This is a genomic window from Sporichthya polymorpha DSM 43042 (assembly GCF_000384115.1).
Taxonomy (GTDB): Bacteria; Actinomycetota; Actinomycetes; order Sporichthyales; family Sporichthyaceae; genus Sporichthya; species Sporichthya polymorpha.
This window is the reverse complement of sequence record NZ_KB913029.1, coordinates 56234-168010: the sequence shown is the minus strand read 5'-3', so window position 1 is coordinate 168010 and position 111777 is coordinate 56234. Positions and strand designations below refer to the sequence as shown.

General features: G+C 70.9%; 112 protein-coding genes (2 of these 112 only partly in view). 60 read left to right on the top strand and 52 right to left on the bottom strand.

Going from position 1 to position 111777, the window contains the following annotated elements:
* The 9 genes from SPOPO_RS26685 to SPOPO_RS0100785 form a co-directional block, all read right to left on the bottom strand.
* Positions 1-736 carry the 5' portion of a bifunctional copper resistance protein CopD/cytochrome c oxidase assembly protein gene (locus SPOPO_RS26685; protein ID WP_019872894.1) on the bottom strand. 1253 nt of this gene lie to the left of the window's left edge, so only the first 736 of its 1989 coding nucleotides appear in the window; it begins with the start codon at positions 734-736; its stop codon lies beyond the left edge, outside the window.
* A gap of 154 nt (positions 737-890) precedes the next feature.
* Complete coding sequence (locus tag SPOPO_RS26680) at positions 891-1463, bottom strand: DUF305 domain-containing protein (RefSeq protein WP_019872893.1); 573 nt, start codon at positions 1461-1463, stop codon at positions 891-893.
* Between the two features lie 109 nt (positions 1464-1572).
* Positions 1573-2259 (bottom strand): thioredoxin-like domain-containing protein, encoded by a 687-nt coding sequence (locus tag SPOPO_RS0100820; protein ID WP_019872892.1) that lies wholly within the window; start codon positions 2257-2259, stop codon positions 1573-1575.
* 76 nt (positions 2260-2335) lie between these two features.
* The gene (locus tag SPOPO_RS26675; RefSeq protein WP_084671595.1) at positions 2336-2821 is read right to left on the bottom strand and encodes a thioredoxin-like domain-containing protein; all 486 of its coding nucleotides are present in this window, start codon (positions 2819-2821) and stop codon (positions 2336-2338) included.
* A 232-nt stretch (positions 2822-3053) separates the two neighbouring features.
* On the bottom strand, positions 3054-4022 hold the full coding sequence (locus tag SPOPO_RS32115) for a lytic transglycosylase domain-containing protein (RefSeq protein ID WP_019872890.1): 969 nt from the start codon (positions 4020-4022) through the stop codon (positions 3054-3056).
* Positions 4023-4169: 147 nt separating this feature from the next.
* Positions 4170-4682: a multicopper oxidase domain-containing protein gene (locus SPOPO_RS26665; RefSeq protein ID WP_019872889.1), complete on the bottom strand. Its 513-nt coding sequence runs from the start codon at positions 4680-4682 to the stop codon at positions 4170-4172.
* Between the two features lie 29 nt (positions 4683-4711).
* Complete coding sequence (locus SPOPO_RS0100800) at positions 4712-5803, bottom strand: IS630 family transposase (RefSeq protein ID WP_028984400.1); 1092 nt, start codon at positions 5801-5803, stop codon at positions 4712-4714.
* A 963-nt stretch (positions 5804-6766) separates the two neighbouring features.
* The gene (locus tag SPOPO_RS0100790; RefSeq protein WP_019872886.1) at positions 6767-7897 is read right to left on the bottom strand and encodes a tyrosine-type recombinase/integrase; all 1131 of its coding nucleotides are present in this window, start codon (positions 7895-7897) and stop codon (positions 6767-6769) included.
* Between the two features lie 157 nt (positions 7898-8054).
* Positions 8055-9299 carry an IS256 family transposase gene (locus tag SPOPO_RS0100785; RefSeq protein WP_028984399.1) on the bottom strand — a complete coding sequence of 415 codons (1245 nt, stop codon included), beginning with the start codon at positions 9297-9299 and terminating at the stop codon, positions 8055-8057.
* 479 nt (positions 9300-9778) lie between these two features.
* On the opposite strand from SPOPO_RS0100785, the gene SPOPO_RS26660 reads away from it, so the two are divergent.
* The 6 genes from SPOPO_RS26660 to SPOPO_RS0100755 all read left to right on the top strand — a co-directional run bounded on the left by SPOPO_RS26660 (position 9779) and on the right by SPOPO_RS0100755 (position 17673).
* On the top strand, positions 9779-11815 hold the full coding sequence (locus SPOPO_RS26660) for a hypothetical protein (RefSeq protein ID WP_245541649.1): 2037 nt from the start codon (positions 9779-9781) through the stop codon (positions 11813-11815).
* The gene (locus tag SPOPO_RS0100775; RefSeq protein WP_019872883.1) at positions 11812-13479 is read left to right on the top strand and encodes a UvrD-helicase domain-containing protein; all 1668 of its coding nucleotides are present in this window, start codon (positions 11812-11814) and stop codon (positions 13477-13479) included. The genes SPOPO_RS26660 and SPOPO_RS0100775 overlap by 4 nt, the downstream gene beginning before the upstream one ends.
* A gap of 498 nt (positions 13480-13977) precedes the next feature.
* Complete coding sequence (locus SPOPO_RS0100770; RefSeq protein ID WP_019872882.1) at positions 13978-14157, top strand: RGCVC family protein; 180 nt, start codon at positions 13978-13980, stop codon at positions 14155-14157.
* A gap of 260 nt (positions 14158-14417) precedes the next feature.
* Positions 14418-15317 (top strand): excalibur calcium-binding domain-containing protein, encoded by a 900-nt coding sequence (locus SPOPO_RS33390; RefSeq protein ID WP_019872881.1) that lies wholly within the window; start codon positions 14418-14420, stop codon positions 15315-15317.
* 27 nt (positions 15318-15344) lie between these two features.
* Entirely contained in the window at positions 15345-16295 is a 951-nt protein-coding gene (locus SPOPO_RS0100760) for a TIGR03885 family FMN-dependent LLM class oxidoreductase (protein WP_019872880.1), read from the top strand.
* A gap of 76 nt (positions 16296-16371) precedes the next feature.
* Positions 16372-17673 (top strand): serpin family protein, encoded by a 1302-nt coding sequence (locus SPOPO_RS0100755; RefSeq protein WP_019872879.1) that lies wholly within the window; start codon positions 16372-16374, stop codon positions 17671-17673.
* A gap of 3 nt (positions 17674-17676) precedes the next feature.
* Here SPOPO_RS0100755 and SPOPO_RS0100750 read toward each other — a convergent pair whose 3' ends face one another.
* Positions 17677-18393, bottom strand: a complete 717-nt coding sequence (locus SPOPO_RS0100750; protein ID WP_084670815.1) for an HNH endonuclease family protein — start codon at positions 18391-18393, stop codon at positions 17677-17679.
* A 258-nt stretch (positions 18394-18651) separates the two neighbouring features.
* Between SPOPO_RS0100750 and SPOPO_RS0100745 the strand changes: the two genes are divergently transcribed.
* The 3 genes from SPOPO_RS0100745 (at position 18652) to SPOPO_RS0100735 (ending at position 20447) form a co-directional block, all read left to right on the top strand.
* Positions 18652-18984 (top strand): hypothetical protein, encoded by a 333-nt coding sequence (locus SPOPO_RS0100745; RefSeq protein WP_156869424.1) that lies wholly within the window; start codon positions 18652-18654, stop codon positions 18982-18984.
* 245 nt (positions 18985-19229) lie between these two features.
* On the top strand, positions 19230-19502 hold the full coding sequence (locus tag SPOPO_RS0100740) for a hypothetical protein (RefSeq protein ID WP_019872876.1): 273 nt from the start codon (positions 19230-19232) through the stop codon (positions 19500-19502).
* A gap of 150 nt (positions 19503-19652) precedes the next feature.
* Positions 19653-20447, top strand: coding sequence for a Bax inhibitor-1/YccA family protein (locus tag SPOPO_RS0100735; protein ID WP_028984398.1), 795 nt, complete (start codon positions 19653-19655; stop codon positions 20445-20447).
* Positions 20448-20545: 98 nt separating this feature from the next.
* On the opposite strand, the gene SPOPO_RS0100730 is transcribed toward SPOPO_RS0100735, so the two are convergent.
* Positions 20546-20776, bottom strand: a complete 231-nt coding sequence (locus SPOPO_RS0100730) for a DUF4287 domain-containing protein (protein WP_019872874.1) — start codon at positions 20774-20776, stop codon at positions 20546-20548.
* Positions 20777-21022: 246 nt separating this feature from the next.
* Between SPOPO_RS0100730 and SPOPO_RS0100725 the strand changes: the two genes are divergently transcribed.
* Positions 21023-21418 (top strand): hypothetical protein, encoded by a 396-nt coding sequence (locus SPOPO_RS0100725; protein ID WP_019872873.1) that lies wholly within the window; start codon positions 21023-21025, stop codon positions 21416-21418.
* Positions 21419-21436: 18 nt separating this feature from the next.
* Here SPOPO_RS0100725 and SPOPO_RS0100720 read toward each other — a convergent pair whose 3' ends face one another.
* The gene (locus tag SPOPO_RS0100720; RefSeq protein WP_033384848.1) at positions 21437-22474 is read right to left on the bottom strand and encodes an SGNH/GDSL hydrolase family protein; all 1038 of its coding nucleotides are present in this window, start codon (positions 22472-22474) and stop codon (positions 21437-21439) included.
* A gap of 238 nt (positions 22475-22712) precedes the next feature.
* Between SPOPO_RS0100720 and SPOPO_RS0100715 the strand changes: the two genes are divergently transcribed.
* Positions 22713-24092 carry a cystathionine beta-synthase gene (locus tag SPOPO_RS0100715; protein ID WP_028984395.1) on the top strand — a complete coding sequence of 460 codons (1380 nt, stop codon included), beginning with the start codon at positions 22713-22715 and terminating at the stop codon, positions 24090-24092.
* A gap of 18 nt (positions 24093-24110) precedes the next feature.
* On the opposite strand, the gene SPOPO_RS0100710 is transcribed toward SPOPO_RS0100715, so the two are convergent.
* From SPOPO_RS0100710 to SPOPO_RS26650, 5 genes are all read right to left on the bottom strand, one after another.
* The gene (locus tag SPOPO_RS0100710; RefSeq protein WP_019872870.1) at positions 24111-24620 is read right to left on the bottom strand and encodes a hypothetical protein; all 510 of its coding nucleotides are present in this window, start codon (positions 24618-24620) and stop codon (positions 24111-24113) included.
* A complete protein-coding gene (locus SPOPO_RS0100705) occupies positions 24617-25156 on the bottom strand; it encodes an allene oxide cyclase barrel-like domain-containing protein (protein ID WP_019872869.1) in 540 nt (179 codons plus the stop codon). Before SPOPO_RS0100705 ends, SPOPO_RS0100710 begins: the two co-directional genes overlap by 4 nt.
* A gap of 89 nt (positions 25157-25245) precedes the next feature.
* Positions 25246-25836, bottom strand: coding sequence for a hypothetical protein (locus SPOPO_RS0100700; RefSeq protein ID WP_019872868.1), 591 nt, complete (start codon positions 25834-25836; stop codon positions 25246-25248).
* Between the two features lie 181 nt (positions 25837-26017).
* On the bottom strand, positions 26018-27289 hold the full coding sequence (locus SPOPO_RS0100695) for a cytochrome P450 (protein ID WP_019872867.1): 1272 nt from the start codon (positions 27287-27289) through the stop codon (positions 26018-26020).
* 120 nt (positions 27290-27409) lie between these two features.
* Positions 27410-28054 carry a TetR/AcrR family transcriptional regulator C-terminal domain-containing protein gene (locus SPOPO_RS26650; RefSeq protein WP_019872866.1) on the bottom strand — a complete coding sequence of 215 codons (645 nt, stop codon included), beginning with the start codon at positions 28052-28054 and terminating at the stop codon, positions 27410-27412.
* Between the two features lie 92 nt (positions 28055-28146).
* Here SPOPO_RS26650 and SPOPO_RS0100685 point away from each other — a divergent pair, with 92 nt between their 5' ends.
* Positions 28147-29037: an alpha/beta hydrolase gene (locus SPOPO_RS0100685; protein ID WP_019872865.1), complete on the top strand. Its 891-nt coding sequence runs from the start codon at positions 28147-28149 to the stop codon at positions 29035-29037.
* Positions 29038-29123: 86 nt separating this feature from the next.
* On the opposite strand, the gene SPOPO_RS0100680 is transcribed toward SPOPO_RS0100685, so the two are convergent.
* From SPOPO_RS0100680 to SPOPO_RS0100655, 6 genes are all read right to left on the bottom strand, one after another.
* Positions 29124-29342, bottom strand: coding sequence for a DUF6458 family protein (locus SPOPO_RS0100680; protein ID WP_019872864.1), 219 nt, complete (start codon positions 29340-29342; stop codon positions 29124-29126).
* 77 nt (positions 29343-29419) lie between these two features.
* Positions 29420-29659, bottom strand: a complete 240-nt coding sequence (locus SPOPO_RS0100675) for a DUF6458 family protein (RefSeq protein ID WP_019872863.1) — start codon at positions 29657-29659, stop codon at positions 29420-29422.
* A gap of 96 nt (positions 29660-29755) precedes the next feature.
* Entirely contained in the window at positions 29756-30115 is a 360-nt protein-coding gene (locus tag SPOPO_RS26645) for a hypothetical protein (RefSeq protein ID WP_019872862.1), read from the bottom strand.
* Between the two features lie 14 nt (positions 30116-30129).
* Complete coding sequence (locus SPOPO_RS32110; RefSeq protein ID WP_019872861.1) at positions 30130-30480, bottom strand: DUF6458 family protein; 351 nt, start codon at positions 30478-30480, stop codon at positions 30130-30132.
* A gap of 197 nt (positions 30481-30677) precedes the next feature.
* Complete coding sequence (gene msrA / locus SPOPO_RS0100660; RefSeq protein WP_019872860.1) at positions 30678-31322, bottom strand: peptide-methionine (S)-S-oxide reductase MsrA; 645 nt, start codon at positions 31320-31322, stop codon at positions 30678-30680.
* Between the two features lie 90 nt (positions 31323-31412).
* A complete protein-coding gene (locus SPOPO_RS0100655) occupies positions 31413-32195 on the bottom strand; it encodes a class I SAM-dependent methyltransferase (protein WP_019872859.1) in 783 nt (260 codons plus the stop codon).
* Between the two features lie 31 nt (positions 32196-32226).
* Between SPOPO_RS0100655 and SPOPO_RS0100650 the strand changes: the two genes are divergently transcribed.
* Complete coding sequence (locus SPOPO_RS0100650; protein WP_019872858.1) at positions 32227-33390, top strand: cystathionine gamma-synthase; 1164 nt, start codon at positions 32227-32229, stop codon at positions 33388-33390.
* Here SPOPO_RS0100650 and SPOPO_RS0100645 read toward each other — a convergent pair.
* Positions 33313-34602: an MFS transporter gene (locus tag SPOPO_RS0100645; RefSeq protein ID WP_019872857.1), complete on the bottom strand. Its 1290-nt coding sequence runs from the start codon at positions 34600-34602 to the stop codon at positions 33313-33315. The two genes, SPOPO_RS0100650 and SPOPO_RS0100645, sit on opposite strands and share 78 nt — an antisense overlap.
* A 223-nt stretch (positions 34603-34825) precedes the next feature.
* Here SPOPO_RS0100645 and SPOPO_RS0100640 point away from each other — a divergent pair, with 223 nt between their 5' ends.
* Positions 34826-37108 (top strand): ATP-binding domain-containing protein, encoded by a 2283-nt coding sequence (locus tag SPOPO_RS0100640; RefSeq protein WP_084671592.1) that lies wholly within the window; start codon positions 34826-34828, stop codon positions 37106-37108.
* Positions 37109-37236: 128 nt separating this feature from the next.
* On the opposite strand, the gene SPOPO_RS0100635 is transcribed toward SPOPO_RS0100640, so the two are convergent.
* Both SPOPO_RS0100635 and SPOPO_RS0100630 read right to left on the bottom strand, forming a co-directional pair.
* Positions 37237-39201 (bottom strand): vWA domain-containing protein, encoded by a 1965-nt coding sequence (locus SPOPO_RS0100635; RefSeq protein ID WP_019872855.1) that lies wholly within the window; start codon positions 39199-39201, stop codon positions 37237-37239.
* Positions 39198-40619 (bottom strand): ATP-binding protein, encoded by a 1422-nt coding sequence (locus tag SPOPO_RS0100630; RefSeq protein WP_019872854.1) that lies wholly within the window; start codon positions 40617-40619, stop codon positions 39198-39200. The genes SPOPO_RS0100635 and SPOPO_RS0100630 overlap by 4 nt, the downstream gene beginning before the upstream one ends.
* A 107-nt stretch (positions 40620-40726) precedes the next feature.
* Between SPOPO_RS0100630 and SPOPO_RS0100625 the strand changes: the two genes are divergently transcribed.
* Both SPOPO_RS0100625 and SPOPO_RS0100620 read left to right on the top strand, forming a co-directional pair.
* A complete protein-coding gene (locus SPOPO_RS0100625) occupies positions 40727-41908 on the top strand; it encodes an FIST signal transduction protein (protein WP_019872853.1) in 1182 nt (393 codons plus the stop codon).
* Between the two features lie 10 nt (positions 41909-41918).
* Entirely contained in the window at positions 41919-42890 is a 972-nt protein-coding gene (locus SPOPO_RS0100620; protein WP_019872852.1) for an ROK family protein, read from the top strand.
* Here SPOPO_RS0100620 and SPOPO_RS26635 read toward each other — a convergent pair.
* Positions 42806-44329: an MDR family MFS transporter gene (locus tag SPOPO_RS26635; protein WP_156869420.1), complete on the bottom strand. Its 1524-nt coding sequence runs from the start codon at positions 44327-44329 to the stop codon at positions 42806-42808. The two genes, SPOPO_RS0100620 and SPOPO_RS26635, sit on opposite strands and share 85 nt — an antisense overlap.
* Positions 44330-44410: 81 nt before the next feature.
* On the opposite strand from SPOPO_RS26635, the gene ilvA reads away from it, so the two are divergent.
* From ilvA to SPOPO_RS0100600, 3 genes are all read left to right on the top strand, one after another.
* Positions 44411-45625, top strand: coding sequence for a threonine ammonia-lyase (ilvA, locus tag SPOPO_RS0100610; protein WP_019872850.1), 1215 nt, complete (start codon positions 44411-44413; stop codon positions 45623-45625).
* 94 nt (positions 45626-45719) lie between these two features.
* Positions 45720-46655, top strand: a complete 936-nt coding sequence (locus tag SPOPO_RS0100605) for a daunorubicin resistance protein DrrA family ABC transporter ATP-binding protein (RefSeq protein WP_019872849.1) — start codon at positions 45720-45722, stop codon at positions 46653-46655.
* On the top strand, positions 46652-47545 hold the full coding sequence (locus SPOPO_RS0100600) for an ABC transporter permease (RefSeq protein WP_019872848.1): 894 nt from the start codon (positions 46652-46654) through the stop codon (positions 47543-47545). The genes SPOPO_RS0100605 and SPOPO_RS0100600 overlap by 4 nt, the downstream gene beginning before the upstream one ends.
* Positions 47546-47548: 3 nt before the next feature.
* Here the strand turns inward: SPOPO_RS0100600 and greA are convergent, their stop codons facing one another.
* A complete protein-coding gene (gene greA, locus SPOPO_RS0100595; RefSeq protein ID WP_019872847.1) occupies positions 47549-48034 on the bottom strand; it encodes a transcription elongation factor GreA in 486 nt (161 codons plus the stop codon).
* Between the two features lie 395 nt (positions 48035-48429).
* On the opposite strand from greA, the gene mca reads away from it, so the two are divergent.
* The 3 genes from mca (at position 48430) to SPOPO_RS0100580 (ending at position 50643) form a co-directional block, all read left to right on the top strand.
* A complete protein-coding gene (mca, locus tag SPOPO_RS0100590; protein WP_033385262.1) occupies positions 48430-49284 on the top strand; it encodes a mycothiol conjugate amidase Mca in 855 nt (284 codons plus the stop codon).
* Positions 49281-49550, top strand: coding sequence for a hypothetical protein (locus tag SPOPO_RS0100585; RefSeq protein ID WP_019872845.1), 270 nt, complete (start codon positions 49281-49283; stop codon positions 49548-49550). The genes mca and SPOPO_RS0100585 overlap by 4 nt, the downstream gene beginning before the upstream one ends.
* A gap of 133 nt (positions 49551-49683) precedes the next feature.
* The gene (locus SPOPO_RS0100580; RefSeq protein WP_019872844.1) at positions 49684-50643 is read left to right on the top strand and encodes a hypothetical protein; all 960 of its coding nucleotides are present in this window, start codon (positions 49684-49686) and stop codon (positions 50641-50643) included.
* 40 nt (positions 50644-50683) lie between these two features.
* Here the strand turns inward: SPOPO_RS0100580 and trhA are convergent, their stop codons facing one another.
* Positions 50684-51325: a PAQR family membrane homeostasis protein TrhA gene (trhA, locus tag SPOPO_RS0100575; protein WP_033385260.1), complete on the bottom strand. Its 642-nt coding sequence runs from the start codon at positions 51323-51325 to the stop codon at positions 50684-50686.
* A gap of 85 nt (positions 51326-51410) precedes the next feature.
* Between trhA and SPOPO_RS0100570 the strand changes: the two genes are divergently transcribed.
* Together SPOPO_RS0100570 and phoH2 are read left to right on the top strand one after the other, a co-directional pair.
* Positions 51411-52163, top strand: a complete 753-nt coding sequence (locus SPOPO_RS0100570; RefSeq protein WP_019872842.1) for an isoprenyl transferase — start codon at positions 51411-51413, stop codon at positions 52161-52163.
* Positions 52164-52515: 352 nt separating this feature from the next.
* Positions 52516-53847 (top strand): RNA 5'-3' helicase PhoH2, encoded by a 1332-nt coding sequence (gene phoH2 / locus SPOPO_RS0100565; protein ID WP_051098250.1) that lies wholly within the window; start codon positions 52516-52518, stop codon positions 53845-53847.
* Between the two features lie 53 nt (positions 53848-53900).
* On the opposite strand, the gene SPOPO_RS0100560 is transcribed toward phoH2, so the two are convergent.
* Positions 53901-55310, bottom strand: coding sequence for a class II fumarate hydratase (locus tag SPOPO_RS0100560; RefSeq protein ID WP_019872840.1), 1410 nt, complete (start codon positions 55308-55310; stop codon positions 53901-53903).
* A 123-nt stretch (positions 55311-55433) separates the two neighbouring features.
* Between SPOPO_RS0100560 and SPOPO_RS26630 the strand changes: the two genes are divergently transcribed.
* Complete coding sequence (locus SPOPO_RS26630) at positions 55434-56375, top strand: PDDEXK family nuclease (protein ID WP_019872839.1); 942 nt, start codon at positions 55434-55436, stop codon at positions 56373-56375.
* Positions 56376-56438: 63 nt separating this feature from the next.
* On the opposite strand, the gene SPOPO_RS0100550 is transcribed toward SPOPO_RS26630, so the two are convergent.
* The 5 genes from SPOPO_RS0100550 to xseA form a co-directional block, all read right to left on the bottom strand.
* Positions 56439-58271: a phosphoenolpyruvate carboxykinase (GTP) gene (locus tag SPOPO_RS0100550; RefSeq protein WP_019872838.1), complete on the bottom strand. Its 1833-nt coding sequence runs from the start codon at positions 58269-58271 to the stop codon at positions 56439-56441.
* Between the two features lie 394 nt (positions 58272-58665).
* The gene (locus SPOPO_RS0100545) at positions 58666-60339 is read right to left on the bottom strand and encodes a fumarate hydratase (protein ID WP_019872837.1); all 1674 of its coding nucleotides are present in this window, start codon (positions 60337-60339) and stop codon (positions 58666-58668) included.
* Between the two features lie 95 nt (positions 60340-60434).
* Positions 60435-61457 (bottom strand): class II fructose-bisphosphatase, encoded by a 1023-nt coding sequence (gene glpX / locus SPOPO_RS0100540; RefSeq protein ID WP_019872836.1) that lies wholly within the window; start codon positions 61455-61457, stop codon positions 60435-60437.
* The gene (locus SPOPO_RS0100535) at positions 61454-61705 is read right to left on the bottom strand and encodes an exodeoxyribonuclease VII small subunit (RefSeq protein WP_019872835.1); all 252 of its coding nucleotides are present in this window, start codon (positions 61703-61705) and stop codon (positions 61454-61456) included. The genes glpX and SPOPO_RS0100535 overlap by 4 nt, the downstream gene beginning before the upstream one ends.
* A gap of 10 nt (positions 61706-61715) precedes the next feature.
* Positions 61716-62942 (bottom strand): exodeoxyribonuclease VII large subunit, encoded by a 1227-nt coding sequence (gene xseA / locus SPOPO_RS0100530; RefSeq protein ID WP_019872834.1) that lies wholly within the window; start codon positions 62940-62942, stop codon positions 61716-61718.
* A 186-nt stretch (positions 62943-63128) separates the two neighbouring features.
* On the opposite strand from xseA, the gene SPOPO_RS0100525 reads away from it, so the two are divergent.
* The 6 genes from SPOPO_RS0100525 to SPOPO_RS0100500 all read left to right on the top strand — a co-directional run bounded on the left by SPOPO_RS0100525 (position 63129) and on the right by SPOPO_RS0100500 (position 69316).
* Positions 63129-63947 (top strand): ATP-binding cassette domain-containing protein, encoded by an 819-nt coding sequence (locus SPOPO_RS0100525; protein WP_028984391.1) that lies wholly within the window; start codon positions 63129-63131, stop codon positions 63945-63947.
* Position 63948: 1 nt separating this feature from the next.
* Positions 63949-64719: an ABC transporter ATP-binding protein gene (locus SPOPO_RS0100520; RefSeq protein ID WP_019872832.1), complete on the top strand. Its 771-nt coding sequence runs from the start codon at positions 63949-63951 to the stop codon at positions 64717-64719.
* 3 nt (positions 64720-64722) lie between these two features.
* Positions 64723-65601, top strand: a complete 879-nt coding sequence (locus SPOPO_RS0100515; protein ID WP_019872831.1) for a branched-chain amino acid ABC transporter permease — start codon at positions 64723-64725, stop codon at positions 65599-65601.
* Entirely contained in the window at positions 65594-66778 is a 1185-nt protein-coding gene (locus tag SPOPO_RS0100510; RefSeq protein WP_019872830.1) for a branched-chain amino acid ABC transporter permease, read from the top strand. Before SPOPO_RS0100515 ends, SPOPO_RS0100510 begins: the two co-directional genes overlap by 8 nt.
* Before the next feature lie 5 nt (positions 66779-66783).
* A complete protein-coding gene (locus SPOPO_RS0100505; RefSeq protein ID WP_019872829.1) occupies positions 66784-68049 on the top strand; it encodes an ABC transporter substrate-binding protein in 1266 nt (421 codons plus the stop codon).
* A gap of 118 nt (positions 68050-68167) precedes the next feature.
* Entirely contained in the window at positions 68168-69316 is a 1149-nt protein-coding gene (locus tag SPOPO_RS0100500) for an acyl-CoA dehydrogenase family protein (RefSeq protein WP_028984390.1), read from the top strand.
* Positions 69317-69488: 172 nt separating this feature from the next.
* On the opposite strand, the gene SPOPO_RS0100495 is transcribed toward SPOPO_RS0100500, so the two are convergent.
* Together SPOPO_RS0100495 and SPOPO_RS32105 are read right to left on the bottom strand one after the other, a co-directional pair.
* Positions 69489-70361, bottom strand: a complete 873-nt coding sequence (locus SPOPO_RS0100495) for a helix-turn-helix transcriptional regulator (RefSeq protein WP_019872827.1) — start codon at positions 70359-70361, stop codon at positions 69489-69491.
* An 89-nt stretch (positions 70362-70450) separates the two neighbouring features.
* Positions 70451-70912 carry an MmpS family transport accessory protein gene (locus SPOPO_RS32105; protein WP_169577132.1) on the bottom strand — a complete coding sequence of 154 codons (462 nt, stop codon included), beginning with the start codon at positions 70910-70912 and terminating at the stop codon, positions 70451-70453.
* A gap of 411 nt (positions 70913-71323) precedes the next feature.
* Here SPOPO_RS32105 and SPOPO_RS0100485 point away from each other — a divergent pair, with 411 nt between their 5' ends.
* The 4 genes from SPOPO_RS0100485 (at position 71324) to SPOPO_RS34970 (ending at position 77463) form a co-directional block, all read left to right on the top strand.
* Positions 71324-73669 carry a copper oxidase gene (locus tag SPOPO_RS0100485; protein WP_211210821.1) on the top strand — a complete coding sequence of 782 codons (2346 nt, stop codon included), beginning with the start codon at positions 71324-71326 and terminating at the stop codon, positions 73667-73669.
* 94 nt (positions 73670-73763) lie between these two features.
* Positions 73764-74882 carry a multicopper oxidase family protein gene (locus SPOPO_RS26620; protein WP_019872824.1) on the top strand — a complete coding sequence of 373 codons (1119 nt, stop codon included), beginning with the start codon at positions 73764-73766 and terminating at the stop codon, positions 74880-74882.
* The gene (locus tag SPOPO_RS0100475; protein ID WP_019872823.1) at positions 74882-76771 is read left to right on the top strand and encodes a copper resistance CopC/CopD family protein; all 1890 of its coding nucleotides are present in this window, start codon (positions 74882-74884) and stop codon (positions 76769-76771) included. Before SPOPO_RS26620 ends, SPOPO_RS0100475 begins: the two co-directional genes overlap by 1 nt.
* Before the next feature lie 50 nt (positions 76772-76821).
* The gene (locus SPOPO_RS34970; RefSeq protein WP_211210820.1) at positions 76822-77463 is read left to right on the top strand and encodes a plastocyanin/azurin family copper-binding protein; all 642 of its coding nucleotides are present in this window, start codon (positions 76822-76824) and stop codon (positions 77461-77463) included.
* A 19-nt stretch (positions 77464-77482) separates the two neighbouring features.
* On the opposite strand, the gene SPOPO_RS0100465 is transcribed toward SPOPO_RS34970, so the two are convergent.
* Both SPOPO_RS0100465 and SPOPO_RS0100460 read right to left on the bottom strand, forming a co-directional pair.
* Positions 77483-78463, bottom strand: coding sequence for a 4-hydroxy-3-methylbut-2-enyl diphosphate reductase (locus SPOPO_RS0100465; protein WP_019872821.1), 981 nt, complete (start codon positions 78461-78463; stop codon positions 77483-77485).
* 26 nt (positions 78464-78489) lie between these two features.
* A complete protein-coding gene (locus SPOPO_RS0100460; protein WP_019872820.1) occupies positions 78490-79539 on the bottom strand; it encodes a DNA recombination protein RmuC in 1050 nt (349 codons plus the stop codon).
* 121 nt (positions 79540-79660) lie between these two features.
* Between SPOPO_RS0100460 and SPOPO_RS0100455 the strand changes: the two genes are divergently transcribed.
* The 4 genes from SPOPO_RS0100455 (at position 79661) to SPOPO_RS0100440 (ending at position 82252) form a co-directional block, all read left to right on the top strand.
* Complete coding sequence (locus SPOPO_RS0100455; RefSeq protein WP_051098248.1) at positions 79661-80536, top strand: SGNH/GDSL hydrolase family protein; 876 nt, start codon at positions 79661-79663, stop codon at positions 80534-80536.
* An 11-nt stretch (positions 80537-80547) separates the two neighbouring features.
* The gene (gene ychF, locus SPOPO_RS0100450) at positions 80548-81633 is read left to right on the top strand and encodes a redox-regulated ATPase YchF (RefSeq protein ID WP_019872818.1); all 1086 of its coding nucleotides are present in this window, start codon (positions 80548-80550) and stop codon (positions 81631-81633) included.
* 206 nt (positions 81634-81839) lie between these two features.
* Complete coding sequence (locus SPOPO_RS0100445; RefSeq protein ID WP_019872817.1) at positions 81840-82061, top strand: addiction module protein; 222 nt, start codon at positions 81840-81842, stop codon at positions 82059-82061.
* Positions 82058-82252: a type II toxin-antitoxin system RelE/ParE family toxin gene (locus SPOPO_RS0100440; protein WP_019872816.1), complete on the top strand. Its 195-nt coding sequence runs from the start codon at positions 82058-82060 to the stop codon at positions 82250-82252. Before SPOPO_RS0100445 ends, SPOPO_RS0100440 begins: the two co-directional genes overlap by 4 nt.
* Positions 82253-82501: 249 nt before the next feature.
* Here SPOPO_RS0100440 and SPOPO_RS0100435 read toward each other — a convergent pair whose 3' ends face one another.
* Positions 82502-82957 (bottom strand): hypothetical protein, encoded by a 456-nt coding sequence (locus tag SPOPO_RS0100435; protein WP_019872815.1) that lies wholly within the window; start codon positions 82955-82957, stop codon positions 82502-82504.
* A gap of 176 nt (positions 82958-83133) precedes the next feature.
* Between SPOPO_RS0100435 and SPOPO_RS0100430 the strand changes: the two genes are divergently transcribed.
* Genes SPOPO_RS0100430 through rnhA form a run of 3 tightly spaced genes read left to right on the top strand, consistent with a single transcriptional unit; the run spans position 83134 to position 84528 of the window.
* Positions 83134-83598 (top strand): hypothetical protein, encoded by a 465-nt coding sequence (locus tag SPOPO_RS0100430; protein ID WP_019872814.1) that lies wholly within the window; start codon positions 83134-83136, stop codon positions 83596-83598.
* 22 nt (positions 83599-83620) lie between these two features.
* On the top strand, positions 83621-84085 hold the full coding sequence (locus tag SPOPO_RS0100425) for a hypothetical protein (protein ID WP_019872813.1): 465 nt from the start codon (positions 83621-83623) through the stop codon (positions 84083-84085).
* Positions 84082-84528 carry a ribonuclease HI gene (rnhA, locus tag SPOPO_RS0100420; protein ID WP_019872812.1) on the top strand — a complete coding sequence of 149 codons (447 nt, stop codon included), beginning with the start codon at positions 84082-84084 and terminating at the stop codon, positions 84526-84528. The genes SPOPO_RS0100425 and rnhA overlap by 4 nt, the downstream gene beginning before the upstream one ends.
* On the opposite strand, the gene SPOPO_RS0100415 is transcribed toward rnhA, so the two are convergent.
* Positions 84518-85537, bottom strand: a complete 1020-nt coding sequence (locus tag SPOPO_RS0100415; RefSeq protein WP_019872811.1) for an LLM class flavin-dependent oxidoreductase — start codon at positions 85535-85537, stop codon at positions 84518-84520. The two genes, rnhA and SPOPO_RS0100415, sit on opposite strands and share 11 nt — an antisense overlap.
* A gap of 72 nt (positions 85538-85609) precedes the next feature.
* On the opposite strand from SPOPO_RS0100415, the gene SPOPO_RS0100410 reads away from it, so the two are divergent.
* From SPOPO_RS0100410 to SPOPO_RS0100385, 6 genes are all read left to right on the top strand, one after another.
* The gene (locus tag SPOPO_RS0100410) at positions 85610-86107 is read left to right on the top strand and encodes an SRPBCC family protein (RefSeq protein ID WP_019872810.1); all 498 of its coding nucleotides are present in this window, start codon (positions 85610-85612) and stop codon (positions 86105-86107) included.
* Positions 86108-86130: 23 nt separating this feature from the next.
* Entirely contained in the window at positions 86131-86715 is a 585-nt protein-coding gene (locus SPOPO_RS0100405; RefSeq protein WP_019872809.1) for a TetR/AcrR family transcriptional regulator, read from the top strand.
* A 36-nt stretch (positions 86716-86751) separates the two neighbouring features.
* Positions 86752-87252, top strand: a complete 501-nt coding sequence (locus SPOPO_RS0100400) for a TIGR00725 family protein (RefSeq protein WP_019872808.1) — start codon at positions 86752-86754, stop codon at positions 87250-87252.
* Positions 87253-87371: 119 nt separating this feature from the next.
* Positions 87372-89009 carry an MFS transporter gene (locus SPOPO_RS0100395; protein WP_019872807.1) on the top strand — a complete coding sequence of 546 codons (1638 nt, stop codon included), beginning with the start codon at positions 87372-87374 and terminating at the stop codon, positions 89007-89009.
* Between the two features lie 34 nt (positions 89010-89043).
* Positions 89044-89514 (top strand): hypothetical protein, encoded by a 471-nt coding sequence (locus SPOPO_RS0100390; RefSeq protein WP_019872806.1) that lies wholly within the window; start codon positions 89044-89046, stop codon positions 89512-89514.
* Between the two features lie 136 nt (positions 89515-89650).
* Complete coding sequence (locus tag SPOPO_RS0100385; RefSeq protein WP_019872805.1) at positions 89651-90460, top strand: LuxR C-terminal-related transcriptional regulator; 810 nt, start codon at positions 89651-89653, stop codon at positions 90458-90460.
* Positions 90461-90484: 24 nt separating this feature from the next.
* On the opposite strand, the gene SPOPO_RS0100380 is transcribed toward SPOPO_RS0100385, so the two are convergent.
* A complete protein-coding gene (locus tag SPOPO_RS0100380; RefSeq protein ID WP_019872804.1) occupies positions 90485-90961 on the bottom strand; it encodes a GNAT family N-acetyltransferase in 477 nt (158 codons plus the stop codon).
* A 37-nt stretch (positions 90962-90998) separates the two neighbouring features.
* Positions 90999-91298: a 4a-hydroxytetrahydrobiopterin dehydratase gene (locus tag SPOPO_RS0100375; protein ID WP_019872803.1), complete on the bottom strand. Its 300-nt coding sequence runs from the start codon at positions 91296-91298 to the stop codon at positions 90999-91001.
* A gap of 36 nt (positions 91299-91334) precedes the next feature.
* Here SPOPO_RS0100375 and SPOPO_RS0100370 point away from each other — a divergent pair, with 36 nt between their 5' ends.
* Together SPOPO_RS0100370 and SPOPO_RS0100365 are read left to right on the top strand one after the other, a co-directional pair.
* Positions 91335-91727, top strand: coding sequence for a (deoxy)nucleoside triphosphate pyrophosphohydrolase (locus SPOPO_RS0100370; protein ID WP_019872802.1), 393 nt, complete (start codon positions 91335-91337; stop codon positions 91725-91727).
* A gap of 19 nt (positions 91728-91746) precedes the next feature.
* Positions 91747-92934, top strand: coding sequence for a serine hydrolase domain-containing protein (locus SPOPO_RS0100365; protein ID WP_033384842.1), 1188 nt, complete (start codon positions 91747-91749; stop codon positions 92932-92934).
* Positions 92935-92998: 64 nt separating this feature from the next.
* Here SPOPO_RS0100365 and SPOPO_RS0100360 read toward each other — a convergent pair whose 3' ends face one another.
* The 5 genes from SPOPO_RS0100360 to SPOPO_RS26610 form a co-directional block, all read right to left on the bottom strand.
* Complete coding sequence (locus SPOPO_RS0100360; protein WP_019872800.1) at positions 92999-93412, bottom strand: hypothetical protein; 414 nt, start codon at positions 93410-93412, stop codon at positions 92999-93001.
* Between the two features lie 168 nt (positions 93413-93580).
* A complete protein-coding gene (locus SPOPO_RS0100355; RefSeq protein WP_051098467.1) occupies positions 93581-94390 on the bottom strand; it encodes a succinate dehydrogenase/fumarate reductase iron-sulfur subunit in 810 nt (269 codons plus the stop codon).
* Positions 94391-94404: 14 nt separating this feature from the next.
* Positions 94405-96225, bottom strand: a complete 1821-nt coding sequence (locus SPOPO_RS0100350; protein WP_019872798.1) for a fumarate reductase/succinate dehydrogenase flavoprotein subunit — start codon at positions 96223-96225, stop codon at positions 94405-94407.
* Positions 96226-96235: 10 nt separating this feature from the next.
* The gene (locus SPOPO_RS0100345) at positions 96236-97030 is read right to left on the bottom strand and encodes a hypothetical protein (RefSeq protein ID WP_019872797.1); all 795 of its coding nucleotides are present in this window, start codon (positions 97028-97030) and stop codon (positions 96236-96238) included.
* Between the two features lie 321 nt (positions 97031-97351).
* Positions 97352-98377: a hypothetical protein gene (locus SPOPO_RS26610; RefSeq protein ID WP_019872796.1), complete on the bottom strand. Its 1026-nt coding sequence runs from the start codon at positions 98375-98377 to the stop codon at positions 97352-97354.
* A gap of 29 nt (positions 98378-98406) precedes the next feature.
* Here SPOPO_RS26610 and SPOPO_RS0100335 point away from each other — a divergent pair, with 29 nt between their 5' ends.
* From SPOPO_RS0100335 to SPOPO_RS0100320, 4 genes are read left to right on the top strand one after another with little or no spacing between them, the layout of a single operon-like run.
* Positions 98407-99786, top strand: a complete 1380-nt coding sequence (locus tag SPOPO_RS0100335) for an FAD-binding oxidoreductase (protein WP_019872795.1) — start codon at positions 98407-98409, stop codon at positions 99784-99786.
* Between the two features lie 11 nt (positions 99787-99797).
* Positions 99798-101066, top strand: a complete 1269-nt coding sequence (locus tag SPOPO_RS0100330) for a class I SAM-dependent methyltransferase (RefSeq protein WP_019872794.1) — start codon at positions 99798-99800, stop codon at positions 101064-101066.
* On the top strand, positions 101066-101230 hold the full coding sequence (locus tag SPOPO_RS34620) for a hypothetical protein (RefSeq protein ID WP_019872793.1): 165 nt from the start codon (positions 101066-101068) through the stop codon (positions 101228-101230). Before SPOPO_RS0100330 ends, SPOPO_RS34620 begins: the two co-directional genes overlap by 1 nt.
* Before the next feature lie 17 nt (positions 101231-101247).
* Positions 101248-101808, top strand: coding sequence for a sugar O-acetyltransferase (locus SPOPO_RS0100320; RefSeq protein WP_019872792.1), 561 nt, complete (start codon positions 101248-101250; stop codon positions 101806-101808).
* 2 nt (positions 101809-101810) lie between these two features.
* Here SPOPO_RS0100320 and SPOPO_RS0100315 read toward each other — a convergent pair whose 3' ends face one another.
* Complete coding sequence (locus tag SPOPO_RS0100315; RefSeq protein ID WP_019872791.1) at positions 101811-102461, bottom strand: pyridoxamine 5'-phosphate oxidase family protein; 651 nt, start codon at positions 102459-102461, stop codon at positions 101811-101813.
* Positions 102458-103012, bottom strand: a complete 555-nt coding sequence (locus SPOPO_RS0100310) for a GNAT family N-acetyltransferase (RefSeq protein ID WP_019872790.1) — start codon at positions 103010-103012, stop codon at positions 102458-102460. Before SPOPO_RS0100310 ends, SPOPO_RS0100315 begins: the two co-directional genes overlap by 4 nt.
* A 78-nt stretch (positions 103013-103090) precedes the next feature.
* Here SPOPO_RS0100310 and SPOPO_RS0100305 point away from each other — a divergent pair, with 78 nt between their 5' ends.
* Genes SPOPO_RS0100305 through SPOPO_RS0100295 form a run of 3 tightly spaced genes read left to right on the top strand, consistent with a single transcriptional unit; the run spans position 103091 to position 105177 of the window.
* Positions 103091-103810, top strand: a complete 720-nt coding sequence (locus SPOPO_RS0100305; protein ID WP_028984384.1) for an ABC transporter ATP-binding protein — start codon at positions 103091-103093, stop codon at positions 103808-103810.
* Positions 103810-104550 carry an ABC transporter permease gene (locus SPOPO_RS0100300; protein ID WP_019872788.1) on the top strand — a complete coding sequence of 247 codons (741 nt, stop codon included), beginning with the start codon at positions 103810-103812 and terminating at the stop codon, positions 104548-104550. Before SPOPO_RS0100305 ends, SPOPO_RS0100300 begins: the two co-directional genes overlap by 1 nt.
* 9 nt (positions 104551-104559) lie before the next feature.
* Entirely contained in the window at positions 104560-105177 is a 618-nt protein-coding gene (locus SPOPO_RS0100295) for a TetR/AcrR family transcriptional regulator (protein ID WP_019872787.1), read from the top strand.
* A gap of 86 nt (positions 105178-105263) precedes the next feature.
* On the opposite strand, the gene SPOPO_RS0100290 is transcribed toward SPOPO_RS0100295, so the two are convergent.
* Positions 105264-105752, bottom strand: a complete 489-nt coding sequence (locus SPOPO_RS0100290) for an FBP domain-containing protein (protein WP_019872786.1) — start codon at positions 105750-105752, stop codon at positions 105264-105266.
* A gap of 150 nt (positions 105753-105902) precedes the next feature.
* On the opposite strand from SPOPO_RS0100290, the gene typA reads away from it, so the two are divergent.
* Positions 105903-107777 (top strand): translational GTPase TypA, encoded by a 1875-nt coding sequence (typA, locus tag SPOPO_RS0100285; RefSeq protein ID WP_019872785.1) that lies wholly within the window; start codon positions 105903-105905, stop codon positions 107775-107777.
* Between the two features lie 82 nt (positions 107778-107859).
* Here typA and SPOPO_RS0100280 read toward each other — a convergent pair whose 3' ends face one another.
* Complete coding sequence (locus SPOPO_RS0100280; RefSeq protein WP_019872784.1) at positions 107860-109986, bottom strand: S9 family peptidase; 2127 nt, start codon at positions 109984-109986, stop codon at positions 107860-107862.
* Between the two features lie 77 nt (positions 109987-110063).
* Between SPOPO_RS0100280 and SPOPO_RS0100275 the strand changes: the two genes are divergently transcribed.
* A complete protein-coding gene (locus SPOPO_RS0100275; protein WP_019872783.1) occupies positions 110064-111167 on the top strand; it encodes an ABC transporter substrate-binding protein in 1104 nt (367 codons plus the stop codon).
* Positions 111164-111777: the 5' portion of an iron-siderophore ABC transporter substrate-binding protein gene (locus tag SPOPO_RS26605; RefSeq protein WP_019872782.1), read on the top strand. 484 nt of this gene lie beyond the right edge of the window; the window shows 614 of its 1098 coding nt (coding positions 1-614); it begins with the start codon at positions 111164-111166; the stop codon falls past the right edge of the window. Before SPOPO_RS0100275 ends, SPOPO_RS26605 begins: the two co-directional genes overlap by 4 nt.

Genomic DNA, 111777 nt, shown 5'->3' with positions numbered 1-111777 from the left:
CGAGCCGGAGGATCGCGTTGCCGATGCCGGAGGCCGTCACGATCAGGAAGCACCACGTCGCCAGGCGCGAGTACCGCATCGCGGCGGCGCGCCCGGCGTTGTCGAGGTGATGCCGCATCAGAAGGAGCGCCGCGAGACCGCCCACCCAGATGCTGATTCCGATCGTGTGCGCCGCCTGCAGCGTGACGCCGTTGCCGTGGTTGGCATCGCCGGAGGAATGGCCGGTGAGAGCGAACGGGAGCAGGGCCAGGAGGGAGGCAATGGCGAGCAGCCCCGAGGTCGAGACTCGGGTCGCGAGGAGGCAACCCGCGATCACGGCGGCCGCTGTCAGGGTGCTCACCGCATAGGAACGACCGAGGTCGAACTCGGTCACGAAGAAGCGGAGCTGCTCCCCGAACCCGGGCGAGAGCGGGGAAACACCGGCCAGATCGGAGTAGGTGAGCACCAGGACACTGAAGCCGGCGCACACCCAGACGACGGCCCAGACGGCGGCCGCCCGCACGGCCCGCAGACCGGGTGCTCCGAGCTGGCGGCCTCTGGTGCCGGGAGCCGCCGGCACCAGGGTGGCGGCGAGGATCAACAACCCGATCGTCGCGGCGGCGGCCATGTGGTGGGTGGCCCGGGCGATCGGCAGGCCCCAGCGCGTGAACTGACCTGGGTCCGGGATGCTTTGGGGGGGTGCCGACGCGCCGCCGGTCAGGAGGACGACCGCGAAGGCGACAACGACGGCGACCATCAGAGCAGCGAGGCTGAAGGCGGGCCTCGGGCGTGGACTCGTCATCGACGGCGGGGCCGCCTTCGGCGTTGTCGGCCGGACGCCCCGAGCAGGACGAGCACGCAGATCGCCGGGGCGAGGGTGAGCGCGGCCAAGAGCAGATTCTCGGTCATAGCTATGTGGCGCGCTGCGCGAGGAGTGAGCTGAGGACCTCGATCTCGGCGGTCTGCGCGTTGACGATCGTCTCGGCCAGCCGCTTGACCTCCTGCGGCAATTCGAAGGCCAGCGCCGCCTGCGCCATCGCGACCCCGCCGCGGTGGTGCTCGATCATGCGCTTGAGGAACCACACCTCGGCGTCGCGACCTGTCCGCGTGGCCAGCTTCTGGACGTCGGCGGCGCGGACCATGCCGGGCATCGGGTGATCCATCGTTGTGGTGCCGCTGCCGGGGGACGTCATCGAACCGGGGTGCGCCGCCATAGCCCACGCCATGCGGGAGTCCTCGCCCGTCTGCGGAAGGCCCCACAGCTGCAGCCAGGCGAACATCTGCCCGATCTGCTGTTGTTGGCCGAGGGCGATGTCGTAGGCGAGTGTGCGGATCTCCGGATCGTCGGTGCGGTCACGGACGATCATCGACATCTCCACCGCCTGGGCGTGGTGGGCCTGCATGTCCCGCGCGAATCCGGCCGCGGCCGAGTCGTCTCGCGGAACGGTCGCTTCCTCGGTGTCGAGTCGCAGCCCCAGCAACACTCCCGCGGCCGCTACGAGGAAAACGGCTCCCACTATGAGCGGCCATCGAAGGCCGCCGCGTCGCCGCTCCCGGAGCGGGGAACGCGGGCCGGCTTGGTCGAGCTGCACCTCAGGATCCACCGACGGCCGGGGCCTCCCGGCCGTCGACGCCTCCCGTGCACGGCGCGCCGGGCTCGGGCGCCTGGTCGCCGAGACGGAAGGCGCGGATGAACTCGCCGAGCCGCGGGTCGTCCGGGCTCTCGAGCGGCAGCTGGCGGCCCCAGGCCGAAGCGACCACCGGAGTGGCGATGCCCGGGTATGGCGACAGGACGCCGAAGGAGTCGGGCATGGCGTTCTTCAGCTTGGTGACCTGAGCGGCGGGCAGGTCGGGGCGGTAGGTGATCCAGACGGCTCCGTGCTCCATCGAGTGCACCGCGTTCTCATTGGGCACCGGGGCGGTGTAGGTCCCGCAGTTGAGCCAGGCAGCGGCGTGCTCGCCTCCCGCCGGCGGGGTCTGCGCGTATTGCACCGGCGTCGGCACGTGGCCCGCTTCGGGGGTGAAGGTCTGGACGCCCGGGATCTCGCCACTAGCTACGACGGCGCCGTCGTCGTCGCGGCTGACCGCGACCGCGATGGCGGCGATGAATAGCCCCGCCGTCGCTACTCCGACCACGGCCGCCGCGATGGTGCGGCGGCGGTCCTTGCGGGCTTGCTCATGCCGCAGTGCCTCGACCTTGGCGCGTCGATCGTCGGTGACCTCTGTTGGGCGCCGCGTGCTCGACTTCGCCTTGCTGCCGGAGCGGGTTTTCGGACTCAAGGTGGACTCCCGTGCTGCAGTGACGACGGCGGACCCAATCTACTACCGACCATAGGAGTCGTGCGTTAGGCGGGCCTCAGCCGTTGACCCCGCCGGCGCAGGGTGCTCCGGACTCCGGCGCTTGGGGGCCGAGCCGGTACCGTCGGATGAACTCCAGCAACCTCGGGTCCGCCGGATTGGACATCGTGAGCTGCCGGCCCCACGCGGACACGACGATCTGGGCGGGTAGCCGTGGATAGGGCGACATGATCGTGTAGTCCAGCGGAACGACGTCGAGCAAGCGAGCGAGGTCGGTCACGGCGAGTTTGGGGTGGTAGGTGATCCACACCGCGCCGTGTTCGAGTGAGTGAACCGCGATCTCGTTGGGCACCGGTTTGGTGTAGGTCCCACAGTTGAGCCAGGCAGCCGCATGGTCGCCGCCGGCCGGAGGGGTCTGCTCGTATTGCACCCTCCTATCCACATGACGTGCTGTGGGCGTGCTCGTGACCGTGCCGAAGAGCTCGGGCGGTGGCCCGCCGCCGTCGCCCTGCGCGTCCCAGCCGCGGAGGACCAACGCTCCCATGGCGGTCGTGGTCAGAACGCCGGCCGCAAGCACCAGGCTCAGGAGTACGGGATCGCGATCCGCTTTGCCGCGTCTCTTGCGTCGCTCCGCACGTGACCGCAGGACAGCTCACCTCGACTCGCGCACCGTCAGCGGCCGCGCTGACCGCTCTACTAAACAGCGTAGTAGATCCGAGGTCGCTGAGACTTTCGGCCGCCGGGCGGGCCGGACTGCGTGCTGTCCGGAGGGCGGGTTACACCCCGTCGGGAAAATAGGGCGGGGTCCAGCCGAGGTAGCGGGCGTTCCACCGCTCGTCGATCGTCGTCGCCGGCACGATGCTGATCCGGCCGGGGGTGATGACGTCGTTGGTGGCGATGTAGCCGTTCCCGAGGGAGAGCGCGACATGGCCGGCTCGGAGGCCAGTGTCCCAGAACATCAAGGCCCCGGCGGGCGCGTTGCGCTGCCTGTGGTGGCGCATCGAGTTAGGCGTGAACAGCCAGTGGTCGATGGCATACCGGGTCCCCGAGTGGTCCCAGCCGTACGCCTGCGCCGTGAAGTTCAAGCACAGGCCGAGCCAGCCGTAGTCACCCGCCATCGAGCGCGCCCAGCGGACGGCGCTCGCCGGGGTGCGTGGGTTCGGCAGCGGCGTGTAGAGCGACCGGGAGCTGTTCACGACGCCGAGACCGCGGGCGTAGAACGGGGCCAGATTCTTGATGTCCGCGATGTAGGAACGCGTCACCGGCAGTTGGGCGAGCCCGCCGACCTGCTCCAGCCGGTTCCACCCGAGCCGGTAGGCGGCCAGGGCGAGCGAGAGGCGGTCGCCCCGCATCGGCGACTGCACCGCCTGGCGGTAGTACTGGCAGAGCATGCGGGCCTGGGTGTCGATCGCGTCCGCGGAGTCCAGTGGGCTGTTGACGCCGTCGCCGTCCGCGTCCTCGCCCCACGCCGCCCACATCCGCGGCGAGAGCTGGGCCAGTCCCTTGGTGCCGTTGGGTCCTTCCTTGAGCGGGTCCCAGTCGCTCTCGACGTCGATCACCGCGGCCTGAACACCGGGTGGCAGGTGCGGGCAGGCGTAGGCGGCGTCGGCGAGCGCCGCCGTGAATCGGGCCGGCGCCCCGGCGCCGGTGGGCTCCGTCGGTGCGGCTGTTGCGACCGCGAACAGGCTCGCGATCAAGGGCAGCACCGCACCGCCGATCACGGCGGCGACACGTCGGTGGCGCATGTCGGCTCCCTACGTGTGGTCGAACCGCGGAAGGGCAGAGGAGGGGCGGGCAGGCACGGCGAAATGGTACGAAGCGCCCGCATGATCCTTCAGGGTTTCGCCGCTATCCGCCGAGGCCGCCATTTCGGTGGACCTCTGTCGGTGCCGTCAGGCGTAGTCGAACAGTCGAGCCAGGCCGTTTTCCATGTGGTAGTGGTTGTGGCAGTGGAACATCCAGGTTCCGTTGTTGTCCGCGACGAAGTCGAAGCTCGCCACGCCGCCGTTCGGACCCACCAGCGCCGTGTCCTTCAGCGGCCCGTTTCCTCCGGCCGTGACCACCCAGAACGGGTGGCCGTGCAGGTGCATCGGGTGGCCGATCGTGGCGGTGTTCGTGAGGCGGATGCGGACCAGCTCCCCGGCGGCGACCTCGAGGGGGTCCGCGTCCGGATAGCGCTGGTCGTTGATCCGGCTGTTCGAGGTCAGCGTCAGGTCGTGCACCCGGTCCGGCTCGCCTGTGGGCCGGGGACGGGATCCGGCGTAGACCAGGTCTTCGTAGCTGGCCTGACGCCCGCTCAACTCGTCGGGGCGCAGATCCATCGGGGGCGGCGTGGTGGAGCTGGCCTCCGCGTAGCGCAGCACCGCGCGGGCGAATCCTCGCTTGGCCTCCGGCATCGCGGCCATTTGCCACACACCAGGATTGTCGGCGGTTACTAGTGTCCTGCGCCGGTAGTTCGTTTAATAAGTCTGCCAAGTGATTCGAGGATCTCCTCGGCGGTCTTGGTCCAGATGAAGGGCTTGGGGTCTTGGTTCCACGCCTTGACCCATCGGCGGATGTCGGCCTCGAGGGCCTGGACGCTGCGGTGGTCGCTGCGCTGGAGCAGGTCCGCGGTGACGTAGGCGAAGAACCGCTCGACCTGGTTGATCCAGGAGGAGTAGGTGGGGGTGAAGTGCATGTGGAACCGGGGGTGCTTGGCCAGCCAGGTGGCGATGGAGGGGTGCTTGTGGGTTCCGTAGTTGTCGCAGATCAGATGCACCGTCAGATCGTCGGGGACTTCGGCGTCGATCTTGGCCAGGAATTTCTTGAACTCGATCGCCCGGTGGCGGCGGTGCAGCGAGGAGATCACGGTGCCGTCATCGATGTTGAACGCGGCGAACAGGCTGGTGGTGCCGTGGCGGATGTAGTCGTGGGTCCGCTTCTCCGGCATGCCGGGCATCATCGGCAACGCCGGCTGGGAGCGGGCCAGTGCCTGGACCTGGGACTTCTCGTCCACGCTGAGCACGACCGCGGCCTCGGGCGGGTTCAGGTACAGACCCACGATGTCGTAGACCTTCTCCACGAACAGCGGATCCGTGGAGAGCTTGAACCCCTCGGCCCGGTGCGGTTTGAGCTCGAAGGCCTTCCAGATCCGCCCGATCGTGGACTTGGAAAGCCCGCTGCGCTCGGCCATCTTCGCCCGCGACCAGTGCGTCGCATTCGCCGGCGTCGACTCCAAGGTGGCGACCACGACGTCCTCGACCTGATCGGCAGTGATCGAAGCCGGGCGTCCCGGACGGACCTCGTCGGCCAGCCCGTCCAGGCGATGCTCGACGAACCGCGCCCGCCACTTACCCACCGTCGCCTGCGTGCAACCCAACTGGGCGGCCACGCTCTTGTTATCCACCCCGCCCGCACAGGCCAGCACGATCTTCGACCGCAACGCCAACGCCTGCGCCGACTTCGCCCGCCGCGACCAGCGCAGCAGCTGCTCACGCTCCTCCGCGGTGAGCGCCAACTCGGCCTTGGGACGTCCCGTACGCGGCATACCCCAATTCTATGATTTATTCGATGGATTTCCGGCGCACGACACCGCCGAACGCCCGAGCGCCGTGCAGCCGCAAGCTCGTCCGCGCGCGCCTCTGCCGCGACTTCCCAGATCTCGCTGGCGTTGGGGGGTGATGCCCGCGGCGGCGGGTCGGCACTGCCCGGCTTCGCCATCCGCGCCCTCCCTTTGCGACTCTCGGAATCGTACTATCAACGGTAGTAGATTGCTCGAATCGCCTCTTCGCGCTTCAGGCGAGGCAACCGACGGTCGAATAGCGGCGACCGGTGACGAACTCCATCGACAAGGGGCTCCGCCAATCCACCGGCCTTCCGGTTGCTGTTGATCGGCCCGATGGAGATGCTGCTCAACCCGCTGCGCACGGTGCACCTGGGCCTCGTCCGGTTGCTTCGCGGCGTCGCCGACGACCCCCTCTACTTCTCGCCAAGAGCGCGTACTGACGCTACGTCAGACCGATCGTTCCAGGGCGTAGTGCAGGTCACGATCCGGGCGTCGAGGCTAGTCTCGCGGAAACCGATCTTGCTTTGATGGCACACCCTGGCTCGAAGTCACACCGGTTCGGGCAACGTGACGAGGCCGCGAACGCGATGTCTCATGTGGCGCGCGCGGTATGTTTCGTATCGGGTGTGGACGTGGCTGGCACCTTCGGCGAGGCCACCGCATGGCTGGCAGAGCAGATCCCGCAGTTTGCGGGCGTGTCCAGGGAAAACGTCCTGCGGATGCCCCCATGCGCGGCCGTGGCAGAGCCTGGAAGACCCGTGAGTCGGGAAATCTCGGTGGGTCGCCGAGCTTCCGGGTACTCGGAGCAGATTTGGTAGCAGGGTTGGTAGCAGATCGCCGACATCCTTCGGCGTTCGTCGTTGTTCGGTCACTCGGACCTGAGCGGACTCACCTGTCGGAACTTTAACTTTCGCGGGTGCGGTCGCCCATGATTGGCGGCGTACCTCACGTGGTTCCGTGCTGTCGTCCCCGCGTGCGGTGGAACGCGGCCAGCGCTCGGTCGTCGGCCTCGGGAAGGGTGTGGAGGTACTTCTGTGTGGTCTGGATCTGACTGTGGCCCATGCGGTCCATGACAGTCTTCAGGTCGGCGCCGCCGGCTAGCAGCCAGGAGGCGTGGGCGTGCCGTAGGTCGTGCATTCGTACGTGGTGGCCAAGTTGGGCTTTCTCTAGCGCTGGTAGCCACACTCTGGTGCGGAAGGTGTTGCGGGAGACCGGAGAACCGCCGGCGATCTCGGTGGAGGGGAACAACAAGTCGTCGCGACTAAGTCCGAGGTGCTGGACACGGGCAGCAAGCACGTTGAGCAAGTCCTGGCCGACCCGAATCGTTCGGGGCTCATTGTTCTTCGGGTAGGGCTTGACGACCATGCGCTCGCCGGTGGGGGAGTTCTTCTTCGACAGCTCGACGATTGTCTCCTCGACACTGATGGTGCGTCGGAGGAAGTCGACGTGGCGCGGCCGCAGGGCGATGAGCTCTCCCCAGCGAACGCCGGTCTCGATCGCGGTAAGGACGAGTCCTCCCCAGCGAGCAGGGACGGCCGAAAGTAGGCGGTCGAACTCTTCCGGAGTGAGTGTCGGCAGCTTGCGGGAGACGACCTTCGGGAGCTCGGTCTCGGCGCAGGGGTTGTACGGAATAATCCGGTCGCGCACTGCCCGCTTGAAGATGCTGTGCAGCATCACGTGGTACTTCACGACGCTCCGTGCGGACAGCCCGCCCGCTACCGCCTTCGTGACCCACGCCTGAACGGTCGACGGGAGGACCTTCGCCATCGGGAGGTCTCCGAAGAACGGCAGGAAGTGCCTGTCGAGGTAGGAGCGATAGCACTGCTTCGTGGTGAGCTCTAGATGGCGACTCGGCCACCAGGTCTGCTCGACGTAGTCACGGAAGCTCGTCTGGCCAGAGGTCCGATCGAACCAGGACCCTGTCTCCACGCTGCTCTCCGCGCGGCGGGCGGCTTGGCGAGCTTCCCGGTCGGAAGTGAAGGTGCCGGCGGAGCGGACGCGTCCTGTGGGATCGCGGTACAACGCCAAGTGGCGGATCCGGCCGTCGCTGAGAACGCGTCTTCTCACGTACGGCACGGCGTCTCCTGCGGCTCCATGTTCGCAGAATGTTCGCGAACTTCTTTGGACGCAAGGGGATCTACGTGGACCTGTGCGGACGTGTTCCAAAGTCCTGACCGGTCGTGCCCCGGGGAGTGGTGTAACTCGTCGCGTGGTGCTCTGCGAGTGAGAGCAACTATGCCGTAGCGGTAATCGCCTTCCTTGCGGTCGTCCTGCGGGGCTTGAGTGCGGTCGGTGCGGGCGGGTTGAGCAGGGCCATGGATTCGTCGGAGAGGTAGCGGCGGTCGCTGTCCTGCCATTCGTCGTGGGCCTCGATCAGCACGCAGCTGGAGAGGCGGAGCAGGGCGGCAGGATTGGGGAAGATGCCGACGACGTCGGTGCGCCGTTTGACCTCGCGGTTGAGGCGTTCGAGCGGGTTCGTGGACCAGATTTTCGCCCGGTGGCTTTGGGGGAAATCGGCGAACGCGGTCAGGTCGGCCTTGGCCTCGAGCAGCATCGCGGCGACCTCGGGGAACTGCCCGGTGAGCATGTCGGCGACCAGATCGACCTGGGCGCGGACCTCGTCCGGGCCGGGTTGGGCGAAGATCGTGCGGATGGTCGCGGCGACCATCTCGGAGTGTCCCTTGGTCACTTTGGCTAGCACGTTGCGCATGAAGTGCACCCGGCATCGTTGCCAACTCGCGCCCTGCAGCACGGCCCCGACGGCGTTGACCAAGCCAGCGTGGGCGTCGCTGATGACCAGCTGGACCCCGCCGAGGTTGCGTTCGCGCAGCTCGCGCAGGAACGCCTTCCAGAACGCCTCGGTCTCGCTGTCCCCGGTCGCGCAGCCGAGGACTTCTCTGCGCCCGTCGGCGCTGACGCCGGTGGCGATCACGACGGCCTGGGAGACCACGCGCCCGTTCAGGCGGACCTTGCAGTAGGTGGCGTCGAGGAAGACGTAGGGGAAGGCGATGTGGTCCAGGGTCCGGGTGCGCCAGATCGCGACCTCGGCATCGAGCTGGGCGCAGATCCGGGATACCTCGCTCTTGCTGATCCCGGTCCCGCCCATCGCGATGACCAGGTCATCGACGCGGCGGGTGGACACGCCCTCGACGTAGGCCTGCATCACCACCGCGTGCAGGGCGACGTCGATGCGCCGGCGCGGGCAGAGCAGCGCCGGGAAGAACGACCCGGAGCGCAGCTTGGGGATCTTCACCGTCAGGTCCCCCGCGGTCGTGGTCACCAGCTTGTCCCGGGTCCCGTTGCGCTGGGTGACCCGCTCGGGCGTGCGTTCGTGCAGACCGGCGCCGATGTGCTCGCTCGCCTCGGCATCGACCACCGCCTGCAGGACCCCACCGAGCAGGCGGCGCATGAGCTCACCGCCGTCGGCGGTGCGGAGCATCTCGATCATTTCGAGCAGGGCAGAATCGTCTAGGGCCATCGTGTGAGTCCGTTCCGTGAGTGACTTTGGTCGGTTCTCACAGAGCCTCACGCGGTGGCCCTTCAACGTCGGTGACCGACACGAACACGGTCACGACCAGGGGCCGGAGTTACACCACTCCCGGGGACTCAGCCGTCCTGACCTGCGGAAATGGGCTGATCTCATGCTGCACTGTGTGCGCGATGAGGGCCCAGATCTCAGCTCACGACCCAGAGGTCGATTGGTCTGACACACTGTCAGAACCGACGTCTAGTCCGGCATCCGCCCCGTCCCGGAGACTCTCGTTCCGCGCACTTATGGCGGGGTCATCCGTCAAGGCCCTCCAGGTTCGCGAGGACGAACCTCGTCGTCTTGAGAGCGTTATCGGCTTGTAGCAGGGCTTCGGGCGGCTTCGAGATTGTGGTTCACGATTCACCCGGGGGACCTCTGCTGAATCAGTGGGCTCTGAGACTCGATTCCCACGCGACCAGCGGAGGCTCGTGATCCGCCTGCCGCGCTGGCAAGCTGTCACGCGAGAGTGGAATCCTGCCGGAAGCGAGGTGCGGCCATGGAGCATCCCGCTCGAGCAAATGACACCGATGCTGGGGGAGGATCTGGTGCGAGTTTCGCGCCTTCGCCTGCACGACTTCCGTGGTTGGTCGACGCTCGATCTTCGGCCGCGCGGTCACGTGCTGTTGGCCGGGGTCCCGCGTGCCGGACGCACCGATGTGATCGTCGCATTGACTCGATTGCTCGATCCTGCCTCGCTTCGAGCGCAGCCTTCGTTGGCGGACGTTCGCCAGAAGCGGATGCCGACTGCTGCCGGTGAGGTTGAGCCGTCTCCGGAGGTTGAGGACGAAGATGCCGCGCTGACGGATTTCGTGGCCGCCTCCGATGACGAGCAGATCGACGATGACGGCGGTGACGCCGATGTCGGCGCTGTCGTGGAGACCGTCACAGTCGCCCCGTACGCCGAGGTAGAGGTGACTCTGGTCGATCTCGACTTTGAACTGGCCCAGTTGTGTGACGGGTTCCTGGAACCTCTCGACGCTGATGGGCAGGTGGACGTCTCCGGAAACGCGGCTCCTGACGCAACACTGGGCGTAAGGCTGGCCTACCGCGTGAGCTATGACCCGCAGGCCGACGCACTTGACCAGGTCGTGTTCTTCCCAGTGCGTAGCAGTCCGGCAGCGGACCGATACTCGCGCGTTCCCGCCGCGGTGCGACGGGCATTACCCGTGGTGGTTCTGAACTCGGCACGGCCGCTCCAGTTGCGAGCGGATGGCGTACTGCGCCGACTTATTGCTGACCGGGACGCCGCTGCTGCGTCGGCCGCGTTCCGCGCGCTGAGCGAGGCGGTGGCCTCGGCCACAGACAATCTGTCGGCCGACCCGACGATTGCGGGAACCGTTGACGCGGTCCTGACATCAGGCGGATTGAGCGGCCACCTTGCCGATGTACCGCCGACCGCGGCAACGGTTCGATTCCGGCCGGAGGATGGGTCCCTCTCGGCGCTGCTGCGTGCGGTGCAGCCCGCGCTCGATCTCGACGACGCAGGTCTCCTGACGCTGTCGAGCCACGGGTCCACCGCAGCAGCCGTACTTGCCGCCGCTGAAGCGCTTCTACTCGCAGCATCGGTGGAGGGAGCGGTTGTTCTTGGTGACGACTTCGGTGATGGGCTGGACGCCGCCACAGCCGAGCATCTCGCGGCGGTATTGCGGGCAGGATCGGGCCAGGTGTGGTTGACGACGCGCCGGCCCGAGGTGGCCCGGGCCTTCGCGCCAGGCGAGCTGGTACGTCTAAGCCGAAGCTCGGCGGGCCGCACCCACCATCTGGTTCCGGAGCCGACGGACAAGAAGGAAGTGGCACTGCGTCGGCTACTGCACGCACAGCTCCTTCCCGCGGTTACGGCACCGGTTGTCGTGATTGCCGAGGGCCCGCACGACCTCACCGTCTACGCATGCGCGGACCGCTACCGCGCCGCGAAGAAAGCACCGCTGTCGGCGTCGGGCGTCCGGTTGATCTCGGCAGACACGGGGACAGGCGGCGGCGCCGGCCAAGTTCCCCGCGTCGCCCAACTCGCCCGTAGTCTGGGTTTTCGCGTGATCGCCCTCGTCGACGGTGATCCCGCCAAGAAAATTGGCGGGGCCCTAGCCGAGATCGAGGCAGCGTGCGACCGCGTGGTTCGTCTGCCGGAGACGATGGCGATCGAGGCGGCCCTTCTTGCAGGCATGCCCGTCCCAGTCCTGCGCAAGGCCGCCGCAATCCTTCCCGCCTACGGCATAGACGACCCGGCTGTCGGCAAGGCTGACCTCGAGGTCCAGAAAGCGCTCATTCAGACCCTGCATAAGAAGGCAATGCACGAGCAGCTCCTCGAGGTCATCGTGGAGGAGCACGGTTCGTTGCCGCCCGTCCTCGACACTGCGCTGACTGTCGTAGCGGTGGCCGCCAAACCCGCGAACGCAAACGCCTCGCCCAAGACGATCCAACTGGTACCCCCGCCGCCGAGCTCACCTGCTCCCGTGGGCGGACCGTGACGTACGTTCCGGTCGGCACCCAAGTCGACGTCATCACGACCGGCGCGCCAGTGGCCATCGTGCTGGGCGGCGCCGGAACCGGGAAAACAACCACCGCGGCGGCCGCTTGTGCCTCTCACCTCCGCGCGGCCGACGCCGCCCGAGAGCAACAACGGCGCGACATGACCCTCGCCGGTAACGTCGCCCGGCTCCCACCGCGAGCGCGCGCCCTATTCCTGTCATTCTCCCGAACCGCAGTCGCCCAGATCATCGACCGAGCCGCCGACGTGCTCGGACCGCTGATGGACCGGATCGACGTGCTGACCTTCGACGGCCTCGCCTGGCGGATCGTCAGCGACTTCGGCGCCAGCTACGGATACCCGTCACCCCTGCGCATCGCATCGGAGACCGAGCGCAAGGTCCTCGGAACGTCCGCCGGCATGCGCTACGACGACCTGATTCCCGCCGCGCACGTCATCCTCGCGAATCCGACCGTCGCCGCCCACTACGCCCGCCGATACTCCCTAGTGATCTGCGACGAATTCCAGGACACCGACGACGAAGAGTGGCACTTCCTGCAGACCGTCGCCCCACGAGCGCGTCGCATCCTTCTGGGCGACCTGAACCAATGCATCTACGCCGAACTGAAGAAGATTGACCCCGAGGCACGCATCGCGCAGGCCTTGGCGCTGCCGGGGGCGCTGAGGATCGATCTGCCGGCGGCCAGTCACCGCGACCCGTCCGGGGTCCTGCCAGCGGCCGCCGACGCTGCCCGAGCGCGACGATTTACCGACCCGGCCCTAGCCGCCGCAGTGGCGGGCGGGCGCCTGGTCGTGGACCGAACGAGCGATGAGGGCCGGGTCGCTCGGGTCCTCGAAATCGTCCAACAGGAACGGGGCGCCGGCCACTCCGTCAGCGTCTTCACCCATACGAACGTGGCAGCCACAGAACTCTCGGACGCGTTGAGTGCCGCGAATCTGCGACACGAACAGGTTGGCCTGTCGGAGTCCTACGGTGAGGCGCTGAACGCGCAGTTCGCGATGCTGCGCTACGCCCTCGATGGGAGCCCCGGAGGCCGAGCCGCTCTCGCGGTCTTCATCGCATCGAACTATCGCGGGACAGTTGCGCTACCTCAGCAGGTCCTCGACCGGTCGAACCCGGCGTTCGAACGAGCACTCAAGTGCGTGGCCGGGGACCTCACGACGGCGGGAGCGCCACTCGATGTCGATCGTCTCGGCGAGGTGATCGCCGAGGCCTACACCCGGTTGGGCACCCATCGCGGCCAGCGCACCTGGAGCGAGGCCGCGCGGCAGACGCGGGGGGCTGTGCGATTGCTGGCGCAAGGGCAGCCGCTCGCCAACGTCGAAGAACACCTTCAACGGGCCCGCCATAACGCCCTGCTCGGCGACACCGGGGTGCGTCCGCACCCGGTGCAGGTGATGAATCTCCACCAGACCAAGGGCCGTGAGGCGGACGCGACAGTTTTGCTGCTCCAGCCTGACGAGTACCACGGCCGAGAGCCCGCTCCCTATCCGACGCTCTCCAGACTCCTGTACGTCGTCCTCACGCGAGCCCGGAAGCGGGCGTATATCGTCGTTCCCGGCGACGTGCATCCCCTCTGGCGGCCCCTCGTGGAGGCCTGCGAAGCCGTGACAACCCCTGCGGCGGGATGTGCTCCGCTCTGAATCTGACATGAGGGCCGGTCGTTTGATCCCTCCGCGCGGCCTGTTTACTCCTTCGGGGTTTGGGCGGTCACCGCCAGATCCATGGGATGCATCGAGCGGTCCGCCGTGGTACGGCGTAACCTTCAACTGCGGGTCCTGTGTGAAGTGCCGCGCTCGATCGGAGTCCCACCCGCCGCCAAGCTCAGTGCGTTCTCTCAGTAGCAATTCCAGTAGCAATTCGTCTGGGTCCGCACATGTACGTCCGCGTCCGGATGATGGCCCGATCTGCAAGACGGACGTCGATGGACCGTCACGAACCGGAATCGGCGACCTTAAACCTCGCTGACCGCAAGGTCGTACGGGTTCGAGTCCCGTCCTGGGCACTGCGTTCTGTTCTGGGCAGTGCGTTCTGCGCGCGAGTCGCCGATCGCCCCGGAACTGCGAAAGCCACGTATGGTGCAAGGACAGGGGCGGTGCACCTGTACCTCCCCTCGCGCAGTCCAGGGGAAGGGAGCGCACATGATCACCTCGGTGAGCGCGTCCCCGGCGACCGAGCTGTGCCACTGCGGTCACGCCGAGGACGAGCACGACCAGATCGCGGCTCGCTACTGCCGCGCGACGGAGTCTGCGGGCTTGGAGCGTGGCTGCACCTGCCCGGTGGGTCCGGACGCGCCCCCGTGGACCTACAACCGGTCCTGACCGTCGCGTCCATGCACTGAGTGGACGAGTTGCAACAGCTGAGGCGATCCGGCCGCCTCACGAGTGATCTCGTGTTGCAACTCGTCCAGTGGCTCCACGGAGCATCTCGCAGCGAGGACGTCGGCCGTTCGGCCCAGGAAAGTCCGCCGGAACGGGCGAGCGGCTCCGCCGGTTCGGTGGACTCACCGTGCCGCGGTCCCCACCGACCCTGAAGAACGAGCGCGCCCAGGGGAGGCGCGCCCGTTCTGGGTGGGGACTTCATGCTCTGTGTTCGTCGTGCTGCTGCACGCCGTGCTGTCGCCGGCACGTTCACCGCAACGCTGATCGCAAGCGGCACGCTGCTGCTGGGGGCGCCGGCGGAGGCCGCGTCCGCGCAGCCCGTCACGACGACGGCCGTGCAGAAGGTGTCGGTCAAGCTGACGAAGGCGATCAGCGGTCTGCCGGTCGCGACCGAGACCCGCTCCGGGTACGCGCGGTCGAAGTTCTCCCACTGGACCGACGCCGACCGCGACTGCCAGGACACCCGCTCCGAGGTGCTGCGGCTGGAGTCGGCGAAGAAGGTCACCGGCTCCTGCACCGTCGTCAGCGGCAAGTGGAAGTCCTACTTCGACGGCAAGACCTGGACCAGCGCGGACGCGGTCGACATCGACCACCTGGTCCCGCTCGCCGAGGCCTGGGACTCGGGTGCGAAGAAGTGGAACGCCGCGACCCGCAAGGCCTACGCCAACGACCTCGGCGACAAGCGCACGCTCGTCGCCGTCACCGACCGCGTCAACCAGTCCAAGGGCGACCGCGACCCGGCCGAGTGGCTGCCGGCCAAGAACCGCTGCCGCTACGTCAGCGAGTGGGTCGCGGTGAAGATCCGCTGGTCGCTCAAGGTCGACCGCACCGAGAAGAACGCGCTGCGCCGCGTCGCCGGTGACTGCAAGAACGTGACGATCAAGGTCAGCAAGGCGAAGATCTCGACGGGCTCGAGCAGTGGGGGCAGCGGCGGCTCCGGCGGTTCGGGCGGCGGCGGCGGTTCGAGCGGCAAGCTCGACCCCCGGTTCTCGTACTGCACCGACGCCAAGCGCGCCGGGTACGGCCCGTACTACCGGGGCACGGACCCCGAGTACGACTGGTACCGCGACGCCGACAGCGACGGGATCGTCTGCGAGTAACTGCTCCCCCGCGGGTAGGGGGACCCGGTGGACATCGGCTACCACGCCTCGCACGAGCAGTTCCCGCCGTCGGAACTGCTGGCCCTGGCGTTGCACGCGGAGGCGGCGGGGTTCGGGGCGATCCACTCCTCGGACCACCTGGCGCCGTTCAGCGAACGGCAGGGCCAGTCGGGGTTCGCGTGGAGCTGGCTCGGCTCCGCGATGGCGCTGACCTCATTGCCCTACGGGGTCGTCAGCGCGCCGGGCCAGCGGTACCACCCGGTCGTGCTCGCACAGGCGATCGCGACCGTCGCCGAGATGTGGCCCGGTCGCCTCACCGTCGCGCTCGGCTCCGGGCAGGCGCTCAACGAGCACGTCACCGGCGACGTCTGGCCGCGCAAGCCCGTCCGCAACGCCCGCCTCCGCGAGTGCGCCGACATCCTGCGGCGCCTCCTCGCCGGCGAGACCGCCGACGCCGACGGCCTGGTGCGCGTCCGCGCCGCGCAGCTGTACAGCCGCCCCGCGCACACCCCCGACCTGTTCGCCGCGGCCCTCAGCCCCGCGACCGCGCGCGAGGTCGGCGCGTGGGCCGACGGCCTCATCACCGTCCACTGCCCGGACCTGCCGACGGTCGTCGAGGCCTTCCGCGAGGGCGGCGGCGCGGGCAAGCCGGTGCACGTGCAGGTCCACCTCTCCTGGGCCGAGACCCAGGACGAGGTCGAGGCGCAGGCCCTCGACCAGTGGCGCATCAACGCGCTTCCGCCGAACCTCAACGAGGAACTCGAACTCCCCGCGCAGTTCGACGCCGCCAGCGAGTACATCCCCGTCTCGGCCCTGACCGACAGCGTCGTGCTCTCGTCCGACCTCGGCCGGCACGCCGAGGTGCTCGCCGGCTGCGCCGAACTCGGCGTCGAGCGCGTCTACCTGCACCAGGTCGGCCGCGACCAGGCCGCGTTCCTCGACGCCTTCGGCGCGAAGGTGCTGCCCCAATTCGCCTGACCCCCGCGCGGGTGAACGCTCCGGCTCGCAACGTCGTCCAGGATGAGAGGACGGCGACCCCGGGGAGGCGGACGCGATGCGGCGGACAGCGACGACCGGACGCGGGCGCGCGCTCGCGCTCGGCCTGGCGGTGGCGACGGCACTGACGGCGTGCGGCGGGAGCGGGGGAGACGACATGACGTCCGATGCGGTGGTCCAGGTCGCCGGCGCGACGCGCCTCGCCCCGGCGGCGGACGCGCCCGTCGGCCCGGTCGTGAGCGGTCTCGACGCCTTCGCCGCCGAGTTGTTTCACGCCACGAAGGCCAAGGAGAACCTCGTCTTCTCACCGCTGAGCATCGCGTACGCGTTCGCGATGCTGCGGGTCGGCGCGAACGGCACCTCCGCCGCCGAGCTCGACGGCGCCTTCGGGCTACCTGCCGGGTTCGCGGCCGCGTTCAACGCGCTGACTCAGGCGCTCGTCACCGAGGGCCCGGCCACGCCGCCGCCCGCCCCGCCGACGGGGGAGGGAAACCCGCCGCCGTCGGCGCCGACGCTGCAGATCGCCAACGGCCTGTTCACCCAGCGGGGCTTCGGTTACGGCGAGAACTTCCTGCGCACCCTCACCGAGCAGTTCGGCGGCGAGCTGCGCACGATCGACTTCAGCGCGACCCAGCAGGCCGTGGACGCCGTCAACGCCTGGGCCGCCGAGCACACCGCCGGCCGGATCCCGAGGATTCTCGAGGAGCTCGACCCGCAGACCGTGCTGGTGCTGCTCAACGCCGTCCACCTCGACGCGGACTGGGCCACCCCGTTTCGGGAGGTCGGCAACCGGCCCTTCGCCGTGGCCGGCCAGAACGTGCAGGTCCCCACGATGTCGCTGGAGACGCAGGTCGCGCACGTCGAGGGTGACGGGTTCTCCGCCGTCGAGCTGCCGTACTTCGGTGACCGGCTCGCGATGCGCGTCCTGCTCCCGACCGGCAAGAACACCCCGGCCGACCTGATCACCCCGCGCGTCCTCGCCGCGGCGGCGAAGACCAAGCCGGTGCGTGCCCGCGTCACCATGCCCCGCTGGGACTTCGGCTCCGACCTCGACCTCAAGCCGCTGATGTCGATCCTCGGTGTCCGCGCCGTCTTCGACCCGACCGCTGCGGACCTCTCCGGGATCTCGACGGACCGTCAGTTGTTCGTCCAGCAGGCGAAACACAAGGCGAACATCACCGTCGACGAACTCGGCACCGTCGCCTCCGCCGTCACCGCGCTCGGCATCGGGGTCACTTCGGTCCCCGTCGACCCGCCCGTGGTGTTCACCGTCGACCGGCCGTTCGCGTTCGTGATCGTCGACACCGCCACCGGCGCCCCGGTCTTCGTCGGTCAGGTCCTCGACCCGCGCGCGAACTGAGGCTCAGGTCGTCGGGACCGGTTGGTCCGGGCAGGAGGCGAGGACACGGTTCATCGCGTCCCGCTCGGCCGGCTTCACCCACAGCCGATACTTCGCCTTCACCGCGATCTGGCGGGCCACGTAGGCGCAGCGGTACGCGGCACGGGGAAGCCAGGTCGCGGCGTCACCGCTGCCCTTGCGGTTGTTGTCGGTGCCGTCGACGGCGAGCAGGTTCAGTGGGTCGTTCCCGAACACGCGGCGGCGCTCGGCGTCCCACGCGAACGCGCCGGTGACCCAGGCGTCGGCGAGCGCGACGACGTGGTCGATCTGCACCAGCGGGCTGGTCTGCTCGCCGCGGACGAAGTTCACGGTGCGTCCGGTGTACGGCTCGGGATCGAGGACACCGGAGAGCACCACGCAATCCCGCGTCCCCGGTTGCAGGACGACCGCGCGCAGGTCCCGGCGCAGGACGTCGTTCCGGGTGTCGCACCCGTTGCGGTCGACGTCGGCCCAGGCCGGGCCGAAGGCCGCGCGTTCGTAGCCGGTCAGCGGGGCGCGCCCCTTGACCTCCAGTGTCGCCAGCGCCGCCCGCGCCGAGCCGGACACGGCGCTCGGTGCCGGCGCGGGGCGCACGTCGGCCGCGCCCGGGCCGGCGGTGTCCGGGTCGCACGCAGTGCTGCCGAGCAGCACTGCCGTCGCCACGGTGAGCACGGTCCGGGCCGGTGTTCGCACGAGGCACATGATCGGGCCGGAGCAACGGTCCACGCGGCGTGACGGGCCGGCTGGGCCGAACGGTTGAGGGAGCTTGTGCCCGCTCGGCTGATCCGGAAAGGGTGCGTCGGGGAGCAATCTGGACGTCTCGGGGAGAACGCCGGCGTGGGGGAGCGCCGAACCTCTCCCGTCACAGCAGTTTCGCGACACCAGTGTCCAGTACGCGGCGGAGAGTGCCGGGTACGTCACGATGGGTACCCGGTTCTCCGGGTTTGAAGGGGGCTTCAGATGAGCGGAAAGACCAAGTTGGGCTTCGGTCGGGCCCGGAGCGAGGTCGTGGCCGGAACGTCCGAGGCGTCCGAGACCGCGGCGCCGGCGGGCAAGCTGATCGAGCAGCGCGGTCCCGTGGACCCGGTGCAGGAGGCCCGGGACCTCGAGGACGCCGCGATGGCGTACTCCGAGGTCGTGCGGGCCATCAGCGTCATCACCAAGACCACCCAGGCCGGGGAGGACACCTACGCCGGGCTCACCCTGGCCGAGATGTCCGACAACCTGGATGCGGCCTGGAAGCGCTGGGACACCGCGCAGCGGCGCCTCATCGGCCCGCAGCGCACCGGCTGACGAGCGCGCGAAACGACGTCACGCAGCGTCATGGACAAGGCCCCGGACCGGACGGTTCGGGGCCTTCGTCGTCCCGTCGGCATGACACGCCCTACACCGGGCAGCGGCGTGGCGGAAGCACGATCAACGAATTTTTGTGATACCCCTTAAAGACGGCATTTGCGCAGGTAGATGCCCGTTTTTGATCAAGCAGAGTTCGATCAGGAACAGTTGATCAAGCACCGCTGACGCGGGGTGAGGCCCACATGAGCGAGATCGTCAGCCCGACCGACTACAGCGCTGCGCTGATCCCGAAGGACGACCACCGGACCTATCTGACCGTCGGCGGCCACGAGATGGATCCGGGCACGCCCGAGGAGACCCACTACGTGGTCCTCGGCCTGACGGACCAGGCCGACACCGACGAGTCCGGCCGGTACCTGGAGCTGTCCAGCTACCTGCTCCCGGACGAGGCCCGCCGCCTGGCCGCGCTGCTCATCGCGCAGGCCGACGCCGCGGCGGCCGCGTCCCGGTCCTGAGCCCGACCTGGAAGAGTTCGCACCGCGAACCCATATCCACGTCACAGCCCCGTCCCGGAACGCCCCGGGGTAGTTCCGCGTTCTGGAAATAGCAGACCCCTACGCTGGGCATCGGTCCAGCACCCTGCGGGCCCACGGAGGTGCCCTCCCATGCAAAGCTCGAACCCCGTCCTTTCCCGCCAGGACGTGTTCAGCCGAAACGGCTACGCGACGTTCCGGACCGAACCGGAGACCCAGGCCCCCGACGGCCTGCGGCGCCAGTTCTCGCCGTCCGGTCCCGTCTCGACCCAGCCGATGACGCTGGACGACGTCATCTCCCGCACCGGCCTGCTGCTCGTCATCGCGGTGGCCACCGGTGCCGCGGCGTGGTTCGCCGAGGTCGGCTTCGGCCTCGCGATCGTCGCCGCCCTCGTGGGCTTCGGCCTCGCGATGGTGAACTCGTTCAAGCAGGTCCCGAGCCCGCCGCTGATCATGGCCTACGCGGCGGTCGAGGGTGTCTTCCTCGGTGCGGTCTCCCGCGCCATCGAGACGTCCGACCCGAACCTCGACGGCGTCGTCGTGCAGGCCGTGGCCGGCACCGCGATCGTCTTCGGCGTCATGCTCGCTCTCTACAAGAGCGGCAAGATCCGGGTCACCGCCCGCTTCACGAAGATCCTGATCGCGGCGACCGTCGCCTACATGATCCTGATGTTCGGCAACCTGCTGCTGCACCTGTTCGACTCGGGCTTCAACGCCTGGGGCGGCGGCATGGGTCTCGCCACCGCGGCGATCGGTGTGGTGCTCGCCAGCCTGTTCCTCGCCCTCGACTTCGACATGGTCGAGAACGGCATCCGGATGGGCGCCCCGCAGATCGAGTCGTGGCGTGCGGCCTTCGGCCTCACCGTCACGATCGTCTGGCTGTACCTGGAGCTGCTCCGTCTGATCAGCATCCTGCGCAGCGAGTAGCACCGCCGTGACTCCGGCAGTCACCCGAACGCAGTAACGCGATCGGCCCCCGACCGGAAGGTCGGGGGCCGATCCGCGTTGCGGGCTCGCGCGGCTCGTTACAGGAACGAGCGTTGCGCGCGCTTGAGATCGTGCTCGTGCACGATCGCGGTGGCGTGACCGTGGGCGAGACCGTGCTCGTCCTGCAGCCACGTCACCCGCTCGTCGAACCTCAGGAAGGAGGGGCCTTCCTCAAGTTCGCGGAACCACTCGGGGAGTTCTCGTCCTGTGCACCCGGGAACCCGGGCCAACAGGTTCTGATGCGTCTCCTCGGAGTGGTGAAGGGACATGGGACCGCCTCTCACGTCGCGTAATCGGGGTGGACCGAAGGTACGAACGAACTGGGCTTGCCGGTGGTACGAGGGTGCCCGACGCCGACCGGCCGCACAAGGTGTGATCGACGTCGACCTCCGTTTCCTCGCGCCGGTCCGGCGCGTTCGTCTGGCAGCCCCGCCCGCGCCGTCTGCGGGCGGGGCGCAGCGCTGCTCATACCCTCGGCTTCGGTGACGACACGGGGCCGAACGGAGGACGTTGCGGTGAACGACACCGACACCGGCGCTGACGCCGGGTCGAACCCGGCGTGGAGCGAAACGGCCGGAATCGCCGAGATCGCCGACCGACTGCGCCGAATGCCTGAGAGCAGGCTGAGGAGGGTCGCCGACGCGGCCCACGCCCTCGCGCAGGACCTCGCGGACGCCGCGGCCGGCATCGAGGGCCGGGCCGGGAAGACCCCACCGGCGCTGCGCCCGGTCCCCACGCTGAGTGTCTTCGCCGTCGCCGATCAGGTGACGGTCACCGCGCACGACCTCGGTGCCGCCGCGGCCGGGCTCGACTCCGGCACACACGTCTGGTGGCAGGGCGCCCGCGGGCCCCTGGGCGAGGTCCTGGCGGCCCTGACCGAGCGGACCCGGGCCCTGCGGGCCCAGATCTGACGCGCCGGTCCGACGAACTCAGGCAGCCGTCGCGGTCGAGTGCTCGTCGGCGGTCTCGGCGGTCTCGGTGCTCTCGCCCGCGGGGAGTTCGGTGCGGCGGCGGTGCCGGAGCAACGCCCAGCGGCGGCCACCCTCGACGCGGCCACCCTCGACGCGGACGGCCTCGGCGGGGGCGACCTCGGTGCCGGGGCGGTCGGCGGCCTCGACCGCGGCGAACGCGACCGGGAGCATGCCCTCCTCACGGGCCGGGTCGAGGACGACCTCGCCGGCGGGGACGTGCCCGAGGGCCGCGCTCACCGACGGGACGATGGCCATGGCCGCCGCGGCGTAGCCGGCGGCGGAGGGGTGGAACCGGTCCGCGGAGAACATCTCGCGGGGGTTCTCGCGGAAGGCGCCGGCGCACAGGTCGCCGAGGGAGACGCTCCGGCCGCCGGCCTCGACGACGACGATCGTCTGCGCCGCGGCGAGCTGGCGGCTCCAGCGGCGCGCGATCCAGCGCAGCGGCTGGGCGATGGGCTCGACGGTCCCGAGGTCGGGGCAGGTCCCGACGACGACCTCGCAGCCGGTGGCGCGCAGGCGGCGGACGGCCGCCTGCAGCTGCGCGCAGGCCAGCGAGGGCTGGATCCGGTGGGTGACGTCGTTGGCGCCGATCATGATCAGCGCGAGGTCGGGCCGCGCGGCGAGGGCGAGGTCGACCTGGCGGTCCAGGTCCGAGCTCTGCGCGCCGACCTTGGCGACATTGGTGAGGCGGACCGGAGCGCCGGCGCGCTCGGACAGTCCCGTGGCGATCAGGGCGGCCGGGGTCTCGGCGGCGGTGGCGACGCCGAGGCCGGCGGCCATGGAGTCGCCGAGCATGGCGATGGAGATCTCGCGCCCGCGGCCGGAGCCGTAGACACCGTCCGCGAACGGCGGCTCGCCGGTGGGCTTGCCCACCCAGTGGCGGGCCAGCTTGGCCTCGGTGAACAGGACGCCGACCAGCCCGGCGCCGGTCAGAGCCACGCCGGTGCTCCCCAGCGCGGCTGCCTGCAGCATCCGCGTGCCCAAGTTACGCGTCATCGCGCACCTCCTCGACGTGCGAGAAGCCCCCCCGGCTGCCTCGTCCGTCCGGCCCGTCCCTGGTGCCGACACCAGGGAGAGTCCGGATTCCGAACGTAGGTCCCGGCCCTAGGGTGGCGTTGGGCAATTGACATTCCGTTGCACGTTCCTGACGAAGGTCGAGACGTTCGGGTGATCCACTGATCGGCCGGACGTCCGGTCAGGTGAGCTGGTCACCGGGAGAAGGGGAGGGCACGCGTTGCGTTACGTGGAGTCACTGATCGACCTCGTCGGGAACACGCCGCTGGTGAAGCTGAGTCGCGTCACGGAGGGCCTGGCGCCGCTGGTCCTGGCCAAGGTCGAGTACTTCAACCCCGGCGGGTCGGTGAAGGACCGGATCGCGACGCGGATGATCGACGCCGCGGAGGAGAGCGGCGCGCTGCAGCCGGGCGGGACGATCGTCGAGCCGACCTCGGGCAACACCGGCGTCGGGCTGGCGCTGGTCGCCCAGCAGCGGGGCTACTCCTGCGTGTTCGTCGTCCCGGACAAGGTCTCGACCGACAAGATCAACACCCTGCGTGCGTACGGCGCCGAGGTCGTCGTCTGCCCGACCGCGGTGGCGCCCGAGGACCCGCGCTCGTACTACTCGGTCTCGGACCGGCTCGTCCGCGAGCGTCCGAAGGCCTGGAAGCCCGACCAGTACTCGAACCCCAACAACCCCCGGTCGCACTACGAGACGACCGGCCCGGAGATCTGGGAGGCCACCGAGGGCCGCGTGACGCACTTCGTCGCCGGGATGGGCACCGGCGGGACGATCAGCGGCGTCGGGCGGTACCTCAAGGAGGTCTCGGACGGCCGCGTGAAGATCATCGGCGCCGACCCGGAGGGCTCGGTGTACTCCGGCGGGACCGGTCGGCCGTACCTGGTCGAGGGCGTCGGTGAGGACTTCTGGCCGTCCACCTACGACCGCGAGATCGCCGACGAGATCTACGCGATCTCCGACGCCGACTCCTTCACCCTCACCCGCCGCCTGGCCCGGGAGGAGGGCCTGCTGGTGGGTGGCTCCTGCGGCATGGCGGTCGCCGGCGCCCTCCGCGCCGCCGAGAAGGCCGGACCCGACGACGTGGTCGTCGTCCTGCTGCCGGACTCCGGCCGCGGCTACCTGTCGAAGATCTTCAACGACGACTGGATGGCCGACTACGGCTTCATCTCCGCCGGCGGCTCTGCGGCGGGGGGAGTGACGGTGGGTGAGGTGCTTGCCCGCAAGGCCGGCAGCCCGACGCCGGAGTTCGTGCACATGCACCCGAACGAGACGGTCCGCGAGGCGATCGACGTCATCCGCGAGTACGGCGTCTCCCAGATGCCGGTCGTCCGCGCCGAGCCGCCGGTCATGGCCGCCGAGATCGTCGGCGCCGTCGGGGAGCGCGACCTGCTCGACAAGCTCTTCGCCGGCGGCGCCTCCCTCTCCGACCGCCTCGAGCAGCACATGATGCCCCCGCTGCCGATCATCGGCTCCGGCGAGCCGGTCTCCCAGGCGATCCACGACCTCGAGCACGCCGGCGCCGTCGTCGTCCTCGACGACGGCAAGCCCGTCGGCGTTCTCACCCGCCAGGACCTGCTGGGCTACCTCGCCTCCTAGCCGCCCCCGCGGCGGGGCTCAGGCGAGGTCGAGGGCGATCGCGCTGGTGCCCTTGCCGGTCTCGGTGACACGGACCTCGCCGCGGGCGTCGCGGAACTTCCCGGTGCCGCCGGTGACGACGAAGCGGCTGACGCTGGGCGAGGTCGGGGAGAACGAGTTGACGCCCTGGAACAGCAGCAGGTCCGGGCCGATCTCGGCGACGCCGGTGCACTGGAGGCTGATGGCGAGCGGCGCCGCCTTGCCGTCCTCGCGGACGACGCGGACGAACGTGCAGGAGGTGTCCGCGGTGCCGATGGCGACGCCGCCCTCGGCCAGGGACTGGCTGAGCACGAACTCGTCGCCGAGGCTGGAGCCGGTGGGGCGGATGTCGCGGTCCTTGCTGAGCTGCTCGGTCGCGGTCAGGACCCGCGGCGTGGGGGCCACGACGCGGGGGTCGTTGTCCTTGCGGGCGAGCGCGAGCGGGCCGGCGATGATCGCGAAGGCGGTGAGCGCGCCGATCCCGGCGAGGATCGGCTTCTTCAGCTTCATCGGCGGGGGACGAGGGTGATCGTGTAGGTGCCCTTGTCCTTGCCGCCGCCCTTGCGGAGCGTCCCGGCGGCGCCGGTGAACCGGCCGGTTCCGCCGGTGACGGCGAGCTCGAAGTTGCCGCCGGGCTCGGTCAGCGCCGTCAGGCCCTGAGCAGCGATCTGACCGTCCGTCAGGACGATGGTGGCGATGCAGTGGGAGCGCGCACTCGTGGCCGCCTTCTGCTTGTCCTTGGCCTTCGAACTCGTCACCGACGTGAGGATGCACTCGACGCCGGACAGGCCCTCGGTCTTCCCGGCCTTGGTCAGCGTGTGGGAGAAGACCAGGCGGTCACCGGTCGTCACGGCCGGGGCCCCGACGTTGAGCCGGATGCTCTGGACGGAGACCGCGGCGAACTGCAGGGTCTCGTTCGCCGGCGCGTCCACCGCGCGGGAGCTCGCGGCTCCCGACGTGAGGATCGCGCCGAGCGTCACCGCCGCGACGGTCCCCACGGCGGCCGTGCGCGCGGCTGCTCGGCGCTGGTGCACCCGGAAACGCATGATCTGTCCCTCCGACGTCCGGGCGCATCATGGCAGCCCGGCCTGAGCCGGACGGGATGGGCTCGCCGCGGGGACGGCCCAGCCGGAGATCAGTACGCGTACGCCTCGTCGATGCGGAACGACGCGGCCTGCAGGCGGTCCGCCAGTTCCGGTCCGACCAGCTCGAGGACCTGCAGCTCCGCGGCCTGGCCGGGGCGGAGGTTCGCGGCGGTGCCGACGTCGCTGGTGATGATCTCGCCCTTGTCCGACAGCGCGACGATCGTGATGTCGAACGAGCGGGTGAGGTCCCCGGTGTTGAGCACCTGCAGCGGCAGGGTGGTCGCGGGCAGGCCCGAGGGGTCGGTGAAGACGCGCAGGTCGCCGATCGTGACCGCGAGGCCGGGGATGACCTCCCGCGACTGGCCCATCTCGGCCAGGTCGCGGGCCTCGGTGGTGGAGCGGGCGACGTCGGTGTCCCGGACGGACTGGGCGTCGGCCGCGGTGTGGGCGATGCCGGTGTTCTCGGTCGCGGCGTTGCGCGAGTAGGCGGCCGCACCGACGGTGACGCCGGTGGCGACCGCGAGCAGGAGCGTGACGCCGACCGTCATCCGGGTGGCGCGGCGCGCGCGGGAACGGCGCTGCGGCCCCTGGGCGGGGGTCGGGGTCGTCCGGTACGGGGACCGGTGGTGCGGGCGGGTCATGCAGATCCTTCGCGAGGCCCACGAAGGCAGCCCTGGGGCGTGTGGTCCCAGGGTCCTCGTGTGATGGGTGTGACCACCGCAGGATCACTCGAGGCAGGGGAAAGGTTCGCCCAAAGCCGAGTAGTTTTCGACCGGATTGCCCGATTTCTTGCCCGCCGGTCGCCCGCGACCGCCGACCGGCTCAGGCGGCCGCGCGCACCGCGCTCCCCAGCCGGACCGGGACCGACGCCCAGCCGTGCAGCAGTCGCGTCGGGCGCCGCTGGGCGGGTCCGTCGGCCCGGAGGTCCGGGAAGCGCTCGAAGAGCATCCGCAGGCCGATCTCGCCCTCCATCCGCGCCAGGGCGGCGCCCAGGCAGTAGTGCGGCCCGGCGGAGAACGAGAGGTGGTCCTTGGCGTTCGCGCGGGTGACGTCGAAGGTGTGCGGGTTCTCGAACACCTCGGGGTCCCGGTTCGCCCCGGCGAGCATCAGCGCGATCAGGACGTTCTCGCGGATCGGGATCCCGGCCACCGTGGTGTCCCGGACCGCGTGGCGGGCGGTGTTCTGGACGGGGCTGTCGTAGCGGAGGACCTCCTCGACCGCGTTGCGCCACAGCGCCGGGTCCGATCGGAGGATCTCCCGCTGCTCGGGGTGCTCGAACATCAGCACCGCGCCGTTGCCGATCAGGTTCACCGTCGTCTCGAACCCGGCGGCGAGCACGAGCCCGGCGAGCGCGATCAGCTCGGCGTCGGTGAGCTCGCTGTCGTCGGACTCGCCCGCGAGGACGACGCGGCTGAGCAGGTCGTCGCCCGGGTTGCGCCGCAGCTCGGCGCAGTGCTGACGCAGCCAGGCGTTCAGCGCGCGCAGCGCCTGCTCGGAGCGCCGGAACTGCCGGAACCCGACGCCGATGTCGATGCTGGAGGCGAGGTCGTCGCCCCAGCGCAGGAACGTGTCCTGCATCGAGACCGGGACGCCCAGGATCTTCGCGATGATCTGCACCGGCAGGGCGTGCGCGTAGGAGTGGACGAGGTCGGCCCGCCCGCCGCCGGGGTGCTCGCGCTCCAGGCGGTCGAGCAGGTCGCCGGCGACGTTCTCGATGTCCGTGCCGAGGGCGTCGACCGCGCGGGCCGTGAACGCCCGGCTGACCAGTTTGCGCAGCCGCATGTGGTCGACGCCGTTGATCACCAGCAGCGACGGCGGCTCGACCGGGCCGGGGTTCTGCCCGTCGAGGGCCCAGCGGCCGGCGGCGGCGATCGGGCGGGGCAGGGCCTCCAGGGGGAGCCCGGCGCCGAAGTCGTCGCTCCTGAGGATCTCGGTGATCACCCCGTGTCGCGCGGTGACCATGGCGAACGCGCCCATCGTGACCGGGCCCCGGGCGCGCATCTCGTCGTAGATCGGGTGCGGGTCGATGGTGCTGCCGCCGAGCACCAGGCGGCCGTGCGGGTCGCCGCTGCGGGCGCCCTTCTTGATCGCCACCTGCGCCAAACCGTGGCGCACTCCCCATCGGACAGCGGATTTCACGACCATTGCCGGGCCTCCCCGGGCGCCAGACTTACACCGTAAGTCCGACCAGGGTCGCATTTCGGACGAACGGCGTCAACGGCTTCCGCGGAGGTGGGTCACGGCGTCGATGAGCAGGTCGAGGCCGAAGTCGAAGTCGGTCTCGTCGACCGTCACGTCGACCCCGAGCGCGGCGATCCGGGGGTAGCGGGCGAGCTCGGCCGGGTCCGGCGCCGCGTCCGGCGGGAGTGCCTCGACGGCCCGGGCCCGGTGCGCGGCGGTCGTCGTCGCGCCGATCGCGTAGGAGACGAACGCCCGGACCACGCGCAGGGCGTCCCGGCCGGCGAAGCCGGCCTGTTCGGCCATCTCGAGCGCGTACTCGAGCGGTTCGAGCCCGACGAGGGAGGACGGGGCGCGCGCCATCATCAGCTCGACGCACCGGGGGTATCGCTCGACGACGTCGCGGAACGCGCGCACCATCTCGCGGGCGCGGGCCTCCCACGCGAGGTCGTGGTCGGTGGGCAGCTGGATCTGGCCGCGGACGAACTCGCCGACGGCGTCGAGCAGCGCCGCCTTGTTCGGCACGTGGTTGTACAGCGACATCGCGGCGACGCCGAGCTCGGCGGAGATGCGGCGCATCGACGCCGCGGCCTCCCCGTCGCTCTCGATCAGCCGGACCGCAGTGGCGACGATGACCTCCCGCGAGAGCCGGCCGCGTTCGTTCTCGGCTGCGCTCGTCACGGACCGAGTATGTCGCGCCGGACCATTCCGGACGCAGTGCCCACCGTGCCAGGGTGGTCGGAATGCCGAGCAACGAAGCTCATGGAGGCGCCATGACCGGACGACGCGACATCGAGTTCAACGCCGAGGGGGTCACGCTGCGCGGCTGGTTCTACGCCGCGACCGACGGCCCCGGCCCGACCGTGGTGATGGCGCACGGCTTCTCCGCCGTCAAGGAGATGTACCTCGACGCGTTCGCGGAGGTCTTCGCGGCCGCCGGCGTGAACGCGCTGGTCTTCGACAACCGCAACTACGGCGCCAGCGACGGGGAACCGCGGTGCGAGACCGACCCGTGGCAGCAGGTCCGCGACTACCGGCACGCGATCACCTACGCCGGAACGTTGCCCGAGGTGGACGCGGACCGCATCGGCGTCTGGGGCTCGAGCTACTCGGGTGGGCACGTTCTCGTCCTCGGTGCCATCGACCGGCGCATCAAGGCCGTCGTGTCGCAGGTGCCGCTGGCCAGTGGGTCCGCCAACATCGGCGAGCTGGTTCGGGCCGACCTGCGCGCCGGGTACCGCGCGATGTTCGACGCCGACCGCGCCGCGCGCTTCGCCGGTGAGCCGCCCGCCATGGTGCCGGTCGTCGCCGAGGACCCGATGGCCCCGTCGGCGCTCCCGACCGCGGACTCGTGGGCCTGGTTCACCGAGACGGCCGCGAAGCGCGCCCCGTCCTGGCGCAACGAGGTCACCCTGCGGACCGTCGAGATGCTGGGGGAGTACGAGCCGATCAGCTACGTGGCCCGCGTCAGCCCGACGCCGCTGCTGATGCTGGTCGCCCGCGAGGACCATCTGACGCCGGCTCACCTCGCGTTGGACGCCTACGCCCAGGCGAAGGAGCCCAAGAAGCTCGTGCTGCTACCGGGTGGACACTTCGACGCCTACGTCGACGGGTTCGAGCAGGCCTCGGCCCCGGCCCGGGACTGGTTCGTCGAGCACCTCTGACGTTGAACGGGTTCGGACGCAACGAGGCCCCCGGTCGTCATCGACCGGGGGCCTCGCTGTCTGTCCGATGTTGCTGGAGCGGCGCGTCAGCGGCGCGGCTCGTCGTACACGCGGCGCTCCTCGACGACACCGCCGGCGCGGCGCCGCGGCGCGAACAGGAGCAGCTCCAGCAGCACGCCCACGACGCCGGCGACCATCAGGATGTAGCCGACGGCGGTCAGGTCCACGTCAGAGATGTTGTCCTGCACGGCGAACGCCAGGATCGCGCCGATGGCCGCCAGAAAAATGCCAACCCCGATACCCATGCGGGGCTCCTCTCGATCAGGCCGCCGGTAAGCGGCGACAGGTCTGTTGGTGAGGGACAGTCAGGTCAGGTGGTCGATCAGTAGCGGGGACGGTCCTCGTACACGCGACGCTCCTCGACCACCGGCGCCGCGGCGGTGTCGACGTACGCGCGACGACGCGGACCGAAGATGACGAGGTCGAGCAGGACGCTGACCGCGCCGGCGATCATCAGGATCCAGCCGACGGCGTACAGGTCGACGTTCCGGACGGTGTCCTCGACGGCGAACGCCAGGACGGCTCCGACTGCGGCGAGGAAGATGCCAACGCCGATACCCATGCTGTGCCCCCTTGCCCTCGGGCCGCCCGGGCGTGGGCGGCGTGCTCGGGTTGGGCTGCCCGGGGCGGGGGTGCGCAAACGCTGTTGTGGCGCGGGTTACGTGCGTTGGGCGTTGACTTTCTCGGCCATTTCGGTCGGATTCGGGATCTCCACGACCACCCGCGAGTACGGGCGCCCGTGCAGGTCGATCACCAGGACCTCGGGCGCGCGGCGGACGCACCACAGCTGGCGCTTGTCCCCGAGGCCGTAGGACCCCGCCTGGATCCGGCCGGGCCAGTGCGTGCCGGGGAGACGGAGCCAGGAACATTCCTTCTTCGCCTGGCTCAGCGGTAGGACCGACACGGCGGCGATGCGCTCCTGAGGGATCGTCAGACCCGTGGACAGGGCCCACCAACGGTCGCTCCCCAGGAACCGCACGCGCACGTCGGACGCGCTGACCTCGACACTCACCGGCACAGCGCGATATTAGGTCAGCGGTTCGGGAGCCGCGGGTCGTCGTAGTACCAGGTGTCGGACCCCACCACGCGATGCGGCTCCTCGACGACCACCGTCTCCGGCGTCGACTCGATGACCCGGACGGACTCGACGGGCTCGTCCTCGACGACGACCGTGCGGGGAGCGCGGCGCCGCAGCACCGTCGGCCGCGCCACCCCACGCCGTCGCGGCCCGAAGTAGTTCATCTCCACGAGCAGGTAGGCCAGACCGGCGAGCATGACGATCCACCCGACCACCGAGACGTCGATCGCCCCGCCGGAGGAATTCACCGCGAAGGCGAGCACCGCTCCGAACGCGATCACCGCAATGCCGGCACCGAGGTTCATGCCGGCCCCCTTCCGTTCCCGGCCGCTCGGGCGTGAGCGGCGTACACCGAAGGGCCTGCCCGACCCGTCGGGCCGAAAACTCAAGATCGTTTCGGCATCCCCTGTGACCCCCGTCGCCCTCCCCGCTGGAGATGTCATCTCCACCGGAAAGGGCCTCTCGCAGTGGAGATGTCATCTCCACTGCAGGCGCGGACGGGTCAGTCGCGGGGGAACTTGACGCCGGTCTCGGCGTGGCAGTCGTACCCGTGGGGGACCTTGTAGAGGTACTGCTGGTGGTAGTCCTCGGCGAAGTAGAACTCGCCCGCGGGGGCGATCTCGGTGGTGATCTCGCCGAGGCCGGCCTTGGTCAGGGCGCCCTGGTAGATCGCCGCGGACTCCTGCGCGATCTTCGCCTGCTCCTCGGTGGTGGTGTAGATGCCCGAGCGGTACTGGGTCCCGATGTCGTTGCCCTGACGGTTCGGGGTCGTCGGGTCGTGGATCTCCCAGAACTTCACGAGCAGGTCCGCATAGGAGATCTTCGCCGGGTCGAAGACCACCAGCACGGCCTCGGTGTGGCCGGTGCGCGCGGTGCAGGTCTCCTCGTACGTCGGGTTCGGCGTGAACCCGCCGGTGTAGCCGACGGCCGTCACCCAGACGCCGTCGGTCTGCCAGAACTTGCGCTCGGCGCCCCAGAAGCAGCCCAGGCCGAAGATCGCGACCTCGTACCCGTCCGGGTACGGACCCTCGAGCGGGTTCCCGTTGACGGCGTGCCGCTCCGGCACCACGTACGGACGCTCGGGCCGGCCGGGCAGCGCCTCCTCCGGGGTGACCATGACCTGCTTGGCGCCGCGTCCGAACAACATGCTGACCTCCCTGTGGGTCGGAATCGCTCCGACGCCTGGGACAACTCTGCCCCCTCCGGCGGTGTTCCGCTCCCGGCGGTTACGTCCGCCTTACGCCCGCGGCGGCTCCGCCACCACCAGGCGGAGCGAGCCGTCGAAGCTGTCCGCGGTCCGGAGGCGACCGAACCGGACGTCCCAGGCGCCGGAGGCGAGGTCCGCGGCGAGGTCGGCGACGATCCGCGCCGTGACGTCCGGCGCCACGAACCGCCAGACCGACTGGGCGTCGCGGACGGCCGGGTCCAGGTAGGCCGCGGGGCGGCCGAAGTACGCCTCGACGAACCCGTCGGTGCAGTCGCGGGGGATCGGGACGGACTGCACCGAGCCCCGCCCGCCGAGCGCGTCGAGGATCGCCGCCGGGTCGGGCATCCGCGCCCGGTCGCCGGCGGCGAGCTCCGCGCCGTACCCGATCAGCCAGTACTGCGCGAAGGCGTCCGGATCGAAGGTCAGCACCACCACCGGCCCGCGGGCGACGCGGCGCAGCTCGGCCAGGCCACGGGCCAGGTCCGCCCACTGGTGGACGGTGATCGTCGCCATCGCGGCGTCGACGCTGTCGTCGTCGAACGGCAGGTGCTCGGCGGTGGCGTCGACGGCGGGCAGGGCGGTCCGGGGCCGCTGGGCCCGCATCGCGGCCGAGGGCTCGACGGCGATCACGGCCCGGTCCGCCGGCTCGTAGTTGCCCGACCCGGCCCCGACGTTGAGCACGGTCCGGGCGTCGCCGAGCGCGGCGTGGACGTGGGCCGCGATCCGTGGGTCGGCCCGGCGGGCGGCGCCGTAACCCGCCCCGGCGACCTCGTAGTCGACGTCGCCGGCGGGGGAGGGGCGCGGTCCGGTCATGCCGCGCAGTCTGGCGGACTAGCGTGGCCGCATGTCTGACAACAGGGCCGATCAGAGCACCCACGGTTTCGCCACCCGCGCCATCCACGCCGGCCAGGAGCCCGACGCGGCCACCGGTGCGGTGGTGCCCCCGATCTACGCGGTCTCGACGTTCAAGCAGGACGGCGTCGGCGGGCTCCGCGGCGGCTACGAGTACAGCCGCAGCGCGAACCCCACCCGGACCGCGCTGGAGGAGTGCCTGGCCTCGATCGAGCGGGGCGTCCGCGGGCTGGCGTTCGCGTCCGGTCTCGCCGCGACCGACACCCTGCTGCGGACGGTGTGCGCGCCCGGCGACCACGTGATTATCCCCGGCGACGCGTACGGCGGCACCTACCGCCTGTTCGCCCGGGTGCACGCGAAGTGGGGACTGGAGTACACGCCGGTCCCGCTCGGCGACCTCGACGCCGTCCGCGCCGCGATCCGCCCGACGACGAAGCTGATCTGGTGCGAGACCCCGACCAACCCGCTGCTCGGGATCGCCGACATCGCCGCGCTGGCCGAGATCGCCCGCGGCGCCGGCGCGCGGCTGGCCGTCGACAACACCTTCGCCTCGCCGTACCTGCAGACGCCGCTGGACCTCGGCGCGGACATCGTCATGCACTCGACGACGAAGTACCTCGGCGGGCACTCGGACGTCGTCGGCGGCGCGCTCGTCGTCTCCGACGCGGCGCTCGGGGAGGAGCTGGCCTACCACCAGAACGCGATCGGCGGCGTGGCCGGACCGTTCGACTCCTGGCTGGTGCTGCGGGGCATCAAGACCCTTGCGGTGCGGATGGAGAAGCACTGCTCGAACGCCGCGGCCGTCGTCGACCTGCTGACGAGCCACCGCAACGTCACGCACGTCTTCTACCCGGGGCTCCCCGACCACCCCGGTCACGACGTGGCCGCCAAGCAGATGCGCGGCTTCGGTGGGATGGTCTCGTTCCGCGTGGTCGGCGGGGAGTCCGACGCCCTCGCGGTCTGCGAGCGGGCGACGCTGTTCACGCTCGGGGAGTCGCTCGGCGGCGTCGAGTCGCTGATCGAGCACCCGGGGAAGATGACGCATGCGTCGGTCGCCGGGTCCGAACTTGAGGTGCCGTCAGATCTGGTGCGACTTTCCGTCGGCATCGAGGACGTCGACGACCTTCTCGCCGACCTCCGGCGTGCCCTCGGCTGAGTCCGCCGTGGGCCGGGACCGGTGCACGGTCTCCGGCATCCGGAGCGCCATCGCGAAGCCGATCATCAGCACCAGGGCGGTCGAGGTGAACGCCGTCCCGTAGCCGACGTGCTCCGCGAGCGCGCCGGCAGCGAGCGGGCCGACGACCGCGCCGAGGTCGCTCGCCATGCCGAACGTGGAGACGACCGTGCCGCCGCGGCCCTGGACGACGTCCCCGACGACCGCCGACGGCCCGACCGAGAGCATCGACGCCGCCGCGCCGATGACCGCCATGCCGATCAGGTACATCGGCAGGTTCGGGGCGAGCGCGAGCATCAGCGCGCCGATCGCGCCCAGGCCCGTGCCGCCGAGCAGCATCGGGCGCCGGCCGACGGTGTCGGCGAGCTTGCCGGTTTTCTGCAGCAGGACGACGTCTACGACCGACCCGACGAGCAGGCCGATCCCCACCCACAGCGGCCCGCGGTGCAGGGCCTCGACGACGAACAGCGGGACCAGCGAACTGCGGATGCCGAAGATCGCCCACCCGGTTCCGGCGTTGACGGTGAGCGCCGCCTGATAGGCCTTGTCGCGCAGGGCCGTCCGGAGCGTCGTGACCGGGACGGCGGACGTCGACGACGCCTCCGCCATCCGCTCCGAGCGGTGCAGGAAGACCATCGCGATCGTGCCGGCGAGGGCGAGCGTCCCGGCGTAGATGAAGAACGGCAGGCGCAGCGAGATCCCGCCGAGGATGCCGCCGAACACCGGTCCGGTCAGGCCACCGAGCAGGAAGCCGCCGTAGAACTTGCTGCTGGCCTGGCCACGCATGCGGGGTGCGACCGACCGGAGCAGCAGGCTCTGCGCCGAGACGCTGAACATCACCGAGCCGACGCCGCCGGCGGCGCGCAGCGAGAGCATCTGCTCGTAGTTCTGCGCCAGGCCGGTGAGCAGGCTGGAGACCGCGACGATCCCGATGCCGGTCGCCATCATCACGCGCTCGCCGAAGCGGTTGACCAGCCAGCCCCCGGCGGGGGAGAAGCACAGCCGCATGAACGCGAAGGCGCTGATCACCAGGCCGGCCGCGGTCTCCCCGACCCCGAACTCGCGGGCGAAGATCGGGATGACCGGCGCGACGATGCCGAACCCGAGGGCGACGGAGAATGCGACGGCCGCCAGAACCCAGACCTCGCGGGGCATCTCGGAGGCGGCGAACCTCCGCTGGATCAGTGAGCGCATCGCGGGCTCATGCTCGCACGGGGCGCGCACGGGGTCGGGAGGGCAGGCACCTCAGGGCAACCCCGGCCCCCGGGCGGTTTCTTCCCGGGCGCACACCCGGCCCTCGGGACCTAGACTTGACCGTTCTGCCCGCGCGGGCGGAACGGTTCGACGAAGGGGTGGCGTGACGACGGAACGCGCGGTCGCCGAGGCCGAGGTCGCCAAGGAGCAGGCCTACGTCTCGATGCTCTACGACCGGCTCGACGAGGTCCGGGCCGACGCCGCCGAGCGCCGGCGCTCGGTCGAGCGCAAGGCGGGCAACACGCCCCAGGCCGCGGTCGAGCGCGACGCCTTCAACGCCCTGCACGCGCAGCGACTCGCGGCGCTCGACGCCGCGGCCCGCGGCCTGTGCTTCGGCCGTCTCGACCTCACCGACGGGCCGACCCGGTACGTCGGCCGCGTCGGGCTCCAGCACCGGGACGGCGCGATCGAGGAGCCGATCCTGCTGGACTGGCGCGCCCCCGCCGCCCAGCCGTTCTACCTCGCGACGGCCGTCGAGCCCGCGGGCGTCGGCCGCCGGCGGCGGATCGCGACCTCCGGGCGGACGGTCACCGGCGTCTCCGACGAGATCTTCGACGCCGACGCCGCGTCCCGGTGGACCGGTGAACTCGTCGGCGAGGCCGCGCTGCTGTCCGCCCTCTCGGCCGCGCGGACCGGCCGGATGGGTGATGTCGTCGAGACCATTCAGGCCGAGCAGGACCGGATCATCCGCGCCGAGCGGCAGGGTGTCCTCGTCGTCGCCGGTGGTCCCGGGACGGGCAAGACCGCCGTCGCGCTGCACCGGGCCGCGTACCTGCTCTACGCGCACCGGGACGTGCTCGCGCGCCGGGTCGTGCTGGTGATCGGCCCGAGCCCGACGTTCTGCGACTACATCGGCCAGGTCCTGCCCAGCCTGGGCGAGACCGACGTGCTGCTGCGCAGCATCGGCGGCCTGGTCCCCGACCTGGAGCCGAACCTGACGGAGACGCCCGAGGTCGCCGAGCTCAAGGGCCGGCTGGAGATGGCCGAGGTCGTCGCCGCCGCGCTGCGGGCTCGGCAGGAGCCGCCGGCCGACGGGCTGCGGGTCCGGCACGCGGGCTACGAGCTGCGCGTCGACGCGCCGGCCTGCCGGCGCATTGCCGACTCCGCCCGCCGCAGCGGACGCCTGCACAACGAGGCCCGGCCGAACGTGCAGCGCCGCCTGGTCGATGCGTTCTCGAAGCACTACATCGCTCAAGTCGGCGGGGACCCCCGCGGCGGGCGCAACCTGCTCGACGAGCACGACCAGGCCGACCTGCGGTCCGAGCTCGCGGACGAGCCGGCAATCCTCGCCGCGGTCGAGTCGGTCTGGCCGTGGCTCACGCCGGAGGACCTGATCGGTGGCCTGTTCGCCGACCCGGACCGGATCGCGGCGGCGGCGCCGATGCTGACCGACACCGAGCGGGCGCTGCTCGTCCGCCGCCCGGGGCTGGGCTGGAGCGACGCCGACGTCCCGCTGCTCGACGAGGCCGCTGAGTTGCTCGGCGACCTGCCCGACCACGCCGCCGAGGCCCGGGCCCGCGCGCTGGAGGCCGAGCGCCGCGAGCTCGAGGAGTACGCCGAGGGTGTGCTCGCGATCGCCCAGGGCTCCCGGTCGACCGACATCGAGGACGAGGCGGACTCCGACGAGGCCGCCGAGGTCCTGTCCGTCTTCGACGTCGTCTCCGGCCGCGGGCTCGCCGGGCGCATGGAGGAGATCGACGACCGCACCCCCGTCGAGCGCGCCGCCGCCGACCGGACCTGGGTCTACGGCCACGTCATCGTCGACGAGGCGCAGGAGCTCACCGCGATGGCGTGGCGCGCGCTGATGCGTCGCATCCCGACGCGGTCGATGACGATCGTCGGCGACCTGTTCCAGAGCTCGTCACCCGGCGGCGCGCTGTCCTGGGGCGACGTCCTGGGCCCGTACGTTCGCGACGGCAACTGGCGCGTCGCGGAGCTGACGGTGAACTACCGCGCGCCGTCCGAGGTGATGGCGATCGCCGGCCGCGTCCTGGCCGAGATCGACCCGGACGCGACGCCGCCCCGCTCGGTCCGCACCGTCGGCGAGCTGCCGTGGAAGGAGGCCGTCGACCCGGCTGACCTCGGCGCCCGGCTGCGCAAGGCCGTCGACGCCGCGCTCGCCGACGGTGACGGCAACCTCGCGGTCCTCGTCGCCGCCGGCGCCGAGGCCGAGGCCTGGGCCGCCCTCGAGGGCGTCGAGGGCCTCGCGACCGTCGGCACCCACGGCCCCGACCTCCGCGCCCGCGTCGTCGTCCTGACGGTGGGTCAGTCCAAGGGTCTGGAGTTCGACACCGTGATCGTCGTCGAGCCCGCCGCGATCGTCGAGGCCTCCGCCCGCGGCCGCAGCGACCTCTACGTCGCCCTCACCCGCGCGACCACCCACCTCGGCGTCCTCCACACCCGCGACCTCCCGGCCTCCCTCGCCGCCCCCGACGGCTGGGCCTGACCGCGCCCCGCGTTGATAAAGGGTGTCACCCTTTGTCGGCGGTGCCTGGTGTTGATAAAGGGTGACACCCCTTACTGCGGAGTAAGGGGTGTCACCCCTTATCAACGCGGGGCCCGGGGAGGTGGTGGTCAGGCGGAGCGGCGGCGGGCGTTGCGGTTGCGGAGCTTGAGGTAGTCGCTGACGACGTAGTCGCCGAGGCGGTAGGGGTCGGGGTAGAAGACCCGGCCGCCGCTGCGGCGCGCGACCTCCTCGCAGAACGCGGCGAGGCGGGGGTCGTCGTCGAGGGAGAAGACGTTGAGCAGGGCGCCGCGGCGGGTCATCGCGTCGATCTGGGCGTAGGTGAGCGACAGGGTCGACGGGGCGGGCGGCCAGTCGAAGTGGACGCCGCCGTCGCGGAGCAGGTGGGCGGTCGGTTCGCCGTCGGTGACGATGAGAACGATCCGCTCGCTGCCCGGGTGCTGCTCGAGGAACTTCCCCGCCAGCAGCAGCGCGTGCTGCAGGTTCGTGCCCTGGACGTAGTCGGGCTCCAGCGTTGCGAGCTCGGTCGCGGAGATCTCCTGCGCGTAGCGGGAGAACGCGACCAGCTGCACCGCGTCGGAGGGGTACATGCCGTGCACCAGGGCGTGCAGGGCGAGCGCGGTCGTCTTCGCCGCCACCCAGGTGTCGCGCAGCACCATCGAGTACGACATGTCGATCAGCACCGACACCGCCGCGCGGCCGCGGCGCTCGGTCTCGGCGACCTCGAAGTCGCTGACGTCCAGCCGGATCCGCCCGTCGTCGGCCAGACCCCCGCGGCGGACGGCATTGGTCAGGGTGCGGACGACGTCGATCGGCTGCTCGTCGCCGAACTGCCACGCACGGGTCGCGCCGGTGAGCTCGCCGGCCGACCCGGCGGAATGGATCTCGTGCGTCCCCTGCTGCCGGGCGGCGAGCGAGGAGAACACCTTGCGCAGCGCGGACTGCCCGATGCGGCGCACCGCCTTCGGCGTCAGCTCCAGCCGCCCGCCGGAACGGTTCAGCCAGCCCTGCTCCTCCAGCTCGCGCTGGATGCGCCGCAGCTCGGCGAGGTCGTCGAGCGCCCCGCGGCCGAGGGCGCGGCGGACCGCCTCCTCGTCGACGTCGTCGAGGCTCGCGCCCGGGTACTCCTGCCCGAGGGTGGCCATCAGTTCCTCGGCGTCGGCGAGGTCCTGGAACGCGCTGGTCGCATCGCCCATGCCCAGCGGCTGGTCACCGTTCAGCCGGGAGCCGCCGTCCCAGTCGAGGTCGGGCCGACGCGCCCGCAGCTGGTCGGAGAGCCGGCCCATCTCGGCCGACATCCCGAGGTCGGAAAACACACCCTCGGAGAGCTGGGCGAGCTCGTCGCGCTGCTCCGGCGTCAGCGACGCCATCATCCGCTGCGCGGCGGCCATGCGACGGGCGAGGGAGTCGACGAGCTCGTCGAGGTTCTGCGGGTTGTCCGGGAAGAAGTCGCCGTACTGCTCCATGAAGCGGTCGAACTGATCCTGCGTCAATTCACCACGGTCGTCGGCGGCGAGCATCTCGTTCAGGTCCGCCAGCATGTTGCGGACGCGTTCCATGTCCTCCGGGGTCGCGTCCTGGAGCGCCTGCTTCATGCCCGCGAACCGGCTGTCGAGCACCTCGCGCCGGAGCAGGTCCTGGGCGTGGGCGAACGTCTGCGCCGCCTCGGGGGAGCGCCAGTCGTAGGTCGAGAGCTCCGAGATCGCCTGCGCCACCCCGTCGGGGACGTTGTCGAGCCGGGCCTCGCGAAACCGGGCGTCGTCGTCGGCGTCGCCGAACAGCTGGGCGCGCTCCTGCCCGATCGCGGTGTCGACCAGCGCGCGCACCTCGTCGAGCGTCCCGTCCGCGCGGCCGCGGCGGCGGATCTCCTTGCGCCGCTTGGCCGCCTCGCGTCGCAGCGCGTCCAGCCCGCGCCGGCCGCCCGCGCCGCGGTGCAGCAGCTCGCGCAGCGCGTCCTCGGGCCGACCGCCCTGCAGCACGCGGTCGCCGAGCTCGTCGAGCGCCCGCCGCACGTCGTACGGCGCGGCGAGCGGGTCGGGCCCGTCGTCGTACGGGCCGTAGCGGTACCGGCTCATGACTGGTAGGTCACGCGCCCGGTGGCGTCGACGTCCTTGGAGATCTTGCGCGCGAGGTACAGGCCCTCGAGGGCGAACTCCGCGGCCGCGGCGGCCTGCCCCGGCGACTCGGCGCCGTCGAGGCCCAGACGGTCCATCAGTTTCGCCAGACCGGACAGCGGGCCGATCGCCTCGAGCAGGTCGGACGCCGGGACGAGGTCGCCGGTCGCGATCATGCCCTCGGTCTCGATCCGCTCGATCAGCGCGGAGAGGTCCGCGCCGCCGAGGCGGGCCCGAAAGACCTCGTGGGTGGCGCGGCGCAGCAGGTGCGCGAGCACCTCCAGCTCGCGGCCCTCCTCACCGGCCTCGAACTCGACCTTGCCGCGCAGCGTCGCGACCACCGTCGCGAGGTCGGAGACCCGCGCAACCGGCTGCTCGCCGGTGACCGCGGAGCGGCGGTACGCGGAGGCGGCGACCGTCTCCGCGGCGGCGATCGCGAACCGGGCCGAGACGCCCGAGCGTGAGTCCACCGCCGGCGACTCACGCACCGCGCGGGTGAAGCGGATCAGGATCTCCAGGAGGTGGTCCGGCACCGGGGACTCCGCGCCGTCCCACCCGAGCACGGCCTCCTGCCGCACGAGCGCGATCTCGTGGGCGAGGTCGAGCGGGTAGTGGGTGCGGATCTCGGCGCCGAAGCGGTCCTTGAGCGGGGTGATGATCCGCCCGCGGTTCGTGTAGTCCTCGGGGTTCGCGGTCGCGACCAGCAGCAGGTCCAGCGGGAGCCGCAGGTTGTAGCCACGGATCTGGATGTCCCGCTCCTCCAGCACGTTGAGCAGCGAGACCTGGATCCGCTCGGCGAGGTCGGGCAGCTCGTTGAGCACGAAGACGCCGCGGTTCGCGCGCGGAACCAGGCCGTAGTGGACGGTCTCCGGGTCGCCGAGGCTGCGCCCCTCCGCGACCTTGACCGGGTCGACGTCGCCGATCAGGTCACCGACGGAGGTGTCCGGGGTGGCGAGCTTCTCCGCGTACCGGTCGGCCGCCGACAGCCACTCGATCGGCAGGTCGTCCCCGGCCTCAGCCACCAGCGCGCGGCTGTGCGCCGTCAGCGGCTCGTACGGGTGCTCGCGCAGGGCCGAGCCCGCGATCACCGGTGTCCAGTCGTCGAGCAGGGTCGTCAGGGTCCGCGCCAGGCGGGTCTTGCCCTGACCGCGCTCGCCGAGCAGGACCAGGTCGTGGCCGGCCAACAGGGCGCGCTCGAGGGCGGGCAGGACGGTCTCGTCGAACCCGACGATCCCGCGGAACCGCTCGCCGCCGGTGCGCAGTGCCTCGAGCAGGTTCGCACGCAGCTCGGCCTTGAGCGTGCGGTGCTGGTGCCCGGACGCCCGGAGTTCGCCGAGGGTCCGCGGGGCAGGAGGGGACGAGGAAGAGTGCGCAGGCATGCCAGCACGGTACGTCGCCGCGCCGCGTTCGTGCGCCGGCGATCATCCGGGCGGCAGAGCGGGACAATGGGGTCCGGCCCCCTGACAGGCCTGGCGAAGGAGACACGATGCGGTTCGGCAGCGGTGTGGAACGGGCGGCCACGGCGGGCGACCTCGCCGGCGCCGCACGGCTGGCCGCGGCGACCGCGCGGGCGGCGCTCGGGGGCGAGGCCCCCGACCTGGCCTGCGTGTTCATCAGCGGGCTGGACGTCGAGGACATCGCCACGGCCGGGGAGGTCGTCGCCGCCGAGCTCGCGGCCGGGGCCCTGATCGGCTGCAGCGCGTCCGGGGTGATCGGCTCCGGGACGGGGTGCGAGCTCGAACCGGCGGTCGCGGTCTGGGCGGCGGTGCTGCCCGGCGCCCGGGTCCAGACGTTCCACCTCGACGTCGTCCGCAGCCCGGACGGCCTGACCGTCCTCGGCCTCCCCGACCCCGAGATCGACGACGCGGTCGGCGTGCTGCTCGCCGACCCCTGGTCGTTCCCGGTCGACGGGTTCGTCGAGCTCTCGAACGAGGTCCTGCCCGGGCTGCCGCTCGTCGGCGGCCTCGCCGGTTCGGCGCTCGCCACCGCCGGCCGCTCGACCTGGCTCGCCTGCGACGACGACGCCTTCGACTCGGGAGCCGTCGGGGTGCTGATCGGCGGGGAGGTCGACGTCAGCACCGTCGTCAGCCAGGGCTGCCGGCCCGTCGGGCCGACGATGGTCGTCACCGGCGCCGACGGCAACGAGTTGCTGTCGCTGGCCGGCACCCCCGCGAGCGAGAAACTGCAGGAGGTGCTGACCGCGCTCGACCCCGAGGATCGCGAGCTCGCGCTGACGGGGCTTCAGATCGGCATCGCGATGGACGAGTACGCCGAGGTCCACGAGCGCGGCGACTTCCTCATCCGCGGGGTCGCGGGCCTGCACCCCGACCGCGGCTCGATCGTCGTCGGCGACGTGGTCGAGGTCGGCCGGACCGTCCGGTTCCAGGTCCGCGACGCCACCGCCGCGCACGACGAGCTCACCGAGGTGCTCACGCGGTTCCGGACGGACGTCGGCGCGGCCCGCGGCGCGCTGCTCTTCTCCTGCAACGGCCGGGGCGCGTCGATGTTCGGCACCGCCGACCACGACGCCAAGCTCGTCGGCGCCGGCCTCGACGTGCCCGCCCTCGCCGGCTTCTTCGCCGGGGGCGAGATCGGGCCCGTCGGCGGCCGCAACCACCTGCACGGGTTCACCGCGTCGATCCTCGCCTTCGGCGGCGGGGACTCGTGAGCGCCGACTCGTGAGCGTCGCGCTGGCGGTCGACGTCGGCGGCACCAAACTGGCCGCCGGCCTCGTCGACGGCGCCGGCACCGTGCTCGCCGCCGACCGCGTCCCCACGCCCCGCTCGCCCGACGCCGAGGTGATCTGGACCGCGCTGGCCGACCTCGTCCGCCGCGTGCACGCCAAGGCCGCGGCGGCCCCGGTCGGGATCGGCGTCGGCTGCGGCGGGCCGATGGTCTGGCCCGCCGGACGGGTCTCGCCGCTGAACATCGGCGGCTGGCGCGACTTCCCGCTGCGGGACCGGCTCCGCGACCTCGCCCGCGAACTCGGCGCCGGGAACGGCTCCGAGGACGACGTCCGCATCCACAACGACGCCGTCTGCGTCGCGGTGGCCGAGCACTGGCGCGGGGCCGGGCGGGGGAGGGCGAACGTCCTCGGCATGGTCGTCTCCACCGGCGTCGGCGGCGGCCTGGTCCTCGGCGGACGGCTCGTCGACGGCGCCCGCGGCAACGCCGGCCACATCGGACACGTCTGCGTCGACCCCCGCGGGCCGGAGTGCGCCTGCGGCGCACGCGGCTGCCTGGAGGCGGTCGCGAGCGGGCCCCGCACCGCCGCGTGGGCCCGGGACGAAGGCTGGGCGAACCCCGCCGGCGACGACGCGGCGACGCTGACCGCGGACGCCCGCGCCGGCCACCCGGTCGCGCTGGCCGCCCTGCGCCGGGCGGGGGAGGCCCTCGGCGTGGCGATCGCGTCGGCGGCCCACCTGTGCGACCTCGACGTCGTGGCCGTCGGGGGAGGGCTGGCTCAGGCCGGCGACCTGTTGTTCGGCCCGTTGCACGCCGCCTACGAGGCACAGGCGCGCATGGACTTCGTGCGGGCGACGCGGATCGTGCCGGCCGCGCTCGGTCAGGAGGCCGGGCTGGTGGGCGCGGCGGCCCTCGTGCTCGGCTCCGGCGCGTATTGGTCGCCGGGCTCCTCCGCCAGAACCTGACCCAGCGTCAGGGCCGGGGTGAGCGCGGCAAGCACGATCGCGACGGCGCCCACCGCGGCCGCGGCCCAGAACACGCCGGTCGCGGCCTCGGCGAAGGCGAGCGCGTAGGTCTCCTGCGCCGCCGCGGGCAGCGCGTCCACCTGCTCGGGCAGGGTCGAGACCCGGTCCGTGTCGAGCGAGGCGTCGGCCAACCGGTGCGTGAGCACCGCGACCCCGACCGCGGACCCCACGGTCCCGCCGAGGTTGCGGAAGAACGAGACCGACGCGGTCGCGATGCCGAGGTCCCGCGCGTCGACCGAGCACTGCGCCACCGCGACGAGCACCGGCGACACCAGCCCGATGCCGAGCCCGAGCAGCGTGAGCGCCCCGACCGTGTACGCCGCGGACGTCCCCGGGTCGAGCCGGGTCAGCGCCAGCATCGCGACGGTGATCAGCACCGACCCCGCCACCGGCGGCGCCTTGTGCCGGCCGGTGCGGCTGACCATCCGTCCGACACCGACGGAGCTGACCAGCAGGCCCGTCGTCATCGCGGCGAGCATCAGGCCGGACGCGGTCGCGCTGCGGTCCTGGACGAGCTGCAGGACCAGCGGGATGAACAGGATCGCGGCGAACATCGCGGCGCCGACGCAGAACGCGACGGCCCCGGTGAGCGCGAAGGCCGGGTTGCGGAACAGGCCCAGCGGGAGCACGGGCTCCGGCGCCGAGCGCTGGGACGCGACGAACGCGGGGGCCAGCACCGCGGCCGCGACGCCGAGCAGCCAACTCTGCGGGGAGTCCCAGCCGACCTCCTGGCCGCGGGTGATCCAGCACAGGAAGCAGCCGACCGCGCCGGCGAGCAGCACCGCGCCGCGCACGTCGAGGGCGTGCTCGCGGCGGCGCACCGGCAGCGGCAGCTGGGTGAGCACGAGCGCGAGGACCACCGCGCCGACCGGCAGGTTGAGCAGGAACAGCCAGCGCCAGCCCGCGGCGTCGACGACCGGGCCGCCGATCACCGGACCGAGCACGCTGGCCAGACCGAACACCGCTCCGAACAGGCCCTGGTACTTCGCGCGGTCCCGGGCCGGTACGACGTCCGCGATCACCGCCAGGGCGAGGGTGAGCAGGCCACCGCCGCCGAGACCCTGCAGCGCGCGGGCCGCGGCCAGCGTCCCCATGCCGGGCGCCAGCGCGCACAGCGCGGACCCGGCGAGGAAGACCCCGATGGCGGCCAGGAAAACCGGTTTGCGGCCGAACAGGTCCGAGACCCGCCCGTAGAGGAGCGTCGACGCGGTCGCGGTCAGCAGGTAGGCCGTCACGACCCAGTGCGTGTCCTCGACGCCGCCGAGGTCGCCGACGATGGTCGGCAGCGCCACCGCCACCATCGTCCCGTCCAGCGCCCCGAGGAGGACGCCCAGCAGGAGTCCGACCATCAGGAGGCGGAAGCTCCGGCCCGAATTCACCGCAGAAGGTTAGGCCATCCGCCGCGCCGGTCCCGCAGCCGATCCGGCCCGGGAGCCCGGGCGATCCGGCATCATGCCACCGTGTCCCCGGCCCTGCCCGTCACGCTCGCGGACGTCCGCGCCGCCGCGGACCTCCTGGCCGACGTGGCGCGCGTCACCCCCGTCGTCGGCTCGCGGGTGCTCTCCGACCGCTGCGGCGGCCCGGTCCGGTTCAAGTGCGAGAACCTCCAGCGGGGCGGGTCGTTCAAGCTCCGCGGCGCGTACGTCCGCATCGCCCGGCTGACGCCCGAGGAGCGTGCGGCCGGGGTCGTGGCGGCGAGTGCCGGCAACCACGCCCAGGGCGTCGCGCTGGCGGCGTCGCTGCTCGGGTGCAGCGCCACCGTCGTCATGCCCGTGGGCGCGCCCCTGCCGAAGGTGGCCGCGACCGAGGGCTACGGCGCGACCGTCCGCCTGATCGGTGACAACGTCGAGCAGGCCCTGGCCGCCGCGGCCGAGATCGCGGCCGAGTCCGGGGCCGTCCTCATCCACCCCTTCGACCACGTCGACGTCGTCGCCGGGCAGGGCTCGGTCGGGCTGGAGATCGGTGACCAGGTCCCCGACGTCCGCACGATCGTCGTCCCCACCGGCGGCGGCGGGCTGCTCGCCGGGGTCGCCGCGGCGGTGGGGGAGCGCTCCGGCGTCCGGGTCGTCGGCGTCCAGGCCGCCGGTGCGGCCGCGTACCCGTCGTCCCTGGCCGCCGGGCACCCGGTCGCGCTGGACGGGATCACGACGATGGCCGACGGCATCGCGGTCGCACTGCCGGGCGAGGTGCCGTTCGCGGTCGTCGCCGAACTCGTCCCCGACGTCCGGACGGTGTCCGAGGAGTCGCTGTCCCGCGCCCTGCTGCTCTGCCTGGAGCGCGCGAAGCTCGTCGTGGAACCGGCCGGCGTCGCCGGCGTCGCGGCCGTCCTCGACGACCCGCAGGCCTTCGAGCCCCCGGTCGTCGCGATCCTGTCCGGCGGCAACGTCGACCCGCTGCTGATGCTCCGGCTGTTGCGGCACGGTCTCGCCGCCTCCGGGCGGTTCGTGGCGTTCCGCACCCGGATGACCGACCGCCCGGGCGCGCTCGCCGCCCTCCTCCACGAGCTCGGCGAGGCCGACGCGAACGTCCTCGAGGTCGAGCACCTGCGCACCAACCCGCGCCTGCACGTCGACGAGGCCGAGGTCTACGTCCAGATCGAGACCCGCGGCGGCAAACACACCGACGCCGTCCTCGGCCGGCTGCGCGCCGCGGGATATCCGCTGGTCTTCGGCTGATTCGCGCGCTCTGATCGGGCGTCCCGGACGGCGCCCGACCCCGGTTGGGGCAAAGATCGCGGCGTCCGCTTCGGGCGACCGGCACCATGGTGCGGTGGCCGACGCCGTTGTCGTGGAGGGCCTGGTCAAGCGTTACGGCCAGGCTCGGGCCCTCGACGGCCTGGACCTGGAGGTCGCGGAGGGCACCGCGCTCGGCCTGCTCGGCCCGAACGGGGCCGGGAAGACCACGACCGTCAAGATCCTGACGACGCTGCTGCGCCCCGACGCCGGCCGCGTCCAGGTCGCCGGGGTCGACGTCCTGCGCGACCCGGCGGCCGTCCGGCGCCGGATCGGGCTCGCCGGGCAGTTCGCGGCCCTGGACTACACGCTCACGGCCCGGGAGAACCTGCAGATGTTCGGCCGGCTCTACCGGCTCGGCCGCCGGCAGGCGAACAAGCGGGCCGACCTGCTGCTGGAGCGCTTCCGGCTCACCGACGTCGCCGGGCAGCCGGTCAAGACGTTCTCCGGCGGCATGGCCCGCCGCCTCGACCTGGCCTCCGCGCTCGTCGCGACGCCCAAGGTGCTGTTCATGGACGAGCCGACGACCGGGCTCGACCCGGTCTCCCGGCTGGACCTGTGGGACCTGCTCGCCGAACTCGTCCGCGGCGGGACGACCCTGCTCCTCACCACCCAGTACCTGGAGGAGGCCGACCGGCTCGCGGACCGCATCGCGGTCGTCGACCACGGGCACGTCATCGCCTCCGGCACCCCCGACGAACTGAAGCGTCAGGTCGGCGGGGACCGGGTCGACGTCCGGCTCGCCGACGTCACCCGGACGGAGGACGCCGTGACTGCGCTCCGTGAGCTCGCGGCGGGCGATCCGGTGGTCGACGCGGCCGCCGGGACCGTCGGCATCCCGGCCGCGGGTGACGCCTCGACCGCGATCGCGGGCATCGTCCGGGTCCTCGACCGCCACGGCATCGCGATGCAGGACATCTCCGTCCACCGGCCGACCCTCGACGACGTCTTCGTGGCGGTGACGTCCCGATGACCGACTCGATCCCCGAGCCGCTCGGGTCGCGGGTGGCCGCCTCGCCGAGGTCCCACCGTCGCGGTGGCCACGGGCCGGCCTGGTCGCTCGGGTCGGAGATCGCGTGGGCGATCTCGGACGCCGGGGTGCTGACCCGGCGGAACCTGCTCCACACCGTGCGGGTGCGCGAGCTGTGGCCATTCATGTTCCTGCAGCCGCTGGTGTTCGTGTTCCTGTTCGCCCTGGTCTTCGGCGGAGCGATCACGATCCCGGGCGGCGGGAGCTACCGCGAGTTCCTGCTCGCGGGCGTCTTCGCCCAGGCCGTCGCGTTCAGCACCTACCCGACGACGATCGCCATGGCGTACGACCTGCAGCTCGGCCTGATGGACCGGCTGCGGACGCTGCCGATCCACCCGGCCGCGGTGTTCGTCGGGCGGACCGTCGGTGACGTCGCGCGCATGTCGATCTCGCTGACGGTCATGGCCGTCGCCGGCCTGATCGTGGGGTGGCGGATCGAGGACGGCGCGGTCCGCGCCGTGGCCGCGTTCGGCGTCCTGCTGCTGTTCGGCTTCGCCATGAGCTGGGTCGGCGCGTACCTCGGGCTGGTCGCGAAGAGCGTCCAGGCCGCACAGAGCATGCCGATGATGTGGCTGTTCCCGGTCGTCTTCGTGTCGAACGCCTTCGTCCCGACGCAGACGATGCCGGAACCCCTGGAGACCGTGGCGGAATGGAATCCGGTGACGGCGGTGGCCGCCGCCGCCCGGGAACTGTTCGGGAACCCGAACCCGTTCCGGGACGAGGGCACCTTCCCCGCCGAGCACCCGGTCCTGCTCACGGTGCTCTGGTCGGTCGGCATCATCTGCGTCGCGGCGACGCTGTGCACCCGGCGGATGCGCCGGGTGCGCAGCTGAGGATCAGCCGGTGAACGGCTCCACGTCGACGATCGAGACCTCGACCTTGCGGCCGTTCGGCAGCTCGTACGCGCAGTGGTCACCGATCTTGTGGTCGAGGATCGCCGAGCCCAGCGGCGACTTCTCGGAGTAGACCTCGAGGTCGCCGACCTCGACCTCGCGGGAGCCGAGCAGGAAGCGCTCGGTGTCGCCGTCCGCGAACCGGACGGTCACGATCGAGCCGGGGTGCACGACGCCGTCGTTGGCCGGCGGCTCGCCGACCTTGGCGAAGCGGAGGAGTTCGTCGAGCTGGCGGATGCGGGCCTCCTGCTTGCCCTGCTCCTCCTTGGCGGCGTGGTAGCCACCGTTCTCCTTGAGGTCACCCTCCTCGCGCGCCGCCTCGATCTTGCGAGCCAGTTCCACGCGCCCCGGGCCGGAGAGCTGGTCCAGCTCTGCCTTGAGACGGTCGTATGCGTCCTGGGTGAGCCAGGTGACGGTTTCCGTGGTCATGGGTCGCTCCTTGCGGATGTGTTGCGCGGGCTCGTTCGTCCGACGGCGCTCTGCTGACGGACGGTCAGGTGGGTCAGGTTGGTGAACCACGCACGAGCGGGCCTAGTAAACAAACCGACCGACGCTCCGGATGACGGTGCGACGGTCGTGGCTAGGCCGCTCAGTGTAGTGAGAGGCGTTCCCCCGTGACACAAGTTTCATGCCTGGGAATTTTTGAACAATTTGGGGGTTTAGCCCGAAAGAGTGGCATTTCCGGCAGCCCGACACGCACCGTGATCAGCGGCTTCGTCGGGCCGACTATCCTCGGGGCGGGGGTCACATGCGGGAGAACCGGCGCCCCGGGATCGACGAGAGGACGGGACGCACGCGTGTCGAGCGCTGAGCCGTTGCGCCTGATGGCAGTGCACGCCCACCCCGACGACGAGTCGAGCAAGGGCGCGGCCACGATGGCGATGTACGTCGCCTCGGGCGTCGAGGTGATGGTCGTGACCTGCACCGGCGGGGAGCGGGGGGACGTCCTGAACCCCAAGCTCGCCCACGACCCCGAGGTCGCCGCGAACATCCATGCGATCCGGGCCGCCGAGATGGAGGCTGCCCGCGAGATCCTCGGCGTCCAGCAGGCCTGGCTCGGCTTCGTCGACTCCGGCCTGCCGAGCGGCGACCCGCTCCCGCCGCTGCCCGGGGGCTGCTTCGCGCTGGTCCCGACCGAGGAGGCCGCGCGGCCCCTCGTGAAGCTGATGCGCGAGTTCCGCCCGCACGTCGTCACGACGTACAACGAGGAGGGTGGCTACCCCCACCCGGACCACATCGCCTGCCACCGGGTGTCGGTGGCCGCGTTCGACGCCGCCGGCGATCCCGGGCTCTATCCGGAGTGCGGCGAGCCCTGGCAGCCGCTCAAGCTCTACTACGACGTCATCTTCACCAAGGAGAAGACGCAGGCCCTCCACGACGCGATGGTCGCGGCCGGCCTCGAGTCCCCGTACGCCGAGTGGCTGGAGCGCTGGAAGGACCGTGACTCCCGCCCGGTGACGACCCGCGTCCACTGCGCGGAGTACTTCCCGGTGCGGGACGCGGCCCTGCGTGCCCACGCCACGCAGATCGATCCGGACGGCTTCTTCTTCCGGATGCCGATGGAGATGCAGCAGGCCGTCTGGCCGACCGAGGACTTCGAGCTCGCCCGCTCGCTCGTCGACACCGAGGTCCCCGAGGACGACCTGTTCGCCGGCGTACGCGATCGTGTGTGTCCATGATGCTGACCCAGGGGCTCGTGCAGCTCGTCGATCTCGTCGCCGCCGCCAGCCCCTCGCCCGAGCCGGTGGTCATCGACGAGGACAAGGTCTCGCCGGGGTTCATCGCGCTCGCGCTGCTGATCGCGATGTTCGTCGTGGTGTTCTTCCTGATCAGGTCGATGCAGAACCGCCTGCGGAACATCGACGTGGACCGGCACGCCCGCGACCAGGAGGCCAAGCGCCGCGCCGCCTCGGGTGAGCCCCCGGTGGAACCGGACAATTCCTGACCTACCTGCGCAACTGACCGACGGAGCGTCAGATTGCTCACGGGTCTCGTCACCCGCCCGGCGCATTCGCGGTCCGGCCCCGGCGTGATCGGGTGTGCACAGCACATCTGCTGAACTTCGGGGGGAGTTTCCGATGTCCGACACTCTTGTCGTGGACAAGGCCGACGAGGCCACCTTTCTTGCTGATTCCGCCGTTCCGGATCTGGACGGTCTGCTGGGCGGCCTGCCCGACGTCCTCGGCGACGGCGACGGCGACGGCGTCGTCGTCAACGTCCTGGGCGGTGTCCTCGGGGGCGGTCTCGGGGACGGACTGGACCTCGGTGGGGTCCTGGACCTGGGCAGCCTGGACGGCACCCTGAGCAACGTGCTCGGGGGTCTGCCCGGCACCGTGGGTGGTGTCCTGACCGGTCTGGGTGAGCACCTCGACCACACGCTGGACGTCACGCTCGACCAGGTCACCGGCGTGACCGCGGCGCTGGGCCCGGTCCTGAGCCCGGTGCTCGACCCGGTCAGCGACGTCGTGGCGGGCATCACGTCCACGCTCGGCGTCACCGACGAGCTGCCCGCCCGGCTGTCGGCCCTGGCCGGCATCGCCGTCGTCGGCAGCGACTCGCTGCTGTCGAACCTGACCGAGCTGCTCGACTCCTCGCTCGGCCTCGACGGCGTGACGGGCGACCTGACCGACGTCGTCACCGTCGGCACGACCGAGGGCCCGACCGCGCTGACCGCGACGGCGGACAGCAGCAGCGACGCCACGACCGACCTGGTCAACGGCCTGCTCGCCGACGTCGCCGACACCACGAACCTGCCGGTCGGCGGCGACCTTGTCATCGGCCTGCAGGGCCTGGTCCACAACGTCGGCGAGACGGTCGACTCGACCGTCGCGGTCGTCCTGTCGGACAGCCTGGTGGCGCCGGTCGTGCCCACGTACGTCGACCACACCACCGACACGGTCGCGGAGGCCCTCGCCGACCCGAGCTCGCTCGACCTCGGTGCCGAGCTCGACTACACCCTGGGCACCGTCGACCGGCTGGTCGCGGACACGTCCACGGCGCTCGGCCTCAACCTGGACCTGGGCGGTCTGCTCGGCTGACCGGCCGCACTGCTCGTCCCGTCGCGGGTCGGTCGTCGCGTCAGCCGTAGCTGTACGCGACGATCGACACCGCGACGTAGTGCACGATCCAGGCCACGACGGTGAACGAGTGGAACACCTCGTGGAAGCCGAACCAGCGCGGTGACGGGTTCGGGCGCTTGAGCCCGTAGATGACGCCGCCGATGGAGTACAGGACGCCGCCGACGATCAGCAGCACGAAGGTCGCGACGCCGCCCTCGACGAGCTGGGGCACGAAGAACGCCGCGGTCCACCCGAGGATCAGGTAGGCCGGGGCGGAGAGCCAGCGCGCGGAGTGGATCCAGATCGAGCGCAGGATCACGCCGAGCGCCGCCCCGGTCCAGACGATCGCGAGCATGATCGTGCCGGTGCGGTCGTCGAGCAGGAGCAGCGCGAACGGCGTGTACGACGCCGCGATGATCAGGAAGATGTTCGCGTGGTCGATCCGTTTGAGGATCTCCGTCGTGCGCGGCCCCCAGGTGCCGCGGTGGTAGAGCGCGCTGATGCCGAACAGCAACGAGGCCGTGACGGCGAAGATTGCCGAGGCCAGGCGCGCGCGGGGCTCCTGCGGGATCGAGACGAGCACGATGCCGGCGATCACCGAGACCGGGAACGTGCCCAGGTGGAGCCAGCCGCGGAGCCGTGGCTTGACCGCGGCTTCCATGCGGTCGAAGACCTCGTTCACGGTCGCCAGGCTAGGGCACGTCTGTAGGGTGACCGATGTGGCCGGGAGTCGGGTGCGCGCACGGGTGAAGAGCGTGCTCTACCGGGCCTACGAACGCCGACTGACCGGGCGGTTGTCGACCGCCAAGGCGCCCCGGCACGTCGGCGTCATCCTCGACGGCAACCGGCGCTGGGCCAAGGCCGCCGGCGGACGTCCCGAGGAGGGGCACCAGGCCGGCGCGGACAAGATCCACGAGTTGCTGCGCTGGTCCGCGGACGCGGGCGTCGAGGTCGTCACGCTGTGGCTGCTCTCGACGGACAACCTGAGCCGGCCCGAGGCCGAGCTGCACCCGCTGCTGCGGATCATCGAGAACACCGTCAACGAGCTGGTCGAGGGCGGCTGGCGCGTGCACCCGGTCGGCGCCGTGGACCTGCTCCCGCCGGAGACCGCGCGCGTCCTGAAGTCGGCCGCGGACGCGACCGGCGACCGGGACGGCCTGCTGGTCAACGTCGCCATCGGGTACGGGGGCCGGCGTGAGATCGCCGACGCCGTCCGCTCACTGCTGCACGCGCACGCCGCGCAGGGGACCTCGATCGAGGAGCTCGCCGAGGTCATCGACGTCGAGCACATCGCCGAGCACCTCTACACGCGCGGTCAGCCGGACCCGGACCTGGTCATCCGCACGTCGGGGGAGCAGCGGCTGTCCGGGTTCCTGCTCTGGCAGAGCGCGCACTCGGAGTTCCACTTCTGCGACGCGTACTGGCCGGACTTCCGCCGCGTCGACTTCCTCCGTGCGCTGCGGGACTACGCCCGCCGGGATCGCCGCTTCGGTGGGTGACTGATCCACCTCGCCGGGTGTCCGAAAGCGGCGATGACTAGTCCTTTCGGGGGATTTCGTAACGGCCCGTTCATCCACATCCGGAGCCGGATCGCGTGTTCTTCCACGTGACACACAGGTCGCGGTCCTACCGTGAAGAACATCGGACGGCACCCTGCCGTCCGGCCGGAAGGGTCCTCGTTGCACGATCGCAGCGAAAGACACGGGCAGCCGGTCACACCGGCCCCGGATGCTTCTGCTGGGTGCTGTGCTCTCGGAAGAGAGGGCCGGTACCGGGCCCTCGGACTCGCGGTGCCGGCTCGATGCCAGTCCCCGCGCAGCGGCGGTATCCCGCTCGCGTTCGGAGCGCCCCGTGGCCAACGTCTCTCGTCGTCGCCCGCCCAGGACTGCTCGTCGCACCTATGTCCTGGACACCAGCGTTCTGCTCTCCGACCCCCGGGCGATGACCCGGTTCGCTGAGCACGAGGTCGTCATCCCGATCGTGGTCATCACCGAACTGGAAGGGAAGCGGCACCACCCCGAACTCGGATACTTCGCACGTACGGCACTGCGCATCCTCGACGAGCTCCGCATGGAGCACGGCCGCCTCGACTCACCGCTGCCGGTGAACGACGAGGGCGGCACGTTGATCGTCGAGCTCAACCACAGCGACGTCTCGGTGCTGCCGGCGGGCTTCCAGCTCGGCGACAACGACACCCGGATCCTCGCCGTGGCGCGCAATCTCGCGGCGGAGAGTCGCGAGGTCACGCTGGTCTCCAAGGACCTGCCGATGCGGGTCAAGGCGTCCGCCGTCGGGCTGATGGCGGAGGAGTACCACGCCGACCTGCCCGTCGAGGCGGGCTGGACCGGCCTCGCCGAGATCGAGGTGCCGGCCGCGACGCTCGACGCGATGTACGCCGGCGAGAGCGCGGTGGTGGAGGACGCGCAGGACCTGCCCTGCCACACGGGCCTGGTGCTGCTCTCGGACCGCGGGTCCGCACTCGGGCGGGTGCTGCCCGACAAGAGCGTCCGGCTGATCAAGGGTGACAAGGACGCGTTCGGTCTGCGCGGACGTTCCGCCGAGCAGCGCATCGCGCTGGATCTGTTGCTGGACAACGAGATCGGCATCGTCTCGATCGGCGGTCGCGCCGGTACCGGTAAGTCGGCGCTCGCGTTGTGCGCGGGTCTCGAGGCCGTGATGGAGCGTCGCCTGCACCGCAAGGTCGTCATCTTCCGGCCGCTGTACGCGGTCGGTGGCCAGGAGCTCGGGTACCTCCCGGGCACCGAGGCCGAGAAGATGGGCCCCTGGGCGCAGGCCGTGTTCGACACCCTCGGCGCGCTGGTCGCGCCCGAGGTCGTCGAGGAAGTGATGGCTCGCGGGATGCTCGAGGTTCTGCCGCTCACACACATCCGCGGCCGGTCCCTCCACGACGCGTTCGTCATCGTCGACGAGGCCCAATCCCTCGAGCGGAACGTCCTTCTGACGGTCCTTTCGCGAATCGGCGCCGGCTCCCGCGTCGTGCTCACCCACGACGTCGCCCAGCGCGACAACCTCCGCGTCGGTCGCCACGACGGCGTCGTCGCGGTGGTCGAGACGCTGAAGGGTCACCCGCTCTTCGCGCACGTCACGCTCACCCGGTCCGAGCGTTCCCCGATCGCGGCGCTCGTCACCGAGATGCTGGAGACGCCGCTCGACGCGGCCTGATCTCCCGCTTGCGTCCGAAGAAGTGGCTGCAATAGCAGCCACTTCTTCGGACGTCAGGGGTGCGTCATTCGCATGACGTCGAGAGCGGCGTCGAGGTCCGCGCTGCTGATGCGGCCCGACTCGACGTGGCCGCGGGCCTCGACGACGTCCCGGATCGTCCGTCGTTCCTTCACGGACTGCTTGACGATGCTCGCGACCTCCTCGTAGCCGAGGTGGGAGTTCAGCGGGGTCGCGACGGACGGGGACGACTCGGCGAACTCGCGGCAGCGCTCGACGTCGGCCTCGATGCCGTCGACGCAGCGGTCCGCGAACAGGCGGCTGACGTTGGTGAGCAGCCGGATCGAGTTGAGCGTGTTGCGTGCGAGCATCGGCAGCATGACGTTGAGCTCGAAGTTGCCGGCCGCGCCGCCGAACGCGACGGCCGCGTCGTTCCCGATCACCTGGGCGCAGACCATCGCGAGCGCCTCGGGCACGACCGGGTTCACCTTGCCCGGCATGATCGAGCTGCCCGGCTGCAGGTCGGGGAGGTGGATCTCGGCGAGGCCGGTGCGCGGGCCCGAGCCCATCCACCGGATGTCGGTGGAGATCTTGTAGAGCCCGACCGCGATGGTGCGTAGCTGGCCGGAGAGCTCGACGAGCCCGTCCCGTGCCCCCTGGGCCTCGAAGTGGTCGCGAGCCTCGGTGAGGGGGAGCCCGGTGGTCCGCGCGAGTTCGGCGATCACCTTTGCCGAGAACCCGGGCGGGGTGTTGATGCCGGTGCCGACCGCAGTCCCCCCGAGCGGGAGCTCCGCGACTCGCGGGAGCGTCGCCGACAGCCGCTCGATGCCGTAGCGCACCTGCGCCGCGTACCCGCCGAATTCCTGACCCAGCGTCACAGGCGTCGCGTCCATGAGGTGCGTGCGACCGGACTTCACGACCTCGCGCCATTCGTCGCGCTTGCGTTCCAGCGCGGTCGCGAGGTGCTCGAGGGCCGGGATGAGGTCGTGCGTCACGGCGTCGGTCGCGGCGACGTGGATCGAGGACGGGAACACGTCGTTGCTCGACTGGCTCGCGTTGACGTGATCGTTGGGGTGGACCTTGTCGCCGAGGCGCTCGGTCGCGAGCGTCGCGATGACTTCGTTGGTGTTCATGTTCGACGACGTCCCGGACCCGGTCTGGAACACGTCGACGGGGAAGTGGTCGTCCCACTGTCCGTCGGCCACCTCCGTCGCCACCGACGCGATGGCCTCCGCCATCGAAACCGGGATCACCCCGAGCTCGGCGTTCACCGTCGCCGCCGCGGCCTTGATCAGCCCGAGCGCCCGGATGTGCCGCCGCTCCAGCCGCTCCCCGGAGATCGGGAAGTTCTCCACCGCCCGCTGCGTCTGGGCGGCGTACTTCGCCCCCGCCGGCACCCGCACTTCCCCCATCGAGTCGTGCTCGACCCGGAACCCGCTGTCCCCGTTGCTCGCCGTCGTCGCCATGCCCCCATCCTTCCCCCCTTGCGTCCGAAGAAGTGGTCGCTATTGCAGCCACTTCTTCGGACGTTGCGGGTTGTCCACAGGGGTGGCGGCAGCGAAAGCCGATGTCGACGACGATGTGCCGCCATGGGGGAGATCACCGCGGCCCGACGCCGGCAGGCGCGCCGCCGACGCATTGCCGCCGCCGCGAAGCCACAGGCGGGGGTGCTCAGCCTGACCCAGCTCTACGGGATGGGCGTGGAGCGGTGGGATCTGCGTGCGGAGGTCCGGGCCGGCCGATGGCGCCGGTGGGGGAAGCAGACCGTGCGCGTGGCCGACGGTGATCCGGCGGTCGCCGTGCTGTGGCGGGCGCTGTTCGAGGTGTCACCGCTGGCCGTCCTCGACGGGGTCACGGCGCTGCAGGTGGCCGGGCTGAAGACGATCACCGCGGACGCCATCCACGTCGCCGTGCCGAAGTCCTCGCGGCCACGACGGTGCCGCGGGGTGGTGGTGCACGAGACGCGCCGCTACGAGGCGTCGTCCGTCGTCGACGACGGCATCCCGCGGATGCAGCCCGCGACCGCCGCAGTCCACGCCGCACTGTGGGCGCGGACCTCCCGGCAGGCCGCGCTGTTCGTCCTCGCGTCCGCGCAGCAGCGGTTGTTCACGCTCGAGGAATTCGGGGTCGAGGTCGAGAAGATCCGCCGGGACCGGCGACGTGGCCTGATCCGGCAGCTGTACGCCGAACTGGCCGGCGGCATCGAGGCTCTCGGGGAGCGGGACTTCGCCCGGCTCTGCCGCCGCCGGGGGCTCCCGCCGCCGACGCGACAGCTGCGCCGGCAGACCCCGAGCGGCACGTGGGTCTACGACACGGTCTGGGAGCAGTACGGCGTCACCGCGGAGATCAACGGGTCGCAGCACCTCGAACCCGAGCAGATGCTGCGGGACGCGCTGAAGCAGAACGAGCGACGCCTCGACGGCCACGTCGTCATCGAGATCCCGAACGTGGCGCTCCGCGTCGACCCCGAGCCTTACTTCGACCAGCTGGAGGCGGCGCTCCGCCGGGGTGGCTGGCGCGGGGCTGCTTAACGCCGACGTCCGAAGATGTGGCTGCAATAGCAGCCACATCTTCGGACGCAAGGTTGCTTGTCGTTACTCCGCGGCGTCGAGGGCGGCGGCGACGCGGCGGTGGGCCTCCCAGATCTCCTCGGGGAGCCCGTCGAACTGCTTGAGGTGGTCTTCGCGGAAGCCCATCTCCTGACGCCAACGGGCGACGTCGATGGAGAGGATCCGGTCGAGGTCCTCGGGGGTGACCTGGACGCCGGTGAGGTCGAGCTCGTCCTTCTTCGGCAGGATGCCGACCGGGGTCTCGACGCCGGAGACCTCGCCGTTCTTGAGCTGCATGAGCCACAGGAGCGGACGGAGGTTGTCGCGGTAGCCCGGCCACAGGAAGCGGCCGTCCTCGCCACGCTGGAACCAGTTCACGTGGGCGAAGATCGGCTTGTCCTTCGCGGCGCCGACGATCTTCAGCCAGTGCGCGGCGTAGGCCGCCTCCGGGTACGACATGAACGGACGCATCGACATCGGGTCGTAGCGGAGCTGACCGTCGACGCCCTCGGCGGCGAAGGTGGCCTCGGCGCCCAGCGTCAGGCCGTCGTAGACGCCCTCGGCGAGGTCGGTGATCGCGCGGATCAGCGGCTCGCGGTCACGGGTGCGGCCACCGAAGATGATCGCGTCGATCGGGACGCCCTGGGGCTCCTCGAAGTCCGAGGCGATGTTCGGGACCTTCGACAGCGTCGTGGTGAACCGGCTGTTCGGGTGCGCCCACGGCTCGGTGTTGCCCGGCTCGCGGTCCGCGATCGGGTTGCCCTTCCAGTCCAGCCAGCCGTCGACCGGGGACGGCGGGTTCTTGGTGCGGCCCTCCCACCAGACCTCCTGGGTCTGCGGGTTGTAGGCGACGTTGGTGAAGATCGCGCCGCTGCCCGGCTGGATCGAGCCCAGCGCGGTCGGGTTGGTCGTCTCGTTCGTGTCCTTGGCGACGCCGAAGACACCGAACTCCGGGTTCATCGCGTAGAGCTTGCCGTCCTCGCCGACCCACAGCCACGCGATGTCGTCGCCGTAGAACTCGACGTGGTAGCGGTCGCCGAGGTCGTCCGGCGCCAGCATCATCGCGAGGTTGGTCTTGCCCGACGCCGACGGGAAGCCACCGCAGATGTGGTACTTGCGGCCGGTCTGCTTGTCGGTGATGCCGATGAGCATGAACTGCTCGGAGAGGAACTGACCCGACGCCCAGCCGTCGTAGGCGGCCTGACGCAGACCGTGGGCGATCTTGCCGAGCAGGGCGTTGCCGCCGTAGGACGAGCCGAAGTGCAGGATCGTCCGCTCGTCGGCGACGGTGACGAAGTAGCGCTTGTCGTCCGGGGTGCCCTGGCCGAGGTTCGGCAGGTCGCCGGTGACGTGGACGGCGCGGACGAAGCTGTTCGGGTCCTGCAGGTTCTCGATGTACTCCACGCCGACGCGCGCCATGCGGATCATGTGCAGCACGACGGGGCGGTTGTCGGTGACCTGCACGCCGGCGGCGAAGCGCTCGAGCGGCGAGGCCGGCTGCGACATCAGGTAGGGGATGACGTACATCGTCTTGCCGGCCATGGCACCGCGCATGTTCTCCTTCTGGAGCGCGGTCATCTCGGCGGCGGGACGCCAGTTGTTGTACGTGCCGGCGTCGGCGGGGTTGTTGGTGGCGACGATCGTGCGCTCCTCGGAGCGCGCCGTGTCCTTGAAGTAGCTGCGGGAGTAGTAAAGGCCCTCACCCGCGGGCAGCAGCTCGCCCGCTTCGAGGGCCTCGGAGATCAGGCGCGCGTCGTCGGCGGCGGAGACGACCTCGACGCGCTCCGCGCCGGTGTGCTCCGCCCAGTACTTCACATACTCACGAACGTGCTGGTTCTTGAGGCCGGCCGCGTCCAGCGCCGCCTCGACATCTGCCACCGTGTTAGCCACCGGATGTTCAGCCCTCTCGAAAGCTGTCGGCTCACGCCGCCGCGCCCTGCGTCATCACAGGCGGCGGGATCGTGCGTCAGGCTAGGAGACGGCGCCGCTTGTTTCGGAGCCGGGTCCGCGGTTGCACTCCTGAGTCGCGGACTCAGTTGCCGGACGATCACCCCGGGTGAGTTCACGCCAGGACCACGTCGGCAGAAACCGGCGACAACGGTGGTGCGCCGGTCGGAACACAACACTACCGTCACCGATCCGGTCTCTCGACCGCAAGATTTCCGGTGTTCGCCGTGTTTGCACGGGACGGGGACAAGGTTTTTGCGTCCGCGGCCCCGATCTCGTCGCCGTCGAGAACACGTGACGCCCCACCCGTCACAGGGGGGAGGCGTCAGCCGCGGACGCCGAGGGAGATCGGGACCGCGGTGTCGGCGGGGGCGAAGAAGTCGTTGCCCTTGTCGTCGACGACGATGAACGCGGGGAAGTCCTCGATCTCGATGCGCCAGACCGCTTCCATGCCGAGCTCGGGGTATTCGAGGACCTCGACCTTGCGGATGCAGTCCTGGGCGAGACGGGCGGCGGGGCCGCCGATCGAGCCGAGGTAGAACCCGCCGTGCTTGGCGCAGGCCTCGGTGACCTGCTTCGAGCGGTTGCCCTTGGCCAGCATGATCATGGAGCCGCCGGCGGCCTGGAACTGGTCGACGTAGGAGTCCATGCGCCCCGCGGTCGTCGGGCCGAACGAACCGGTCGCGTAGCCCTCGGGGGTCTTCGCCGGGCCGGCGTAGTAGACCGCGTTGTCGCGCAGGTAGTCGGGCATCGGCTCGCCCGCGTCGAGGCGCTCCTTGATCTTGGCGTGCGCGATGTCGCGCGCCACGACCAACGAGCCGGTCAGCGAGAGTCGCGTCTTCACCGGGTACTTCGTCAGCTCGGCGAGGATCTCGGCCATCGGCCGGTTCAGGTCGATCTTCACGACTCCACCATCGACGCCGGCGGAGTCCAGCTGCTCCTCCGTCACGTCGGGAAGGAAGCGGGCCGGGTCGCGCTCGAGTTGCTCGAGGTAGATGCCCGACGGGGTGATCTTGCCGAGCGCCTGGCGGTCGGCCGAGCACGAGACCGCGATCGCGACCGGGCACGACGCCCCGTGGCGGGGGAGCCGGATCACGCGGACGTCGTGGCAGAAGTACTTGCCGCCGAACTGGGCGCCGATGCCGGTGGCGCGGGTCAGTTCGAGGACCTTCTCCTCGAACTCGACGTCGCGGAACCCGTGCGCGCCCATCGAGCCCGACGTCGGGAGCGTGTCGAGGTACTTGGCGGAGGCGTACTTCGCCGTCTTCAGCGCGAACTCCGCGCTGGTGCCGCCGATGACGATCGCGAGGTGGTACGGCGGGCAGGCCGCGGTCCCGAGCGAGCGGATCTTCTCGTCCAGGAACGTGAGCATGGATTTCTCGTTCAGGACGGCCTTGGTCTCCTGGTACAGGTAGCTCTTGTTCGCCGAGCCACCGCCCTTGGCCATGAACAGGAACTTGTACTGCTGGCCGTGCGCCGGGTCGTCGTCCGCGTAGAGCTCGATCTGCGCCGGCAGGTTGGAGCCGGTGTTCTTCTCCTCCCACAGCGTCAGCGGCGCGAGCTGGGAGTAGCGCAGGTTGAGCTTGGTGTACGCGTCGTACACGCCGCGGGAGATCGCCTCGCCGTCGCCCCCGCCGGTGAGTATCCGCTCCCCGCGCTTGCCCATGACGATCGCGGTGCCGGTGTCCTGGCACATCGGCAGGACACCGGCGGAGGCGATGTTCGCGTTCTTCAGCAGGTCGCGGGCGACGAACTTGTCGTTGCCCGAGGCCTCGGGGTCGTCGAGAATCCGCCGCAGCTGCGCCAGGTGGGCCGGGCGCAGGTAGTGCGCGATGTCGTGCATCGCCTCCGCGGTCAGCAGCTGCAGCGCCTCCGGCGCGACCCGCAGGAATTCCGTCCCGCCGAGGTCGACGACCTCGACGCCCTCCGTGCTGAGGAGCCGGTACTCCGTCGGGTCGGCGCCGATCGGCAGCAGGTCGGAGTACACGAACTCAGGCATGAAGATCTCCAGGCGGTGGGCAGCCCCGCCAGGATAAAAGTGCGCCCGACCTGCGCAGAAATCGGCTGTGCCGGGACTGGGCCCAGGCGACGGAGCTAGTCGAAGTCGACCAGCGAGTAGTTCCGCAGCTTCGCCAGCAGGTGGGTGCTCTCGATCTTCCGGATCGTCCCGGACTTCGAGCGCATGACCAGCGAATGCGTCATCGCCGAGCCCGCGCGGTACCGGACGCCGCGGAGCAGCTCGCCGTCGGTGATGCCGGTCGCGACGAAGAAGCAGTTGTCGCCCCGGACCAGGTCGTCGGTCGTGAGCACCGCGTCGAGGTCGAGGCCGGCGTCGATCGCCTTCGCCCGCTCGTCGTCGTCGGTCGGCCACAGCCGGCCCTGGATCATGCCGCCGATGCACTTGATCGCGCAGGCCGCGATGATCCCCTCCGGGGTGCCGCCGACGCCCATCAGCAGGTCGACGCCGGTGCCCTCGGTGGCCGCCATGATCGCGCCGGCGACGTCGCCGTCGGTGAGGAACTTGATGCGGGCGCCGGTCTCGCGGATCTCGGCGGCCAGCTTCTGGTGCCGCTCGCGGTCGAGCAGGACGACCGTGACGTCGTGGACGTCGGAGTTCTTCGCCTTCGCGACCAGGCGGATGTTCTGCGCGACCGGAAGGCGGATGTCGACCAGGTCCGCGGCCTCGGGACCGGTGACGAGCTTGTCCATGTAGAACACCGCGGACGGGTCGTACATGGTCCCGCGCTCGGCGACGGCGAGGACCGAGAGCGCGTTGTTCATGCCCATCGCGGTCAGGCGGGTGCCGTCGATCGGGTCGACGGCGACGTCGCACTCCGGACCCGAGCCGTCCCCGACCTTCTCGCCGTTGAACAGCATGGGCGCCTCGTCCTTCTCGCCCTCGCCGATGACCACGACGCCGTTCATCGACACGGTGCCGATGAGCTGGCGCATCGCGTTCACGGCCACGCCGTCCGCGCCGTTCTTGTCGCCGCGGCCGACCCACCGGCCGGCGGCCATCGCGGCCGCCTCGGTCACCCGGACGAGCTCCAGGGCGAGGTTCCGGTCGGGGGCCTCCGTGCTGACCCGCAGGTCGGCGGGGATGTCGGACTCGGTCATCGCTGGTCCTCCTCGGCAGTCTTCGCAATCGCGGCGTCGAGTCGGGCGCGCGCCCCGTCGAGGCGGTCCCGGCAGACCGCGGCCAACTTCTCGCCGCGCTCCCACAGCGCCAGGGACTCCTCGAGCGTCAGATTTCCCGCTTCGAGCCTGGCGACGATCTCGGTGAGGGCGTCCCGGGCTGCTTCGTACCCCGGTTCGGCACCGAGTTCGTACCCAGGTTCCGAAGCAGGATCCTTCTTGGCCGCCATGACAAGAACCCTAGTGAGCGGCGGAACCCTCGGCTGCGGCGGTCGCGACGAGCGTGCCCCCGGCCAGGCGCAGCGCCAGCGCCTCACCCGCGGTGGCCTCGGCCGGATCGCGCAGCACACTGCCGTCCGCGCGCTGGACGATCGCGTACCCGCGCTCCAACGTCGCGGCGGGAGACAGGGCCCGCACACGCTCCTGGCGGTGCTGCAGGTCGTCGGTCGCCCGGTCGAGCAGGTGGCGCAGGCAGCGGCGGGCCCGGTCGCGGAGGTCGTCGACCTGCTGGGCGTGCCGGCGCAGCCCCGCGGCGGGGTCGGCGAGCACCGGGCGGCTGCACAGCCCCGCGAGGACCGCCTCCTCCCGGGTCAGCCGCGACTCGACCGCGCGGCGGGCCCGGCGGGCGAGGCCGTCGATCAGCGCCTGCTGCTCCGCGACGTCGGGGACGACGAGCTTGGCGGCGTCGGTCGGCGTCGAGGCGCGGACGTCGGCGACGAAGTCGACCAGCGGGTTGTCCTGCTCGTGCCCGATCGCGCTGACCACCGGGGTCCGGGCGGACGCGACCGCGCGCACGAGCGTCTCGTCCGAGAACGGCAGCAGGTCCTCGACGGACCCGCCCCCGCGCGCGAGCACGATGACCTCGATCTCGGGGTCGGCGTCGAGGGACGCAAGCGCGTCGAGGATCTCCGACACCGCGTACGGGCCCTGGACGGCGACCTCACGGACGTCGAACTCCACGGCCGGCCACCGGCGCCGCGCGTTGGTCAGGACGTCCCGCTCGGCGGCGCTCGCCCGCCCGCAGATCAGGCCCACGCGGTGCGGCAGGAACGGCAGCGGCCGCTTGCGGCGGGCGTCGAACAGCCCCTCGGCGGCCAGGACGCGGCGCAGGTGCTCCAACCGGGCCAGCAGCTCGCCGAGCCCGACGGTGCGGATCGCCTCGGCCGCGAACGACACCGATCCGCGCGGGACGTAGAAGCTCGGCCGGCCGAAGACGACGATCCGCGAGCCGTCCTCGACCGGCGGGACGACGTCGTCGAACAGCGCCCGGGAGCAGGTGACCTGGAGGCTGACGTCCGCGATGGGGTCGCGGAGAGTGACGAAGATCGTCGACGCGCCGGGGCGGCGGGTCACCTGCGTCACCTGGCCCTCGACCCAGACCCGCCCCAGCCGGGCGATCCACTGACCGATCAGGTGGGCGACGGTCCGCACCGGGACGGGCTTCTCCGCGGTGGTTTCCAGGGGCACCCGAACAGCCTAAGGCGGGGGTCGTTGCCGACCTGTTATCCCGCGCAATCCGGGACATTTGCGCCGGTCAGAGCGATGATCATGGTCTTACATCACGGTCCGGTTGCGGCCGCGCCAACTTTTGGGGGGTTGGATCGGCGCGGCCGTTGTGACTCCGGGTGGCGGGGCGCAAGGATGTGTCACGTGTTGCTCCAGGTGTCGGACCTCACAGTCCGTTACGGCCGAACCATCCAGGGCCTTGCCGATGTCGACGTCGACGTGCCCGAGGGGTCGGTGACGGCTGTCCTGGGCGCCAACGGGGCCGGGAAGTCGACGCTGCTGCGGGCGATCTCCGGCACGCTCCCGTTGCACCGCGGCAAGGTCGCGCAGGGCAAGGTCACCCTCGAGGGACGGGACATCACCCGGCTCGACCCGGCGGAGATCGTCGCCGCCGGCGTCGTCCAGGTGCCCGAGAACCGGCAGATCTTCGCCACGATGACCGTGGAGGAGAACCTGCGCGCCGGCGCGCTGATCGTGCCCAAGGACAAGCGCGGGCCGGCCCGGGACCGGGTCTACGAACTCTTCCCCCGGTTGCAGGAGCGCCGCACCCAGCGCGCGGGCCTGCTCTCCGGCGGTGAGCAGCAGATGCTGGCGATGGGCCGCGCGCTGATGTCGAGCCCGAAGCTCCTGCTGCTCGACGAGCCGTCCCTCGGCCTGGCGCCGAAGATGATCACCCTGATCGGCGAGATCATCGCCGAGATCAACGCGAGCGGCACCGCCGTCCTGCTCGTCGAGCAGAACGCCGCGATGGCCCTCAAGGTCGCGCAGAACGTCGTCGTGCTGGAGGTCGGCCGCCTCGCGCTGACCGGCACCGCCGCCCACGTCAAGGATTCGCCCGAGCTCGCCGCGCTCTACCTCGGCGGCCACGGCGACTCGCACGAGAGTGACGAACAGTCAGGTGACGCCGGGGCTGAGGCCTCGCGGACCCCCGTCGCCCGCCGGACGCTCTCGAAGTGGCAGGGCTGAGATGGTGACTCCCGCCCTCGCGGTCGACGGCCTCGCGCTCAGCTTCGGCGGCGTCAAGGCGCTCGACCAGGTTTCGTTCGCGGTCGCGCCCGGCACCATCCACGCGCTGATCGGCCCCAACGGCGCCGGCAAGTCGACGTGCTTCAACGTGATCTCCGGCGTCTACCGCGCCGACTCCGGCACGGTCTCGGTCAACGGCACCGACGTCACCGGCCTGCGGCCGCACCAGCTCGCGACCCGCGGGCTCGGCCGGTCGTTCCAGAACCTCGCGCTCTCGATGCACTCGACCGTGCTCGACAACGTCATGCTCGCTCGCCACTGCCGCACCCGCGGCGGGTTCCTCGCCGCCGGGGCGCGCTGGCCGTCGATGGTGGCCGAGCAGCGCAAGCACTCGGCCCGCGCGGTCGAGATCTGCGAGTTCCTCGGCATCGAACGACTGCTGCACGCCCCCGTCGGCGGTCTGTCGTACGGCGACGCGAAGCGCGTCGACCTCGCCCGCGCGCTCGCCACCGAGCCGGAGGTGCTGCTGCTCGACGAGCCGGCCGCCGGCATGAACGCGGGCGAGACCGCCGAGGTCGCCGAGCTGATCAAGGTCGTCCGTGAGGCGCTGGACATCTCGATCCTCCTCGTCGAGCACGACATGACGCTCGTCATGGGCGTCGCCGACCGCATCACGGTCCTCGACTTCGGGAAGGTCGTCGCGGACGGCCCGCCGGCCGAGGTGCGCAACGACCCGGAGGTCATCCGGGCCTACCTGGGAGAGCAGGACTAGCTGATGGAGACCTTCATCCAGGTCGTCGTCAACGGCCTCGGCAAGGGCGCGGTGTACGCACTGCTGGCCCTCGGGTTCGTGATCATCTTCAAGGCCAGCGGTGTCCTGAACTTCGCCCACGGCTCGTTCGTGCTTCTCGGCGGCTATGTCACCTACCGCACGCAGGAGGACCTCGGCTTCACCCTGTCGGCGATCCTCGGCGTGGCCACCGCCGGTCTCGGTGCGCTGATCATCGAGCGGGTGCTGGTGGCTCGACGGCCGCTGGCCGACCCGATCGCGCTGGCGCTGCTGACCATCGGCGTCGACGTGATCATGACCGAGGAGATCATCCGTCGCCTCGGTCTCGAGATTCCCTTCCTCGGCAGGCCCTACGACGGCAAGCCGATCAACGTGGGCGACGTGACGTTCTTCCGCACGCAACTGATCGCGATCGCGGTCGGCGCCGTCCTCGTGACCCTGTTCTTCCTCGCCTTCCGCTACACCGGCTGGGGCGTCGCGATGCGCGCCCAGGCCGAGAACCGCGAGGCGGCGGCACTCATGGGGATCCGCCGCGGGCGGGTCACCGCCACGGCGTGGATCATCGGTGGCGTCCTCGCGGGTGTCGCGGTGCTGTTCCTCGCGACGCAGGACTTCTCCGGCTCGGGTCTGTCCCGTGGCACGCACGCGATCGCGTTGGTGGCGTTCCCCGCTGCGATCATCGGCGGCCTCGACTCCACCGGCGGCGCGATCCTCGGGGGCGCGATCGTCGGCCTGACCGAGGCGCTCTCCGCCCAGTACGTCTCGTTCGAGTTCTCCAAGGTGGCCGTGTACTTCGTGATGCTCGCGGTCCTCATCGTCGCGCCGAGCGGCATCTTCGGCACCCGGGAGCGAACACGTGTCTGACGAGACCCTGACCGCCGACCCGCCGGCGGAGGCCGCGACGCATCGCGGTCGCGGCGGAGGCCTGGACGTGGCGACGCTGTTCCGCTGGGGCGTGCGGCTCGTCATCGCGATTCTCGTACTGACGCCGCCGTTCTACTTCGAGCCCTCGTGGTTGCGCGTCGGCCAGTACGTGATGATCGGCGCCGTCGGCGCCATCGGCCTCACGCTGCTGACCGGCCAGGCTGGGCAGCTGTCCCTGGCGCACCCGTTCTTCATGTTCGTCGGCGGCACCACGTACTGCGTGCTCGGCAGCGAGGACGCTCCCGGCAAGTTCGGGGTCGGTCTGCCCTCGCTGGTCGCACTGGTCGGCGCCATCGCCGTGACGGCCGCGCTGGGCATGGCCTTCGCTCCGGTCTCCGCGCGCGTCAAGGGCGTGTACCTGGGTGTCGCCACGCTGTCGCTCGTCTACGTCGGGCTGTACCTCGGGCAGCAGTGGACCTCGCTGTCCGGCGGTACCGCCAGCGGCCGTCCCTCGCCGGACCTGAACCTGTTCGGCCTGCACACGCTTCGGGCGGAGCCGGAGATCACGCTGTTCGGCACGGAGCTGGAGCGCGAGCACCGGGTGTGGTTCCTGTTCGCCCTCATCCTGCTGATCGCCTACCTGCTCGCGGTCGGTGCGGTGCGCAGCCGCCCGGGCCGGGCCTGGCGCGCGATCCGCGACAGCGAGTCCGCGGCGTCCGCGCTCGGCGTGAACGTCAAGCGGGTGCGCGCGGAGGCGTTCGCGATCTCCTCGGCCTACGCCGGCCTGGCCGGCGTCATGACCGTCATGTGGTACCGCCTGCTGAAGCCGGACGAGAGCGAGTTCGCCGGCACGTACAGCATCGTCGTCGCCATCGCGTTCCTCGCGATGATCCTGATCGGCGGGCTCGGTTCGGTGGGCGGCGCCATCGCCGGCGCGGCACTCGTGTTCGGGCTGCCCGGCGCGCTCACGCTGATGATCGGCGGCTCGGAGATGTTCGGCACCTCCGGCGCGCACGCGATCACCCCCACGATCTTCACGGCATTCGTCTACGGGGCTGCGATCATCCTGGTCGTCCTCTTCGAGCCCGGTGGCCTCGCAGCCCTGGGTCGCCGGCTGAAGATGACGTTCGCCCGAACGCAGCTTGGTTCCACGCTCCTGTCCCCGAAAGGAAGCTGAACTCGATGCGCAGATCCCTGAAGGTTCCTGCTCTGTTCCTGGCCGGGGCTCTCGCCCTCGCCGCCTGCGGCGGTGGTGACGACGAGGCCTCCTCCGACGGTGGGACCGGTGCCGACGGCGTCAAGGGTGGTCCCGGCATCACCGACGACGCCATCACCCTGGGCGTCATGACGGACCTGACCGGTCCGTTCAAGGACTTCAGCACCACGCTGCAGGCCGGCCACAAGATGTGGGTGGACGAGGTCAACGCCGCGGGCGGCGTCTGCAACCGGCAGATCAAGCTCGAGACGCTGGACCACGGCTACAAGGCCGACACGGCCACCATCCAGTTCCCCGACCTGGAGCCCAAGGTCGCGGGCTTCATGGAGCTCCTCGGATCGCCGGTCATCGCTGCGCTCAAGACCGACATCAACGACAAGCAGGTCACCACCATGGCGGTGTCCTGGAGCTCCGAACTGCTCGACCAGCCCTACGTGATCATCGTCGGCACCACCTACGACCTCGAGATGATCAACGGCCTCGACTACCTGCTCGAGAAGGGTGACATCAAGAAGGGCGACACCGTCGGACACATCTACATCGAGGGTGAGTACGGTGGCAACGGCCTTGCCGGTGCCCGCTACTTCGCCAAGGAGAACGACATCAAGCTCTCCGAGGCCAAGGTCACCTCGACCGACACCGACATGAAGAGCATCGTCACCAAGTTCAAGGGTGAGGGTGTCAAGGCCATCGCGCTGACGACCTCGCCGGCGCAGACCGCCTCGGCGGCCTCGAACAACGTCCAGCTCGGTCTGAACGTGCCGATGGTCGGCAACGGCCCGGTGTTCGCGCCGGCCCTGCTGGACACCCCGGCGGCGAACGCGCTGAGCAAGCTCTACGTCGTCGCCTCGGCCGTTCCGTACACCTCGCCGCTGCCCAAGGCCAAGGAGCTGGCCAAGCAGTTCGAGGAGGAGAACCCGGACATCAAGCCGAGCTTCACCGTGCAGTACGGCTACGCGCAGGGCCTGATCTGGGGTCAGATCCTCACCAAGGCCTGCGAGTCGAAGGACCTGAGCCGCGACGGCATCAACGCCGCGCTCAAGGCCAGCGACAACATCACCACCGAGAAGCTGGTCTCCGACCTCGACTTCTCGAAGCCCGGCTCGCCGTCCTCGCGTGACGTCTACATCGCGCAGGTCGACAAGGGCACCAAGGGTGGCCTGAAGCAGGTTCAGGGTCTGAAGGTCGGCAAGGACGCCAAGACCTACAAGGCTCCGCACGAGGGCATGTGATCCTGCTCCGCGGCTGAGCTGAGCTCCACGAGCTGATCCGGCGGCCGTCTCCCCCGATCGGGGGGAGGCGGCCGCCGGCCGTTTCCGGCCCCGGACCGGCAACGGTTATCGTCGCGGAATGGCTGTGGACCGCTTGCTCCCGACGGAAGAGGCGCGCGACCTGATCGCGCTGACCCGCGACTTCGCGGACAACGAGCTCGCCTCGCGGGTCGATGCCTGCGAGAAGAACGAGACTTACCCGGACGGCCTGTTCGCCAAGATGGCCGAGGTCGGGCTGCTGGGCCTGCCGTACCCGGAGGAGTGGGGCGGCGGCGGACAGCCGTACGAGGTCTACCTCCAGGTGCTCGAAGAGCTCGCCGCCCGCTGGGCCGCGGTCGCGGTCGCCACCAGCGTCCAGGCGCTCTCGATCCACCCCGTCTTCAAGTTCGGCACGCCCGCCCAGCAGGAGCGGTGGCTGCCGGACATGTGCGCCGGCAAGCTGATCGGCGGCTACAGCCTCTCCGAGCCCCAGGCGGGCTCGGACGCCGCGGCGCTGATCTGCAAGGCCGAGAAGACCGAGACCGGCTTCCGCGTCACCGGCACCAAGGCGTGGATCACCCACGGCGGCGTCGCCGACTACTACGCGCTGTTCGCCCGCACCGGCGAGGGCTCGCGCGGCATCTCCTGCTTCGTCGGGCCCGGCCAGGCCGAGGGCCTGTCGTTCGGCAAGCCCGAGGAGAAGATGGGCCTGCACGCGGTTCCGACCACGACCGCCTTCTACGACGGCGTCGAGCTCGAGGCGGACCGCCTGATCGGCGCCGAGGGCCAGGGGCTGGAGATCGCGTTCAGCGCCCTCGACGCCGGACGCCTCGGCATCGCCGCCTGCGCGACCGGGCTCGCCCAGGCCGCGCTCGACGCCGCCGTCGCGTACGCGAACGAGCGCACGACGTTCGGCCGCAAGATCGTCGACCACCAGGGCCTCGGGTTCCTGCTCGCCGACATGGCCGCCGCCGTCGACTCCGCCCGCGCGACCTACCTCGACGCGGCCCGCCGCCGCGACGCCGGCCGCCCGTACAGCCGCGCCGCCTCCGTCGCGAAGCTCGTCTGCACCGACGCCGCGATGAAGGTGACCACCGACGCCGTCCAGGTCTTCGGCGGCTACGGCTACACCCGGGACTTCCCGGTCGAGCGCTACATGCGCGAGGCCAAGATCATGCAGATCTTCGAGGGGACGAACCAGATCCAGCGCCTCGTCATCTCCCGCGGCCTCGCCTCTCCCTCCCGCTGACCCCCCGACCCCGCCCCGGCGCCCTGTCGGTAGAGGGTGTCACCCCTTGTCGACGGGGGCGATGTCGGTAAAGGGTGTCACCCCTTGTCGACGGGGGCGATGTCGGTAAAGGGTGTCACCCCTTGTCGACGGGGGGCGATGTCGGTAAAGGGTGTCACCCCTTGTCGACGGGTCAGGGGATGAGGCCGGCGCGGCGGGCGGCGGTGACGGCCTCGACACGGTTGCGGGCGCCCAGCTTGCGCATCGCGGCGTGGAGGTAGGACTTCACCGTCGACTCGCCGACGCCGAGGCGCTCGCCGGCCTCAGCGTTGGAGCAGCCGATCGCGACCTGGGTGATGACGTCCAGCTCGCGCGGGGTGAGGGTGACGACGCGCTCCGCCTCCTCCTCCTGCCCGGTGGTGCGCAGGGTGCCGGCGAGGCGGTGCATGAGGTCGTCGATGAGCTGACGGGTCGTCCCGCTCGCCGTGCTCCGGATCAGGCCGAGCTCGGCGTGGACGTCGCGGAGGCGCTGGTCGGCGCCGGGGGCCGGGGCCTGCATCGCGGAGGTGAGCTCGGCGAGGCGACGGTTCACCTCGGCGGTCACAGCGGCCTCGTACTCCATGCGCCGCGCGACGGCGACGGCGCGGTCCATGATGCGTTCGCTGATCAGCTCGGGGCGGCGCAGGCCCGCGTAGATGACGCCGGCCGCGCCCGCGCGGGACAGGATCGGCACCGCGAGGATCGCGTGCAGTCCCTCCTTCTTCACCGCTGCGTCGTAGTCGTGGGTGATGCCCCGGGCGGTGCTGTAGTCGCGCACGTGGATCGGACGCCCGACCGCCATGGCCTTGCCCCCGAGACCGCGGCCCAGCTCGACCTGGACGCCGCGAAGTGCCTCGGTCTTGGTTCCGACGAACGTGCTGAGAACGGCGGGGGAACCTTCACCGGCACGGGTGCCGCCGAAGGTGATCTCGGCGCCGGTGACCTGCTTGAGCTCGTACAGGTACGCCGCCAGCGTGGGGACCTCCGTGTGGAGCGTCCCCCTCGTGGATACGGCCGCAGATTGCATCCGGGCATTGTGCGATGCGCGTCACAAGGGAACAAGCACGGGGTGGGAACGAACCCGCTCGGTAGTTGCGGAGTTACTTCACGTGTCGGCTACTTCACGTACTCCGGCGGGATGCGGTGCGAGCAGGCGACGCCGGCGAAGCCGTCGGTGGCCACCTGTTGGGCGACCTGGACGCCGTCGACGAACATGCGGCACGACAGCGACCCGGCCCCGGTCGCCGCGCTGCGGACCTCCACGGCGGCGTACCCGCCGGACGGCCCGACCGGCAGCGTGATCGAGCTCTTCCACGGCAGCGGGACGTTGACCGCCTGCTCGGTGGCGTTCCGCTCGCCGGTCACCCACGTGATGACAGGCGCCGTCGCCGCCGCGGTCCCGGTGACCTCGTACAGCACCTCGTGGTTCACCGGGTCGGTACGCACCACTGGGTGCTGCGGCCCGTCGTCGCCGGAGAAGTAAGCCAGACCCGCGCCGAGGACCACGAGCAGCGCCGCGACGACGCCGCCGACGAGAACGAGTCGTCGGCGCGGTGGTGCGGTCTGAGTGAGCGTCACGTGGGAGTCCTTCCGGGCGGGGAACTCCATCGTGCGAGCGCGTTGAGTCCGGATCGCTTCGCCCGGATTAACGGCAGATCTCCGAGTCAGCACGTTTCCCGGCGTTGCGTCGCGCTCACGGTGCGATCAGTTCCCGGCAAATCTCAATTGATCTGGGCGTAACGCTTGGCGTCCTCTCAGGAAATCCCAAACCGCCGTAATCAGGTCAGCACAGCGCCTTCGGAAGAAATGCCCGCCAACCCGGATGCACCTGAGCTTGTCGCAGAAGCACCCCCGGACCTCGGAGCCCAACGGCGGGCTACCCAGCGCCGGTCCACATGAAGGAGACAACGAATGCGCTCAGCAGGCAGGCGCAAAGTCCCCTCCTTGCTGACCCTCACGGGTCGGCCGGGAGTGGGACGGTCGGTGGCCGTGTCCGCGGCCCTGGCCATGACCATGATCGGCGTCGCGCCCGGTGCGGTCGCCTCGACGGAGGAGTCCCCGGTCGCCGCCGCGCCCGCGGCCGCCCCCGTCGCGGCGCCGCCCGTTGCCTTCGGCCCCCAGCCGGCGTTGTTCACGCTGCGGGACGACCAGGGCAAGTGGTTCGACACCGGCACGGACATCTTCGGCACGCAGTCGCTCGCGGTCGCGGAGATGCCGACGCTCAACCCGGGAGGTGTGCTGGGTAGCTCGGTCGGCGATGTCGTCGGCAACACCGCCAGCGTCATCGGCAAGGGCGCGCTCTCGGGCGCGGACCTCGCCGAGGTCATGAACCTCGACATGGCGGAGCAGGTCCACAACGTCCGGGCGGACGGGGCGAACTCGCCCACCTACGCCGACCTCGGCGTCGACGTGGCCAAGCTGCTCAATCTCGACACCGTGCGCAAGACGGCGGCGCAGCTCCTGCCCGCCGGCGACGCGCGGCTCGGCGAGCTCGACGTCCTGATCCGGGAGTTCGTCTCCGAGGCCTCCGCGGCCCCGGCCGACAAGCCCCTCGACATGATGAAGAGCCCGGCGGGTTCGAAGCTGATGAACCTCACCAAGGGGATCCGCGCCGCCGACTCGGCGCTCCTCCCGGTGACCATCAACTTCAACGTCGGGGCGGAGAACACCGACACGGCGCACATGGCGTCGGCCATCATTTGGCCTGACGGTGCCTCAGGTATGCCGTTCGACCAGGCCGGTGCCTGGATCGGCGACCGCACCGTCGAGCTCACCCAGCCCGGCCTGTACGCGTTCGCCTGCAAGGTGCACCCGTACATGCTCGGCGCCGTCGCGGTCGACGACCCGCTCACCCCGGGTGTCGACTTCGGCAACAAGCTCCACGTCAAGAGCCGTGGCATGAACGTTCCGTCCTACGCGAACATCGTGTGGCAGCTCGTCCAGAAGTTCTTCGTGATCACCAACCCGGGTAACTGGCAGCACTACAGCGACACCGAGGCCACGACCTGGGACCCGGGCTTCGCGCCCGCCCCGCTGCTGACGTTCGACTCGTCGGGCTCCCCGCAGCTGGTTCTGCTCGAGACCTACATGAAGGACCTCTTCTCCTTCCCGTCGACGCTCCCGAAGGCGGGCGTCAAGCCGGCCACCCCGGGCGTCGGTGAGGTCTGGTTCGACACTCAGATGGAGAAGTACGCCGGCAAGACCAAGTCCGGCGCCGCGACGATGCTGAACGCGTCGACCTGGGAGATCGAGCGCAAGATCGCCGCTCCCGAGATCAACATGAACAACCCGCACAACATGTGGACGGACAAGAACGAGAAGTACATCTACCAGACGGAGTGGTTCAGCAACATGCTGGACGTCTTCGACCGGAAGACGGGCAAGCTCGTTCGCCGCATCGAGGTCGGCCCCGGCCCGACGCACGTCATGAGCCGGACCGACACCGACCAGCTGCACGTCGCCCTCGGCGGCGGTGGCGCGGTCATGGAGGTCGCCCCGGGCGGTACCCGCATCGACCGTCGTCTCCCCGTGGGGACCCCGGACGAGCTGGTTGCTCACCCGCACGCGCACTGGATGTCCGGCAACGCCAAGTGGATGGCCACGCCCAACGTGAACCTCTACAACGCGTCGCTCGTCAACATCAAGAAGGGCACCTTCGTCCACAAGCAGACGGGTGAGTTCCCGATCGCCACGGGCATGAACCCGACCGGCACCAAGACCTACATGGCCGACTTCCTCGGTGCTTCGATCTCCTGCTTCTCCAACGAGAAGGCAGCGTGCATCGCGGACGACGGCTCCAAGGTCGACTACAAGAAGATCGACCTCTGGAGCGAGTACGACCCCTACTCCGGCCCCGCCGGCAACTGGGGCGGCCTCGGTATCCAGATCGCGGTCGCGCCGGACAACTCCGGCATCATCAACGCCAACACCCTGACGTCGAACCTCACGATCCTGGACCCGAAGACGGACAAGATCGTGGCCTGGCTGCCCTGCCACGCGGGCTGCCACGGTGTGAACTTCGGCGCCAAGAAGGGCGGCGGCTACTACGGCTACGTCACCAGCAAGTTCGCGAACGTCATCGATGTCATCGACATCGACCCGAACGGTGACGGCAGCCCGGCCGACGCGGCGGTGGTGGGAACGCTCCTGGCGGACTCCACCTCCGCGACGCAGATGGACGACGCGATCGCCGACTGGAACGGCTTCGGCGGTCAGGGCGTCATGACGATCCCGCTCGCTTACGAGGGCTGGGTCCAGCGGGCTCCGAAGAACGCGGTCAACAACCAGCTGACCTGCAAGCAGCGGAACCCGGTCAAGTACAAGAGCAAGTGCTGACAGGCCGTCAGGTCATAACGCACTGACCACCCGGACCGGGGGGCGCGTTACGCGCCCCCCGGCTCCGGCCTTTCTCCCCCCGGAAAGGGATTGCATGTCGAACCACCACGCTCGAGGCCGCCACACCCGCCCCCGCCGGCGCTCGTCGACCGCACTGAGCACCGCGCTCGTGCTGGTCGCTCTGGGCACGTTGCCGGCCCTGGCGCGCTTCGTCCCCGAGTCCGACCACGGCCGGGCCACCGTCGCGCAGTCGGCGGTGTCCGCACCCGACGCGGCTCCCGCCGCCCCGGCGGCGCCGCAGACCTCGCAGGAGGCGGTCGACCTCGGTGACGGGACGACGCTCGCGCCGTGGGAGCTCGTCGGGGACCAGAAGGTCTTCCGCCTCACTCTCGCCCCCAAGAAGCAGCGCACCGCCGAAGGTCTCGTCAAGGACGGCCTGGCGGTGAACGGCTCGATCCCCGCGCCGACGATCCGCGTCAACCAGGGGGACAAGCTCAAGATCGTCGTCATCAACAAGATGAAGGAGGGCTCCTCGATCCACTGGCACGGCATGGACCTGCCCAACGAGCAGGACGGCGTGCCGGGCATCACGCAGGGAGTCATCCATCCCGGCAAGGAGCACGTCTACGAGTGGACGGCGATCAGCGCCGGGACGCACTGGTACCACTCGCACATGCACGGCGATCAGGAGGGCCGCGGCGTCTTCGGCGGTCTCTACGTCGTCCCGCCGGTCGGCGACATCGCCTCGGACCGCGACTACACGATGATCTTCTCCGACGGGGCGCTCGGCTTCGTCATCAACGGCAAGGCGTTCCCGGAGACCAAGCGGCTCGCGGCCCGTGTGGGTGAGCGCGTCCGCATCCGGATCATCGGCGCCGGGCCGGAGTTTCTCCACTCGATCCACCTGCACCTCGGGTTCTTCGAGGTCGTGGCGCAGGACGGCAACAAGCTGCCGTTGCCCTACAAGGCCGACACCGTCGTGCTCGGCGTGGGGCAGACCTACGACCTGCTGTGGGTCCCGACGCGCACCGGCGCGTGGATGATGCACTGCCACATCTTCAGCCACTCCGAGACGGCCGCCGGCATGACCGGTATGGCGACGCTGTTCGACGTCGCCGAGGCGAACCCCGTGACGGTTCCTCACGTCCCGGGCGTCGGGGACACCGCGGCAGCGAAGCCCGTCGGACGGATCGACTTCGAACCGGGTCACTGATGGTTCGTGCCTCCCGGAGAACATCCGCCCTCGCCCCCTGGCGATGTCTCGCCGCGGCGGTCGCCGTCGCCCTGCTGAGCGGTCTCGCGCTGCTCGGCCTGGCGGCGCCCGCCGCGGCGCACGCGAGCCTGATCGGCACCACTCCGCGGCCGGACCAGGTTCTGGCCGCGGCACCGAAGACCGTGTCGCTGACGTTCAGCGACGCGATCGACCTCAAGACCGCCCTCGTGCAGGTACTCGAGCCCAGCGGTGCCCCGCTGGCCGTGGGCGACCCGGTGCACGTGGCGGCCAACCCGAACACCCTGGAGGTGACGCTCCCGGCCGAGCTCGCGCAGGGAACCCGCACCGTGCTGTATCGGGTGGTGTCCGCGGACGGCCACCCGCTGCAGGGCTCGTTCCGGTTCAGCGTCGGCGTCGCGACCGCGTCGGCGACCCCGGACGCGCTGGTCTCCGACGGCGGCGCGCTCGGGCTGTACCTGGGCATCGCGCGCTGGGTCGCCTTCGTCGGCCTCGCGCTCGCGGTCGGGACGCTGCTGCTCGTCGTCCTCGCCTGGCCCGGAGGCCTCGGCGTGCCGGCGGCGCGGCGGATGATCTGGTACGGCCTCGGGGCGCTCGCCGGCGCCTCGGCGGCGAGCCTGCTCCTGTACGGCCCCTACGTGCAGGGGACCGGGCTCTCCGGCGTCGCGAGCAGCCTTGACTACGGCATCTCGACGCGCATCGGCACCTTGCTCCTCGTCCGCCTCGCGCTGGTCGCGGTGGTGGTCGTCGCGCTCGCGCTGTGGCTGCGCCGGGCGCGGGAGTCGGGCCGCGCCGGCGGTGCGGGCCCGGTGGCCGCGACGCTGATCGGGGGAGGGGCGCTCGCGCTGACGTGGAGCCTCGCCACCCACAGCGCCGAGGGCAGCCGGTTCGTCACGCTGCCCGTCGACCTCGTGCACATGATGGCGATGAGCGCCTGGCTCGGCGGCATGCCGGCACTGCTCGTCCTGCTGCTGAAGGTGAAGGACTCCGCGGCGCTCACGAAGGCTGTGCCGATGTTCTCACGGACGGCGACGATCTGCGTGATCGCGCTCGTGGCCACCGGAGTTCTCCAGGCCTGGCGCCAGGTCGGGTCGGCGGATGCGCTGACGTCCACGACCTACGGCGACTGGCTCCTGGTCAAGGTCGGCCTCGTCCTCGGCATCGTCGCCCTCGGCGGGTTCGCCCGGTGGTGGGCGACTCCGCGCCTGGTGGCCGCGCACGCGGTCCCCGAGGGGCGGGGGTCCCGGCGAGCGGGCGTCACCACGGCGCGTTCCGCGGCCGTGGAGGCGGGCTCGGCCCGGCTCGGCCGCGTGGTCGCGCTGGAGACCAGCCTCGGTGCCGTCGTCCTCGCGGTGACGGCGACGCTGGTCGCGACCCAGCCGGCCGAGGCGGCGCACGAGGCCGCGCTGGCCGCGCACTCCTCGGCGAGCACGAACCGCGCGCTGCTCGCCGCCTCGCCGGCCGACTTGACGATCGGGTTCCGGCTGGCGAAGCCGGCCCCGGGCGCCGAGCCGGTGGCGTTCCGGGAGGCGTTGGCGGTCCCGGAGGGTCCCGCCAAGGGCCGTGGGTTCGTCCAGGCCGTCATCAGCCCGGCCTTCGGCGGGCTGCCGAATGAGTTGCACGTCTCGGTCACCGACGACCAGGGACGTCCCCTACCCGTCGGATCGGTCCTCGTGGACCTGCGCACCGTCGGCGGGACGCAGGAACGGTCCAGCCAGAGCCCCCTGAGCAGCAGTGGCCAGGGCCACTTCTTCAGCGCCTTCACCGTCCCGCGCGCGGGTCAGTGGGAGCTGGGGATCACGGTCCGGGACGTGAACGGCACGGAGGCGCTGGTGATCGTGCCGTTCGAGGCCCAGGTGATGGGCGCATGAGCAGGACGACCATGACTGACGCACCATCAGAAACGATGAGGAGAATTCCGATGCGCACTCGCAGGTACACGCAGCTTCCCTGGACGCGGGGAGTCGCCGTGTCGGCGCTGGTCCTGGGGCTGGTCGCGGTCGGCCCCTCCGGCGCCGGGGCGCAGGAGGGACGGGCGTCGGCGGGCTCGCACGAGGTGAGCCAGAAGAACCTCCAGTTCAACCCGTTCGAGATGACCGTCGCGGTGGGCGACACCGTCCACTGGACCAACAACGAGCTGGACCAGACGATCCACAGCGTCGTGCAGCAGGGCGGGGCGGAGATCAACTCCCCGGACATCCCGCCGGGGGCCCACTTCGAGTGGACCTTCACCCAGCCCGCCGACTACACGCTGACGTGCCGGTTCCACCCGGACATGTTCATGACGATGCACGTCGTCGAGGCCAAGGCCGCCAAGCCTGCGAAGGGGGCCAAGGGCGGGAAGGCGCCGGGCAAGTCCACCGGGAAGTCGGCGGACAAGAAGGCGGGCGACAAGAAGGCGGGCGGCAAGAAGGGCGACAAGACCAAGAAGCCCACCGCGCCGCCGGTGAACCACGACGCTCACGCGGAGTCGGCGAAGAAGTCGATCCCGGCCCCGCCCCCGGGCCCGCCGGAGTCGACGATCCCGGGTGTCGGCGGTCTGCCGATCTCGCCGGAGCGGTGAGCTAGTACCTGAGGAGCAGTCAGGCGCCGGGGTGGCGCTGCTCCTTCATCCCCCGCAGTTCCTTCGGGAGGCTGAAGAGCAGCGTCTCCTCGGCGGACCGCACTTCCTCGACGTCGCCGAAGCCGCGCTCGGCGAGGTACTCCAGCAGACCGCGGACGAGGACCTCGGGCACCGAGGCGCCGCTGCTGACGCCGATGGTGCTGACGCCGTCCAACCACGTCTCGTCGACCTCGCCGGCGTGGTCGACCAGGTGCGCGTCCTTCGCCCCGTACTCGCGGGCGACCTCGACCAGGCGCACCGAGTTCGAGGAGTTGCGCGAACCGACGACGAGGAACAGGTCGCACTGGCCGGCCATCTGCTTCACCGCGACCTGACGGTTCTGGGTGGCGTAGCAGATGTCGTCGCTCGGCGGGTCGACGAGCGCGGGGAAGCGCTCGCGCAGCTTGCCGACGGTCGCGACGGTCTCGTCGACCGAGAGGGTCGTCTGCGAGAGCCAGACGACGTGCTCGGGGTTGCGGACCCGGACGTTCTGAACGTCGTCGGGGCCGTCGACGAGGTGGATGTGCTCGGGGGCCTCGCCGGAGGTGCCGATGACCTCCTCATGGCCCTCGTGGCCGATCAGGAGGATGTCGTAGTCCTGCGCCGCGAACCGGCGGGCCTCGTTGTGGACCTTGGTGACCAACGGGCAGGTCGCGTCGATCGTCCGTAGGGACCGCTCCGCGGCCTCGGCGTGCACCACCGGTGCGACGCCGTGGGCCGAGAAGACGACGAGCGAACCCTCGGGCACCTCGTCGGTCTCGTCGACGAAGATCGCGCCGCGCTCGCGCAGCGTCGCGACCACGTGCTGGTTGTGGACGATCTCCTTGCGCACGTAGACCGGAGCGCCGTGGAGTTCCAGGGCCTTCTCGACGGTCTGCACGGCGCGGTCGACGCCCGCGCAGTAGCCCCGCGGGGCGGCCAGGAGGACGCGGCGGCGGGCGGGGGCGGCGGGAGCGGTCACCCCTCCACTCTAGGTCGCGAGCGAGATCACGGCCGCAGCAACTCCGGTGCGGTGAGCGGCCGGGCGCACGCGTCGACCCCGCGCGGCGCGGGGAGGTCGTCACCCACGACCCGCAGTTCCTGCAGGCGGCGGGCGGTGACGAGCACCCGGCTCTCCAGGGATCCGGCGGCGGCGTTGTAGTCCGCGACCGCGCGGTTGAGCGAGCGGCCCAGGCGGTCGACGTGCTCGCCCATCGTCGCCAGGCGGGCGTGGAGCTCCCGGCCGAGGTCGAACACCTCGCGGGCGTGGGTGGTCAGGCTGTCCTGCTGCCAGCTCCACGCGACGGTGCGCAGCATCGCGACCAGCGTCGTCGGCGTGGCGATGATCACGCGGGCGCCGAGCGCGTGCTCCAGCAACGCGGGGTCGCGTTCGAGCGCGGGGGACAGGAACGCCTCGCCGGGCAGGAACAGCACCACGAACTCGGGGCTGCCGGCCACGCTGCGCCAGTACTCCTTACCCGCGAGCTGGTCGACGTGGGTACGCAGCGCCCGGGCGTGAGCGCGCAGGCGCTCCTCGCGGCGGGTTTCGTCCGGCGCCGCGGCCGCCTCCAGGTAGGCGGCGAGGGAGACCTTGGCGTCGACGACGATCGTGCGCCCGCCGGTGAGCCGGACCACCAGGTCCGGCCGGAGCGTGCCGCCGGCGGTGGCGGTGCTGACCTGCTCGGTGAAGTCGCAGTGCGGGGCCATGCCGGCCAGCTCCACAACCCGGCGCAGCTGCAGCTCGCCCCACCGGCCGCGGGTCTGCGGGGCACGCAGGGCGGTGAGCAGTTCTCCCGTCCGCATCGCGAGGGCCTCGGTCGCCTCCCGCGTCATGCTCACCTGCTGGGTGAGCGCCCCGTACGCGCCGGCGCGGGCGAGTTCGAGCTCCCGGAGGCGGACCTCCAGCCGGCCGAGGGTGTCGTCGAGCTCCCCCGGCGGCACGGGGCGGCCGCCGGGGTCCGCTCGGCCGGCTCGGTCGGCGAGCCGGACGGCCACGGTGACGCCCAGGACGGCGCCCAGCACGAGTCCCAGGAGGAACACCGATCCCAGTTCGATCATGCGTCACACGATGCCGGGGACCACCGACAGTTCGGTCTCGATCACGTCTGGTGCGTCCCGATTCGCCCGGACTAGGGTTCCCGCAGGCCCGGGGGAGGCCGCGGGTTGGGGGACTCGGGCGATGACAGCACGTTCGGCGAAACCGCGTTCGTTGGTGGTCGCCACGGTGACGGCGTTGCTCGCCGTCCTGGCCCCGCCCGCGGTGGCGGCCGCGGTGCCGGAGATGCCCGCGCCGCAGCGCGTCACCGCCGCCGCGCTCGGGGACTCGATCACCCGCGGCTTCAACGCGTGCGGGTTCTACCGCGACTGCCCGAAGCGGTCGTGGAGCACCGGCGGCGACTCGTCCGTCCGCAGCCACGCCCAGCGGCTGCAGGACGCGACCGGCGTGCGGATCCGGGCGGTCAACCTGGCCCGCAGCGGGGCCCGTGCGGCCGCGCTGGCCGACCAGGCGGCGCAGGCCGTCGAGGCCGGGGCGCGGTACGTGACGGTCGAGATCGGCGCGAACGACGTCTGCGTCGCCTCCGAGGACCGGATGACGCCGGTGGAGGAGTACCGCGCCTCGATCCGCGCGGGCCTGGAGGTCCTGCGCTCGGGGGCTCCGCAGGCGCGGGTACTGGTGGCGAGCATCCCGGACGTCGGCCGGCTGTGGGAGATCGGCAAGGGCCGCTGGCAGGTCCGTCAGGTGTGGAGCCGGCTCGACGTCTGCCCGTCGATGCTCGCGCATCCCACATCCGAGCGCCGGGAGGACGTCGAGCGCCGCGAGCGCGTCCGGACGCGGGTGAAGCAGTTCAACGCGGTGCTCGAGGCCGAGTGCGCCGCGTACGGGCCGCAGTGCCGCTACGACGGCGGGGCCGTGTTCCGGGCCCGGTTTCAACTCGGCCAGGTCAGCAAGTGGGACTTCTTCCACCCGAGCACCTCCGGCCAGCGCCTGCTGGCGGAGGTGAGCTGGAAGGCGGGGTTCTTCGCGGCCGAACCGGTCCGGACCGGCGGTGCGTAGACTCCCGCCACGTGAGTCTCACCATCGGGATCGTCGGCCTGCCCAACGTCGGCAAGTCCACCCTCTTCAACGCCCTGACCAAGAACGACGTGCTCGCGGCGAACTACCCGTTCGCGACGATCGAGCCGAACGTCGGCGTCGTGGGCGTCCCGGACGACCGGCTGGCCAAGCTGGCGGAGATCTTCGGTTCGGCCAAGATCATTCCCGCCACCGTGAGCTTCGTCGACATCGCCGGCATCGTGAAGGGTGCCTCCGAGGGCCAGGGCCTCGGCAACAAGTTCCTCGCGAACATCCGTGAGTCCGACGCGATCTGCCAGGTGATCCGGGTCTTCAACGACCCCGACGTCGTCCACGTCGACGGCGTCGTGTCGCCGAAGGCCGACATGGAGACGATCAACACCGAGCTGATCCTCGCCGACCTCCAGACGATCGAGAAGGTCCTGCCGCGCCTGCAGAAGGAGACGCGGCTCTCGAAGGACCTGGCGAAGGCGAACGCCGCGACCCTCGACGCCGTCCTGGCCGCGCAGGAGGTCCTGAACTCCGGGCGCACCATCTACTCCGCGGGCCTCGACCCCGCGCCCCTGCGCGAGCTTCACCTCCTGACGGCGAAGCCGTTCCTCTACGTCTTCAACATGGACTCCGGCGAGCTCGGCGACGAGGCCCTCAAGTCCGAGCTGCGTGACCTGGTCGCCCCGAGCGAGGCGATCTTCCTCGACGCGAAGATCGAGTCCGAGCTCATCGAGCTCGACGAGGACGAGGCCCTCGAGCTGCTCCAGTCCACGGGTCAGGAGGAGTCGGGCCTGAACCTGCTCGCCCGCGTCGGCTTCGCGACCCTCGGCCTGCAGACCTATCTGACGGCGGGTCCGAAAGAAGCCCGGGCCTGGACCATCCACCAGGGCGACACCGCCCCCGAGGCCGCCGGCGTCATCCACTCCGACTTCCAGCGCGGCTTCATCAAGGCCGAGGTCGTCGCCTTCGACGACCTCGTCGCCGCCGGCTCCATGGCCGAGGCCAAAGCCCGCGGCCAGGTCCGCATCGAGGGCAAGGACTACGTCATGCGCGACGGCGACGTCGTCGAGTTCAGGTTCAACGTTTAGTCCCGGTCTAACGTCGGGGCCCCCTTACGTCAGCGAAACTGGTCGCTATAGCGACCGATCTCGCTGACGTTACGACTGGAATCGGCTGCCCTACGGTCTGGTCGGTGGACACCGACGCCTTCGTCGCTAGCGTCAAGACTGCCGAACAGTGGGCGCGAAGCACTGGATCGGCCGCTGAGGTCGTGAGCTCGGAGTAGCCTGGGCCCATGGTGAACCCCGCCCTGCGGTCAGCGATCGATGCCATGAGCGTCGATGAGCGGCTGGAGCTCGTCGAGTACATCGAGAGCACCGTCGAAGCGTCACCGATCTCGGTGAGCGAGGAGCAGAAGGCGGCCATCCGGTCCCGTGCCGCAGAGCTGGCAGCGGACCCTTCGAATGGCCTGACCCGCGAAGAGCTCGATGCCAGGATCGGCGAGCGCTGGAAGTGACGGGCCGTCGCCTGGTCTTTCGCCCGGGCGTGGCGGGAGACCTCGCCGAGATCCTGGACTACTACGGAAGCCGCGACCCGGGTCTGCCCGCACGATTCCGCGCCCGGCTGGCCGAACAGTTCGATCGGCTCGAGTCGTTCCCCGAGTCCGGCGTCTCGATCAGGATCAGATCCTGGTGCTGGCTGTGGTGAGCTACCGCTGCGACCCGGCGTCGGTCGAAGGAGCCGTCTCGCGGCGATCCGCGGAGCCACCGATCCAGGGGTAGTCCGCCGAGTTCGTGATGTTGTTCGGCGACGAGACTGTGTGGAGTTCCGCTTCAACGTCTGACTCGCCTTACCGTCCGAGGAATAGCGCGCTATGACGCGCAATTCCTCGGACGATAGGGGGATCCGTCGCCCTCCGGGCGCCGCGTCCTGAGCAAACCCTCGACGACGTTGAGGTCAGCCGAGGACGGTCTTGCAGGACTGGCAGAACCGGACGGCCATGAGACCCGAGCCGTCGGTCGCCATCACGGGGTTGCCGCTGATCAGCTGCTCGATCGCGTTCGGAGTGTTCTCGATCCGGCCCCAGCCCTCGAACAGACCGGTGGAGTCCGGGTTCTCGCCGCTCACCTTGCAGACGCCGCCGGGGAGGTGGGCGGTCGATCCGGTGACCTGGCCGTAGGAGGAGTACGTGACGGTCGCGGGGCCGAGCCAGAGCTCACCGGCGCGGGCGCGGGTGCGGGCCTGCGCGGCGGCGCTGGTCACGGGCGTACGGGCGCCCCCGCCGGAGCTGCCGCCGGAGCTGCGGGGCCGGGCGGCGGCCGGGGTGATCAGGCCGGCGCGTTCGGCCTGCCGGCGGCAGACGACGTCGCGGCAGTCGGAACGGTCGTGGGAACGGCATCGGTACGCAGGCACCGCGTGAGCTTAACCAAGACGCCGCAGCGCCGTCGGCTGCCCTCCGCCCCACTGAGCGACACAGTTGCAACAGCAGAGGCGACGCCGCGGCCGATCCTCGCCACTTTCGTTGCAACCCTGTCGCTCACTGGGGCGGCGGGGTGCGCGGGGACGAGATGAGCACCACAATCGGGGCCATGCCGACTGTCGTGGATTTCGTGAACGTCTCGACCGCGGGGCTGGAGTCGTCGCCGGTGGCGGAGGCGCTGGCGGGGCTGCGGGCGAACGAGGCGCGGTACTTCCAGAACAAGTACGGGCACGAGTTCGCGACCGAGCCGGCGGCGAAGGCGAAGAAGGCGATCGCGTACGTGCACCAGATCCTGAAGGACGAGCGCGACATCGTGATCGGCTCCCAGCCGCTGGAGGCGACCTCGTTCGAGGTCGAGGGGATGCGCTGGACGTACGTCTTCTACGAGTCGGGTCTGTCGATCAACGTGCTCTACACGCTGGAGCCGGGCGGGAAGCGGGCCGTCGGGTTCAAGCTCTCCGACGGCATGGAGGTCCCGGCCGAGCTCGCGGACACGTTCAAGTTCGCCCGCCAGAAGTCGAAGCTCGCCGGGACGATCCGCGGGTCGTACTTCGTCATCAAGGGTGAGTACTGAGGAACGTCCTAGGGTGGGTCCCATGACCTTCCTGGAGCGCCTGGGGGCGGCGCTAACCGGGCCGTCCGGGAGTCTCGAAGCCCTCTGGGACTCCCTCGACGTGCGGGACCACGCACGGCGCCTGGTCGTCGCCCACTACCTCGCGGACGTGCAGCGGGACCTGGAGTCTGAGATCCGGTGGGACGAGATCGCCCTGATGCTCGCCGACCAGGTCACCGACGAGGCCCTGCAGGAGATCCACCCGACGCTGACGGTCGCGGGCTTCATCCCCTCCCTGCAGCTCAACCTGGCGGACGGGTACCGGCGGGCGGGCCGGTTCGACGACGCGGCGCGCGCCCTGGCGGACTCGGTCGCCTTCACCAGCCACATCCCGGCCGGTGGCGGCCAGCAGGGGGAGTACCGGCAGCTGATCCTCGACGGGCAGCGCCGCATCGGCGAGCTCATCGCCGCGCGCGACAGCGCCGACGTGCTGGCGAAGCAGGCATGAACGTCGTCATTCACACCGACGGCGGCTGCACGCCCAACCCGGGCCCCGGCGGTTGGGGTGCGGTGCTGCGCTACGGCGACCACATGCGCGAGCTCTTCGGTGGGGACCCGGGCACCACGACCAACAACCGCATGGAGCTCACCGCGCCGATCATGGCGCTGGAGGCGCTCACCCGGCCGGTGGTCGTGCAGCTGTACACGGACTCCACGTACGTCCGGAACGGGATCACCAGCTGGATGCGCTCGTGGGAGCGCAACGGCTGGCTGACTGCGGCCAAGCAGCCGGTCAAGAACGTCGACCTGTGGCAGCGGCTTCAGTCCGCGTGCGACCAGCACGAGGTGCACTGGCACTGGGTCAAGGGCCACGACGGCGTCGCCGACAACGAGCTCGCGGACCAGCTCGCCACCCGCGGCATGCTCGCCGCGATGGCCGTCAGCCCGTGAGCTCCACGAGCACCCGCAGCGCCGCGAGCTGCTCGTCCCACGAGCCGGACGTCTTCGCCAGCAACGTCGTGATCCCCGCTTTCTGATACTCCGTCACCCGCGACGCGATCTGCTCCCGCGTCCCGACGAGATTGGTCAGCGCCCCGAGCGCGAGAGGGACCGCGGCGGCCGCCTCGTCGCGGCGCCTCTCCTTCCACAGCCGGGCGACCTCGGCCACCTCGTCGCCGTACCCGAGCCGGGTGAAGGCCTCGTTGTAGAAGTTCGTCGAGCCGGATCCCATCGCGCCGATCGTGAACGCGTACCCGTCCGCGTGCCGGCGGACGCGGCGGGCGGCGTCAGCCTCGTCGATCGCGATCTCCAGCGCGACCGGCGCGACGAGGTCGAGGTCGGCGAGCGCGCGGCCGGCCCGGGCGGCGCCCTCGGCGATCGGACCGAGGAACACCTGCGCCTGCTCGGGGACGAAGGCGTTGCCGAGCCAGCCGTCCGCCAGTTCGCCGGTGACCGCGAGGTTCCGCGGCCCGAGGGCGGCGACGTAGATCGGGACGTGCGCGGGCCCCAGGTCCGGGGTGATCGCCTTCCCGCGGCTGTCCGGCAGGGGGAGCGGGTACACCTCGCCGGGGTGCACGAGCTTCTCGCCGCGGGCGACCTGCCGGACGATCTCGATCGTCTCCCGCGTCGTCTGCACGGGCCGTGAGAACCGGACGCCGTGCCAGCCCTCCATCACGCCGGGGCCGGAGACCCCGATGCCGAGCCGGAACCGCCCGGCCGACAGCGCCTGCAGGCTCAGCGCCGAGGACGCCAGCAGCGCGGGGCTGCGCGAGCCGAGCTGCACGACGAAGGTGCCGACCTCGAGAGTGCGCGTGTGCGCGGCGATCCACGCCAGGCCGGTGAGGGCGTCGTAGCCCCACGTCTCCGGGGTCCACAACGACGCGACGCCGAGAGCCTCCGCCCGCCGCGCGAACTCGACGGCTCCGGGGACCTGGGGCTGCACCAGCGCGCCGACCCGCACGGTAGTCACCTCTCGTCGGCCAAGACTATGGTGAATCCCATAGTAGGGGTCCCGACCCGGAGGAGGCCGCTCGTGCGGTACCGCGACTGTCCGACGACGGAGTGTTCGACGCGCGTGGCCGCCCCGCCCGACGCGGTCTGGGAGCTGGTCACCGACATCGCGCTGCCGGCGCGCTTCTCGCCCGAGCTCAAGGCCGCCGAGTGGCTCGACGGGGCCACCGGCGTCGCGGTCGGCAACCGCTTCTGCGGCCACAACTGCAACGACGTCATGGGCGACTGGACCACGACCTGCCTGGTCAGCGAGGTGGAGGACGGCCGGCGCTGGGTCTGGCAGGTCGTCCACGAGGACGGCGCGGTGAGCTCGTCCTGGGGCTTCGAGGTCGAGCCCGGGCGGGACGCGACGACCGTCCGCCAGTGGGGGCGCATGGGCCCGGCACCCTCCGGCCTGACGCCCGCGATCCTCGCGATGCCGGACAAGGAGGGCCGCATCATCGCTCGGCGTCTGGAGGAGTGGCGCGCCGGGATGACGGCCAACCTGGACGGCATCGCCCAGCTTCTCGGCCCGAAGTAGGCCCCAGCCCATAGAATTGAGTTATGGCCCCGCGCGGACAGACCCGGCAGAAGATGCTGGTCGCGACCATCGAGGTGATGCGTGAACGCGGCGCCGCGGGCGTGACCGTCGACGAGGTGCTCGCGCGCAGCGGGGCCCCGCGCGGGTCGGTCTACCACCACTTCCCGGCGGGCCGGACCCAGCTGATCGACGAGGCGCTCACCTACGCCGGCGAGACCTTCACGGGGATGCTCGAGCGTGCGGCGCAGAAGGGCCCCGACGCGGTCCTGACCCGGCTGGTCACCTTCTGGACCCGCGTCCTGGAGGACTCCGACTTTCGCGCCGGCTGCCCGGTCGTCCCGACCGCCGGGGACGCCGGCCCCGACGGCGCGGCCCTGACGGCGAAGGCCGCCGGGATCCTCACCGGCTGGTGCCGCACCATCGCCGCCGCATTCACCGCTGACGGATGGTCAGCGACCGAGGCCGACGCTCTCGCGACGACCGTGATGTCCGGAATCACCGGCGCCGTCGGGCTCTGCCGGGCCTCGCGCTCGATCGATCCCCTCTTCGCCGTGAGCGAGCAGCTTCGCGCCCTGATCGTCGCCCGGACCCTGCTCGCGCGAGCCTGACGCCGCGTCGGCCGAACCACCCACGAGAATGGGCGGGTGACCGAGCAGAGCAGCCGCGCCGCGGCGGCACGGCGTCAGATCGCCGTCGTCGGCCCCGAGGAGGCCGACGAGCGGGAGCTCCAGCTCGCCCGCGGCGTCGGCCGGCTTCTCGCGGTGGGCGGTGCGGTCGTCGTCACCGGCGGCCTCGGCGGCGTCATGCACGGGGCCTGCGAGGGCGCGCACCTCGGTGAGGGCCTGACGCTCGGCCTGCTGCCCGGAACCGACCGCCGGACCGCCAACCCCTTCGTCGACGTCGCCGTGGCCACCGGGCTCGGCCAGGGCCGCAACCTGCTCGTCGTCCAGACCGCCGACGCCGTCGTCGCGATCGGCCGCAGCCCGGGGACGCTGAGCGAGATCGCGCTCGCCGTCCGCCTCGGCAAGCCCGTGGTGCTGCTCGCGAGCTACCCGCACGAGGACCTGCTCCCCGGCTGCGTTCCCGCCGGTTCGCCCAAGGAGGCGGCGGAGGAGGCCCTGCGCCTGGCCGCGGGCGGCGTCTGACCTCCGCGGTGGCCCAGGTCACCGCCGGGCACCGATGAATTCAGGTGCGGTTGTCGGTCCTAGTCAGCACCATGTTCGAGGCGCCCGATCGGCGCCGTCCGGAACGACAGGAGCACCCCGTGTCAGCCATCGACGTCGCCACGAACGACGCCCCGCCCCAGGCCGGGCGCAAGGAGTGGGTCGGCCTGGCCGTGCTTGCCCTGGCGTGCCTGCTCTACGTCATGGACCTCACCGTCCTGCACCTCGCGGTGCCGGAGATCTCCGAGGACCTGAACCCCACGAGCACCGAGCTGCTCTGGATCATCGACGTCTACGGCTTCATGGTCGCGGGCGCGCTGGTCGTCATGGGGACGCTCGGCGACCGGATCGGTCGCCGCAAGCTGCTGATGATCGGCGCCGTCTGCTTCGGCCTGACCTCGATCCTCGCCGCGTTCTCCAACAGCGCGGAGATGCTCATCGTCAGCCGCGCGCTGCTCGGCCTGTCCGGCGCGACGATCGCCCCGTCGACGCTGTCGCTGATCTTCCACATGTTCCCCGACCCCAAGCAGCGCGGGATCGCGATCGCGTGGTGGATCGCGGCGTTCTCCGCCGGCTCCGTCGTCGGTCCGGTCGTCGGCGGCACGATGCTCGAGTTCTTCTGGTGGGGCTCGGTGTTCCTGCTCGCCCTGCCGGTCATGGGTGCGTTGCTGGTCCTCGGGCCGCGCGTCCTGCCCGAGTACAAGGACCCGAACGCGGGCCGCCTCGACGTGCTCAGCGCGGCCATGTCGGTCGTCGCCGTCCTCGGCGTCGTCTACGGCATCAAGGAGATCGCGGCGCACGGGTACTCCGATACCGCGAACGTCTCGATCACGGTCGGTCTGCTCGTCGGCGTGGCCTGGGTCTACCGGCAGCAGCGGCTCGAGAACCCGATGATCGACGTGAGCCTGTTCGCCGTGCGCTCGTTCAACAGCGCGCTGACGGTGAACTTCTTCGCGATCTTCATGATGGTCGGGTACTTCATCTTCGTCTTCCAGTACCTGCAGCTCGTGCTCGGGCTCTCACCGCTGGAGGCGGGGCTCTGGGGTCTGCCCGGGGCCGCCGGCTTCGTCGTCACCTCGCAGATGACGCCCCGTCTGGCGCACCGCGTCACCCCGCCGCAGCTCGTCGGCACGGGTCTGGCCGTGGCGGCGCTCGGCCTCTACGTCCTGATCGGCGTCAGCGCCGACAACGGCGACCGGGGCCTGGCGATCGCGGTGATCGGTTCGGTGATCATCTCCCTCGGCATGGGTCCGGTCTTCGGTCTGACGACCGAGCTGATCGTCGGCTCCGCGCCGCCGGAGAAGGCCGGTGCGGCCTCGGGCATCTCCGAGACCGCGGCCGAGCTCGGTGGTGCGCTGGGCATCGCGATCTTCGGCAGCGTCGGCGTGACGATGTACCGCAACGGGCTGGACGAGATGCCGGCCGGCGTTCCCCCGGAGGCGGCGGCCGACGCCCGCGACACCCTCGGTGGTGCCGTGGCCGCGGCCGCGGACCTGCCCGCGGACGTCGCTTACGCGCTGCTCGACATGGCCGACCACGCGTTCGTCGACGGCATGCGGCTCTCGACCGCGATCGCGGCGGTGCTCGCGACCTTCGTCGCCGGCTTCGCGTTCTTCGGCCTCAAGCCCGCGGCCCAGGCGGCCGTCGAGCACGGCCACCTCGTGCCTCCGGCCGAGCCGGAGGAGACCGTTCCCGACGTCGCCGACCGTGACCTGTCCCAGACCAAAGTGAACGTTTAGAAGCCCCTTACACATCTGTGATTACGTGTCCGCCATGACGATCTTCTCGGCGTTCGGTCCGGTGGTGGTGACGGGCGCGCTGGTCGCCGGCGTGGTCGCGGTTCCCGCGGCGGCAGCCCCGACGACCGGGGCGGCCGCCGCGGCGGGCCCGGCGGTCACCCGCGTCTGCAGCTTCGAGGCGCCGAGGAACACCACCCTGCGGATCAAGGTGAAGCTGCGGCTGCGGGAGCGCGGCAGCGACGACGTCCGCCGCATCCGTGTCCGGGCGACGGACAACCGCCGCGTCGACGTGCGGCGCATCGTTCTCAGCGTCGAGAACGAGCCCCGCAGCTCCGGCGGCGGGATGATCGGCTCGGCGTCCGCGGTGAGCCGGCACTCCTCGCCGGCGACGTGGCGGCTCAACCCGCGCAGCAACGGCGCGGACGTCGAGCGCGTCGTGGCTCAGGTGACGTTCCGGATCAAGAACGGGCCTCGGGTGGTCGCGAGCTGCGCCGTCCGGCCGTAGCGGTTTCGTCCTCCGCTCCAACGGGCGGCGGCGGATCCCTCCTTTCGGAGGATCTTGAGTTCCGCGAAGCCGCCGCGGTCGATTAGCGTGGCGCTGCGCCCGCCGGCGAACAGCAGCACGTGGTCCGGAGGTGGGCGTGGGCGCAGCGACGACGGCGGTGGTCCGCCAGGCGGTGCGGCAACGTCTCGGTCTGCTGCAGGAGCTCACCGGTCTCCCGGTGGTGTTCGGCGGTGCGGTGGAGGACGACGGCACCGGGAAGCCGGCGGTCGTCATCAGTCAGGTCTCGGGTCTGCGGACGCCCGCGCTCGAAGGTCTCGTGGTGCATCCCGGCACGGGGCTCGGGGGCAAGGCCGTCGCCGGCGGCCGGGCCGTTGTCGTGGACGACTACACCGGCTCCCGCCTGATCACCCACGAGTACGACCGCGCGGTGCAGCACGAAGGGCTCGTCTCGGCCCTCGCGGCGCCCGTCCGGCACTCCGACGAGGTCGTCGCGGTCCTGTACGCGGCGTCCCGCTCCCAGCCGCTGGGGGAGTCGGCCATCCGCGCCGCGGAACACGTCGCCCGGACCGTCGAGCGCGACCTCGAGCACATGCTTCCCGCCGCCGACCGGACCAACGGCGTGCCCACCGGTGTCGTCGCCGAACTGCGCGCCGTCGCCGAGGCGCTCGGCCCGAGCCCCCTGCGCCCCCGCCTGGAGCGCGCCGTCCTCGCCCTCACCCGGGACGACGCCGAACCGGCTTCGGCCGACGGCCCGAGCCCGTTGACGACCCGTCAGGCCCAGATCCTCCGGCTCGTCGGCGACGGCCTGACCAACCGTGAGATCGCGGAGCGCACCGGTCTCGCCGACGCGACGGTCAAGACCTACGTCCACGACGCGATGCGCCGCCTCGAAGCCCATACCCGGACCCGGGCCGTCTTCATCGCCCGGAGTCGCGGGCTGCTCTGAGCGGCGCGCTCAGGCCACTCGACGTCAGACCAGCGACTTCCCGAAGCAGGTGGAGCCGGGGTCGTGGCGGTAGACGCCGAACTTCTCGATGACGGTGTAGCCGCTGGTCTCGTAGAGCCGGATGGCCTCGGGCTGGCGATGGCCGGTCTCGAGACGGATGCGAGTGATCCCGACTCGGCGGGCGGAGTCCTCCAGCGCGGCGAGCAGGATGCGGGACAGCCCGCGTCCGCGGAAGCCGGACGCGACGTACATGCGCTTGAGTTCGGCGAGGCCCGGGGAGACGATGCGCCAGCCGCCGCAGGCGATCGGCTCGCCGCCGAGACGGCCGACGAGGAACAGGCCGCGGGGCGGGGCGAACTCCGCGGCGTCCACGGGGGTCGCGTCCCGACCGCCGTAGCGCGCCACGTACACCTGCTGAACGGCCTCGATGAGACCGGCTGCCACGGGGTCGTCGTACGGGGTGGGCGTGAGGACCAGGGTGGTCGGCTCAGCCATCGTCATGGAGCGATTCTCCCAGGTGGGACACGGGAAACTCGGATCAGGCGGCGCCGAGGCCCGCGGCGGCCTCGTCGATCTTCCGTGCGAGCGTCAGGTCGAGCTCGGTGACCCCGCCGGCGGAGTGCGTGGAGATCGTGAAGTGGACGGTCCGCCAGCGGATGTCCATGTCCGGGTGGTGGTCCATCTCCTCGGCGGCGACGGCGACCGCGTCGACGAGCCGGATCGCGGTCGGAAAGTCGGGCGCCGCGTAGGAGCGGCGGATCTCGGTGGTGTCGCCGGTCCAGCCGTTCAGGTCGGCCAGCCCGGCCGCGACGTCGTCCTCGCTCAGCAGTGCGACCATGAACCGACCCTAACCCCGGCCGGAGCGGGAGGCGCGGTGCCGCAGATCGTCGTCGGCGCGGCGATCGTGCGCCGCGGGCAGCTCCTCGGCGCACGCCGGAGTGCCCCGGCCACGCTCGTCGGCGGCTGGGAGCTCCCCGGCGGGAAGGTCGAGCCGGGGGAGAGCGAACTCGCGGCCCTGGTCCGCGAGTGCCGGGAGGAACTCGGCGTCGAGATCGCGCCGGGCGCCCGGGTGCCCGGGGAGTGGGCGCTGGGGCCGAATCTGATGCTCCGCGTCTACCTCGCGGAGATCGTCACCGGCGAGCCGGCCCCGCTGGAGGACCACGACGAGCTGCGCTGGCTCGGCGCCGCCGACCTGTTCGCGGTGCCGTGGCTGCCCGCGGACGTCCCGGCGGTCACCGCGGTCTCGGCTCTTGCGGATCTGGCCTGAACGGGTAGAACAGGGCGCCATGAGGATCCCGCGCCGCGTCCCCGCCCTGGTGCTGGCGGCCGGGACCGCGCTCGCGCTCCTCCCGCCGCCGCCGGCGGATGCGTGGTCCCCGCAGTGCGCCCCGGACGCGGCCGGCTACGAGCGCGCCGGCGCCGCGGCCGTCGGGCTGGACGCCGACGCTCTGCGCGACGCCGTCGACTACTGGGTGAACGAGGGCGCCGAGAGCCTCAAGGTCTTCCGCCACGGCTGCCTGGTCGCCGAGGGGACGCTCGACCCGGCCGTCGAGCGGATCCCGCGGCAGAACTGGAGCCAGACGAAGACGATCTCGGCGCTGGTCGCCGGCGTCGCGGTGCGTCGCGGCGTGATCGACGTCGACGACCCGATCGGCAAGCACCTGCCGCCGGGGATCGGTGACGCCGAGCACCGGGCGATCACCGTCCGGCACATCCTGACGATGACCACCGGCCTGGAGCTACGGCCGATGTTCGCGATGGCGCTGAACGCGGACCTGATCGGCCCTCAGGACGCGATGGCGATCCGCATGCGCCACCGCCCGGGGGAGTACTTCGAGTACGACCAGAACGCGGCCTCGCTGCTGAACTGGGTCGTCGAGTCCGCGCTTCGGCGGGCGGGCGTGGCACCGAACTTCCTCACCTTCGCGCGGGACGAGTTCTTCACCCCGCTCGGCATCCCCGCAGACGCCTACGTGTGGCAGACCGACCGCGCCGGCACCCCGATGACGCACGCGAACCTGCACCTGCGACCGCTGGAGTTCGGCCGCATCGGTGACCTGATGCGGCGTCAGGGTCTCGTCGGCGATCGGCGGTTGATCGACGCCGAGTACCTGGAGATGCTCCGCACCGGCACGACCGCGAACTGCGGCTACGGGTTCATGACCTGGCTCAACGGCTGCACCGGGAACCAGCGCCAGGTCAACGCCTCGATCATCACCCGGCGGGAGATCCGCCCGGCCCGTTCGTGGATCGCGTCCGCCCCCGCGGACATGTACTACACCTGGGGAGCCCACGGGCAGCACGTGTTCGTCATCCCGAGCCTCGACCTCGTGATCACCCGCGCCGGCGAGCGCTCCCCGGACAACAGCTCCGACACCGCGAAGCTCGACGAGAACCTGATCTGGAACGGCAGCCAGAAGGCCGGCTACGAGGAGTTCTTCCGGCGTCTGATGATCGCGGTCCGCGCGTCTTGAACGCAACGTCCGACGATGTGGCTGCAATAGCGACCACATCGTCGGACGTAACGGGAGTCTGACGTCAGCGGCGAGCCGACTGCTCGGCGGCGACCTGCTCGGTGACCTCGCGGGTCAGGCGTCGCTGCGTCGCCGGGTCGGTGATTCCCTTGCAGGCCGCCGGTGTGGAGCGGGTGAAGCGCGGGTCGTTGTCGTCGGCACCGGAGGTGAGCAGCTCGAAGTTGCGGCGGGTCTGGACGAGGAGAGCCTTCTTGCAGGCGGCCTCCTCCGTACCGGCCCGCGCCGCCTGGGCGTCCTGCCGCTGGACGTCCGCCGTCAGCGCTTCGAGTTCGCTCATCGTCCGACGTGCCTCGGCCTCGGCCTGGTACGCCGCCGGCTGGGCGGGGGAGTCGTCCGACCCACAACCCGCGAGGAGGGCCAGCCCGAGAGCTGATCCGACGAGAGCCTTGCCGACCGATCGAAACGCTGCTGGACGCATGACGCGCTCCCAGGTCCTGCCGGCGTCCCCGTGACGCCGTCAGGCGTATCCGGCCACCGGGCCCCGGAGCCGAGCGTAATGATCGAGCGAAAGTTGATCTTGAAAACAGCAACGTCCGAGGATGTGGCCGCTATTGCGACCACATCCTCGGACGTCCCGGAAGTGCTCTTACTTGTTGGTCTTGCGCTTGCTCAGACCGGTGATCTTGAACAGCGGGTCGTACTTGCGGTCGACCACGCGCTCCTTGAGCGGGATGATCCCGTTGTCGGTGATCTTGATGTGCTCGGGGCAGACCTCGGTGCAGCACTTGGTGATGTTGCACATGCCCAGGCCGTGCTTCTCCTGCGCGAGCTTCTGCCGGTCGTTGGTGTCCAGCGGGTGCATGTCCAGCTCGGACAGGCGGATGAAGAAGCGGGGGCCCGCGAAGGCCGGCTTGTTCTCCTCGTGGTCACGGATGACGTGGCAGACGTTCTGGCACATGAAGCATTCGATGCACTTGCGGAACTCCTGGCCCCGCTCGACGTCGATCTGCGCCATCCGGTACGTGCCGTCGGCCTCGCGCGGCTTCGGCGAGAACGCCGGGATCTGCTTGGCCTTCTCGTAGTTGAACGAGACGTCGGTGACGAGGTCCTTGATCACCGGGAACGTCCGCATCGGCGTGACCACGACCTCCTCGCCCGGGGGGAGGGAGGACATGCGGGTCATGCACATCAGGCGCGGACGGCCGTTGATCTCCGCGGAGCAGGAGCCGCACTTGCCGGCCTTGCAGTTCCAGCGGACCGACATGTCGTTGGCCTGCTCCGCCTGGATGCGGAAGATGATGTCGAGAACGACCTCACCCTCGTTGACCTCGACGGTGTAGTCCTTGAGCTCGCCGCCCTCGGAGTTGCCGCGCCAGACCTTGAACTTGGCCTGGTAGCTCTTCGACTTGTCGACCCCCGGCTGGAAGGCCTTGGGGTTGTTCGCCGACTCAGTGATGGTCAGGTCGCTCGTCACTTCGGCTCCTCGAAGAGCTCCTTGAGGTCATCGGGCATGACCGGGAGCGGCTTGTGCACCAGCGACACCGCACCGTCCTTCTCGGACAGGATGATGTTCTTGGTGCCCCACTCCGGGTCCGTCTTCGGGTAGTCGTTGCGGGTGTGCCCGCCGCGGCTCTCCTTGCGCTCGAGAGCGGCCTTCGCGACCATCTCCGAGCACAGCAGCATGTTCCGCAGGTCGATGGCGAGGTGCCAGCCCGGGTTGAACTGGCGGTTGCCCTCGACCGAGAGGTTCTTCGCGCGCTCCTTGAGCTCCTGCAGCTTGTCCAGCGCCGCCGTCATCTCGTCCGCGTCGCGGATGATGCCGACGAGCGTGTTCATCGTGTTCTGCAGTTCCTGGTGCAGGGCGTAGGGGTTCTCCCCGCCCTCGCGCTCGAACGGTGCCACCGCTTCCTTGGACGCGACGTCGAGCTGGTCGTCGGCGATGCGGGCGGTGTGGCTCTTCGCGTACTCGGCGGCGGCGTCACCCGCGCGCTTGCCGAACACGATGAGGTCGGACAGCGAGTTGCCGCCGAGCCGGTTCGAGCCGTGCATGCCACCGGCGACCTCACCGGCCGCGTAGAGGCCGGGCACGGTCGCGGCCGCGGTGTCGGGCTCCACCTCGACGCCACCCATGATGTAGTGGCAGGTCGGGCCGACCTCCATGGGCTCCTTGGTGATGTCGACGTCCGCCAGCTCCTTGAACTGGTGGTACATCGACGGGAGCCGCTTGCGGATGTACTCGGCCGAGCGCCGCGACGCGATGTCGAGGTAGGCGCCACCGGCGGGGGATCCGCGGCCGGCCTTCACCTCGGCGTTGATCGCGCGCGCGACCTCGTCACGGGGGAGGAGCTCCGGGGGACGCCGGTTGTTCTTCTTGTCCTCGTACCAGCGGTCGGCCTCGGCCTCGTTGTCCGCGGTGTCGGCTTTGAAGAAGTCCGGGATGTAGTCGAACATGAACCGCTTGCCGTCCTTGTTCTTCAGGATCCCGCCGTCACCGCGCACGGACTCGGTGACGAGGATGCCGCGGACGGACGGCGGCCAGACCATGCCGGTCGGGTGGAACTGGATGAACTCCATGTTGAGCAGCGTCGCGCCGGCGCGGGCCGCGAGCGCGTGGCCGTCACCGGAGTACTCCCAGGAGTTCGAGGTGACCTTGAAGCTCTTGCCGATGCCGCCGGTGGCGAGCACGACCGACGGGGCCTCGAAGGCGATGAAGCGGCCGGTCTCGCGCCAGTAGCCGAACGCGCCGGCGATGTTGCCGCGACGGGCGCCGTGCGCCTCCTCGCCGGTGCCGTCGGTCAGGAGGCGGGTGATCGTGCACTCCATGTAGACGTCGATGCCGAGGGCGACGACGCGCTGCTGGAGGGTGCGGATCATCTCCAGGCCGGTGCGGTCACCGACGTGGGCGAGACGGGCGTAGCGGTGGCCACCGAAGTCGCGCTGACTGATGAGACCGTCCTTGGTGCGGTCGAACAGCGCGCCCCACTCCTCGAGCTCCCACACCCGGGCGGGGGCCTCCTGGGCGTGGAGCTGAGCCATGCGCCAGTTGTTCAGCATCTTGCCGCCGCGCATGGTGTCCCGGAAGTGGACCTTCCAGTTGTCGTCCTGCCACACGTTGCCCATGGCCGCGGCGATGCCGCCCTCGGCCATGACGGTGTGCGCCTTGCCCAGCAGCGACTTGCAGACGACCGCGGTGCGGGCCCCGGACTCGTGGGCGGCGATCGCCGCGCGGAGGCCGGCGCCGCCGGCCCCGATCACGAGGACGTCGTAGGAGTGCCGTTCGAGTTCAGTCATCGATGGCTCCTCAGCCGATGCGCGGGTCGGTGAACGCGCCGCTGGCGGTCAGCAGGACGTAGAGGTCGGTCAGGCCCACGACCACGAGGGAGACCATCGCGAGCTCCATGTGCTTGCCGTTGAGCTTCGAGACCTGGACCCAGCCCCAGTAGCGGATCGGGTGCTTGGAGAAGTGGTTGAGGCGGCCGCCCATGATGTGCCGGCAGGAGTGGCACGACAGCGAGTACGCCAGCAGGAGCAGGGCGTTCGTCAGCAGGACGACGCTGCCGAGGCTGACGCCCCAGTCACCGTGGTGGTGGACCGAGTCGTAGGCGTCGTAGGCCAGCAGGATCGGGTACGGGAGCGTCGCCCAGAAGAACCAGCGGTGCGCGTTCTGGAAGATCAGCGGGAAGCGCGTCTCGCCCGTGTACTTCTTGTGGGGCTCCGCGACGGCGCACGCCGGCGGGGAGAACCAGAACGACCGGTAGTAGGCCTTCCGGTAGTAGTAGCAGGTCATCCGGAAGCCGAGCGGCAGGATCAGGATGATCAGCGCGGGGGAGAGCGCCCACCAGTCGCCGACCGGGGTGCCCAGGTGCGACGAGCCCTCGACGCACGCGTCGGCGAGGCACGGGGAGTAGAACGGCGACAACAAGGACGTGTCCTCGTTGTAGTAGTTCGTGTCCCAGAACGCCCGGACGGACGAGTAGACGACGAAGGTGAACAGCAGGCCGAAGATCAGTGCCGGTTCCAGCCACCAGCGGTCCCGGCGCAAAGTCCGGGCGTCGATCTTCGCCCGGCCGGGGGAGAAGACTCCGGTGCCAGCCATGGGCGGTACTCCTGATGCAGGGTTCGCGAGGGGGGTCCAGGACCCGGCGGGGGACCAGGCCGCTCGGCATCATCGCGCACTGACCTGCTGCGTCTCGACCTGGGTCGACGTGACCAAGTCGGTCTTGAGGGTGGCGATGACCTGCAAGGATCGGTTCTTGACCTCGTGCGAAGTCCGAGTTTCAGGTTAGGTTCACCTCATAAGTGCAGGTAGTGCGCTTGTGAACGCGGACGGCGTGGTCTGACGGCGCGTCAGCGCGACCGGGAACCCCGGACGGCCGCAGGACGTTGTGGAAGTTCTCACATCCGCGCTACCCGCCGGTCACGTGCCGGTCAGGTCCCGACCGTCCGGCCGCGCCAGCGCGGCGAGATAGGCCGCCCGGACGGCCAGGACCCGGCGCAGGTCGGCGAGGACGTCGTCGAAGAACTCCCGGCGGTAGGTCTCGTCGGTGACGGCGGAGATCGCGAACGACAGCCCGGCGAGCCCGCCGAGGAACACCGCGACCTTGACCAGTTCGCCGGACAGGACGAGGTCGCGCTCGCCGATGTCGAGCGAGGCCCACCGGTCCAGACCCGCCCCGGTCCAGAGTTCGGCGGTCGCGGGCGTGATCGCGAGCATCCCGAAGCCGGCAAAGAACGCTCCGACGGTGACCGCGACGATCAGCACCTGCAGACCTTGCGCGAACAGGAGGACGAGCCCGAGGTTCGCCCACTGCCGGTGCCGCAGCGGGGGCGGCGCGGGGCAGTCGGGGGCACCGGGCCCCGTGAAACCGAGCCGCTCGGCGGGGGTCCCGGCCAGCCGGCGGGCCAGGTCGTCCGGGCCGTCCCAGGTCTCGAGGCCGTGGATCTCGCGCGGGATCCGGACGGTGAGCAGCGCGCCGCCGACGAGGACGAAGAGGGCGACGACCGCCGCCAGCGACGTCGTTCCGAGCGAGGCCGACATCTGCCAGACCTCGGTGTTCACGACCAGCACCACGCCGAACACGAGGAGCAACGGCAGGGCGCGTGCGCCGAGGCTCAGCACCGACGTCAGTTCGCGCGCGAGGTGGATCGCGGCCCAACGGGTCAGCGGCGCGGCGCCGAAGTTGATCGCGAGGTAGACCAGCGCCACCGCGATCGGCGCGGTCAGGCACGCGGCGGCGACGCCCCACCACGTCCAGTCCCGGACCGTGGCGCCGTAGACCGCGCCGGCGAGCAGGACGAGAGCGATCGGCGCGGAGCGCGTGACCACCGAGCGGACCGGACGGTAGCCGTCGATGAGCTGCGGCAGACCGCGGTCGGCGAGCCAGGCCTCGACCTCGCGGAGGGCGCCCTCGCGCCCGGTGCCGTTCGGGCCCGGGTTCGCCATGGGGCGACATTAGGGGTGAGGATGGGATGATGGAGCAACCCACGGGCCACGCGGAGCGCGTGGCGCGTCTGGTGGAACAGTTCCGGGCCATCCCGCCGGACGCGCCCGTCCGCCTCGCGAAGAAGACGTCCAACCTCTTCCGTCCCCGGGCCAGGACGGATGCCCCCGGCCTCGACGTCACCGGCTTCACGAACGTTCTCGCCGTCGACCCGGTGGCGCGGACCGCCTCGGTCGAGGGGATGGTCACCTACGAGCAGCTCGTCGACGCGACGCTGCCGTACGGGCTGATGCCGCTGGTCGTGCCGCAGCTGAAGACGATCACGCTCGGCGGCGCGGTGACCGGGCTCGGCATCGAGTCCTCGTCGTTCCGCAACGGCTGCCCGCACGAGTCGGTGCTGGAGATGGAGATCCTCACCGGCGACGGCCGGGTGATCGTCGCCCGCCCGGACAACGAGCACGCCGAGCTGTTCCGGGCGTTCCCGAACTCCTACGGGACCCTCGGATATGCCCTGCGGCTGGAGATCGAGCTCGAGCCGGTCAAGCCGTTCGTGGCGCTGCGGCACCTGCGGTTCCGGGACCCGGCCAAGCTGTTCGCCGAGCTGGACCGGCTCTGCACCGAGCGGACGCTGGGCGGGCACCCGGTCGACTTCGTCGACGGCACCGTGTTCTCCCGCGACGAGCAGTACCTCACCGTCGGCACGTTCGTCGACGAGGCGCCGTACCTGTCCGACTACACGTGGACCGAGATCTACTACCGCTCGCTGCAGACCCGGGCTGAGGACTTCCTGACAGTTCGGGACTACCTCTGGCGGTGGGACACCGACTGGTTCTGGTGCTCGCGGGCGTTCGGCGCGCAGAAGAAATGGGTGCGCCGTCTCGCCGGTCGCCGGTTCCTCCGCTCCGACGTCTACTGGAAGATCGTCGCGTTCGAGCGGCGCACGCACGTCAACGCACGGATCGAGCGGCTGCGCGGCCGCCCGCCGCGCGAGGACGTGGTCCAGGACATCGAGGTCCCGATCGGTCGCGCCGAGGAGTTCTGCGACTTCTTCCTGCGTGAAGTGCCGATCACCCCGTTCTGGATCTGCCCGCTGAAGCAGCGCCCAACTCCTGACGGCCGGCCGAACGCCGACTGGCCGCTGTACCGGTTCACCGACTCCCTGTACGTCAACTTCGGGTTCTGGTCGACGGTCGCGCTCGAGCCGGGGCAGTCCGACGGCCACCACAACCGGCGGATCGAGCAGGTCGTCGACTCCCTCGGCGGCCGCAAGTCGCTCTACTCGACGGCCTTCTACTCCGAGGACGAGTTCTGGCGGCTGTACAACGGGCCGGCGTACGAAGTCGTGAAGAAGACTTACGATCCGGACGCACGGTTGTTGGACCTGTACGCCAAGTGCGTGCGGAACCGGTGAGGAGGACGGGCATGGGTCGGCCACGTGGCCATCGGCCGGGCGTCGCGGAGGTGTTCGCCCGCGTGCTCAACCCGCGCGTCCCGGTTCGGGTGACGGCGTTCGACGGCAGTGAGGGCGGCGCGATCGACGCCGACGTCACCGTCGAGATCGCGTCGCCGACCGCGCTTAGCTACCTGCTCAGCTCCCCGGGAGAACTGGGCCTGGCCCGCGCCTACATCACCGGGCACGTCAAGGTGCGCGGCGATCTCTACGCCGCCCTCTACGGACTCGGCGCCGGCGGCGGCGGCGAACAGCTCTCCACCCGGGACCGGGTCGAGATGCTGCGCGACTTCGGCATCCGGCACCTGCGTCCGGTCGAGCCGCCGCCGGAGGAGATCCGCTACAAGGGTGGTCTGCTGCGGCACACCCGTCTGCGCGACAGCCGCGCGATCTCGCACCACTACGACGTCTCGAACCGCTTCTACGAGTGGGTCCTCGGGCCCTCGATGTCCTACACCTGCGCCGCCTTCCCGAAGGCGGACTCCTCGCTGGAGGAGGCGCAGTGGAACAAGCACGACCTCGTCGCCCGCAAGCTCGGGCTGAAGGAGGGCATGCGGCTGCTCGATGTCGGCTGCGGTTGGGGCGGCATGGTCCGCCACGCGGCCAAGGAGTACGGCGTGCAGGCCCTCGGCGTCACGCTGTCGAAGCAGCAGGCCGAGTGGGCGCAGAACCGGATCAAGGAGGAGGGCCTCGAGCACCTCTGCGAGGTCCGGCACATGGACTACCGCGACATCCCCGAGGACGGCTTCGACGCGGTGTCCTCCATCGGCCTGACCGAGCACATCGGCGCCAAGCAACTGCCGGCGTACTTCTCGTTCCTGCGCGGGAAGCTCCGTCCGTACGGCCGGATGCTCAACCACTGCATCACCCGCCCCTCGACGGCGCAGCCCGCGAAGGCCGGCAAGTTCATCGACCGCTACGTCTTCCCGGACGGCGAGCTCGAGGGCGTCGGCGACATCGTCTCGGCGATGCAGGACAACGGGCTCGAGGTTCGGCACGAGGAGAACCTCCGCGAGCACTACGCCATGACGCTTCGGGGCTGGTGCGACAACCTCGTCGAGAACTGGGCCGACGCCGTCGCCGAGGTCGGCGCCAACCGCGCCCGCGTCTGGCTGCTCTACATGGCCGCCTGCCGCGTCGCCTTCGACTGCCGGTTCATCGAGCTCCACCAGGTCCTCGGCGTCCGCTGCGACGACGTCGGCACCGCGCGCATGCCCCTGCGGCCGGACTGGACGAACTGATGTGCCGTCCGGTGAAGTGCCGTTCGTGCGACCGGATCACGTGGGCCGGTTGCGGTGCCCACGTCGACCAGGTCCGCGCCGGCGTCCCCGCGGACAACTGGTGCGACGGCCACCCCAAGGAGCCGGGCACCGGCTTCTTCTCCCGCCTGTTCCGTCGGGGCTGAGCGGGTAAGGCTCCCGCATGGACGACCGCACCATGCGGGACCGCATGCTGGCCGGGGAGCTGTACATCGCCGACGAGACCGTGGCGGCCGACAGCCGGCGCGCGATGACGCTGACCGAGGCGTTCAACCGCACGTCGGTCGCGGAGCCGGCGAAGCGGCGGGAGATCTTGTCCGAGCTGTTCGCCGCGATCGGTGAGGGCACCGAGATCCGGCCGCCGCTGTTCGTCGACTACGGGTACCAGACGACCGTCGGGGCGGGGACGTTCGCCAACTTCGGGCTCGTGATCCTCGACGTCGCGCGGGTGGTCATCGGCGACGACGTCCAGATCGGGCCGAACGTGCAGCTCCTCACCGCGACCCACCCGCTCGATCCGGAGCCGCGGCGGGAGAAGTGGGAGTCCGCCGAGCCGATCACCATCGGCGACAACGTCTGGCTCGGTGGCGGGGTGATCGTCTGCCCGGGCGTCACGATCGGCGCGGACACCGTCGTGGGGGCCGGCTCGGTCGTGACGAAGGACCTCCCGGCCGGCGTGCTCGCCGTCGGCGTCCCGGCGCGGGTGGTGCGGAAGCTCCGCTGACGTCAGGCGGTGACCCAGGCCGGGGCGAGCGCGCCGTCTGGCAGCGCGCGGGGCGGGGTGCCGTCCGGCTCGGGGTCGCCGAGGACGGTGCGGACGGGGACGACGCCGGCCCAGACGTCGAGGCCCAGGTCCTCGTCGTCGTCGTTGGGGCCGCCGGTGCGGATCTTGGCGGTGGCCTCGTCGATGGTCAGCGCGAGGACGAGGGTGGCCGCGAGTTCGCGCGGGTTCGGGCCACGCGCCTCGGCGGACCGGCCGGGGGAGACGCGCTCCACCAGGGCGTCGAGGGCGGCGAGCTTCTCGTCGTCGTCGGTGACCGTGCGCGGGGTGCCGAAGACCACCGCGCAGCGGTAGTTCATCGAGTGGTGGAACGTCGAGCGGGCGAGGACGAGCCCGTCGAGGCAGGTGACGGTCACACAGATCGGGGTGTTCTCGACCCGGCGCATCCAGCTGCCTGTGGAGCCGTGCAGGTATAGCTGGTCCTCGATGCGAGCGTGCAGCGTGGGGAGAACCGACGGCCCGTCAGGTCCGGCGAACCCGACGTGGCAGATCGGGCCCCCGTCGAGGATCGCGTGGACCGTCGGCACCTCGTCGCGGACCCGCTTCCGGAGCCGGTTCGGTCTCGTGCGAGCGGTGGGGGAGAAGCGTTCGGTCACGGAATCCTCCGCGTCATCGCGACGCCCGGTACGACGACGCCGTCGGGCAGAACGAGATCCCGGGGGTCCTCGTTCGTGAATCCCCAGGTCCGGTAGAGCTGCAGGCCCGGCAGCGTGGCCATCAGCGCCAGCTCGGTGAATCCCTCGGCGCGGGCCGCGTCCTCGCAGGCCTCGAGGATCCGCGTCCCGAGCCCGCGGCGGGTCCAGTCCCCGTGCACGAACATCGCCCGCACCCGGGCCGGCTCGGTCGCCGGGTCCAGCAGGCGGGCCTCGGCCCCGGTCACCTGCGCGCCGTTGAAGAGCTTGTCGCGTCGGCTCCACCCGCCGCAGGCGGCGAGCGAGGAGTCGGGCGCCTCGACGACGAAGTACGTCCCGTCCTCGACGAGCGCGAGGTCGAGGACGCCGATGTGCTGCAGCCCGCTCGCGGTCTGCTCGGCGTCGTAGAACGCGGGGAAGATCGCCTCGACCGAGGCGGTGATCAGCTTCTGGAGGGCCTCGGCGTCGTCGACCGTCGCGAGCCGGAGCCGGAATCCGTCGGGGAGTTTCTGCACGGCGTCATCCTCGCGTCCGACCGCCCCCGCGGGCGACGCATTTGACGGGACGGGCCGACCTGCGCCAATATTCATCACATGATGAATTTAGCGGTGGAGATGCGGAACCTCGCCGTGACCCGGGGAAGCCGGCGGGTGCTGACGGTCGACGGGGTCGGTGTGCCGGCCGGGTCGACCACCGGGCTGCTGGGCCCGAGCGGCTGCGGCAAGACGACGCTGATGCGGACGATCGTCGGCGTGCAGCGCTTCGAGGGGAGCGTGACCGTCCTCAGCCATCCGGCCGGGGCGCCGGAGCTGCGATCCCAGGTGGGCTACGTGACCCAGGCGCCGTCGGTCTACGGCGACCTGACCGTGGTCGAGAACGTGCGGTACTTCGCGAGCATGGTCGGCGCCGGGGCCGACGCGGTGTTCGCGGCGCTGACGGCGGTCGACCTCGGGGACCTCGCCGGGCGCCGGGTCGAGCAGCTCTCCGGCGGTCAGCGGGCGCGGGTCTCCCTCGCGTCGGCGCTGGTCGGCCGGCCGGCGCTGCTGATCCTCGACGAGCCGACGGTCGGGCTCGACCCCCTGCTGCGGCGGCGGCTGTGGACGTTCTTCGGTGAGCTCGCCGCCGCGGGGACGACCCTGCTGGTCTCGAGTCACGTCATGGACGAGGCCGAGCACTGTTCCCACCTGATCCTGATGCGGGACGGGGCGATCCTCGCCGCGGACAGCCGCGAGGCGCTGTTGGCGCGAACGGGCACTTCCTCGGCGGAGGACGCCTTCCTCGCGGTGCTCGGCGAGCGGGAGCTGGTGGCGTGATGAACCCTCAGATCACGCTGTCGACAGCGCGCCGGGTCCTGATCCAGCTCGGCCGCGACCACCGGACCGTGGCCATGCTGCTCGTGCTGCCGTCCGCCCTGCTCGGCCTGATGTGCTGGGTCTACAGCGACATCCCCGGTCGCTTCGACCGCGTGGGGCCGCAGCTGCTCGGCATCCTGCCGTTCGTCGTCATGTTCGTGGTGACGTCGGTCGCGACGCTGCGCGAACGCCGCGCCGGGACGCTGGAACGGCTGCTGACGACGCCGATGAACAAGCTCGACCTGCTCCTCGGCTACGGGCTCGCGTTCGGGCTGGTCGCGATCGTGCAGTCGGGCATCGCGGCACTGCTGACGATGACGCTCTACGGCGTGGACGCCGAGACCAAGGGCGGCTGGGCGCTGTTCCTGTCGGCGGCCGTCGTCGGGGTCTTCGGTGCCGCGGCGGGCCTGTTCGCCAGCGCCTTCGCGCGCACCGAGTTCCAGGCGGTGCAGCTGCTCCCGGCCGTCGTCATCCCGCAGCTGTTCCTGTGCGGGCTGTTCGTCCCGCGGTCGCAGCTCGACGACGTCCTCAACGCCGTGTCCGACGTACTCCCGCTGTCCTACGCCGTCGACGCGATGAACCAGGCGATGCAACGCGGCGGGCTGACCGGACAGGTCGGGCGGGACCTCGCGATCGTCGGCGGCAGCGCGTTGCTCGCCCTCGCCGCGGGCGCCGCGACCCTGCGCCGGCAGTCGGCCTAGAGTCCTGCGGTGCCCGCAGCTGCTGAACGTCCCCGGCGCGGCCGCGGCCGGCCCGCCGGGGGAGAGACCAACAAAGCCGAGCTGATCCTCGACGCCGCACGGCGCGAGTTCGCCGCCGCCGGCTACGACGCCGTCAGCCTGCGCGGCATCGCGCGCGCCGCGGGCGTCGACCCCGCCCTGGTGCACCACTACTTCCCGGGCGGCAAGGAGGCGGTGTTCGTCGCCGCGATGCAGTTGCCCTTCAACCCGGCCGAGGTCCTGCCGCTCGTCTTCGCCGACGCCGCCGACCCCGACGAGGTCGCCGAGCGGATGGTCCGGTTCATCTTCTCGATCTGGCGCGAGGCCGACTCCCGGGCGCCGTTCCTCGCCCTCCTGCGCTCCGCCACCGGCAGCGAGACCGCCGCCGCGATGATGCGGTCGTTCGTCGCCTCGGCCCTGTTCTCCCGCGTCGCCGAGCACCTGCCGCCCGCCCCTGACCTCGCGCTCCGCGTCAACCTCGCCGCGGCGCACATCATCGGCGTCGTGCTGATGCGGTACGTGATCGGCGTCGAACCCCTCGCCTCCGCCGACGAGGACGAGGTGATCGAGCGGATGCTCCCCGCGATCCGCGGCTACTTCGGCGGGTGATGTGAAGAAAGGGTGACACCCCTTACTGCGCAGTAAGGGGTGTCACCCTTTCTTTTCCACAGGCCTGAGGCTGTGTCAGACCGGCGTCAGGCGAGGACGCGGTCGAGGAACGCGTCGAGGCGGCGCTGGAGCCGGCGGGCGCGCTCCTCCGGCGGGGCGGTCTCGCCCTGGGGGAGGGTGACCGGACGGAGCTTCCGGACGTACAGCGGGCACGCGAGATCGGCACAGATGTACGTGCCGACCGTGTTGTGATCCCGGCCCCGCGGCCCGGCCTTCCGGGCGACGAACAGGCCCACGGAGTCGGCCGGGTGGGCGGTGTGACAGATGTCGCACAGCGCGCTCCCGCGGGCCGGACGGGACTCCGTCGTTGCGCGCAGCTCCACCCCCAGGGGTCGGTCGTCGCGGACGGTGACGAGGTACGCCCGCGCCGGCGCCCTCGGGTCGCGCCAGCCGAGGAACTCGCGAACTTCCCAGTCCACGTCCGCCAAACCGCGGATCGGCGTCATCGATTTGACCTCGCCGCGGGTGCAGTTGACGAAGGAATCGGCGATCTCGGTCGCCGTGAGCGCGCGCATGACGGAACTCCTGGAACGGTGGCGGACCGAGGAACGATAGGGCGCGCCGCGCTGCTCCGGCATGCGAATTTGCCGCTCGCGTGGTCAGGAACACCCCGGCGGGTACAGGAGAATGGGGTCAGTCCCGGTTTCTTTCGTCAGGAGTTTCGCGTGTCCGTCCGCTCCGATCTGCGCAACGTGGCGATTGTCGCCCACGTCGACCACGGCAAGACCACGCTGGTCGACAAGATGCTCTGGCAGGCCGGCGCCTTCCGCGAGGGCCAGGACGTCAACAACCGCGTCATGGACTCGATGGACCTGGAGCGGGAGAAGGGCATCACGATCCTGGCCAAGAACACGGCCGTGAAGTGGGTCGCGGACGACGGCACCCCGCTGACCATCAACATCATCGACACCCCCGGCCACGCCGACTTCGGCGGCGAGGTGGAACGCGGGCTGGAGATGATCGACGGTGTCGTGCTCCTCGTCGACGCCTCCGAGGGCGCGCTGCCGGGTACGCGTTTCGTGCTGCGCAAGGCCCTGGAGAAGAAGCTCCCGGTGGTGCTCTGCATCAACAAGGTCGACCGCCCCGACGCCCGGATCGCCGAGGTCGTCGACGAGGTCTACGAACTCTTCCTCGACCTCGACGCCGACGAGCACCAGATCGAGTTCCCCATCGTCTACGCCTCGGCGAAGGCCGGCCTGGCGTCGCTGACGCGCCCCGCCGACGGCACCATGCCGGACTCGACGGACCTGCGCCCGCTGATGAACACGATCATGGAGGCGATCCCCGCCCCGACCTACACCGAGGGCGCGCCGCTGCAGGCGCACGTCACGAACCTCGACGCCTCGCCGTACCTCGGCCGCCTCGCGCTCTGCCGGGTCCACGAGGGCACGATCAAGAAGAACCAGCAGGTCGCGTGGTGCCGCACCGACGGCTCGGTCCAGCGCGTGAAGATCACCGAGCTGTTCCTCACCGACGCGCTGGAGCGGGTGCCGGCCGACAGTGCCTCGGCGGGCGACATCATCGCCATCGCCGGCATCGAGGACATCACGATCGGCGAGACCCTCGCCGACCCGGAGAACCCGATCCCGCTGCCGCTCATCACCGTCGACGAGCCCTCGATCTCGATGACGATCGGAATCAACACCTCGCCGCTGGCCGGCCGCTCGGGCGGCACGAAACTGACGGCCCGTCTGGTGAAGAACCGCCTCGACGCCGAGCTCATCGGCAACGTCTCGATCCGTGTCCTGCCGACCGAGCGCCCGGACACCTGGGAGGTGCAGGGCCGCGGTGAGCTGCAGCTCGCGGTGCTGGTCGAGATGATGCGCCGTGAGGGCTACGAGCTGACCGTCGGCAAGCCGCGCGTCGTCACCCGTGAGATCGACGGCAAGCTCTGTGAGCCGATGGAGCACATGACGATCGACGTCCCGGAGGACTACGTCGGTGTCGTCACGCAGCTGCTCGGCCTGCGCAAGGGCCGCATGGAGCAGATGGTCAACCACGGCACCGGCTGGGTCCGCATGGAGTACCGCGTCCCGGCCCGCGGCCTGATCGGCTTCCGCACCGAGTTCCTCACCGAGACCCGCGGCACCGGCCTGCTGCACCACGTCTTCGACCGGTACGAGCCGTGGCACGGCGAGCTGCGGACCCGGCCCTCCGGCTCGCTCGTCGCCGACCGCACCGGCGTCGCGACCTCGTTCGCGATGTTCAACCTCCAGGAGCGCGGGACGATGTTCGTCACCCCGGGCACCGACGTCTACGAGGGGATGATCGTCGGCGAGAACGCCCGCGCCGACGACATGGACGTCAACATCTGCAAGGAGAAGAAGCTCACCAACATGCGCTCCTCCACCGGCGAGGAACTGGAGCGCCTGGTGCCCCCGCGCATCCTGTCGCTCGAGCAGGCGCTGGAGTTCTGCCGCGAGGACGAGTGCATCGAGGTCACCCCGAACGCGATCCGCATGCGCAAGGTCGAGCTCGACGGCAAGATCCGCGAGCGCACCCGCGGCCGCGCGGCGAAGTCGGCCCTCGCGCAGTCCTGAACCCGCGTAACGTCAGCGGGATCGAGCGCTATGGCGCGCGATCCCGCTGACGTTACGGGGGTGGACGGCGATGAGCCGGACGCTACGCGGAGGTCAGCCCCAGCGCGCCACGGAGGAAGTCGAGCTGGAACAGCAGCAGGTTCTCGGCGACGACCTCCTGTGGGGTCATGTGGGTGACGCCGGAGAGCGGGAGGACCTGGTGCGGCCGGCCGGCGGCGAGCAGGGCCGAGGACAGCTGCAGGGTGTGGGCCGCGACGACGTTGTCGTCGGCGAGGCCGTGGACGATCAGCAGCGGCCGGTGGGGGCCCGCGGCGACGGCCTTCTCCACCGCGGGGGTCAGCGCGCCGGCGGTGACGAGCGACGTGCGCGCGTAGTTCTCCGGGTTCCCGGCGGGGGTGCCGAGGTACCGCTCGGTGTAGTGGGTGTCGTAGAGCGCCCAGTCGGTGACAGGGGCACCGGCGATGCCCGCGCCGAAGACGTCCGGGCGGAGCAGGACGGCGAGCGCGGCGAGATAACCGCCGAACGACCAGCCGCGGATCGCGACGCGGGTGGTGTCGAGGTCGGGACACTCCTCGGCGGCGGCGTAGAGCGCCTCGATCTGGTCCTCGAGGACGGGGGCCGCGACGTCGCCGGCGATCGCGCGCTCCCACGCGGTGCCGCGGCCGGGCGTCCCGCGCCCGTCGGCGACGACGACCGCGAATCCCTGGTCCGCCCACCACTGTGATTCGTTGAACGCGTTGCGCGCCGCGGTGACGCGCTGGGCGTGCGGGCCGCCGTAGGGGTCCATCAGCACCGGCAGCCGGGTGCCCGGCTGATGCCCCGTCGGCAGGAGCAGCGCGGTGCGGACCGCCCGCGGCCCGGCGTGCAGCAGCCGCGGCGCCGGGGTGACGGGCGGCGTCAGCGCGGACGAGGCGATCTCGCCGACGAGGTGGCCGTCGCGCAGCACGAGCGTCCGGCGCCCGGCCCAGTCCAGCGACGCGCAGGCCAGCACCAGCAGGGATCCGCCGGCGGCCGCGACGTGCACACCCGCCGTGCGGGACAGCCGCACCGGGCCGTCGGGGGAGGCCTTGTAGATGTGGATCTCGGTCGGCTCGTCGGCCGACGCGGCGAACAGCGCGTCACCGTTCAGGCTGCCGAGCAGCGACCGCACCTGCAGGTCGCCGGAGACCATGCGCGCGCCGACGAACAGCCGCCGGGTGTCGCCGGAGTCCGCGGCCCGGATCAGCTCGCCGTCGCCCGACCAGGCGGGGACGCCGTCGATCAGGTCGATCCACACCGGGTCGGTCTCGGTGTGCAGCGCGACGGTCGCGCCGGTGCCGGTCTCGACCTCGAGGATCTGCGTCCGGCGCTGATCGCGCGTCTGCACCAGCAGCAGCGGGTTGCCGTTGCCCGACCAGTGCACGACCGGCAGGTACTCGTACTGCTCGGCGTCCCAGCGGACCTCGACCGCGCTGCCGTCGAGGCGGAGCAGGTGCAGGCTCACGCGGGCGTTGGGTGTGCCGGCGGCCGGGTACGCGATCTCGTGCGGGGCTCGGCCCGGGTGCGCGGGGTCGGCGATGTGCCAGCGCTGGACGGGGGCGTTGTCGGTGCGCGCGACGAGCAGCGCGTCGCCCTCGGGGGACCACCAGTACCCGCGGAAGCGCCCCATCTCCTCGGCCGCGACGAACTCGGCGAGACCCCACGAGACGTCGCCGCCCGGGTCCTGGCCCGGCACCGCGCGGTCGTTCGTGCCGTCGACGTCGATCACGCGCACCGCTCCGCCGGAGACGTAGGCGATCTGACGGCCCGTCGGGTCGGGGCGGGGGTCGAAGACCGGCTCCGCGGCGGACAGCGCGCGGACCTCGCCGGTCCCGAGGTCGGCGACGTAGAGTCCGCCGGAGAGCGCGAAGGCCGCGATCGACACCGCCCCGTCGGTGGCGAAGCCGACGACGCCGCCGGCGCCCTCCCGGGCCCGTTCGCGCCGGGCGCGCTCGGCGTCGGAGAGTTCCTCGTCGCCGGAGAACAGGTTCCGCGGGTCCGCGACGACCCGCTCGGTCAGTCCGTCGGCCCGGACGTCCGCGACCCAGAGCAGGGTGGTCCGGTCGGTCCCGGAGGCCGAGCGCAGGAACACGATCCGGCTGCCGTCCGGAGCCACCGCGAAGTTGCGGGGCATACCGAGCGTGAAGCGCTGGGTGCGGGCGGTCAGGCGCGGGAACGACTCGGTACTCATGGGCGCATCCAATCAGGGCGCCACGACGAGAGTCCGACGTAGTGGCCGATTAGGTCAGGCTTCCCTAAGCTCCGGCCATGGTGACCCTTCTGGAAGCTCCCACCCCCGGCTCCACCGTCCTCGACCTCGCGAACGACCCGATCGAGAACGACCTCACCCGTCGTCGATTCCTCGGCTCCGGCGCCGCTGTGGGCGGCGCACTCCTGCTCGGCGGCTGCGCCGACGACGACGAGAACTCGCTGGGCGCCACGCCCGCCCCGTCCGAGACCGCGACGGCGGGGCCGCGCACGGTCTCCGACGTCTTCGGCTCGATCACGGTGCCGGGGAACCCCCAGCGGATCGTCGCCCTCGACGACCAGGTCCTCGGCAACATGCTGGTGCTCGGGATCGAGATCGAGCGGATCGCCGGCTGGGCGCGCGGCGACTTCTCGATCGACAACTATCCGTACCTGACCCGCTTCGGCGACCTGGGCGCGATTACCAACGTCGGCGGCACCTTCGACGAGCCCAACCTGGAGGGCATCCTCGGCGTCCGCCCCGACCTGATGCTGATGGTCGCCGAGGCCGGTGTCGACTTCTACACACCGATCTTCGACAAGCTGCGCACCACGGGCGTCCCCGTGTTCGGCGCGTTCAACGGCTACCTGCGCTTCGACGACTACCTGCGGCTGCTGGCGGACGTCGCGATCGCGGTCGACCGCGTCGACCGCGCCGCCGAACTGTCCGGCGCGCTGCGGGACCGCGTGACCGCCCTGCGGAACCAGCTCTCCGGCACGGGCGGGCTGCCCACCGCCGCGTTCGTCCGGGTCCCGGGGGACGGGACGGTGCAGAACACCGTCCAGCCCCTGTTCGACGCCATCGGCCTGCCCGGCGAGCGCCCCGCCCCGGAGGAGTTCTCGGAGGTGATCTCGCCCGAGCGGCTCGACGTGTTCGATCACGACGTGCTGTTCGTCAGCGACGGGAACAACGAGGACGAGACGCGCCGGACGCTGGAGGACAACCCGCTGTGGTCACGGCTCCCGGCCGTCGCCGCCGGCCGCGCGTTCTTCGTCCCCGAGGTCCTCTGGGGGACCGGCTACTCCCTCCCCGCCGTCGAGGCGATGCTCGACGACATCGAGGACCTCCTGCTCTCCACGCTCACCGCGTCCCCGACCGCGACGTCCGAACCGGAGCCCGCATGACCACGCAGCTGCTCGACCGCCCGGCCCTGTTCACTCCCGAGATCGACGACGACCTGACGCGCCGTCGGTTCCTCGGGTCCGGAGCCGCGCTCGGGGCCGGCCTGCTGATCGGCGGGTGCGCGGACGACGACGAGGGGCTGCTCACGCCGAGCGTCCCCGCGTCGCCGACCGCGACCCCGCTGCGGGTGGCCCACAAGTACGGGGAGACCGAGGTCCCGGTCGCCCCGCAGCGCGTGGTCTCGCTGGGCTTCGTCGATCACGACGCCCTGCTCGCGCTCGGGGTGGTGCCGGTCGGGATCGGTGGTGACTCGGTCTCCGAGCTCCAGCGGTCCGCGGTGTGGCCGTGGGCGCACGACCGGCTGGGCGACGCCCGGCCGGAGGTGCTCAGCTACACCGAGCTGAACATCGAGGCGATCGCGGCGCTGGAGCCGGACCTGATCACCGGGTTCACCTCGGGGATGACCGAGGCCGAGTACCGGCAGCTGTCCGCGATCGCCCCGACCGTCGCGCAGCTGCCCGGCTTCCCGGACTACTTCGCGCCGTGGCAGGAGGTCACGCGGGCCGCGGGCCGGACCCTCGGCCGGACGGCCGAGGCCGAGGCGCTGATCAC

Excerpts from the sequence above, each read along its gene's own strand:
- SPOPO_RS26675 (WP_084671595.1), bottom strand. The coding sequence starts at position 2,821 with ATGGGAGCGTTGGTCCTCCGCGGCTGGGACGCGCAGGGCGACGGCGGC.
- SPOPO_RS32115 (WP_019872890.1), bottom strand. The coding sequence starts at position 4,022 with ATGCGCCACCGACGTGTCGCCGCCGTGATCGGCGGTGCGGTGCTGCCC.
- SPOPO_RS26665 (WP_019872889.1), bottom strand. The coding sequence starts at position 4,682 with ATGGCCGCGATGCCGGAGGCCAAGCGAGGATTCGCCCGCGCGGTGCTG.
- SPOPO_RS0100800 (WP_028984400.1), bottom strand. The coding sequence starts at position 5,803 with ATGCCGCGTACGGGACGTCCCAAGGCCGAGTTGGCGCTCACCGCGGAG.
- SPOPO_RS0100785 (WP_028984399.1), bottom strand. The coding sequence starts at position 9,299 with ATGGCCCTAGACGATTCTGCCCTGCTCGAAATGATCGAGATGCTCCGC.
- SPOPO_RS0100770 (WP_019872882.1), top strand. The coding sequence starts at position 13,978 with ATGATCACCTCGGTGAGCGCGTCCCCGGCGACCGAGCTGTGCCACTGC.
- SPOPO_RS33390 (WP_019872881.1), top strand. The coding sequence starts at position 14,418 with ATGCTCTGTGTTCGTCGTGCTGCTGCACGCCGTGCTGTCGCCGGCACG.
- SPOPO_RS0100755 (WP_019872879.1), top strand. The coding sequence starts at position 16,372 with ATGCGGCGGACAGCGACGACCGGACGCGGGCGCGCGCTCGCGCTCGGC.
- SPOPO_RS0100750 (WP_084670815.1), bottom strand. The coding sequence starts at position 18,393 with ATGTGCCTCGTGCGAACACCGGCCCGGACCGTGCTCACCGTGGCGACG.
- SPOPO_RS0100745 (WP_156869424.1), top strand. The coding sequence starts at position 18,652 with ATGAGCGGAAAGACCAAGTTGGGCTTCGGTCGGGCCCGGAGCGAGGTC.
- SPOPO_RS0100740 (WP_019872876.1), top strand. The coding sequence starts at position 19,230 with ATGAGCGAGATCGTCAGCCCGACCGACTACAGCGCTGCGCTGATCCCG.
- SPOPO_RS0100735 (WP_028984398.1), top strand. The coding sequence starts at position 19,653 with ATGCAAAGCTCGAACCCCGTCCTTTCCCGCCAGGACGTGTTCAGCCGA.
- SPOPO_RS0100730 (WP_019872874.1), bottom strand. The coding sequence starts at position 20,776 with ATGTCCCTTCACCACTCCGAGGAGACGCATCAGAACCTGTTGGCCCGG.
- SPOPO_RS0100720 (WP_033384848.1), bottom strand. The coding sequence starts at position 22,474 with ATGACGCGTAACTTGGGCACGCGGATGCTGCAGGCAGCCGCGCTGGGG.
- SPOPO_RS0100710 (WP_019872870.1), bottom strand. The coding sequence starts at position 24,620 with ATGAAGCTGAAGAAGCCGATCCTCGCCGGGATCGGCGCGCTCACCGCC.
- SPOPO_RS0100705 (WP_019872869.1), bottom strand. The coding sequence starts at position 25,156 with ATGCGTTTCCGGGTGCACCAGCGCCGAGCAGCCGCGCGCACGGCCGCC.
- SPOPO_RS0100700 (WP_019872868.1), bottom strand. The coding sequence starts at position 25,836 with ATGACCCGCCCGCACCACCGGTCCCCGTACCGGACGACCCCGACCCCC.
- SPOPO_RS0100685 (WP_019872865.1), top strand. The coding sequence starts at position 28,147 with ATGACCGGACGACGCGACATCGAGTTCAACGCCGAGGGGGTCACGCTG.
- SPOPO_RS0100680 (WP_019872864.1), bottom strand. The coding sequence starts at position 29,342 with ATGGGTATCGGGGTTGGCATTTTTCTGGCGGCCATCGGCGCGATCCTG.
- SPOPO_RS0100675 (WP_019872863.1), bottom strand. The coding sequence starts at position 29,659 with ATGGGTATCGGCGTTGGCATCTTCCTCGCCGCAGTCGGAGCCGTCCTG.
- SPOPO_RS32110 (WP_019872861.1), bottom strand. The coding sequence starts at position 30,480 with ATGAACCTCGGTGCCGGCATTGCGGTGATCGCGTTCGGAGCGGTGCTC.
- msrA (WP_019872860.1), bottom strand. The coding sequence starts at position 31,322 with ATGTTGTTCGGACGCGGCGCCAAGCAGGTCATGGTCACCCCGGAGGAG.
- SPOPO_RS0100655 (WP_019872859.1), bottom strand. The coding sequence starts at position 32,195 with ATGACCGGACCGCGCCCCTCCCCCGCCGGCGACGTCGACTACGAGGTC.
- SPOPO_RS0100650 (WP_019872858.1), top strand. The coding sequence starts at position 32,227 with ATGTCTGACAACAGGGCCGATCAGAGCACCCACGGTTTCGCCACCCGC.
- SPOPO_RS0100645 (WP_019872857.1), bottom strand. The coding sequence starts at position 34,602 with ATGCGCTCACTGATCCAGCGGAGGTTCGCCGCCTCCGAGATGCCCCGC.
- SPOPO_RS0100640 (WP_084671592.1), top strand. The coding sequence starts at position 34,826 with ATGCTCTACGACCGGCTCGACGAGGTCCGGGCCGACGCCGCCGAGCGC.
- SPOPO_RS0100635 (WP_019872855.1), bottom strand. The coding sequence starts at position 39,201 with ATGAGCCGGTACCGCTACGGCCCGTACGACGACGGGCCCGACCCGCTC.
- SPOPO_RS0100630 (WP_019872854.1), bottom strand. The coding sequence starts at position 40,619 with ATGCCTGCGCACTCTTCCTCGTCCCCTCCTGCCCCGCGGACCCTCGGC.
- SPOPO_RS0100625 (WP_019872853.1), top strand. The coding sequence starts at position 40,727 with ATGCGGTTCGGCAGCGGTGTGGAACGGGCGGCCACGGCGGGCGACCTC.
- SPOPO_RS0100600 (WP_019872848.1), top strand. The coding sequence starts at position 46,652 with ATGACCGACTCGATCCCCGAGCCGCTCGGGTCGCGGGTGGCCGCCTCG.
- greA (WP_019872847.1), bottom strand. The coding sequence starts at position 48,034 with ATGACCACGGAAACCGTCACCTGGCTCACCCAGGACGCATACGACCGT.
- mca (WP_033385262.1), top strand. The coding sequence starts at position 48,430 with ATGGCAGTGCACGCCCACCCCGACGACGAGTCGAGCAAGGGCGCGGCC.
- SPOPO_RS0100585 (WP_019872845.1), top strand. The coding sequence starts at position 49,281 with ATGATGCTGACCCAGGGGCTCGTGCAGCTCGTCGATCTCGTCGCCGCC.
- SPOPO_RS0100580 (WP_019872844.1), top strand. The coding sequence starts at position 49,684 with ATGTCCGACACTCTTGTCGTGGACAAGGCCGACGAGGCCACCTTTCTT.
- trhA (WP_033385260.1), bottom strand. The coding sequence starts at position 51,325 with ATGGAAGCCGCGGTCAAGCCACGGCTCCGCGGCTGGCTCCACCTGGGC.
- SPOPO_RS0100560 (WP_019872840.1), bottom strand. The coding sequence starts at position 55,310 with ATGGCGACGACGGCGAGCAACGGGGACAGCGGGTTCCGGGTCGAGCAC.
- SPOPO_RS26630 (WP_019872839.1), top strand. The coding sequence starts at position 55,434 with ATGGGGGAGATCACCGCGGCCCGACGCCGGCAGGCGCGCCGCCGACGC.
- SPOPO_RS0100545 (WP_019872837.1), bottom strand. The coding sequence starts at position 60,339 with ATGCCTGAGTTCGTGTACTCCGACCTGCTGCCGATCGGCGCCGACCCG.
- glpX (WP_019872836.1), bottom strand. The coding sequence starts at position 61,457 with ATGACCGAGTCCGACATCCCCGCCGACCTGCGGGTCAGCACGGAGGCC.
- SPOPO_RS0100535 (WP_019872835.1), bottom strand. The coding sequence starts at position 61,705 with ATGGCGGCCAAGAAGGATCCTGCTTCGGAACCTGGGTACGAACTCGGT.
- SPOPO_RS0100520 (WP_019872832.1), top strand. The coding sequence starts at position 63,949 with ATGGTGACTCCCGCCCTCGCGGTCGACGGCCTCGCGCTCAGCTTCGGC.
- SPOPO_RS0100515 (WP_019872831.1), top strand. The coding sequence starts at position 64,723 with ATGGAGACCTTCATCCAGGTCGTCGTCAACGGCCTCGGCAAGGGCGCG.
- SPOPO_RS0100505 (WP_019872829.1), top strand. The coding sequence starts at position 66,784 with ATGCGCAGATCCCTGAAGGTTCCTGCTCTGTTCCTGGCCGGGGCTCTC.
- SPOPO_RS0100500 (WP_028984390.1), top strand. The coding sequence starts at position 68,168 with ATGGCTGTGGACCGCTTGCTCCCGACGGAAGAGGCGCGCGACCTGATC.
- SPOPO_RS0100495 (WP_019872827.1), bottom strand. The coding sequence starts at position 70,361 with ATGCAATCTGCGGCCGTATCCACGAGGGGGACGCTCCACACGGAGGTC.
- SPOPO_RS26620 (WP_019872824.1), top strand. The coding sequence starts at position 73,764 with ATGTCGAACCACCACGCTCGAGGCCGCCACACCCGCCCCCGCCGGCGC.
- SPOPO_RS0100475 (WP_019872823.1), top strand. The coding sequence starts at position 74,882 with ATGGTTCGTGCCTCCCGGAGAACATCCGCCCTCGCCCCCTGGCGATGT.
- SPOPO_RS34970 (WP_211210820.1), top strand. The coding sequence starts at position 76,822 with ATGCGCACTCGCAGGTACACGCAGCTTCCCTGGACGCGGGGAGTCGCC.
- SPOPO_RS0100460 (WP_019872820.1), bottom strand. The coding sequence starts at position 79,539 with ATGATCGAACTGGGATCGGTGTTCCTCCTGGGACTCGTGCTGGGCGCC.
- SPOPO_RS0100455 (WP_051098248.1), top strand. The coding sequence starts at position 79,661 with ATGACAGCACGTTCGGCGAAACCGCGTTCGTTGGTGGTCGCCACGGTG.
- SPOPO_RS0100445 (WP_019872817.1), top strand. The coding sequence starts at position 81,840 with ATGGTGAACCCCGCCCTGCGGTCAGCGATCGATGCCATGAGCGTCGAT.
- SPOPO_RS0100430 (WP_019872814.1), top strand. The coding sequence starts at position 83,134 with ATGCCGACTGTCGTGGATTTCGTGAACGTCTCGACCGCGGGGCTGGAG.
- SPOPO_RS0100425 (WP_019872813.1), top strand. The coding sequence starts at position 83,621 with ATGACCTTCCTGGAGCGCCTGGGGGCGGCGCTAACCGGGCCGTCCGGG.
- rnhA (WP_019872812.1), top strand. The coding sequence starts at position 84,082 with ATGAACGTCGTCATTCACACCGACGGCGGCTGCACGCCCAACCCGGGC.
- SPOPO_RS0100405 (WP_019872809.1), top strand. The coding sequence starts at position 86,131 with ATGGCCCCGCGCGGACAGACCCGGCAGAAGATGCTGGTCGCGACCATC.
- SPOPO_RS0100390 (WP_019872806.1), top strand. The coding sequence starts at position 89,044 with ATGACGATCTTCTCGGCGTTCGGTCCGGTGGTGGTGACGGGCGCGCTG.
- SPOPO_RS0100380 (WP_019872804.1), bottom strand. The coding sequence starts at position 90,961 with ATGACGATGGCTGAGCCGACCACCCTGGTCCTCACGCCCACCCCGTAC.
- SPOPO_RS0100375 (WP_019872803.1), bottom strand. The coding sequence starts at position 91,298 with ATGGTCGCACTGCTGAGCGAGGACGACGTCGCGGCCGGGCTGGCCGAC.
- SPOPO_RS0100365 (WP_033384842.1), top strand. The coding sequence starts at position 91,747 with ATGAGGATCCCGCGCCGCGTCCCCGCCCTGGTGCTGGCGGCCGGGACC.
- SPOPO_RS0100360 (WP_019872800.1), bottom strand. The coding sequence starts at position 93,412 with ATGCGTCCAGCAGCGTTTCGATCGGTCGGCAAGGCTCTCGTCGGATCA.
- SPOPO_RS0100350 (WP_019872798.1), bottom strand. The coding sequence starts at position 96,225 with ATGACTGAACTCGAACGGCACTCCTACGACGTCCTCGTGATCGGGGCC.
- SPOPO_RS0100345 (WP_019872797.1), bottom strand. The coding sequence starts at position 97,030 with ATGGCTGGCACCGGAGTCTTCTCCCCCGGCCGGGCGAAGATCGACGCC.
- SPOPO_RS26610 (WP_019872796.1), bottom strand. The coding sequence starts at position 98,377 with ATGGCGAACCCGGGCCCGAACGGCACCGGGCGCGAGGGCGCCCTCCGC.
- SPOPO_RS0100335 (WP_019872795.1), top strand. The coding sequence starts at position 98,407 with ATGGAGCAACCCACGGGCCACGCGGAGCGCGTGGCGCGTCTGGTGGAA.
- SPOPO_RS0100330 (WP_019872794.1), top strand. The coding sequence starts at position 99,798 with ATGGGTCGGCCACGTGGCCATCGGCCGGGCGTCGCGGAGGTGTTCGCC.
- SPOPO_RS34620 (WP_019872793.1), top strand. The coding sequence starts at position 101,066 with ATGTGCCGTCCGGTGAAGTGCCGTTCGTGCGACCGGATCACGTGGGCC.
- SPOPO_RS0100320 (WP_019872792.1), top strand. The coding sequence starts at position 101,248 with ATGGACGACCGCACCATGCGGGACCGCATGCTGGCCGGGGAGCTGTAC.
- SPOPO_RS0100305 (WP_028984384.1), top strand. The coding sequence starts at position 103,091 with ATGATGAATTTAGCGGTGGAGATGCGGAACCTCGCCGTGACCCGGGGA.
- SPOPO_RS0100300 (WP_019872788.1), top strand. The coding sequence starts at position 103,810 with ATGAACCCTCAGATCACGCTGTCGACAGCGCGCCGGGTCCTGATCCAG.
- SPOPO_RS0100290 (WP_019872786.1), bottom strand. The coding sequence starts at position 105,752 with ATGCGCGCGCTCACGGCGACCGAGATCGCCGATTCCTTCGTCAACTGC.
- SPOPO_RS0100280 (WP_019872784.1), bottom strand. The coding sequence starts at position 109,986 with ATGAGTACCGAGTCGTTCCCGCGCCTGACCGCCCGCACCCAGCGCTTC.
- SPOPO_RS0100275 (WP_019872783.1), top strand. The coding sequence starts at position 110,064 with ATGGTGACCCTTCTGGAAGCTCCCACCCCCGGCTCCACCGTCCTCGAC.